Raw genomic sequence first — 112,885 nt, 5'->3', positions numbered from 1 at the left:
GGGCGGGACGATCGACGGCGTTCACGGCGATCACATCCTCGTTGCGCCGCCTTTCATTTGCACCGCGCAGCAGATCGACACGATCGTCGAGCGGCTGTCGGGCGCGATCGACGCGGCGCTCGCGTCGGCCGGCGCGTGAGCGCATCCGCACCTCATCGGGACATGACCATGACAGACAGACTACCGCCGTTCGATCCCGCGTCGGCCACCGACGCACAGAAGGCCGTGCTGGCCGACATCCTCAGCGGCCCGCGCGGCAACCTGAACGGGCCGTTTCTCGGCTGGATCGCGAGCCCCGAGCTGGCCCAGCACGCGCAGAAGCTCGGCGCATTCTGCCGCTATCGCACGGGCCTGCCGCTGCGGTTGTCGGAACTCGCGATTCTCGTGACGGCCGCGCGCTGGCGCTCGCAGGCCGAGTGGCACATCCACCATCCGATCGCGCTCGAAGCGGGGTTGCCGGCCGCGACGGCCGACGCCATTCGACTCGGCGTCGCGCCCGCATTCGAATCGGACGACGATGCGCTGATCCACGCGTTCGCGAGCGAGTTGTACGACACGCGGCGCGTGAGCGACGCGACATTCGCGCGGGCGCAAGCACGCTTCGGCCACGAAACCGTCGTGAATCTCGTTGCATTGCTCGGCTACTACGCGCTCGTCGCGATGACGCTGAACACGTTCGGCATGCGTGCGGACGGGCAGACCGAATTGCCGTTTCCGGAGTAAGGGCGGCGTTCCGGCCGTGCCGGAGCGGGGTGGCGATACGTCTGACGAACATCGTGACGACCTGCTGCCGGCACAATGCAACCAAATGTATTCATGCGGGATCGGCGGCCGATCGCCGCGTATGATGGCTTGTTCACGTCGACATGATCGGTGAGCAAGCATGACGAGTACCCGCAAGACCTTGATGATCGCCGGTGGGCTCCTGGTAGCCGCGGCCGGCACTGCCTACGTGATGCTCCTGCGCGCGGACCACCGTGCGATCGAAGACGCCGGCATCGGCGATTCGGCCGCACCGGCGGCCGTGGCACCCGCGAACAACGATCACGCGGTGCAGGGCGCCATCGCGCCGCCGGCCCCGGCGGCCCGGGCCGATACCGCATCGAAGCAGGCAGCCGTTTCCCCGCAGCCACCCGCCCCGGCGACGCCCGCACCCGCACCTGCACCCGCGCGTGTCAGTGCCGCACCCGCATCCGTCCCCGCCGTTCCTGTCGTCAGCGAGAAAGCGCAGCCGAGCGCGCCGCCGCCGAAGGTCAACGTCGTGACCGTCGATGCGCAGGATTCGACCCCGCCGGCCGCAGCGCCGGCTGCGAAACCTGCGCGGGCGGTTGCCCCCGCGCAGGTCACGCAACGCGCGCCGCGCAAGCGCGACGGTCTCGAACGCCACGCGGCCGCCGCGCCTTCCGCAACGAAATCCGAAACGCCGGAGACGGCCGCGCTCGTGAGGGAGTCGGCGAAGCTCGATCCGTCGTTGCCGCCGCCGCCGGCGTCGTCGATGTCGTCGACATCATCGATATCGTCGAGCGCCGGGTCGTACCGGCAGGGCGGTTCGTCGTCGGGCGCGAATCCGGTTGCCGCTGCGATGACCGAGCAACTGGTCAGGCAGTCGAGCAGTGTCAAGCCGCCGTCACCGGCGCCGATGAACGACGCCCCGACCACGACCAAGTAACCGCGATCGCACCTGGAATAAAAAGGGCCCCGCACGCCGACCAAAGCATGCGGGGCCAAGAGAGACAAACTGTTGTGCCGATGTGCGACGCGCGTTACGCGGCGATCGCTTCCTCGGCCTGCGGTTGCGCGGCGGCAACCGGTGCAACGTCCTGCCGGATCAGGTGGTCGAACGCGCCGAGCGATGCCTTCGCGCCTTCACCCACCGCGATCACGATCTGCTTGAACGGCACCGTCGTCACGTCGCCGGCCGCGAACACGCCCGGCACCGACGTCGCGCCGCGCGCATCGACGACGATCTCGCCGTGCTTCGACAGTTCGACCGTACCTTTCAGCCATTCGGTGTTCGGCACGAGGCCGATCTGCACGAACACGCCTTCCAGATCGATGCGCTGCGTGTCGCCCGAGCGCAGATCCTTGTAGACGAGGCCGTTCAGCTTGCTGCCGTCGCCGGTCAGCTCGATCGTTTGCGCCTGCGTGACGATCGTGACGTTCGGCAGGCTGCGCAGCTTGCGCTGCAGCACTTCGTCCGCGCGCAGTTGCGCGCCGTATTCGATCAGCGTGACGGCCTTCACGATACCGGCGAGGTCGATCGCGGCCTCGACGCCCGAGTTGCCGCCGCCGACCACCGCGACGCGCTTGCCCTTGAACAGCGGGCCGTCGCAGTGAGGGCAGTACGCGACACCACGGTTGCGGTATTCGCGCTCGCCGGGCACATTGATTTCGCGCCAGCGCGCGCCGGTCGCGAGGACGATCGTCTTCGCCTTCAGCACCGCGCCGTTCGCGAGGCGGATCTGGTGCACGTCGCCCGGAATCAGCGCATCGGCACGCTGCACGTCCATGATGTCGACGTCGTACTGCTTCACGTGCTGCTCGAGCGCGGTCGCGAACTTCGGCCCTTCGGTTTCCTGCACCGACACGAAGTTTTCGATTGCCATCGTGTCGAGCACCTGGCCGCCGAAACGCTCGGCGACGACGCCCGTCGCAATGCCCTTGCGTGCCGAGTAGATGGCGGCTGCCGCGCCCGCCGGGCCGCCGCCGACGATCAGCGTATCGAACACCGGCTTGTTCTCGAGCGACTTCGCGGCACGTGCGCTGGCGCCCGTATCGAGTTTCGCGAGGATTTCCTTCACGCTGCTGCGGCCCTGGCCGAACGAGGCGCCGTTCAGGAACATCGTCGGCACGGCCATGATCTGGCGCGACTCGACTTCATCCTGGAACAGCGCGCCGTCGATCGCGACGTGGCGGATGCGCGGGTTGATCAGCGACATCACGTTCAGCGCCTGCACGACTTCCGGGCAGTTCTGGCACGACAGCGAGAAATACGTTTCGAACGCGTAGTCGCCGTCGAGCGCGCGGATCTGTTCGACCACGTCGTCGTCGAGCTTGATCGGGTGGCCGCCGGTCTGCAGCAGCGCGAGCACGAGCGACGTGAATTCATGGCCCATCGGGATGCCGGCGAAGCGGATGCCGGCCGGCTTGCCGGGCTCGCCGATCGAGAACGACGGCTTGCGCTCGGCGTCGTCGCGGCGTTCGGTCACGGTCACGCGATCCGTCAGCGACGCAATCTCGTTCAGCAGCGCCAGCAGTTCCTGCGATTTCGCGCCGTCGTCGAGCGAAGCGACGAGTTCGATCGGGCGCGTGATTTTTTCGAGGTACGCTTTCAGTTGGTTCTTGAGATTGGCGTCGAGCATGGCGTTTCGGATTCCGTATTGATGATTCTGGTCGGGCACGTCGTGCCGGAGGAGGGCGCGGGCCGCATGCGGCGGCCCGTCTTCGTGTGTCTCGCGCGCCTCGTGCGAGGCGCGCGGAGCGATCGTCAGATCTTGCCGATCAGGTCGAGCGACGGGGTCAGCGTTTCCGCGCCCGGCGTCCACTTGGCCGGGCACACTTCACCCGGGTGCGCCGCGATGTATTGCGCAGCCTGCACCTTGCGCAGCAGTTCGCCTGCGTCGCGGCCGATGCCGTTGTCGTGGATTTCGCACAGCTTGATCTCGCCTTCCGGGTTGATCACGAACGTGCCGCGCAGTGCCATCCCTTCTTCCTCGATCAGCACGTCGAAGTTGCGCGACAGCGTGAGCGTCGGGTCGCCGATCATCGGGTACTTGATCTTGCCGATCGTGTCCGACGTGTCGTGCCATGCCTTGTGCGTGAAGTGCGTGTCGGTCGACACGCCGTAGATTTCGACACCCAGCTTCTGGAATTCCGCGTAACGGTCGGCGAGGTCGCCCAGCTCGGTCGGGCAGACGAACGTGAAGTCGGCCGGGTAGAACACGACGACGGACCACTTGCCCTTGAAGTTCTCTTCCGAGACGGGCACGAAGTCGCCGTTGTGGTAAGCGGTTGCCTTGAACGGCTTGATTTGGGTGTTGATGATCGGCATCTGGTGAGTTCCTTTGCTTCAGTGGTGAGTGGAGTGTTGCCAGTATCCGGGTTCACCCTGAGCTTGTGAAATTGCTTGTTTCAATCCGGGGCATCGGGAATTTCTATCTGCTTCCGGCCCTTGATTGGGCGGGGCTTGTGAGGCGGTGGGCGGATAGCCGATGAATGCGGGTTGACAGCGGGGCAGTTTGGCGTGACGTGCCGGCGCGAGTAGCTGGCACATTGCGTGCGCAGGATGGTCGTCTCGCGCGTTCGTATCAGGTGCTGCGGGAGGGCCGAGTTCCGGCGCATACAACGGGCTCGGACTCGGAGGTGACTTGGCGCTGACTCAGAGCTTGTAGGGCACGCGAACGCCGGGTTCGGTGGCAGGGAAGTCCTTCGTGTTGCGCGACACGAGCAGTAGACCGTTCACTTGTGCCGATGCCCAGACGATTGCATCGGGAAGGCGTATGCGGCGTTCCTTGCGGATTGTCACGGCACGATTCGCAACCGGGCTGTCCAGTGCGATGACATCGAACGACGACAGCCACGCGCGGATGGGTGCCTCGTCCTGTGCGGACGTGCCGACCAGGACCTCCATCCACGAGATCGTGCTGATCGCCCGATAGTCGTAGCGGCCCAGTTCCGCACGAGCGGATTCCACGCCGCCCAGATAGTCGATCAGGATGTTGGTATCGAAGAGAGCTTTTACCATTCCGAGCGCAGTTCTTCCTGATAAGTGAGCCCGTCGACCTTGCGATCTTTCCAGAGACCGAAGACGTCGTCGGCAAGCCGGTGCTTGTGCAAGGCAATATAGGCATCGATCGCGTCGCGGATGATTGCGGCGCGGGGACGATGTTGAGTCTCGACGATGACGGCCAACTCGTCGAGTTGGCCGTCCGACAGATCGACCAGAATTCGGCTCATGATAGCCTCCGATATATGATATGCATATCATATATACCAGATCTTTCGGCCGCAAGACGGTAGCAAGCGAATCGGCGCAGCGTACCCCGCTCAAATCCCCGCCATCTTCCTCAACCACTCCGCCAGCCGCCGCGCCCCGTCCGGCATGTCAGCGTCCTCGCGCGTGCACAGGTAGTAATCGCGCCCGTCGTCGAGCGCGTGATCGAACAGTTTCACGAGCGCGCCATTCGCCAGTTCGCGTTCGACCAGCGGCGCGCGCAGCAATGCCGCGCCGAGATCCGCGCGCGCGGCGCTCAGCGTCAACTGGCCGTCCTCGAACATCGGCCCCACCGCGTGCGACACATGCCGCACCCCGGCGCCCTGCAGCCAGTTGACCCACGTGCTGCGATCCTCGTCGTGCACGAGCGGCGCGCGCGCGAGATCGGCCGGCGTGCGGAACGGCCCGTGGCGCTTCAGGAACGACGGGCTGCACATCGGCACCATCGCGCCCGGCAGCAGGCGTTCGCAGCGATAGCCGGGCCAGTCGCCGGTGCCGAAGCGGATCGACAGGTCCGATGCATCGCTGCGGTAGTTGCGGTGATGCGCGTACAACACGGTGACGTCGACGTCCGTGTTGTCGGCCAGGAACGCATGCAGCCGCGGAATGAACCAGCCGATGCCGAGCAACGGAATCAGGCTGACGGTGATCTGCCGCAGCGACGAGCGGTCGCGCACGAAGCGCGTCGCGCTGCGCAGCACCGAGAACGCGGCGCTGATCGAGCGGTAGTAATCGCGGCCTTCGTCGGTGAGCGCGAGCAGCCGGCCCTCGCGCACCGTCAGCGGCGTCTGGATGAACGCCTCGAGCAGCTGCAGCTGATGGCTGACCGCCGACGGCGTGATGTCGAGCTCGCCCGCGGCGGCGGTCACCGACCCGAGGCGCGCGAAGGCTTCGAACGCACGCACCGCGCGCAGCGGTGGATCGTGCGGCAATTGTTCGATATTTTTCATGTGTCGAATTTTATCGAAAAATCAGGGTAAGCGACAACACAAAAATATCCTTCATTTACAGTGATATAGGTTAATGTGTCGCCAGCGGTATAAGCATCCAACAATTGGATATTTGGGGTTTGGGTGCTCAATATTTAATATTTTTCATGTTTTGATTCGATCCACCGATCCCCGCACATGAAAATCGCTTTCCTCCACGCCAGCCTCGCATTCTCGGCGGCCGCTCTGGTCGCCTCGGTTCCCGCCTTCGCGCAATCCGCGCCGCAGACGGTCCTGATCGGTCTCGCCGCGCCGCTCACCGGCCCGTCCGCGCGGATCGGCAAGGACCTGCAGAACGGCGCGCAACTCGCGATCGACGATGCGAACGCGAAGCATCCGACCATCGGCGGCAAGCCGGTCGTCTACAAGCTCGTCGCGGCCGACGATCAATCGGATCCGCGCACGGCCGTCGCGGTCGCGCAGCAGCTCGTCGACCAGCACGTGATCGGCGTCGTCGGCCACTGGAACACGGGCTGCAGCGTGCCGGCATCGCGCGTCTACCGAGATGCGGGCATCCCGCAGATCGCGCCGGCGTCCACCGGCCATCAATACACGCAGCAGGGTTATGCGACGGCGTTCCGCATCATGGGTCACGACGATGCGGGCGGCAACTTCACGGGCGCGTATGCGGTGAAGACGCTGAAGGCGAAGCGTATCGCGGTGATCGACGATCGCACGTCGTTCGGCGCGGGGCTCGCCGACCAGTTCATCAAGGGCGTGCAGGCGAACGGCGGGGCGATCGTCGATCGCCAGTACGTGAACGACAAGACGACCGATTTCAGCGGCGTGCTGACCGCGATCAAGGGCAAGCGCGCGGATCTCGTGTTCTTCGGCGGCCTCGATGCACAAGCGGCGCCGATCGCGCGCCGGATGCGCCAGCTCGGCGTGAACGCGCCGCTGCTCGGCGCGGGCGGCTTCGTGAGCCAGACCTTCCTGTCGCTCGCGGGCAAGGACGGCGACGGCGTGACGGCGCTCGAACCGGGCCTGCCGCTCGACCGGATGCCGGGCGGCAAGGCATTCGACACGCAATACCAGGCGCGCTTCCGTGCGCCGATCGAACTGCATGCGCCGTTCGCGTACGACGCGGCGGCCACGCTGATCGCGGCCGCGCAGAAGGCCGGCACGACGCAGCCGGCGAAGCTGGTCGCGGCGGTGCGTGCGATCGACCGGCCCGGCGTGACGGGGCGGATCGCGTTCGACGGCGAAGGCAACCTGAAGGACCCGGCCTTCACGATCTACCAGGTGCGCGGCGGCAAGTGGACCGTCGTCGACGTGCTCGGCGGCTCGCGCACCGCGACCAAGTAAACAACACGGCGCGACACAGCGCGACACATCGATAAAACGACCCGGACGATCCCCATGACCGAAGCGACCCAGACATCCGCCGCCGCACCCGAGGACACGCGCCTCGGGATCCTCGCGCGGCGCCGCATCGAAGCGGAAATCATCAAGCCGATCTACGAGATCATGAAGCGCGAGTTCGGCGCCGAGCGCGCGCAGGCCGTGATCGCGGAAGCCGTGCGCGGCGCGGCCGTCGCGGCCGGTCGCACGTTCGCCGCACAGGAGCCGGGCGGCACGAGCGTGAAGTCGTTCATCGCGCTGCAGGTGCTGTGGGAGAAGGACGATGCGCTCGACGTCGAGGTGCGGCGCGCGGACGACGCGCACTATGACTACGACGTGCATCGCTGCAGCTACGCGGAGATGTATCACGCGATGGGGCTCGGCGAGATCGGGCATCTGCTGAGCTGCGCGCGCGACAGCCATTTCATCCAGGGTTATGCGCCGGACATCGCGCTCACGCGCACGAGCACGATCATGCAGGGCGGCAAGCGTTGCGATTTCCGTTACGCACTGCAATCCGCGCCGGAGAACGGCGATGCGTGACGATCACGGCAGCGTGGATAACGCGAGCGCGCCGCGCGTCGACGGCGATCGCCTGTGGGCGTCGCTCGAGCGGATGGCGCAGATCGGCGCGACGCCGAAGGGCGGCGTCTGCCGTCTTGCGCTGACCGACCTCGATCGCGAGTCGCGTGACCTGTTCGTGCAATGGGCGCAGGACGCCGGCTGCACGGTGCGCGTGGACCGGATGGGCAACGTGTTCGCGCGCCGCCCGGGGCGCAATCCCGACGCCGCGCCGGTCATGACGGGCTCGCATGCCGATTCGCAGCCGACGGGCGGCCGCTACGACGGCATCTACGGCGTCCTCGGCGGGCTCGAGGTCGTGCGCGCGCTGAACGACGCGGGCGTCGAGACCGAGCGCCCGATCGACGTCGTGATCTGGACCAACGAGGAAGGCTCGCGTTTTGCGCCGGCGATGGTGTCGGCCGGCGTGTTCTCGGGTGTCTATACGCTCGAATACGGGCTGTCGCGCACCGACGGCGCGGGCAGGACGATCGGCGAGGAACTGGCGCGGATCGGCTACGCAGGCGCGGAGCCCGTCGGCGGCTATCCGGTGCACGCGGCGTATGAACTGCATATCGAGCAGGGCCCGATTCTCGAACGGGCCGGCAAGACGATCGGTGTCGTGACGGGCGGGCAGGGGCAGCGCTGGTACGAAGTGACGCTCACCGGCGTCGACGCGCACGCGGGCACGACGCCGATGGAGGTCCGCCGCGATGCGCTGGTCGGCGCCGCGCGGATGATCGCGTTCATCGAGGTGCTCGGCCGTCGTTACGCGCCGGACGCACGCGCGACGGTCGGGATGATCGAGGCGCGGCCGAACTCGCGCAACACGGTGCCGGGCGGCTGCTTCTTCACGGTCGAGTTTCGTCATCCGGACGATGCGGTGCTCGACGAACTGGACGCGGCGCTGCGTGCCGAACTTGCGCGTGTGGCCGATGAAACGGGCCTCGGTGCGCAGATCGAGCAGATTTTCACGTATGCGCCGATCCCGTTCGCGCCGCGCTGCATCGACGCGGTGCGTGACGCGGCACGGGCGCTCGGGCTGTCGCACATGGACATCGTGTCCGGCGCGGGTCATGACGCGTGTTATGTCGCGCGCGTTGCGCCGACCGGGATGATCTTCGTGCCGTGCGTCGACGGGCTGAGCCACAACGAGGCCGAAGCGATTACGCCCGAGTGGGCGGCGGCGGGGGCGGATGTGCTGTTGCGTGCGGTGTTGCGGAGCGCGCAAGAGGCCTGAGCCCGAGCGTGACGGCAGCGGCCCGGCGGCAGGGTGTGCGCCGGGCCGCGCCGGTTTCGGCCTGGCGCCGCGAACACGAAATTCGCGTCAGGCCACCGGCGAATGCCGATCGATGTATCGGCGCATCACGTAAAACGCAGTATCGGTGCGCCCCGGCATCGTGACCAATGCACCATCGGCCGCAAACCCGAGCTTTTCATAGAACCGGTACGCCACTTCGCGTGCCGTACACCACACGAGCGCGGCCCCGTGCGCTTGCGCATGCCGCATGCATACCTGCACCAGCACGCGCCCGAAGCCCATGCCGCGCACGGCAGGATGAACGGCCATTCCGCGAAGCCGCCACGCGGGCCGTGCCGGATCGTCATCGCGCGGCTCCTCGCAGAGCGAGGCGACCGCCACGATGTTCGACCTGTCGTCGCGCACGCCGACATGCAGCGTCGTCGGCGCATGGTCGCCAGCCAGTTCGCAGGCGTTCAGGTCGCCGTTCAGCAGGATCGCTGCCCGGAGCGGGTGCGTCTGCGCGGCGTCGATCGATGCGATGGTGAACAGCGTGTCGCCTGAAGTCATCAACGTTCCTCGTGCAGTCGGGCCGCGCGTTATCGAGCGGCCTTGCGCCGCGCCATATACGCGAGATACGCAACGATCTGTTCGAGTTCCCGGTCGCTCAGCTGGTCGGGCGGAAACGCCGGCATGACGCGGCCCGGCCAGTCACGCACCGATGCCGGGTTGCGGATGTAGCGGCGCAGCGCGGCCGGCTGGAAGTAGTCGACCGGGTTCATCGGCGTGTTCAGGTCGGGGCCGGCATGGCTGCTGCCCGCGCCGTCGAGCCGGTGGCACGCGAGGCATTGCGTGACGAACAGGTGCTGCCCCGCGCGGGCCGGGTCGTCGGCAGGCAACGCGGCATCCACGGCAAGCGACGGCCAGCGCGCGAGCGGGGACGATTCGATCGTGACGCGCACGATCTGGTACGGCCACTGCTCGCCGCGCACCGACGCGGCGTCCGGCCCGAGCCACACCAGATAGAACGGCCCCGCACTGACCTGCTTGCCGGGCAGCTTCGGCCATGGATGGGCCGGGTCCTCGATCGCGAGCCACGGAACGGCGCCGGCCGGCGCACGGCGGCGCACGAGATCCAGCGGCAGTTGCGCGGCGAAGCCGTCGGCGGCGCGCGTTTCGAGCACGCCGTCGGTGGGCAGCGGCGTGTCGCCGAGCAGCGCGGCGAACGGCACCGCGCGGAACGTCATCGGCCGGCCGTACGCGATGTCGCGCGGCACACGGATGTCCACCGCGTCGGGGCGTGCGAGCAGCGTCTGCCGGGTGAGGGTGCGGGCCGTGCCGTCGGTGTCGAGTTCGAGCGTGGACTGGGCCGACGCGCGTTGTCCGAGCAGGCAAACCGTCAGCAGCACGAGCGAAAACCACTGGCGCTTCAGCATTCGTTCTCCGGGAAGGGGCGTTCCGGCGGCGGCAGGAGGCGGGCGCCGCGGCCGATGGAAGGAATCGGGCGACAGTCTATCCGGTACGCGCGGCGCTGGCGACTGCGGCGCGGGACGGGTGACCGGTTCCGCGCGACGGTGTATCGTGCTTCGTCACGCACCGGGTGCGGCCAGCCGCAACCGACACCGGGCCGCGGGCGCGAGGATACCGTCGGCGCCGCGCGGCCGGGCGGCATTCAACGAGACCGGACAACACGCATGGACTCCCCGGCAGAGCGGGCGCTTGCCCATATCCGACGATCGTGGCCGCCGGCGCGATCGAACGCATCGCCGTCGACCGCATCGTGACGCCAGCCGTGCTCGGCCGCGCGCGCGACGGCACACTCGACTATCAGACGGCCAAATGGGTGTGGCATTGCATGGCGCGGTTCGGATTGGAGCGCGAAAACGCGGACTGACCGCACCCATCCGGCATGAGTCGCGCGCCACTTGCGCGCCGTCGCTTCAATGACTCGAGCAAGGCGCTTCGCGTTTCGGCATCGGCGTGTCACGCGCCGGTTCGAAATCGGCCTCGCGCGTGCCCGACGGCGTCAGCGACACGAAATGCATCGCGTTGCCGCGCGCCGGGAAACCGGCGATGCCCGTCATGCCCCACGGAATTGGGGAACGCTGCACACCACCGACCGCGATCTCCGCCGGCCCGAGCGCCAGCGTCAGCAGCCGCCCGTCGCGGATCGGCACGTACGCATGCGTGCCGGACACCCCGATGCCGGATTCGCGCACCGACGCCGGCAGGCAGTCGAGCGTCGCCGTGCGGCGGCCGTCCGGCGCGATCAGCATCGCGATGCCGCGATCGTCCGCCGTCGTCGTGACGACGATGAAGCGGTCGATCTCCGGCACATACGCGGACGCGTAAACGTAGTACTGGATCGCGTCGTTCAGCGTCCCCAGCTTGTCCAGCCTCGCGGTGACCGGGTCGAACATCGCGTATTCGAGCGTCGCGTCCGTGCTGCCTTCGATGAACTTCTGCCACACGAGCAGCGCGGCATGCGGCGAGCCCGCGACCACGGGCCACCACTCGCGGCGGTGCGGCGCGACCGCGACGTGGTTCAGCACGCGCCCGGCCGCGTCGTAGGTCTTCACGTAGACACCGTTGCCGGTGCCGAGGTTGTCGACGCCGCCGCCGTCGATCCAGTCGGCGGAATAGAACACGACGAAGCGGTCGGCAGCCGTGGCGACGTGCCCCGAGTGGCCGCCCGATTCGACGTCGTTCGGGTAGGGCTTGACCGGCTTCAGGTCGCGGCGGTACACGCCGTAGCGCTGGCTGACTTCCTGCGGCGCGTTCCAGCCGTCCTCGAACGTCACGAAGATGTCGCCGCGCGCGTTCTGCGCGATCGACACAGGTTCCTGCGCCTCGGGGCGGCTGATGAACGTATGGACGTGCAGCAGGTGCGCCGCGCCGGGCAGCCATTCGCCGACGTACACGTCATGCGGCCAGCTGCCGCTGCGCATCGCGCCGCGCGGCACGATGCCCGAGCTGCTGAAGAACACCCAGCGCTTGCCGCTGCCGGCGTCGGCCACGCCGATGCCGTGCATGAAGCTGCGCGGATCGGCGGCCGGGTGGGGGGACGGGGCGGCCGGTACGGTGACCGTATGCACGGCCGGCGTGGCGGCGAAGGCCGGCGGCGCCGTGACGATGCCGCATGCGCCGCACAGCGCGGCCGCGACGCACCGCGCGACCGCCTGCGCCGGGCGCGCTCGCCACCTCATTCGACGGTCACCGATTTCGCGAGGTTGCGCGGCTTGTCGACGTCGGCGCCGCGCGCGCAGCCGACGTGATACGCGAGCAGTTGCAGCGGGATCACGTTGACGATCGGCGACAGCAGGTCGCTCGATTCGCGCACGCGGATCAGGTGCGTGTCGCGGTCGGCGTCGATGTCGAGTGCGCTGCCCGCCAGCACGTAGAGCCGCCCGCCGCGCGCGCGCACCTCGGCCATGTTGGACTTCAGCTTCTGGAACAGGCGGTCGTCCGGCGCGATCGTGACGACCGGCATCGCGCTCGTGACGAGCGCGAGCGGGCCGTGCTTCAGTTCGCCGGCCGCGTAGCCTTCGGCGTGGATGTACGACACCTCCTTGAGCTTCAGTGCGCCTTCCAGCGCGATCGGAAAATGAATGCCGCGCCCGAGGAACAGCGCGTTTTCGGTACGCGCGAACTTCGCGGCCCAGCCCATGATCTGCGTTTCGAGCGCGAGCGCGTGGCCGATGCGCTCGGGCAGCGCGCGCAACTGCTTCAGGTGCAGCGCGACCTGCGCCGCGTCGAGCCGGCCGCGCAGCTGCGCGAGCGTCAGCGTCAGCACGAACAGCGCGACGAGCTGCGTCGTGAACGCCTTGGTCGACGCGACGCCGAGCTCGATGCCGGCCCGTGTCAGGAACCGCAGCGGCGCGTTGCGCGCGATCGTGCTGGTCGCCACGTTGCAGATCGCCATCGACAGTTCCTGGCCCATGTCGCGCGCACGCTCGATCGCGCCGATCGTGTCGGCGGTTTCGCCCGATTGCGAGATGCCGACGACGAGCGTGCGCGGATCGGCCACCGTGTCGCGGTAGCGGAATTCGCTGGCGATCTCGACCTGGGCGGGCACGCCCGCGATCGACTCGAGCCAGTATTTCGCGGTCAGGCCCGCGTAGTAGCTGGTGCCGCAGCCGAGCAGCAGCACGCTCCTGACTCTCGACAGTCGCGCGCGCGCGGCGTCGGTCGCGTCGAACAGCGCCGGCGAGATCGTGTCGATGCCGTCGAGCGTGTTGTCGATCGCCTTCGGCTGCTCGAAGATCTCCTTCTGCATGAAGTGCTGGTACGGGCCGAGCGCGGCGTCGCCTTCGCGCGCCTTCACCTGGCACAGCGGGCGCTGGGCGTCGTGCCCGCCCGAGTCGACCACGGCGATGCGCTCCGGCGTGATCAGCGCGACGTCGCCGTCCTCCAGGTAAACGAAGCGGTCGGTCAGGTCGCCGAGCGCCGCGCAATCCGACGCGAGGTAGTTCTGTTCGGCCCCGATACCGATCACGAGCGGCGAGCCCGCGCGCGCGGCGACGAGGCGCTGCGGCTCGCGCGCGCACAGCACGGCGATCGCGTACGCGCCGTGCAGCCGCTTCACCGCGCGCACGACCGCGTCGAACAGGTCGTCGCGATAGAGGCTGTGGATCAGGTGCGCGATCACCTCGGTATCGGTCTGGCCGCGAAACGTGTAGCCGCGCTCGCGCAACTCCACGCGCAGCGCGTCGTGGTTCTCGATGATGCCGTTGTGCACGACCGCGATCGTGTCGCCGGACATGATCGGATGCGCGTTCATTTCCGACGGTGCGCCGTGTGTCGCCCAGCGCGTATGCGCGATGCAGGTCTGCGCCTCGAGGCCCAGCGTCAGCACGCGGGCCTGCAGGTCGGTCACGCGCCGCAGCGTGCGCTCGCTGCGCAGGCGGCCGTCGTCCTGCACGGCGATGCCGCACGAATCGTAGCCGCGATACTCGAGCCGGCTCAGCGCATTGACCAGTTGCGGCACCTGATTGTTCAGGCCGCTTGCTCCGACGATTCCGCACATGATTCACCTCGTCTGCAAAAACTGCAAAAGGTTGCCGGCCTGCCGGCACAGCGCGGCAGTGCGGCTTCAGGAGTGGCGCCGCGCGGCACCGATGCGGCCCCGTGCGCGGCGGCGCGGCTCCGCTGACCTACTCGCGGGGCGGCGGCCCCGCGTGGGCGACCCATTCGATGCCTGAAATCGAGCCGTTCGCGTCGTGCGACGCGACGAGAATGCGCGTCGTGCGGCGCGCGCCGCGCCGACGGGCGCTGGCCAGTACGGTCGGCGGCACCGAGCGCACCTTTGCGCTGGCCGAACGCCGCAGCATCTTCGACACGCGCAGCCGGAAGGCCAGCGGATGCACGACGCGCCCGGCGATCAGCCACATGACGATGGCGCCCGCGATGATCGCGATGCTGGTCGCGTAGAACACCATCTGTTCGATCGGCATCTCGGCCGGGTTGAACGGCAGCAGGTAGCGATACGTATAGATGCAGATCGACGCCCATACGGCGCCCACCAGCGCGGGCCGCACGAGACGGAACCAGACGACCTGCGCGAGCCCGGCGACGCGGCCGCGTTCGGTGATCATTTCGCGCGGCGTGCGCAGGGAGAGGTCAATAATCGGCGCGTTCTTCATGTTGAATGCCTCGGTCGGGGCTGACCCACACGGCCCGCTTGCCGCGGCCCCGCAGCACGACGGCCGGCAGGGCGACGACGGTGGTGATCATGCTGATCAGCCAGAAAGCAACGGGGTACCAGACGGTGTCCAGGAAGTACATCAGGAGTTTTTCGTCATACTGACGATCGATCATGCTGCCGATGATCAGTTGCAGGATGCAGGTCGCAACCAGCAACATCCCGTGCCAGTGCGGCACGACCGATACGTGCCAGCTCAGCGGCAGCGGATAGACGACGTCCACCAGCGCGAGCAGCAGGATGAACGACATCGAATAGGCCCACGCGATGCCGATCAGGTACTCGGCGAACAGCGGCCACATCATCATCTGCGTCGGCCGCGCGAGCGTGCCCGCATATTTCAGCAGCACCTGGATGCCGCCTTTCGACCAGCGCAGCCGCTGCCGGTAGAGCCCCATCAGCGTCTCGGGCATCAGGATCCAGCTGAGCGCGTGCGGCTCGTATACGACGCGCCAGTCGCGGCATTGCAGCTTCCAGCTGATGTCGATGTCCTCGGTCAGCATGTCCGCGCTCCAGTAGCCGACGTCGGCGAGCGCGGTCTTGCGGAACATCGTGACGACGCCCGACACCGTGAAAATGCGGCCGTACACCTGCTGCGTGCGCTTGATCAGCCCGACGATCGACGAGAATTCGCCGACCTGCATACGGCCGAGCAGCGACGTGCGCGTGCGGATGCGCGGATTGCCGGTCACGGCGCCGACGCCCGGGTCGGTCAGGAAGTGCTCGAGCATCCAGCCGATCGCATCGTGCGCGAGCAGCGAATCGCCGTCGATGCACAGCAGGTATTCCGCGTTCGACACCGCGGCCGCGGTCGTGAGCCCGACCGCCTTGCCTTCGTTGCGCGCGTGATGGATCACGAGCAGCCGCGGGATCTCGACGGCCAGCTCGTTGAGGATCTCGCCGGTGCGATCCTGGCTGCCGTCGTTGACCGCGATGATGTCGTAGTTCGGGTAGTCCATCGCGTTCAGGTGCCGGATCACGCTCTGCGCGTTCGCCGCCTCGTTGAAGCACGGCACGACGATCGAGATCTTCGGGATCCCGCTCGCCGCGATCGTGCGCGTCGACAGCACGCGCCCTTCCTCGAGGAGGAAGTAATGGACGACGCCGCCGATCATCCACAGGTACGACATGAAGAACGGGTAGTAGAAGACGAAATCCTGCAGGCGCTGGATGATGCTGTGGCTGGTCATGGCGTCTTCGTCCCCTGTGTTTTCTGCATCTGCATCAGCGCGTTGATGGAGGTCGGATCGAGGCGTGACTTCAGCGACATCACGTCGCGCATCGTGTCGAGATCCGGCTGGTTGTTCAGGAAGTTGTCCGGGTAGTAGCCGAAGTTCACCGCGCCCTTGCTGCGCAGGCGCCGCATCTGCGCGAGCAGCGCGGTGCCGCCGATGTCCTTGCGCGCGTGCCAGTCGTACGACTGCAGTTCGAACACGGTGCGCCTGGTGCCGAGCTGTTTCGCGCGGACGGCGTCGACGAGCTGGTCCATCCAGCGCTCGGGGTCCTGCGCCTGCTCCATGTACGGCATCGCCATCAGCGCGACGAAGTCGTAGGTGGCGAGGAAATCGTCGTAGTTCTGCGCGAACCACGCTTCCGATTCCGGCTTCAGCACCGGCAGCGCGAAGATGTTGCGCGCCGTCAGCACGTCGCCCGCGTTCTGGTTCGCGAGCACGATCTGTTCCAGCTGGCGCGTCAGGTCGATCAGGTAGCGGCTTTTCTGCCGCGTCCAGCGCTTCATCAGGTCGGGTGTCGCGCGGATCTTGCCGATGTCGGCCGGCAGGCCCCATTGCGCGTACGTGCTCAGCGCGTGCCGGCCGGCGTCTTCGTAATCGTCGAGCACGGCGTCGTCGCTGAACAGGATGCCGCTGAACGACGCGTACTTGCCGAGATCCTCGTAGATCTGCTCGATGAACAGCCGCGCTTCGGGGTCGAACGGGCTCAGGCGGTACACGCGCGAGCCGTTCTCGCGCGCCGGCGCGCCGCCGTATGCGCTGACGGCTTCCAGGCCGCGATGCTTGTCCGCCCGCGGCCGGAACGCGAGCACCGGCATCCACGCATACACCTGCACGTTCGAGCGCGTGCTGAGCTGCCAGGCGGCGCGCGAGAACAGGTCGCCGCGCATCGGCAGGTGCCGGTTCGGGAAATACAGCGATTCCGCGACACCCGTGCCCTTCGGGTCGGCGTACGCCTGCAGGTACACCGATTTCGGCTGCATCCGGTAGATGCGCTCGATCAGCTTGCCGAGATTCGCTTCCTGGCGCGCCGGGTCGGGATCGTAGACCTGGTCGAGATCGACCTGCACGACGCGCTCGGGAATGTCGACGTCGCCGCGGTTGGAGGCCGGCTCGCGCATCGACCGCTCGAACCCGCCGATGTCGACGTCGTACATCATCAGGATCCGCCGCAACCGGTCGAGCGGCACGTCCGGCGTATTCGGGCCGGCATCGAGGCTGAACTGGATGTCCATGCCGAGCGACGTCGAGATCTTGCGCACGGGCTGGTTTTCCGCGCCGTACGGCCAGACCATCGAGCGTGCGACGATGCCGGTGCGTTCGCGGATCTGCCGCACGCATGTCTGCAGGTCGTCGTGCACGCGCGCTTCGAATTCGGCGTCGGTTTCATAGCGTTTCTGATCCTGCAGGTAGAGGTGCGACGTGGTCGCCGGCAGTTCGTTGCCTTGCGGATTCGCGACCGCGCCGTGATGGAGGTTGTGCGTGTGGCACCCGAGCTCGACGAATTCCGACTGGCCGACCTTCTTCACCTGGTCCCACGTCATGAAGTAGTCGCGCGGCATCTGGACCTTGTCGCTGATCTTGATCGGCGTATCCAGCGGCGCGTCGATCCAGGCGGTGACGATGCCCATCACGGCCGGATACTTGAAGCGCTCGAGCAGCGGCAGGACTTTCGTGTAGTGGCTGCTGTAGCCGTCGTCGAACGTGAGCAGCACCGCGCGCGGCGGCAGCGGCTTGCCGCCGTGTCGTGACGCTTCGATCTGCCTGACCGTCACGGTGTGGTAGTTGTTGGTCTGCAGCCACGAGAAGATGGCCGTCAGCGTGCCGGTATCGACCGCGTACGGATCGACCATCGTCGACGACGAGAACGTCGCGAGCAGGTTGTCGCGCACGTCATGCATGCAGATCACGCGGAACGTCTTGCCGTCGACCGGATCGGACGGCGGCAGCAGGTCGATCATCCTGGCGTTCGACACGCCGGGGAACAACGAACAGGCCGCAAACGTACCGAGGCATCCGCACATGAAGGTCCGTCTGGATTGCATTGTCCGATCTCCTTGCTAGAACGGCAGGTTGACCGACAGGAAGCCGGTTTCGGAGCGCTCGCGCTGGCCGTCGTACGCATGACTGCTGATTTCGACGCCGTAGGTCAGCGTGATGTCGTGCTTGAACGTCCACGCGTGCTCGAGGCGCGCGGTCCACAGCGGGCTCGTGCCGAAGCCGCGCTCGTTGTAGACACCGCCTGACGCCGACAGGCGCTGCTGCAGCGACATGTCGCCTTTCTTCCACAGCGTCAGCTGGTGCATGACGGTCGCCGCGGCCGCATAGTCGCGGCCCGGGTTGAAGTAGGGGGCGTCCTGCCGCGTGTTGCTGTCGGTGCCGAGGTCCAGCGATACGTTGACGAGCTGGGTGGCGGACGTGTACACGCGCTGCGTGGCGGTCGCGGAAATCTCTTGGTGCAGGTTCGAATCGCTGTAGCGGCTCACGCCGTAGCTCAGCTTGACTTCGCGGCGGTCGCTCTGGCGATACACGACCGAAACGTTCGCGGAGCGGCCCCAGATGTGCGCGGCATACGCCTTCCACGGCAGCGAGTTGTCGTTGGTGTCGAGCCCGGCGCCGACTGTCCAGTAGTCGTTCAGCGCGTACGCGATCGACCCGCGGCCGCCGGTTCGGCCGTCCGCGCCGAACGAGCGCGTGACTTCGCCCAGCACGGTGAGCGGGCCGTGCCGGTAGTCGCCGCCGACGCCCGTGCGCGTGCGGCTGACGTTGCCGCCGTCGGTTTGGGCATGGCCGAAGAACGTATGCGAGAAGACCCGCCAGTTGTCGCCGAACGGTTGCGAATACACATAGCTGTCCGACGTGAAGCTGTTGTCGGCCAGTGCGCTGTTGCCGTGCTCGAAGCTCAGGTCGGTCGTGAACACGGGGCTGCGGTACGCCTTGTAGTCGCGCTTGAACCCGCGCACGGCGCCGCTGTCCGGGAACGTGTTGCCGAGGGTCTGGTCGACGTTCCTCGCGCTCGCGTAATCGTCTGCCGTCAGCGATGCGCGGCCGAGCCCCGCGAGCATCTCGACGCTGTCCGGGTGGTCGGTCAGCGACGCGCGATACATCGCGATCGCCTGGCGCGGGTGCGACTGGCCCGAGACCGCGTCGGCATGCGCGGCGCGGACTTCCGCGTTGAACGGCACTTCCTTCTCGAGTTTTTCCAGCGAGGCGATCCCTTCGTCCACCCGGCCCGTGTAGATCAGGTATTGCGCGCGCAGCCGGTAGTAGCGCAGGTAGTCGTCGTTTTCCGGCCCCCAGGTGCGCACGTCCTTGGCCGGCGGCAGCGATTTGCCCATGTCCTCGAGCGCCAGGTTCGCATCGGCCGCGCGTCCCTGGTCGACGTACGACCAGAACAGCCCCTCGCGCAATTCGATCGGGCGCGTGCGTGCGCCGTACTGGAAGCCGCGCGTCGCGATGTCGGCCTGCGGCGCGGTCGCCTGCTTCAGCGCGCGCTGGTATACCGCGTTGGCCTTGCCCGGTTCGCTCAGGTACAGGTACGCGTCGCCGACAGCCGCCAGTGCGTCGATCGAGATCTCCGCGTCCGGCGGGATCGTCTCGAACGTCGCGACGGCCTGCTTCATCTCGCCGCGTGCCGCCAGCGCTACCGTCCGGTCGCCGGCGAGCGCCGTCCTGACCGGCGAATACTCGGGCGTGGACGGCATCCGCTTGTCGAGGTCGTTCGCGGCGGCGAGCGCGCTGTCGATCCCGTCGAAGCGGTCGGGGCTCGTCATCGAGCGCGACTTGTCGCGTCCGCCGCGCACCTGCTGGCGGATCGACAGTTCCTCGAGCCGCGCGAGATCGACCGCAGAGAACACGTCGGGGCGCGCTTTCGCTTCCTCCAGCGCCTTGACCGCGCCGCCGCTCGATGCGAGACCGAACACGTCATTGCGGACCGTGGCCGGATCGGCGGTGCGGAGGTCGGGTATCTGCGCGTTCGGCGCCTGGGCTTCGGGTACCTGGGAAGCTGGCGGCTGCGCGCCGGGGGCCTGCGCATTCGGCGCCGGCATGCCCGGTGTCGACGGGCTCGACGTCGGCGCCCCGGGCGTTTGCGAACTGGGCGGCTGGCCGGGCTGCGGATCGGGCTGTGAAGCGGCAGGAGTCGACGTGTCGGACATCTGCGCACTCGATGCCTGCGCGATCAGCGTCCGCGCATTCGGCGGTTGCACATCCGGCGCGGGCGAACCTTGTGCCGACACGTCGGGCGGCCTCCGGTCCGGTGCGCCGGCGGACCCGGCGATTTCACTGATGCGGCCCGACTCCGTATCGCCTTCGGCGGAGAAGCAGGGGCCGGACGCGACGAGCAGCAATACCAGTGGCGCATGCAGGAGGATCCGCCGGTTGGACGGAGCGACGGCCGTGCAGGATTGTTGATGATTGTTGGCCACGAGGTGTCCTCCTTTCGAAACGATCACATCGGTGACACGCGTGACGAGGCACGTCGTCGCGTGTCGCGCGGCCGGGCTGCGAGTGCCCGGCAATGCGGCGCCGGCTCACAGCCGGTTACGGATCGCCTGGCCGAGCAAGGCACGCGATTCGCTGTTCGTCGGGTCGATCGCGAGCGCCCGGCTCGCGTTTTGCTCGACACAGTTCCATTCGTCGATCACCGCGCACGAGCGCGCCTTCGCCAGCGCACGCGCGCTTTCCAGTTCCGCGTGCGTGACACTCGCCGTCTGCATGCGCGTGGGGTCGGTGCCGTACGCCCGGGGTTTGGGCGCGAAGTTCATCCGCTTGTCCGTGCCTGCCAGCGTGTCCGCATGCGGCGGCCGATGCGTGGCGCCGTGCCGCGTGGCGGCGCGACCGGAGGCGGTTGCCGGCTGCGTACCGGCCGCGAGTGTCACGGGTGGCGCATGCGACGGCCGCCGGTGCGTCGCGACGGCGCGGGAAGCGGGGTGCCGCGCGGTTTCCGGTGCGACCGCGAGCGTGACGGGCGGCACGGTCGATACCTCGGGGGCAGCCGACGCCGACGCTGCCTGCCATGGCGGCGCGGGCGGTGTGGCCTGCGCGCGTGTCGACGCCGGCACGGGCGCGACGGATGTGCCGGACGACGTGCTCGCGCGGGAGGCCAGGGTCACGATCGCGTTGCGATACTTCCCGACCGCGGTTCCGATTGCGTCGGAGATGTCGTGCGCCACGCTCGGGTGGCCGACGGTCGTGTCTCGCTCGGCATACGCGAAGATGCCGAAGATCGTGGCAAACGCGACGAAGCTGAGTGCTGCGTTCTTTCCCGGGCCCCAGGAGGGTTTCGGCTGGGGGGCGGGCGAGCGGTCCGGTCGTTCGGCAGGAGGCATGCAATGCTCCTTGATTCGATGCGCGGCGGTGAATGGCGTGATCGGGGCGGGGTCAGGCGGGACTTACCATCGCAACTGCGTGGAGAGTGCCCCCGTTTCCACGATCGCGAACTGGGTGGCGCCTTGGTACGTCCCTTCCACCCGGTAACTTGCGTCGGGCACGCTGAACAGGCAGCGCGACCCCGACGCGTTGAACTCGACGAGCACGCGCCCATGGCGCCGCAGGCGCACCTGCACATTGGCAAGCGGCTGCCCGGTGCTGGCCGAAGCAAACGACACGCCCAGGTTGTACGGCCGGCCGTCGGGAGGCAGCGGCGCCGTGCCGTCGATCCGCGCGTCGCCGCAGATATACGAGATCACGTAGCGTCCGTCGCCCGGACCCGACGCAGGCGTCTGGGCCGTTGCATTCATGCAGAGCGCGGAGAGGGCGGCGCTCAGGAAGGGGCGAGCGTGCTGTCGAATCGAGGAAGGCATTGCAACCTCCGTTCCGGAATCAATGACGAGTATTTATTCCGAGTCAAATTTGCCAGCGTTCTTTTTGCGACACGCTATTGATACACGATGGATTACGAACCAACAATCGCGTGTGGCCCGAATGGGACGGCGGTGAAATATCCTATTTACATAGGATAAGGGCGGATTTGCATGACTCTCTTAATACTGAAGAAAGTCGATATTGCCGAATATGAATATTGCTATTCGGTAGCGATGATCCCGCACGCATTGAATCACGTCTGTCGTATCGGCATTCGTGCCGAAAAATAACGACTGATAAAAGGAATATTTGCGACTGTGTTTGCGGCGAATCGAGGTCGATTCGGGTACAGGTCGAGCTAAATAACAGGGCAGTGTGACGTTGCTGGTATTTTAGATTGTTACGGGTGAATCGAAACTTTTAATTTGTTCTGTAACAGGTTATTTCTGCCCTGATAATAAGACGGAATATATCGGGGTATCGTGTCGGATGTAAAAAAATCAAGCCGTGAATTGCAAACGTTTGCGATTCCACTGATAACGATTACCGGTCTGGCGCGTTATTTTTCAGGCGACGGCGGGATCGCAGTTTGCTGTCGGAAAAGCGGGTCGCGTTCGCCGGGAAGCGACGCGGATGCAGGTGCACTCCGCATGGCTGAAATTCGCGGTTGCGTTCGCGTCGTCGCCGGACACGACGCGAACGCGAACGCAAACACAATCGCGAAGATCAGCGGCCGGCGCCCGCGCTGCGCCGCGCGATGCGCGTCGCCGGCGCGGATGCCTGTTCGTCCGCGCCGACGGCACCTTCGACCGCTGCGCGCGGCCGGTTCATGATGTACGTCCACAGTTGCTCGGCCGCGAGCCCGCGCTTGCGGGCCGACCGATACAGGCGGATTTCGAGTTCGGTGATCCAGTCGCCGGAACCCGCGCATACGAGCGTCCCTTCCGCGAGTTCCTTCGCGACGCAGCTTTCCGGCAGCCAGCCGATCCCGTGCCCGGCCACGACCATGCCCTTCAACGCCTCGGACATGTGCGTCTCGAAGCACCGGTGCACCACGTACGGCTCGGTTGCGTTCAGCAGCAGCATCTCGACGATGTTGCCGAGGAACGCACCCGACGAATACGCGAGCAGCGGCAGCGGTGCGTCGGGTGTGCCCGGCAGCTGGAACACGGGCTTGCCGCGCGCATCGGGCGTCGATACGGGCAGGATCCGTTCGACGCCGAGGCTGACGAACGGGAAGTGGTTCGGGTCGAGCACGATCGGCAACTGCGGATGGTGATAGCCGAGCAGCAGGTCGCATTCACCTTCGACGAGCTGCTGCACGCCTTCCGGCACGTTCACCGCGTTCACGCGTGCGGTCACGTGGCCGACTTCGCCGTTGAGCTGCTTGAGCCATTCGGGAAACAGCGTGAAGACGAGCGTATGGGCGACCGCGAAACGCACGACCTGATCGCTGGCCGCGAACTGGTCGTAGCCGTTCACGAGATTGCGCGCCGCATACATGCTGCGCAGGATGTCAGCGGCGAGCCCGCGGAACATCTGGCCGGCCGGCGTCAGCGTGATCGGGTTGATGCTCCGGTCGACCAGCTTCGCGTCCATCCAGGTTTCGAGTGCGGCAATTCGTCTGCTGAATGCCGACTGCGTGAGGTGCCGGTGACGTGCGGCCCGGGAAAAACTCTTGGTATCCGCAAGGCTCAGGAAATCTTCCAGCCACTTTGCTTCCATTTCGATCTTCGCTTTTTATAGTCGGGCGCCTGAAGGGCGGCACCCCGTGCTGCACCAATTTTCTAGCGTACCGCGCCTCGCATGGGTCGGCCCGATGTTTTTTTTCGATCGGTGTCAGTCGAAATATGCATGGGCGTTGTCGGCGGGATTACGGCTGCATAGCGTTGAGGTGCCGGATCCGGCTAACCGGACAGTTCACAGCATCGAACTGCCGGCGCGCCGCAGACGGTACTTCCCCCAGGGCCGGTTGCGCCGTGTGCGTGCCGGCCCGCCTCCATTGTGGCGGCCCGGTGCCCGGTCGCGCCGTTTTTTTTGTGCAGTGCAGATTGCACATTCGTGACACGCGGGGGAACTATGTTCGGAAGACGCGGCGCAGCATCGGCCGTGCGCGCCTGCGACGCACCGTCGTCGCACGTCGCGTCGGGTGCTGCACCACGGTGGTGCGCAATATCGCCCGGGCGTGCCTGGCGCGGCGCAAAAAGGGGGGATTATCGAGGGAGCCCGCAAGGCACGTTCCTTGCAACGCAGTCGTTACGCCGGTCCGGCATGCGCAATGCCGGGGAAAACGATCGATGGAGAAAAGATCGATGAAGCCATTCGATGAAATGCTGCAATCCGGCGACATGGTAAGGGCGCCTTACGCGCGCCTGAAGCAGTGGCTCGACACGCAGAATCCCGCGAGCCTCGCCCAGAAAGCCCACGACGCGGAAGGCGTGTTCCGCAAGACGGGCATCACGTTCGCCGTCTACGGCGACGCGGAGGCCGCCGAGCGGCTGATTCCGTTCGACATCGTCCCGCGCATCATCTCGGGCACGGAATGGAGCCGGCTGTCGCTCGGCATCGAGCAGCGCGTGATGGCGCTCAACGCGTTCCTCGACGACATCTACCATCGTCAGGAAATCGTGCGCGCCGGCATCGTGCCGAAGCACCTGATCGCGCACAACGAAGCGTTCATCCCGGAGATGATCGACTTCCGGCCGCCCGGCAACGTTTACACGCACATCATCGGCGTCGACATCGTGCGCACCGGCGAGAACGAGTTCTACGTGCTGGAAGACAACGCGCGCACGCCGTCCGGCGTGTCGTACATGCTGGAAAACCGCGAGACGATGATGCAGCTCTTCCCGGAGCTGTTCCAGCAGGTCAAGGTGCGCCCGGTCGAAACCTATCCGCAGATGCTGCGCCAGTCGCTCGCGGCCGTATGCCCGCCGGGCGGCAACGCCGACAACCCGACCGTCGCGGTGCTCACGCCGGGCATCCACAACTCCGCTTACTACGAACATTCGTTCCTCGCCGACCAGATGGGCGTGCATCTCGTCGAAGGCAGCGACCTGCAGGTGATCGACGGCCGCGTCGCGATGCGCACGACCGAAGGTTTCCAGCCGATCGACGTGCTGTACCGCCGCGTCGACGACGCGTTCCTCGATCCGCTCACGTTCCGCCCCGATTCGGTGCTCGGCGTCGCGGGGATCATGGACGTCTACCGCGCGGGCAACATCACGATCGCGAACGCGCCCGGCACGGGCATCGCCGACGACAAGGCGATCTACTCGTACATGCCGGAGATCGTCGAGTTCTACACGGGCCGCAAGGCGCTGCTGGAGAACGTGCCGACCTGGCGCTGCGGCGAGGCCGACAGCCTGAAGTACGTGCTCGAGCATCTCGACGAACTGGTCGTGAAGGAAGTGCACGGTTCGGGCGGCTACGGGATGCTGGTCGGGCCGGCCGCGTCGAAAGCGGAGATCGAGGCGTTCGCCGCGAAGCTGCGCGCGCGCCCCGCGAACTACATCGCGCAACCGACGCTCGCGCTGTCCACGACGCCGATCCTGACCGACGCCGGCCTTGCGCCGCGCCACGTCGACCTGCGGCCGTTCGTGCTGGTGTCGGACCGGATCCGCATCACCCCGGGCGGGCTCACGCGGGTCGCGCTGAAGGAGGGATCGCTCGTCGTCAACTCGAGCCAGGGCGGCGGCACCAAGGACACCTGGGTGCTGGCCGACTGAGCCGGATGCTACCGCGCGCGCCGGAGCCGGCGCGCGAACCGAACGAAGACGGAGTGGACACGAGATGCTTCTGGGACGTACTGCAAGCGGTCTCTACTGGATGTACCGCTATATCGAGCGCGCGGAGAATATCGCGCGCATCGTCGATGCCGGGCTGCGGATGGCGCTCACGCGCACGTCCGACGCGCCGGCCGAATGGTCGTCGGTGCTCGTCAGCTCGGGCACGGATGAAGGCTACCGGCAGAAATACGACGCGTATGCGGCCGATACCGTGACCGACTACCTGCTGCGCGACCGCGACAACCCGTCGAGCGTGCTGTCGTGCATCGAGGCCGCGCGCTCGAATGCGCGGATGGTGCGCACGGCGCTCACGCGCGAGGCGTGGGAGAGCGTGAACGGCGCTTGGCTCGCGCTGCGCCGCGCGCTCGCGCAGCCGGTGCCGGAAAGCGAGCTGCCGGCCGTGCTCGACCAGGTGAAGCGCGAAACCGCGCTGATCCTCGGCAGCTTCTACAGCACGATGCTGCGCAACGAGATCTTCGATTTCGCGCAGATCGGCGCGTTCGTCGAGCGCGCCGACAACACCGCGCGGATCATCGACGTGAAATACCACCTGCTGCTGCCGTCGGTGTCGCATGTCGGCACGATCCTCGACAACTACCAGTGGGAGACGATCCTGCGCTGCGTCGCCGCGCACCGTTCGTACCGCTGGGTGTACGACGTGCAGTACAAGCCGATGAACATCGCCGACTACCTGATCCTGAACGGCCGCATGCCGCGTTCGCTGCGCTATTGCTACGGGCGCGTCGTGTCGAGCCTGAACCTGCTCGCAAAGGATTACGGCGTGACACACCCGTGTCACGACACGGCCACGAAGATCCTGCAGATGCTGTCCGATACGTCGGTCGAGCGGATCTTCAAGAGCGGCCTGCACGAATTCCTGACCGACTTCATCGGCCGCAACAACAGCCTCGGGATCGAAATCGCCCAGGCCTACAACTTCGACTGAGACTTGCCATGCGACTCGCCATTCGACACATCTCGCGTTATCAGTTCGACGATCAAGCCACCCATGCGCTGCAACGGCTGCGGCTGCGCCCGCAATCAGGCCCCGGGCAGACGGTGCGCGCGTGGCAGGTCACGATCGACGGCGTCGAGCCGTCGCTGTCGTACGCCGACGGGCTCGGCAACCGCATCGACCTCGTGCGGCACGAGCGCGGCGCGAAGGCCGAGATCGTCGTCATCGCGGCCGGCGTCGTCGAGACGCAGGACCGCGCCGGCATTCTCGGTAATCCTGAAGGCTATGCGCCGCCGTGGATCTTCGAACGCGAGACCGCGCTCACGAAGGCCGGCGACACCGTGCGCGAGCTCACGGAAGCGCTGCCCATCGATCCGCGCGGCCTCGACGCATTGCACTGGCTGATGACGGAAGTGCACGACCGCATCGCGTATGCGCCGAACCTGGCCGCCGACGCGCCCGTCGACGCGGAAACCGCGCTGCAAAGCGGCGAGGGCACGAGCCGCGACCACGCGCATGCGTTCATCGCGGCCGCGCGCGTGCTGAAGATTCCCGCCCGCTATATCTCGGGCTACGTGCTGGCGGACAGCGCGATGCAGCGCATCGCCGACGCGAAACAGAACGTGGGTGACGACGAGCAGGAAGAAGCGCTCGCGCTGCAGAGCGGCGAGGGCATGCAGCAGGTGCTCGGCGCGTCGCACGCCGCGCAATCGCAGGGGCTGCCGCAGCCGGCGCTCGGTGCGCAGCCGCAAGCGGCCGGGCTGATGCAGCAGCCGGCCGGCCATGCGTGGGCCGAGGCCTATGTCGAAGGGCTCGGCTGGGTCGGGTTCGATCCGTTCATGAATCGCTGCCCGGACGAGCGTTACGTGCGCATCGCGGTCGGCCTCGACTATCGCGACGCGCAGCCGGTGACGGGGCTCGGCGCGACGACCGTCGGCGTCGAGATCAGCGTCGTGCAGACACCCGAGCTCGTCTGACCCGACGCGCGTTTTCGCCGAATCCGCCAGGCCGGGCCGCCGCGTCGCGTCACACGCGACGCGGCGCGCGGCCGGCCCAACCCGAACCGAGCTCCCATGTCCATCCACGTCGCGCTGCATCACACCACCCGCTATCGCTACGACCGGCTCGTCAACCTCGGCCCGCAGGTCGTGCGGCTGCGGCCCGCGCCGCACTGCCGGACGCCGATCCTCGCGTATTCGATGACGGTCGAGCCCGCGCAGCACTTCATCAACTGGCAGCAGGACCCGTTCTCGAACTATCTCGCGCGGCTCGTGTTTCCGGAGCGCACCGAGCACTTCGAGATCACGATCGATCTCGTCGCCGAGATGTCGGTGTACAACCCGTTCGACTTCTTTCTGGAGGCGAGCGCGGAGCAATACCCGTTCAGCTATGACGATGCGCTGAAGACCGAGCTCGCGCCGTATCTCGTGTGCGACCCGCAGACGAGCGCGGCGCCGCTGTTCCGCGCGTACGTCGACGGCGTCGATCGCACGCCGGCCGGCACCGTGAACTTCCTCGTCGCGCTGAACCAGCAACTGCAGCGCGACATCGGCTATCTCGTGCGGATGGAGCCGGGCGTGCAGACGCCCGAGCAGACGCTCGAGCTGGCGTCCGGCTCGTGCCGCGACAGTGCGTGGCTGCTCGTGCAGCTGTGCCGCCATCTCGGCATCGCCGCGCGTTTCGTGTCGGGCTACCTGATCCAGCTCACGCCCGACGTGAAGTCGCTCGACGGCCCGAGCGGCACGTCGGTCGACTTCACCGACCTCCACGCATGGTGCGAGGTGTACCTGCCGGGCGCCGGCTGGATCGGCTTCGACCCGACTTCGGGCCTGCTCGCGGGCGAGGGCCACATTCCGCTGGCCTGCACGCCGCAGCCGACGAGCGCCGCGCCGGTCGAGGGGCTGATCGACGAGTGCGAGGTGTCGTTCGAGCACGAGATGACCGTGACGCGCGTGTACGAATCGCCGCGCGTGACGAAGCCGTATACGGATTCGCAATGGGACGCCGTGCTGACGCTCGGCTCGCAGGTCGACGGCGCACTCGCGGCCGGCGACGTGCGGCTCACGCAGGGCGGCGAGCCGACCTTCGTGTCGATCGACGATCGCGACGGTGCCGAGTGGAACACCGACGCGCTCGGCCCGAACAAGCGCGGCTACGCGACCGAACTCGTGCAGCGGCTGCGCGCCGAATACGGCGACGGCGGCTTCCTGCATTTCGGCCAGGGCAAGTGGTATCCGGGCGAGCAGCTGCCGCGCTGGGCGCTGTCGATCTTCTGGCGTGCCGACGGCCAGCCCGTGTGGCACGATCCGTCGCTGTTCGCCGACGAGCGCGAGCCGTCCGCGTATACGACCGACGACGCGAAGCGCTTCATCGATGCGCTGGCCGCGCGGCTGAACCTGACCGGCGAATTCATCCGGCCCGGCTACGAGGACGTCTGGTACTACCTGTGGCGCGAGCGCCGGCTGCCGGTCAACGTCGACCCGTTCGACTCGCGCCTCGACGACGAGCTCGAACGCGCGCGGCTGCGCAAGGTGTTCGAGCAGCAGCTCGACAGCGTGGTCGGCTACGTGCTGCCGGTCAAGCGCGTGGACACTGCGCCGGGCCTCGACGGGCCGCGCTGGCAGACGGGGCCGTGGTTCTTCCGCGACGAGCGGATGTACCTCGTGCCCGGCGATTCGCCGATGGGTTATCGGCTGCCGCTCGATTCGCTGCCGTGGGCCAGCCGTGCCGACTATCCGTATCTCGTCGAGCGCGATCCGTTCGCGCCGCGCGACGCGCTGCCGGAAGCCGCCGCGATCCGCGCGCGCTACGCGGGGCCGGCCGATGCGCCGCGCTACCTGTCCGGCGTGCATCGCGAGGCGTCCGCGCAGACCGTGATGCAGTGGCGCGACGACGGCCCGGCCGGGAACGGTCGGCCTGCCGCGCGCGACCCGGGTCGCGTTCCCGAGCGCTTCGAATCGGCCGCGTGGATCACGCGCACCGCGCTGTGCATCGAAGTGCGCAACGGCATCCTGTACCTGTTCATGCCGCCGCTTGCCGCGCTCGAGGATTATCTCGACCTGCTCGGCGCGATCGAGCTGACCGCGCACGCGCTGGGCGTGAAGCTCGTGCTGGAAGGCTATCCGCCGCCGCGCGACGCGCGGCTGAAGCTGCTGCAGGTGACGCCCGATCCCGGCGTGATCGAGGTGAATATCCATCCGGCCGCCAACTTCGACGAACTCGTCGACCACACCGAATTCCTGTACGACGCCGCGTGGCAGTCGCGGCTGTGCAGCGAGAAATTCATGGTCGACGGCCGCCACGTCGGCACCGGCGGCGGCAACCACTTCGTGCTCGGCGGCGCGACGCCGGCCGACAGCCCGTTCCTGCGCCGCCCGGACCTGCTCGCGAGCCTGATCGCGTACTGGCACAACCATCCGTCGCTGTCCTACCTGTTCTCCGGGCTGTTCATCGGGCCGACGAGCCAGGCGCCGCGCGTCGACGAGGCGCGCAACGACCAGCTCTACGAGCTCGACATCGCGTTCGCCGAGATCCAGCGCAACAAGCTGCTGTTCGGGCAGGACATGCCGCCTTGGCTGGTCGACCGCGTGCTGCGCAACCTGCTGATCGACGTGACGGGCAACACGCACCGCAGCGAATTCTGTATCGACAAGCTGTATTCGCCGGACTCGTCGACCGGCCGGCTCGGCCTGCTCGAACTGCGTGCGTTCGAGATGCCGCCGCATGCACGGATGAGCATCGTGCAGCAACTGCTGCTGCGCGCGCTGGTCGCGCGTTTCTGGGCCGCGCCGTACACGACGCCGCTCACGCGCTGGGGCACCGCGCTGCACGACCGCTTTATGCTGCCCGAGTTTCTTCAGATGGATTTCGACGACGTGCTGGCCGAGCTGCGCGACGCCGGTTTCGCGTTCGATCCGGCGTGGTTCGCGCCGCACTTCGAATTCCGCTTCCCGCTGTTCGGCCAGATCGCAGTGAACGGCATGCAGCTGTCGCTGCGCGGCGCGCTGGAACCGTGGCACGTGATGGGCGAGGAGGGCGCGCCCGGCGGCACGGTGCGCTACGTCGATTCGTCGGTCGAACGGCTCGAAGTGCGCGTGACGGGGCTGAACGACAACCGCCACGTCGTGACCGTCAACGGCCGCGCGTTGCCGCTGCAGCCGACCGGCACCGTCGGCGAATACGTCGCGGGGGTGCGCTACAAGGCGTGGTCGCCGCCGTCCGCGCTGCATCCGACCATCGGCGTGCACGCGCCGCTCACGTTCGACATTGTCGATACGTGGCTGCAGCGCTCGCTCGGCGGCTGCCGCTACCACGTCGCGCATCCGGGCGGACGCAACTACGCGACGTTCCCGGTCAATGCCTACGAAGCGGAGAGCCGCCGGCTCGCACGCTTCGTCGAGATGGGGCATACGCCGGGGCGGATGGAGGTCGCGCCTGCCGCGCCGAGCCGCGAATTCCCGTTCACGCTCGACTTGCGGCGGCCGTGACCGGACGATGACGAGGCGGACGACGATGCGCGGTGTGCGGTCTCCCGGCAAATGGGGTGATGGCGGCCCCGCCGGAATGCTAGGATGCGGGCAGATTGCGGCCGCACGCCGCGTATCGCCGCCGGCGCGGCGGCGCGCGTGCGCGGCCGCGCCCTGACGACGGAACGACACCGTGCCGCCCATAAACACCGACCATCTCGCCGCCCTCGACGCGATGCCCACGCTTTTCGATACCGGCGCGCAGCCGGATGCCGCGGAACTGGCCGCCGCGCTCGCGGCGCCGGCGGCCGCCGGCCGCTACGACGAACTGCGTGGCAGCGCGGCCGGCCTGAACGCGCCTGCGCTCGCGCCCGCGTGGCGCAGTTTCTTCACATCGATCGGCAGCGACGGCGTGGCCGACCTCGATCGCCGCGCCGACGCGCTGCACCGGCGCATGCGCGAGAACGGCCTGTTCTACCAATTGCACGAGCAGCGCGCCGGCGACGGCGCGGCCGGCCCGTGGTCGCTCGACCTGCTGCCGCTGATCGTCACGCCCGAGGACTGGGTCGCGATCGAGCGCGGCGTGCTGCAGCGCGTGCGGCTGCTCAACGCGACGCTGGCCGACCTGTACGGGCCGCAGACGATCCTCGAGCGCGGGCTGCTGCCGCCCGCGCTCGTCACCGGGCACCCCGGCTACCTGCGCGCGATGCGCGGCGCGAGCGTGCCGGGCGACACCTGGCTGCACGTGGTCGCGTTCGATCTCGCGCGTGGCCCCGACGGGCAGTGGCGGATCGTCGCGCAGCACACGCAGGGCGCGGCCGGCCTCGGCTACCTGCTCGAAAACCGGCTGATCGTGTCGCGGCTCTTTCCGCGCGGGTTTCGCGGGCTGCGCGTGCAGCGGCTCGCGTCCGCGTACCGCGCGCTGCTGCAGAGCATGCAGGCGCTCAGCCCGGCCCGCAAGAACTCGCGGATCGTGCTGCTGACGCCGGGGCCGCACAGCGCGACGTATTTCGAGCACGCGTATCTCGCGCGCTATCTCGGCCTCACGCTCGTCGAAGGCGGCGACCTGACCGCGCGCGACAACCGCGTATTCCTGAAGACGCTGAGCGGCCTCGAACCCGTGCACGGCATCCTGCGGCGTGTCGACGACGCGTGGCTCGATCCGCTCGAACTGCGGCCCGATTCGATGCTCGGCGTGCCGGGGCTGCTGCAGGCCGTGCGCGCGGGCAACGTGCTGCTCGCGAACGCGCCGGGCTCGGGCTTCCTCGAATCGCCGGCGATGCTCGGTTTCATGCCGCGTCTCGCGGAAGGGCTGCTCGGCGAAACGCTGACGCTGCCGGCCGTGCATTCGTGGTGGTGCGGCGAGGCGGCCGCGTGCGACGACGCATTGCCGCAACTCGCGCGCGCCATCGTGAAGGCATCCTATCCACCCGAGGTGCAGGCCGGCGGCGCGTTCGAGCCGGTGATCGGCGCGCGGCTCACGCAGGCGCAGCTGGCCGAATGGCGCGCACGCATCCTCGCGCGGCCCGAACACTACACGGTGCAGGCCGACCTGCCGCTGTCGCAGGCGCCGACCTGGCCGCGTCAGGACGCGCCCGACGGCCACGGCGGCGCGCGCATCGTGCCGAAGCCGGTGCTGCTGCGCGTCTTCGCGCTCGCCGACGGTGCGCAGCGCTGGCGGCTCCTGCCGGGCGGGCTGTCACGGGTCGGCACGCGCGACACGCTGTTCAATGCGCCGATGCCGCGCGGCGGCAGCACCGTCGATACATGGGTGATGACCGAAGGCATCGTCGATTCGACGACGCTGCTGCAGACGCATCTCGGCCCCGACGACCTCGTCGAACGGCCGCGCGCGATCGCGAGCCGCGCAGCCGAGAACCTGTTCTGGCTCGGCCGTTACACCGAGCGCGCGACCAACCTGATGCGGCTCGCGCGCGCGGCGCTCGAACGGCTGCGCGGCGAGGACGACGTCGACAGCCCCGCGCACCTGGAGCTGCTCGACACGCTGTGCCGCGACACGGGCCTGATCGCGGCCGATGCACCGAACGCCGTCGATGCGCCGCGTGCGTTCCAGCACGCGCTCGCGACGTCGCTGACGCGCGGCGCGGATCGCACGTCGGGCATTGCGTCGTGCCTGTTCGGGATGCGTGGCGCGGCTGCCGCGATCCGCGAACGGCTGTCGAGCGACCAGTGGCGCCTGATCGACGATGCGACCCAGCTGTTCGCGGACAGCGCGGGCCAGCCGGAAGCCGAGGAACAGATCGGCAACGACGCACTGCAGTTGCTGGAGCGCCTCGGCCTGCTCCTCGGCGCGATCACGGGCGCGCAGACCGACAACATGACGCGCGACGACGGCTGGCGGCTGTTGTCGATCGGCCGGCAGATCGACCGGCTGGACTTCCTGTGCAGCGTGCTGAAGTGCGCGTTCGACGAAGGCGCCGTGCACCGGCAGGACGGCTTCGAGCTCGTGCTGGAGCTGTTCGACAGCACGATCACGTTCCGTTCGCGTTTCCAGCGCGGCTTCGATGTCGCGCCGCTGCTGTCGCTCGTCGTGCTCGATACCGACAATCCGCGCTCGCTCGGCTGGGTCGTGCAGGCGCTGCGGGGCCGGCTGACGAAGGTCGAGCGCAGCGAAGGTTATGCGCTGTCCGAACTGGCCGAGACGATTCCGGACGTGCCCGCGTGGTCGCTGCACGAGCTGTGCGAAACCACCGACGGTGGCCGGCACGGCGCGCTGCTCGAAGCGCTCGACACGACGGCGAAGGCGGTCTGGGAACTGTCGAACCGGATCGGCGAGCGCTATTTCAGCCATGTACGCGAGGCGGGCAGGACGTTATGGTGACGACGAAAGGCGCGGGGAAAACCCCGCCGGGTTCCGGCGATGCCCGGAACGCATCGGCATCGGCATCGGCCGCGAAAGCAACGACCGCCGACGTCGCGCCGGGCCGCTTGCTGCGCGTCACGCACGACACCGAATACCGTTACGCGGCGCGCGTCGAATCGGCGCAGCACCAGGCACGGCTGCAACCGCTCGAGACGCCGCGCCAGCAAGTGCTGTCGTTCGCGCTCGACATCGATCCCGAGCCGGAATCGGTCTGTACCGAGATCGACGCATTCGGCAACGCGCGCGCATCGTTCGCGTTGAACCTGCCACATGACGCGCTGCTCGTGCGCAGCCGCAGCACGGTACGCGTGACGCCGCCCGTGTGGTCGCGCGGTGCGCGCGGCGCACCGCCGCCCGCCATCGCGCATCCCGACGCGAAACAGGCGACTGCGTGGGAAGCCGTGCGCGACCGCCTGCGGTTTCGTGCAGGGCAGCCTTACGATGCCGCGAGCGAATTCGTGTTCACGTCGCCGCATGTCGCGTGCGACGCCGAACTCGCCGCGTATGCGGCCGCGAGCTTTACGCCGCAACGGCCGCTCGTGCAGGCTGCCTGGGACCTGATGCGGCGCGTGCATGCCGATTTCGCGTATACGCCGAACAGCACCGACATCACGACGTCGGCGCTCGATGCGCTGCGCTTGCGCAAGGGCGTGTGCCAGGATTTCGCGCACGTGATGATCGGCGGGCTGCGCTCGCTCGGGCTGGCCGCGCGTTACGTGAGCGGCTACCTGCTGACGCAGCCGCCCCCCGGGCAGCCGCGGCTGATCGGCGCCGATGCGTCGCATGCGTGGGTCGAGGTGTACGACCCGGCATGGCCCGAGGACAACGGCTGGCTGCAGCTCGATCCGACCAACGATCGCGCGCCGGGCGACGACTACGTGATGCTGTCGATCGGCCGCGACTACGCGGACGTGACGCCGCTGCGCGGTGTGATCCGCGGCGGCGGTGCGGATCAGGAGCTGAAGGTCGGCGTGACGGTGGAGCCGCTCGACACGCCGTAATGTCGAGCGATGCCGCGTGCCCGCGCGCATTGCGGTTTAAGTCTTCGTTAATACTGCACGCCTAGCATGGCCATGCCGGTGAACGGATCTGACTTGATTCGGAAGCCGGCGGCACGCGCGGGTGCGTCGACGTCACGGCGCCGCACCGACGCGCATCGCCATTCCCTTGCAACGGCGGCGGATCATGATCAAGACCTTCGACTACACGCTCGGCAGCGAGACGATTGCGCTTTGTGCGAGCTTCGGCGCGGGGCCGGCGTGGCGCCGCGTGCTCGTGAGCCGTGCGGATTCGATGGAGACGCTGGTGGTGCTCGACGCGCGCGGCCTGTCGGGTTTGCTGAAGGTGGCGACCGAGGCACCGGAGGGGCTGCTCGACGACGCGATCCGCAAGGTCGGCGACGAGCAACTCGTCGAGCGGGCGATCAGCGGCAGGGCGATCGTCGAAACCGCGCTGTGAACCCCCGGGCAGGATCAAGCTGCTGACGGCATCCCGGCGACTTCCGGCGACTTCCGGCGATCGTCGGCAACCGGCGGACATCATCGCGCGAGAAAGTCGAGAAGGACGGACGCAAGCTGTTCCGGCTGCTCTTCGGCGGGATAGTGGCCGGAGTCGCGCAGCACGATCCCGTGCACATCGGACGCGACCTGCGCCATGGTGGCCTTCGATCCTTCTCCGTACCCGAATTCGCATCCGATGGCGAGGACAGGCATGTCGAGTTTCTTCGCGCCGAACGTCTTGTTGTCGTCGAGATCCACGAACAGGGTGCGGTAGTAGCTGAAGCTCGCGCGAAGGGCGCCGGGCTGCGTGAGCGCGGTTGCGTAGACGTCGATGTCCGCTTCGGTGATGGACTCGGGATCGACGGTGCCTACCGTGTCGCGCCGGATGAAGTGGCGCACGAACAGTGCTTCACGGCCGCGGACCAGCTCTTCCGAAATGTCCCCCGCCATATTGAAGCCGAAGTGCCAGCTGCCGCCCGTGGCCACGTTCATCGCCTTTTCCTGGCCGAAGCCCGGCAAGCCGCTCTCGATGAACACGAACCGTTCCGTGAGTTGCGGATACAGCGCCGCGAACGCGTAGCCCACCTGGCCGCCCATGTCGTGTCCGACGATGCAGGCCTTTTCGATCTGCAGCGCATGCAGCAACGCGGCGATGTCGCCTGCGACGGTCTTCTTGTCATAGCCTGCCGCGGGCTTGCTGGAGTGCCCGAATCCGCGCAGGTCGGGGGCGATGACCATGCAGTGAGGCGAAAGCAACGGCACGAGCTTTCGCCACGCATGCGACGTTTGCGGCCAGCCGTGCAGCAGCACGACGGCCCGGCCGGCTCCGGCCACTTTCGTGTGAATGCGCAAGCCGTTCACGCGGACGGCAAGCGACTTGACCGCAGGGCGGTCGAGACGCTCGGAACGGGGTTCGGTCGGGGTCAACGCCATGAATCGGCCTTCGAAGTGGAAAGAGTGGCCGGTGTGCGTGCCATCCGGCAAACCGCAGCGACTCGCGATGACGGAACGGCCTCCAACTTCCCGGCCGGCAGACATCCGGCCCGCGTAATGGTTGGAGGCTCGACGCGGATCAATCGGCGCGCGCGGCGTTGCCCGATGGCGCGCCTTAGTTCGCGAACCGGTCCGTGGCCGCGATCAGCGCCTCCAGGATCCCCGGTTCGTTGTACGCATGCCCGGCGCCGGGCACGATCTCGAACGTCGCATCCGGCCAGGCCTTCGACAGCTCCCATGCGGTGCGAGCAGGCGTCGCGACGTCATAGCGGCCCTGCACGATCACGCCCGGAATGCCGGCGAGACGATGCGCGTCACGCAGCAGCTGGCCTTCCTCGACGAAACCCTGGTTCACGAAGTAATGATTCTCGATCCGCGCGAACGCGAGTGCGTAGTGGCCGTCCGCGAAGTGCGCGGCGAGTGCGGGGTCGGGCAGCAGCGTGATCGTGCGGCCTTCCCAGATGCTCCACGCGCGCGCGGCTTCGAGCTTCGCGGCTTCGTCGTTGCCGGTCAGCCGGCGATGGTAGGCGGCGATCAGGTCGCCGCGCTCGGCTTCGGGAATCGGTGCAAGGAAGGCTTCCCACAGGTCGGGGAACAGCCACGACGCGCCTTCCTGGTAGTACCACAGCACTTCCGCGCGGCGTATCGTGAAGATGCCGCGCACGACCAGCGCGCTCACGCGCTCCGGGTGCGTTTCCGCATACGCGATCGACAGCGTGCTGCCCCACGAGCCGCCGAACACGAGCCACTTTTCCGCGCCGACCATCTCGCGCAGGCGCTCGATGTCGGCAACCAGATGCCACGTCGTGTTGTTCTCGAGGCTCGCATGCGGCGTCGAACGCCCGCAGCCGCGCTGGTCGAACAGCAGGATGTCGTAGCGCTCCGGATCGAACAGGCGGCGATGGTCGGCGCTGCAGCCGGCGCCGGGGCCGCCGTGCAGGAACACGGCGGGCTTGCCGGCGGGGTTGCCGCAGCGCTCCCAGTAGATGCGGTGGCCGTCGCCGGTGTCGAGATGGCCGTGGGCGTAGGGTTCGATCGGTGGGTACATGACGTTTCCTGATTGAAAGGTCGGTGGGGTGCCGGGCAACCGGTGCCGAAAGCAGTACGCCATTATGCCCAACTCGCCGAAATGGCGCGCTTCGGTTCCGGCATGCCGCACGACTGTCGTTCCTGTCGATCGGCATTGAAAAATCCGTAAAAAAACGCATCGCATCATTCACGCATTCCGATTCAATATGTCGTTGTGTTTCATGCGCGTGCCACGCATGAAATGCACTCATGACGCTGGCCATGCGTCGCGAATCAACGAGAAATCAAAATAATTCCGGGGATTGTGAATGGTTGGCGATTCTCTGACGAGGAAGGAGCGCGAGATCGTGTCGTTGATCGCGCGGGGGATGCGCTGTACGGAAATTGCCGAGGCATTGGGGGCCGCGCCGATGACGGTGCGCAAGCATCGCTCGAACATCGTGCGCAAGCTCGGGCTGACGGGCACCGCGCAACTCGTCGCGTATGCGGTCGAACACGCGCCGCCGCTCGCGGACGACCTCTCTCCTTGTGAAGATCGCCGCGCTCGGGCCGCGTGAGCGGGATGTGCTGCGCCTGATCGGTGCCGGTCTCGCGAGCAAGGAAATCGCAAGGTTGCTCGATGTCAGCCCGCGCACGGTCAGCAAGCATCGTGAAAACATCATGCACAAATTGTCCATTCATGAACTTGCCCGCCTGATGAAAATCGGCCGCGAATTGTGATTCCGACGATTCGCTTTTCACTACGCAATCGGAGGTATTGAGCGGCATTCGCATTCGGCGCAATTTGAATGGCGGGCGGATATTGCGTTGCATTCGCCCGAGGACGGGAGAATGCGCGATATTCCGAGGGCGAATTCACCCGGTTTTCTTAATGAAAAGGAGTGAAAAATGGAAAGCGAAAATGTGATTGTCTGGAAGGACGATCGCGCCACACAGGTCGAAGTGGCGCAACTCGTCAATCGATTCGCCGGGGAGATCCTGGTCGACGTCACCGACGCGCAGCAGGTCAAGGAGTGGACGAAGCTGCTCGAACCTCGGGCCGCCGACGATCACGCGGAAGGGGACACCGCGCTGTTCACCTGGCCGTTTCGTCCCGTGCCGAACGCCGCGATCTACGGCGGCGTGGTGGTCACGACCGTCAGCACGTTCGCGCTGCTGACCGGTTTCGCGATCTGGCGGCGCTACAGCGTGGATGCGGAGCTTTCCGCAAACCGCATGCGCTTCCGCCTGCGCCCGCCGCCGCGCCCGTAACCGCCGGCCCGGCCGCCGCCCGCCAAGGGCCGGCGGCCGCATGACGTACCGCACGCGCCGGCGAGACAGCACGGCGGCGCGTGCGGAACCGAAATCACAGGAGATCAATCATGCCAGTTGACAATTCGGCGGCCGAGTCCGCCCGGAGTCTGTTGAACGGTATCGACTACAGCGCCCTGATCGGCGGCCCGTTGCAGGCCGCGATCACCGCGCAGGCGATGGCCGCGAAATCCACCTACGAGTTCATCGACAAGGTCGGCCTCACGACCGACACCGACGGCGTGAAGCAGGCCGTCAACGTCACCTTCCTGTACCAGAAGGACGGGCAGATGGTGAAGCTGATCGTGCCGCTGCTGACGATCGTGCCGGTGCCGCTGATCCTGGTCGACGAAGTGACGATCCAGTTCAAGGCGAACATCAACGCGGCGGCGTCGTCGACGTCGGAAGAGTCGAAGTCCGAAGCGATCGCGGGCGAACTGTCGGCGCAGGGCAAGATCGGCTGGGGGCCGTTCAGCCTGTCGGCGCAGATGAAGGCCAGCTATTCGAGCAAGAAGGATTCGAAGGCGACGCAGGACTCGCGCTATTCGGTCGAGTACACGCAGGACGTGTTCGTGCATGCGTCGCAGGCCGGCGTGCCGGCCGGGCTCGCGACCGTGCTCAACATCCTGTCGAGCGCCGCGACCGGCGCGAGCCGCAACGGTGACATGCAGGTCAGTCCGGCGTTGTCGACCGTGATGTCGGGCGATCCGTCACAGCAGCAGATGCTGCAGGTGCGCCTGCAGAATTCGAACGGGCTGTTCGCCGGCAATACGGAGGTCGCGTTCCAGATCGATCCCGCGCTCGCGGACAAGTTCCGGATGAGCCGCGCGCCGTTCGGTTCGACCATCCCGTTCGATGCAGCCGGCAAGGTCACGTCGTTCAAGACCGACGGCGACGGTTCGTTGTCCGTCCTGTTCTGGGCGGAAGGCGAGGTCGATGCGCAGGCGATCGACCTGACGGTGTCCGCGTCGATCCCCGCGCCGGACAGCGGCAAGGTCGATGCGAAGTCGGTTGTCGTGCCGGTGCGCGTGCTGCACCGGCTGCCGCCGCCGTCGGCGCCGTCACTCAAGAGCGCGCAGGCGACGCTCTCGATTGCCAAGGGAGACTCCGGCAAGGACGTGCTGACCGCGCTTAAACCGGACGGCACGCCGGCAGTGGGTGTCGAGCTGAAGTTCGCGTTCGACGCCGGCGGTGCGGGGTTCGAGGTCACCGCGAACGGCGACAGCGTGAAAGCCGATCCGCCGCCGAAGACCGACGCCAACGGCAAGGTCGAGATCGATTGCAAGGCGCTCGACGACACCAGCAAGTCGGTCGTGACCGTCAGCGCGACGATCGACGGTGCGGGTGTGTCCACGAGCCTCACGCTGCAGGCCAAGCCCTGATCCGTCCGATGTGACAACCCGCCCGCGCCGGCCTGCCGGCGCGGGTTAGAGGAGAACACCGATGACCAATCTGCGGGATATCGCCGCCGCGTTCCTCGACAGTCTCGCGGGCGCGCAGCACGAAGCGAACCTGTATTCGAAGCGCCTCGCCGCGAAGTATCGCGAGGATCCGTTGCTCAAGTATTTTCCGGTGCCGAACGGCCTGCTCGACGAAGCGGACGTGACGCTGCGCTTCGCGGTGCCGCCGGGCGCCGATGGCGACGAACGGGCATCGCGGCTCGACGCGGACACGCTGGCGGCCGATGCGCTGCCGTCGCAGGTCGCCGTCGCCGACCTGGCGACGGAGGCAGGCGCACTGCTGCTGCGCGATCTCGCCGGCGCGCTCGGCCGCGTGCGCGGCGCGCGCGGTGCGGCCGGTGGGGGCGCCGATCCGGCGCACGACCGGATCGACGCGTTGCGTTCGTCCCGCGTCGTGCGCGAGCTGGGCGGCAACCTGCACGCGTTGCTCGGCGACGCACTGACGCAGGCCATGCGCGGCACGCCGCCGTCGCGCGATGCGCTGCGTGCGGGCCTGCTCGACGTGCTTCACGCATCGCTGGACGATGGCCTGGCGGACGTGTTCGACGCGCACGAGCGCGCGGATGCGGGACACGCGTCGTTCGAGGGCACAGTCGACGCGAACTGGGACGCACTGCGCGGGCTGATCGAAGCGGCGGCCGAGCGGCAGCGCGGGATCCAGGCGGAGACCGCGCGCGTGCCGTCGCTCGCGGTGACGCTGGACCCGGCCGCGCTGCAGGGTATTCCGTCCGAATTCGTGCAGACGCTGACGCTGCGCGCGAAGCTGCGCAATTACAAGTGGGTGCTCGTCGGCGAAGGCGGCCGCGAGCGCGACGAACTGGTTGTCACGGAGTGATGCCATGACCGATTCCATCAGCCCCGTCGTCGATCTGCAGTACCTGTTCGCCGCGCCGATCGAGGCCGTGATCGAGGCGGACTTCATGGCCGCGCGCCAGTTCGTCCGGTACGTCCGCGAGTTCGGCTTCGTGCGGAAGCCGTCCACCGGCTGCGAGCCGAGGGAACTGGACGACAGCGACTTCGGCGAACTGCGGATGATCACGTTCTTCTATGAACAGGTGCTCGGCAAGGACAAGACCGAATGGCGTCGCGTGCAGGTTCCGGTGCTGTCATTGATCCCGCTGCCGCTGCTCGAAGTGAAGACCGCGACTTTCGATTTCGGCGTGCGCCTGCTGCTTGCCGAGCGCGTGAAGGCGTCGTGCGCGATCCCGCTGCTGCCCGGCGATGCGGACGATGCCGCGCCGCGCCAGTATCGCTGGAGCGCCATGCTCGCACGCGGCCGGCCCGAGGCCGGCGGCCAGACGCGCGAGGACGTGTCGCCGTTTCTCGAGGCGAACATCGGCGCGAAGGTCGAGGTCGGGCAGGCCGGCATCCCGGCCGGTATCGGCAACCTGCTGGCGCTGCTGGGCATGAATACCCAGGTCGGCGGCGTGGGCACCCAGGCCACCGGTGAAGGTGGCGATCACTCCAGGAGGGAGTCATGAAGACAAGCGAGAAGATGCTGAACGACGCACCGGGTTTCATGTGCCCGGTCTGCACGCGCGGGCGGGTGAAGTTGTCGCTGGCGGATTTTCTCGGCAACAGCGAGGTTCGCTGCCCGATGTGCGGCACGCCGTTCCAGATGGACAAGACGGGCTGCGCGGAACTGGTGGATCGACTGCAGGATCTCCAGGTCGCGCAGCAGAACGTCCGGTTGCTGGAGAAGAAAGCCGACCGGTGAACGCGCCGCCGCGATCTTGCCGCGTCCCGTTGATCGTTGCGCCGCAACAGGCGGCCGGCGCTGCGCCACCCGCCCCGGACGTCCAGCCGGGGCGGCTTGCATTTGGGGGGATCGGGATTTTTGAAGTAATTTCATTCGGATATTTTTCATACAAAATCCCGGCGGCATATCGGCGTGCCGAAGCGGGGGCGGCGCCGGTCTGCTGCCCATCCACCGTGCCGACGGAAACCAGCCGATGAACCATCGCGTCACGCAGTTGACCGGATTGCGCGCCGTCGCGGTGGCGATGGTCGTGGTCGGACACGCCGAGCACGTGCTGCCCGGCGGCTACACGGGCTGGTACGCGCCGTTGCGGCTGATCGCCGACGGCCGGCTCGGCGTGCTGATCTTCTTCGTCCTCAGCGGCTTCCTGATCACCAACGTGTTGCGCGCCGAATTCGCGCGCACGGGCGGCATCGCGCTGACGTCGTTCTACGTGCGTCGCGCGCTGCGGATCTGGCCGGCCTGCTACGTCTATCTCGCGGCGGTCGCGATCGTGGCCTTCGCCGGCTGGTTCGACGTCGACCGCCGGCAGTGGCTGTATGCGGCGCTGCACCTGTGGAACTACTCGGCGTGGTTCGGGCTGACCGGCGACAACACGTTGCATCCCGACGGTGCGTGGTATCTCGGCCATTTCTGGTCGCTCGCGCTCGAGGAACAGTTCTACTGGTTCTGGCCGCTGCTGTTCGTGTACGGCATGCGCCGCGGCGGTACGCGCTGGCTGGCCGCGCTGATCCTGGTCGTGCCGCTCGTGCGCGCCGTCACGTACTTCGTGGCGCCCGCGCTGCGCGGGCAGCTCGGGATGATGCTTCACACGGGCGTCGATCCGATCCTGATCGGTTGTTATGCGTCGCTCAACCGCGAACGGCTCGAAGCGTGGATTCGCTCGTGGCGCGGCGGGACGCGCATCGTGACGGCGATCATCGTGGTCGTGCTGATCGGCGGCCCGCTCGCCGAACACCGGTTCGGTGGCTTCTGGAATGCGACGTACGGCGTGACGCTCGAGGCGGCGCTGATCGCGGTCGTGATCGTCGTGCTGAATTTCCGCAGCGAATTCTGGTGTGCGCGATGGTTGCGTGCGCAGCCTGTCGTGTTCGTCGGCACGATCTCGTTCAGCCTCTATCTGTGGCAGCAGCCGTTCGCGAATCCGGATCTGCCGGTTGCGCATGCGTTTCCGCTTGGGATCGTGTGGGCGCTGATGGCGGCGACGGCCAGTTATTTCCTTGTCGAGAAACCGTTCCTGCGGCTGAAGGATCGGTATACGGCGCGCGAGATGCGGCGGGGGCGGGAGGAAGCGCGGCTCAGGCCGGCGTCGGGCGAGGCGATCGGGGCGAAGGTGGTGGAGTAGATGGGGGGGGCGGTGTTACTGCGGCCCCGCTTACCGTTATTTGAATCGCTTCTTTGAGGCAGGCGAATACCAGAAGTCCCGGTACATATCGCTCCCGTATGATTTGCCGTCGTATTTGACGACCGTGCGCACGGTGCGTTTTCCCGCGTCCGGTTGCTTATCGTCGTTGCTTTCCGCGTTCATCACGTGTGCCGTAATCGACAGGTCCGCAAAGCCGTTGTGCGACGTCTTCTCGACCGCAATCGTCATGCGGGCGGACTCGCTGCGCAGGTCACTGGTATCGGGGCCGCACGCGGTACCTGTGGTAGCGACCCAGCCATTGAGATTGGTGCCAAACACGGGGCGGATGCGAGCGCCTTCGCGAATCCACAGTGTCAGTTCGTTCTCCATGTAGGCATCTGGGCAGCTCGGTCCGTGCGCGGTGCTGCTGAACACGACGCCGAATGCCCGTACATCGGGCGACAGCCGGTACGGCGCAGTATCGATGCGATAACTGTTCTCGCCGATCTGTATCGCCGCGTCCTCCTGAATCACCGAACGCTCGGCCGCCACGACCTTGCCCCCTTCGACGAGCGCGACGACCTGCAGCTTTTCGCTATCGTCGGGATTCTTGCTCTTCGGCAGCGAATCGAACGCGACGGCCGCGATCGTCGTTTCAGGTGCATTCGGCATGACCTTGCAGGCCGCCGCGACGACGAGCCGGTCCGCGTCACGTGTGGCGATGCGGGCGCTCGCGATGCCGGCCCAGCGGGCGACGGCAGTCACGGTGTCGTCGTCGCAAGGCTGGCTGTCGGCGGCGTGAACGATGGGGGAGGCGGCGAGCGCCAGCAACGGGGCGAAATGGAGGATTCTCACGGTCACGATGGAAAGAGGTTCTTCATGGATGTCGTGTATGTCGCTTACCGACGGCGGATTCAAACCGTCGATGCAACGCATCACTACATGGCTCAGACGAGCGGCAGAAAGCGGCCGAATAAGGGCTGACAGCTTGCTCAGTCGTTCAATTCAATGCGATAGCGGAGCGTCTCGGCGAATCCGTAGGCTGCCGGCTTTCTGAAGCGCTCGATCAATACGCCATTGCACGCAGCGATTACCCTCTGCGAGGCGATATTCTCCGGATCAACTGTTAGTTCGACATAGGGCAGGCCTTCTCCCTTTGCTTCGCCCAGCATCAAATCGAGCGCCTGCGTGGCATAGCCGTTGCCCCTCTTCCACGGCACGACCGAGAAGCCGATATGTCCGAGTACGTACGACGGCAATTCGGCGGTTCCGACCTGCCAACGAAATCCGATTGCGCCGCTGAAATCACCGTCCCATATCCAGCGGACAATGCTCGGGAGCCGCGCGACAGTCGAGCCATCGGGTAAGGGAATCTGACCGCCCGATGCAGTTGGATCGTCCAGTCCGTCCACGAATCGCTCAGCATCTACGTCAATAGCGTCCAATTGTTCGCGCGCAGCGATCGCCTTACGGACGTTGTCGGGCGACCATCCTGCCTCAAGCGCCGCAACGTAGCTCGGCAGCAAGGCGGTCGTAGGTCTCAACAGTTTGATTGCGCTCATGCTGATCGGTGCGTGTCTGGGAAGATGATTGCCAACAGTTTAATCGGCGGCGTCGAGCATCTCAAAATGGCCGACCGCCGCCTGATGCGGTCGGCCGAACCAGACCGGAAGAGACACTCAACTTCCCATGAAGCGGACGCTAGCGCCATGTTGCGCTGCGTGTGTTCATGGGTAAATCGACTTAGAATTACGCCTCACACTTCGAAAGAGCGCCTGATGGTCACAGTCCGCGCACTCAGCGGCGATTCGGATAACGATTACGCGAACGTATCGCGCGTCTTTATCGAAGCCGCCTCTTATACTCAACTGGTCGAAGGACGGTCACCCTCCAAAGAAGATGTTGATGATTTCTTCTACGGCAAGCCTGCAGGCAAAGATGGGGGAGATAAATCAGTCTTCGGCTTTTACGTCGGGCCAGACATGGTTGGCTGTGCCGACGTGATTCGCGCATATCCAACTGACGACTGCATCTGGATCGGACTGCTGTTATTTTCCGATGCGTACCAGCGTCGTGGTTACGGAAAGACTGCGTTGGCGTTGCTCGATGCTATGGCGCGTGAGTGGGGCTTCCGCAGGGCGCAACTCGCGGTCGTTTCAACGAATCCGCGTGCGTTCGCATTTTGGCAGCGCGAGGGATTCGAGGAAATCAGACGGACGACCAATCAGCGATTTCTCGGCGAGCTGATCGTCATGGAGCGACCCATTCCGTAGCTGCGTCGAATGGCTCAAACTGGCGGTGGTTTGATGCAGTACAGGCGGAAATTGGCGGCCGCTCCTGACCGGAAACTGCCCGATATGCCCGGCGGAGTAGCTGACAAGAAGCGCCCAGGGTGAGGGCGTCGCGGACGTCTCATTGAATCGGTGAACCTCCGCGAGCACGAGTTTGGCCGACTGCCATTCCGGATGTTCCACTTGGGCTTCGCGTGCCTCCAACGCCAACGCGATCACTTCGACCAGCTGCCGCTCCGGCAGCGAGGTCAGGGCATCCACAAGTTCTCGATTTTGCAAAAAACTCATCGAATTAACGATCCTGTCCAATCAACGAGGTGGCGACGGCAGATGCATCGCTTTCGGGGCGTCGCGGTCGGCGCTTTTTGGTTCGTTGAGCGAAACCCTCTCTCTAATATCCGCCGACCTGGTGATGCCGTCTTCATCTGGCGCTGCGCTAATCATGGCTCAATTGCTTGAGCCACGCGTTCAATTCACGCGTACGATCACGTGTTCTGTCGATTTCGCAAGTCAGTAGATCAAGATTACGATCCGCGCCTGCCTCGTTTATCAGATACCAAGCGGTACACTCTTTATCGAGAAAGCTGACCCATTGACGCTGAGCCTCGACGAATTTCGTCTTGAGTGCCGGATAGTCGACGTACTCGTCACGCGGCCGAGACATCGACTTCAAAACCTTTTGGTAAGTGCGGTTCAACTCGTCATCCGCTTGCTGAAATTCGCCTTGACTACGCTGCAGCAAGCACTCGGGCGCCACGCTGTCAGGTGCGCAACTCTGTGCCTGCGCAGAGGTGAACCACGAAAATGTCAGCGCCATGGCGACCCCGAGCGCTGCGCAACGACGGCCGGATGCCGATGCGTGGATATGCATTCTTGCTCCCACTGCTGTTTTTTCATTCATGTGGCGATCGGAGTAATTCTGGCGTCGATCATGGTCGACAGCGCCGACTGAAGTACATATCGTTGGCTTGCTTTAAACAAGCACGGTCAACTTTGTAAAAGCCGATTGTCAACGAACGACTCGGTCATGTCGAGTGACTGATAATGGCTGCGGGCTCAACCGTCCGGAGTTTCCGAAAAATCCGCAAAGAATAAAAAAGGCCCTTCCGAGAAGGGCCTTTCATGGACGAAGGTACGAGCGACGCTTACCGCGTCAGCGCCGTAAACCCTTCCAGCAACCGATCGACATCAGCTGCTTGAATCGCGCCCATCGTCGAAATCCGGAACAGTTCCTTCGACAGCCCGCCTTGCCCCGCATAGATCACGAAACCGCGCGCCTTCAAGCCGTCATGCAACGTCTCGTACGTCACACCCTGCGGCAACCGATACGCGCGCAGCACGACCGACGATTCACCTTCCGGCAGCACGAGCGGCATCCCGCGCGCCGCCAGTCCGGCCTGCGCCTGATCGGCGAGCGCCTTGTAATGCGCATGACGCGCACGCCAGCCGCCAGCCTCATCAAACTCGCGCAGCGCCTCGACGAGCGCGTAATACGCGTGCACGGAAGGCGTGAACGGCGTATTCCGCTGATCCTGCAGCTTTGTCAGGCGACCGAGATCGAGGTAGTAAGTGCGGCTTGCAGCCTTCGCGAGCGCGCTGCGCCGCACGATCACGAACGCCGCGCCCGGCACGCCGTGCAGGCACTTGTTCGCGGTCGCGGCAACCGCGTCGATGTCGCCGCCGGCGAAGTCGATCGCCTCAGCCCCAAAACTGCTGACACCATCGACGAGCATTTTCACGCCGCGCGCACGGCACACCCCGGCAATCGCGCCGAGATCGTTCAGCCGGCCCGTCGTCGTCTCGTGATGAATCACGGCGACATGCGAGTACCCGCCCGCATCGAGCCGTGCGGCGATCTGCGCGAGATCGGGCGCCTGCATCCACTCATGCTTCAGCACGTCATGCGCGATCCCGTACTGCGTCGCGATCTGCGTGATCCGCTCGCCGTACACGCCGTTCTCGATCACCAGCAGCTTGCCGTCCTGCGGCACGAGGGCCGCGATCATGCTTTCCACGGCGGCCGTGCCCGAACCCGTCATCAGCGCGGCGGTCCATTCGGCCGGATCGAGCTCGTACGCGGCAACGAGGCGCGCACGTGCTTCGTCCTGCAGATCGAAGAATTCGCTTTCGCGATGGCACAGGTCGGGTTGCAGCAGGCTGCGGCGTACGCGTTCGGTGAGCGTGACCGGGCCGGGGTTCAGCAGCAGCATCAATGGGCTCCTTCAACGTGGGCTTCGGTCTGCGCGGCGCCGATGTGCCGCATCAGACGGGTCTTGACCTCGACCGGCGTGACGGTCGGGCGGGGCAGGCCGTCGGGCACGCCGGTGCGGATCGCCAGGCGCACGAACTGCGCACCGTCGCTTGACCCGGCCAGCGCCGTATCGAGCACGTCGAGCGTGTCGCCTTCGACCGCCGACGCGTAGCCGCATGCAGCCGCGACACCCGCGAACGACACGTGCTGCGACACCGTTGCCTGGCCGCCCGTCGATTCGTGCGCGCCGTTGTCGAGCAGCACGTGCGTGAGGTTCGCCGGGCCGTAGGTGCCGAGCGTCGCGAACGCGCCCATGCGCATCAGCGCGGCGCCGTCGCCGTCGACCGCAACGACCTTCAGGTCGGGTCGCGCGAGCGCGAGGCCGAGCGCGAGCGGCGTCACGCAGCCCATCGAACCGACCATGTACAACTGGTTCGGGCGATCGTCGATCGCGTAGAGTTCGCGGCCGCAGAAGCCGGTCGATGCGAGCACGACGGTCGAATCGACCGGCGTGTGCGCGATCACGCGCTGCAGCGCGTCCTGGCGGGTCGGCCAGGCTTCGGCCGACGCGGCGCGCGACGACGATTGCGCGGCGACATGCGTGCGCGGCCTGGCTGCCGGGTTCGCCTTCAGCTCATACGGCGCGACGCTGCCTTTCTGCATCACGAGCGCGTACGGGCGGCCCGTCGCGTCCATATGCGCGATCGCGCGGTCGAGTGCCGGGCCGACCTGTTCGGGGTCGGTCGGGAACGTCTCCCACGGGATCTCCATCGTGTCGAGCATCGCGGGCGTGATCGGGCCCATCAGCGCGTGCTGCGGCTCGTCGGATACGCCCGGCTGGCCGCGCCACGTGACGATCAGCAGCTGCGGCAGGCGGAACGTCCAGGTCAGCGACGTGAGCGGGCTCACCGCGTTGCCGAGCCCCGAGTTCTGCATCATCGCGATGCCGCGCTTGCCGCCGAGCGTCGCGCCCGCGATCAGCGCGACCGCGTCGCCTTCGTTCGCGGCCGACACGTAATTCAGCGTCGGGTCCTGCAGCACGTAATTGATGAACGGCGTCAGGTACGAGCAGGGCACACCCGCGTACCAGTCGAAACCGCGCTCGCGCGCGGCCTCGACGAACTGTGCCGCTTCGATCATTGCGCGCCCCCGTTGCCGGTGCCCGGTTCGGACAGCGGCGTCTGGCCGTGCGCGAAGTCGCCCGCGCGGCGGAAGTCTTCGAGATCGTTCACACCGCGCCAGTGGCCGTGCACGTACTGCACCTCGATCTTCTCGCCGGCGGCGATCAGTTCGTTGAGCAGCGACGGGATGTCGAGCGTGTCGAAATCGTCGCGCGCCTGCAGCGTCGCGAGCATCGTCTTCAGGCGCTCGACACCGGCACCGCGCACGTTCAGCAGGCCGATCCAGCGGCCGTGCGGCGTACCCGTGGCGACGTCGCTCGATACACGTTGCAGGTAGGTCTTCTGGCCGAACAGGCCGCGATCGTCCGCCGCCGAGCACAGCGCGAAATCGCGCACGCTCTGGTTGGTTTCCGTCAGCGACGAATCGACCACCACGCTGAACTCGGCCTCGCTCTCCGCGAGGTCACGCACGATGTAGCTGCGGAACAGCAGGTCGCCGTACGAGATCACGGTGTCGCCGGTCAGGCGTTCGGCCGCACATGCGAGCGACGCGAGTTCGCCCGTCTGCGCATGGCGCTCGTTGACCACGAGCTTGATGCCCGACGTGTCGATCGCGTCGGCGCGGTAGCCGCCGACCACGGTGATGTCGTTCACGCCGTGGGTCTTGAAGCCGTCGACGAGCCAGCGCAGCAGCGGCTTGCCGGCGACCGGCAGCATGACCTTCGGCTTGTCTTCGGTCACGGCTTCGAGGCCCTTGCCGCGGCTCGCTGCGAGCACGATCGCCGCGTTCGACGCGCGCGACGACGACGACAGGTAGATGCGCTCGGCCGCCGAGTATTCGTCGGCATCCTGCAGGCGGAAGATCTCGTTGACCGATGCCACGCGGTCCTCGACGTTGATCAGCGTTTCGCTCTCGTGGATCTCGCGCGCGGTCGCCTGCATCGCGGATGCCGACGCGCGGATCAGGTGGTTCGCCCAGATCACGGTGCTGATGCCGGCCTGGCGGAACACGTCGGTCGGCGTGCTGTAGTACTTGGTCGGCACGATCACGAGCGGCGCCTTGCCGCTCCATTCGCGCGCGAACTGCAGGATCTCGTCCGGGCGCGACAGCTTGCTGTGGATCAGGATCGCGTCGGCGCCGGCTTCCGCGTACGCGTTCGCGCGACGCAGTGCCTCGTCCATCCCCCAGCCTGCGATCAGCGCTTCGACACGCGCGACGATCGAGAAGTCGGGATCGGTCTGCGAATCCTTGCCGGCCTTGATCTTGCCGCAGAACTCGTCGATTTCCGCGAGCGGCTGGCGCTCGCCGCCGATGAAGCTGTTGGTCTTCGGGAACTGCTTGTCCTCGATACAGACGCCGGCGATGCCGCGCTGCTCGAGCTTCTTCACGAGGCGGCGCACGTTGTTGAAGTTGCCGTAGCCGGTGTCGCCGTCGAGCAGGATCGGCAGGTCGCTCGCGTCGGCCATGAATTCGAGCACGTCGACGACCTGCGTCCAGCTCGCTTCGTTGTTGTCGCGCACGCCGAACTGCGCGGAGATCGCGAGGCCCGATGCCCAGATGCCCTTGAAGCCGGCTTCGCGGACGATCCGTGCGGACAGGCCGTTGTGCGCTTCCATCAGGAATTCGAGGTCGCTGCTGACGAGCATGCGGCGCAGGCGGGCGCTGCGCGATTCGGTGAAGTTGGGTTCGCGTGCGTTCATCGTGCGACTCCTGCGGTGGTGCGTTGAATCAGGGGGAGGATTTCTTGGGTGGCGCGGGCGACGTCGTTCGGGAAGTCGATCTCGATCCACGGCGAGCCGGTGACGTCGGCGACGTCGAACGAATGACCGCCTTCGAGCAGCAGGTCGCGCACGGCTTCCTCGTGCGGCATGTTCGCGCGGCCGCTGTCGACGTAGCCCGCGACGATCGTCGCGAGGCGGCGCGCGGTGCCTTCGGTGAAGCGGAAGAAGCCGACCGATTCGCCGATCGTGTCGTATTCGAGGTCGACCGCGAGCTGCTTGCGCAGCTCGACCGGCACGCCGTTCTTCAGGCACAGCTTGACGGGTTCGTCGCCGGCCTCGAAGTCGCGGTCGATCAACAGGCGGTCGACAGCCTTGTCGGCATCGGCCACCAGCGCGTGCAGGATGTTCTCGTCATACAGCACGTCGGCGTCCATCAGCAGCACGTCGCCGCCGCGCGTCATTGCATCGGCGACGGTATGCACGGTCAGCACGCTGCCGAGGTCGTAGCGTTCGTTGATCACGATCTCGGCCTGGCGGCCGAGGCGCTTCAATTCCTGCTCGACCTTCCCGGCCTGGAAGCCGAGCCCGAGCACGATTTCGTCGACGCCCGCGGCATCGAGCACGCGCAGATGGCGCTCGAGCAGCGACACGTCGTCGAAGCGCAGCAGGCACTTCGGGAACTGTGCCTCGGGCGGTTGTTGCAGGCGCAAGCCGAGGCCTGCCGCAAGAATGATGGCTCGCATGGGTTCTCCAACCAAAAAGCCGGCGGATCTGAACGATCAGTCGGCGAGCGGCTGCGGCGCACGGCGCCGCTGCCAGTTTCTTTCACTGAAATGCAGATAGAGCAGGCCGGGCAGGCCGAGCGCGAGTTCGCGCGCGCGCTTCGCGAGCGACAGCGCGAGCGCCGCGTCGGGCGGCAGTCCGACCAGCGGCGCGAGCAGCAGGTAGCCGCCTTCCTGCGCGCCGAGCGAGCCCGGGATCGCGAAGGCCGCGCCACGAATGGCCTGGCCGACGCTCTCGAGCAGCAGCGCGTCGAGCCAGCTCACCGGGTGCCCGAGGAAGTGCAGCGCGAGCCACACTTCCGCGGTGCCGACGATCCAGCCGACGAGACTCAATGCGAACGTCTTCGCGACCTTCGCACGATCGCGGTACAGCGCGCCGACCGCGTCGTCGATCGCGTCGGCGCGGGTCGCCAGCGACGACCAGTCGCGCGGGCCGAGCAGCTTCGACGCGAGGCGCAGGCCGCGGCCGAACAGCCCGCGCCGCTGCGCGACGTAGAACAGCGCGGCGAGGGCGCCGAGCACGCCGGTGGCAATCAGCGCGGGCGTGCGCAGGTGCGCGACCGATTCGTGCGTGGCGTACAGGCTGAACGCGGCGATGCCGATCAGCGCGAACGCCATTTGCGAGAGCGCCTGCATCGTCGTGCTGACGGTGACGGCCGCTGCCGCGTCGGCCATCCGCGTGCCGCGCTGCGCGAGGTGGCGCACCATCAGCACGGGGCCGCCGATCTGCCCGGCGGGCAGCAGGCTGTTCACCGATTCGCCGACCCAGCGCGCGCGCAGCGCGTTGCGGAGTTCGGCGCCGGGCTGGCCGTGGCGGAACATCACGGAGATCGCCATCGCGTCGATCACGAGCGGCACGACGTGGAACGCCGCGACGAGCGCGAGCCCCCAGCCGGCCGCGAGGAACGTGGACGCGACCGCGCCGACGCCCTGCCAGGCGAGGAGTGCGACGAAGAGTGCGGTCCCGAGGGACAGCAGGATCAGGCCGGCGCGTGTCATGACCCGGTCGGGCGTCGCGTCGCCAGTTGCTTGAACACCTGGCGGAAGCCGAAATACGCGATCGCGTCCTTCATGTTCGAGATGAAGCGCTTCCACGGGCGCATGCCGGGGTTCGTCACGTATTCGAAGGTGAGCGACACGCGCATCTCGTTCTGGCCCAGCGGCGTGATGCGGTGGCGCAGCTTGTCGCCGTCGAACAGCACGATGCCGCCGTCGGCGATCTGGACGGAGCCCGGCTCGTCGGCCACGTCCGGATTGCGCGTGTGCAGTTCGTAGTCGAGCCGGCACGACGATTCGTCGATCACGCCGATCAGCAGCGTATAGCGGCGGCCGTCGTAGTACGACGTGTCGTAATGCCAGCCGATGTGGTCGCCGGGCTTCGTGTAGTAATACAGCGCATACGCGTGCGGATCGTCGTCCGGCGACAGCATCAGCTTGTCGCCCGTGACCTTCTCCAGGAAGGAGATGAGCGCCTTCGAGCGATACAGCTCGGCGATGTACGGCGCCTGCTCGTCGATCGTATGGCGGCTGACGCTGCCGCCCTGCTTGTGGCCGGGCAGGTAATTGCGGTTCAGGCCGGCCTGCATCGCGCGGGCGGCCGCCGCGAGCTTCGCGTGCGCGTCGGCCGGCAGGAAGGCGTCGAGGTACAGGAACGAGCCCTGGCGCGTGTAGTCGCCGCGCAGGCGGTCGAGGTCGAGCGAACCGACGCAGTCGGCCACGGTGCGATCGGGATCGGCGGCCGCCACGCGCGCAGGCGCGGGGCGTGCCGGGCTCAGCACGGAGTCGTCGCGCGTGCTAGGAGTCATTTGGAAGCCTGGATTTCGGTTGGATTCTGCGCGACGTTGCCGCGCCGGACGATGCGCCACCAGTCGATCACGACCCATGCGGCGAAGAGCGGGGCGCCGATCGACGCCGCGAGCAGGAACGGTTCGACGCCGTCGAAGAGCGTCACGAGCGGCAGCAGGTACAGCACGTCTTCGGTTTCGAAGCCGCCGGCGAACGCCTGCTTGGTGCCGGCCTTGCCGGCGATCGATTCGATCCGCATGCGCAGGAAGAAGATCAGCGCGACGGCGGCGCCGGCCACCGCGCCGAGCAGCACCGGCGACGCGGCCATCTGGCCGCCCTGGGCGACGATGCCGAGGCCCATGCTGACGAACAGCGCGATCGTGACGAGCGCGTCCGCCGCGAGGTCGTAAAAATGACCGATCTTGCTGGATTTCCCGCTGATGCGGGCGAGCTCGCCGTCGGTGTGGTCGACGAAGTTCGACAGCACGATCAGGAACGCGCCGGCATTGCTCCAGCCGAAGCCGCCGTGCGCGAGGCACCAGGCGCCGGCGAGGCCGATCAGCAGACGAACGGTGGTGAGGTGATTCGGGGTGACGGGCGTGTCGACGAGCGGTCGGACAAGCGAGCGCGCGAGCCGCGCATCCCAGGTGCGTGGCAGGGGCGGTTCGGAACGTGTGGCGGTTTTTCTTTGGTCCATCGGCGAAATATATACGGAATTGTAATTTGTTGCTTTTTATTCGATCAATGTCCTGACATGAGCGAGTGTTACCGCGTCTTGCAACGATCGGCCGACCGAAAAGCGCGTGCGCGAAAGGGCGGCCGAACGGGGCTGCGGGATCCGTATTCCAGTGTGGTTCGCGTCGCGCGCCTGTCAAGGGCGGACGGGCCTCACAGGCCGGTGCGGCGGTGTTTTTCGCGCTTCCCGGCGCGCGACGCGCGGCGCGTGCGAGCTTGACGTGCGTCAGGCCGGCACAACCGGCATCGGGTGACAATTGGCCGCGCCGGATGCAGCATCGACCATTGCCGATCGACAGGCGATGAATCGCAATGAAAATCCGTCGATTGATGTGTGCGGATTGGTGATCGTCGACCGGTCGTTGTGTCCGATGCTTTCGTGCACCTTTCACGTGCATTCGAATTGAACGGGGCGCCTGTCACAGAACGGCCGTTCGATACGCGGCAAATCCGGCAACGATCTTTTTCATACGGCGGACATTTCGCGGCGACCGCCTCTGAGATACTCCGACCATGCCTGTGGTGCCGGCCGCCCGTCGCGGCCACAAGGGCTTCATGTCGCTCAGGAGACACCCCCAGCGACGTCAACGACAGACCAAAGCATCAGAATCCAGCCATGTCTTCATCACGCATCCTCGCTCCCGCCCTGCGTTCGCTCGTCCGTACCGCCGACGAAGCCGCCGCGCTGATCCGTCCCGGCATGACCGTCGCCATGAGCGGCTTCACGGGGTCGGGCTATCCGAAGGCCGTTCCGGCCGCGCTCGCCGCCCACATCGACGCGGCGCACGCGCGCGGCGAGGACTTCCGGATCAACGTGCTGACGGGTGCGTCGACCGCACCGGAACTCGACGGCGCGCTCGCCCGCACCAACGGCATCTCGATGCGCCTGCCGTACCAGTCCGACCCGACGCTGCGCGACAAGATCAACGGCGGCGAAGTCGACTACCAGGACGTCCACCTGAGCCACGTCGCGCAATACGCATGGTTCGGGCTGTACGGCGATCTCGATGTCGCGATCGTCGAAGTCGCGGGCATCCGCGAGGACGGGCTGCTGATTCCGTCTGCCTCGATCGGCAACAACAAGACATGGCTCGAACGCGCGAAGCACGTGATCCTCGAAGTCAACTCGCGCCAGCCGCTCGGCCTCGACGGGATGCACGACGTCTATTACGGCACCGCGCTGCCGCCGCACCGCAAGCCGATTCCGCTGACGAAAAGCGACGACCGGATCGGCGAGCCGTACCTGCGCTGCCCGGCCGACAAGATCGTCGCGATCGTTGAGACGGATGCACCGGATCGCAGCAACGCGTTCTCCGCGCCGGACGCGACGTCGAAGCAGATCGCGCACCAGCTGATCGATTTCCTGCGCCACGAAGTGAAGCGCGGCCGCCTGCCGGAAAACCTGCTGCCGCTGCAGTCGGGCGTCGGCAACATCACGAACGCGGTGCTCGCGGAGCTCAGCTCGGCCGGCTTCTCGAACCTGACCGCGTACACCGAAGTGATCCAGGACGGCATGCTCGACCTGCTCCAGGACGGCACGCTGAGCTTCGCGTCGGCCACCGCGCTGTCGCTGAGCCCGGCCGCCGTGCAGCGCTTCGCCGACGAAATCGCGACGTTCCGCGAGAAGATCGTGCTGCGCCCGCAGGAGATCAGCAACCATCCGGAACTCGTGCGCCGTCTCGGCTGCATCGCGATGAACGGGATGATCGAGGCCGACATCTACGGCAACGTGAACTCGACGCACGTGATGGGCACGAAGATCCAGAACGGCATCGGCGGCTCGGGCGACTTCGCGCGCAACGGCTACCTGTCGTGCTTCATGTCGGCGAGTACCGCGAAGGGCGGCGCGATTTCGCGGATCGTGCCGATGGCGAGCCACGTCGACCATACCGAGCACGACGTCGCGGTGGTCGTCACCGAGCAGGGCCTTGCCGACCTGCGCGGCCTGTCGCCGAAGCAGCGTGCACGCAAGGTCATCGCGACCTGCGCGCATCCCGACTACCGGCCGATGCTCGAGGATTACTTCGAGCGTGCGTCGCGCGAGAGCTTCGGCAAGCACACGCCGCACCTGCTCGCCGAGGCGCTGTCGTGGCACGAGCGGTACGTGCGTACGGGGACGATGAAGGCCTGACGGTTCGGCCTGCGACGGGCGCGCGCCCGTCGCATCGTCAATCCATCGCCGCATGCGCGATCTCCACGCTCGCCGTTTTCTGCGGCGGGCGGATCAGCAGCAACAGCGGAATCATCAGCAGCGTCGCGACGAACATCAGCTTGAAATCGTTCAGGTAGGCGATCATCGATGCCTGCTGGTTGATCGTGCGGTCGAGCAGCGCGAAGTCGAGACGGCTGCCGGCCATCGCCTGCACGGCTGGGTTGAACGGCGTGATCTGCGCGGCGAGATCGGCGTGCGACACCTGCGTGTTGCGCGTCATCAGCGTCTGCACGATCGAGATGCCGATACTGCTGCCGATGTTGCGCATCAGGCTGTAGGTGGCCGTGCCGTCCGCACGCAGGTCGGGCGGCAACGTCGAGAACGACAGCGCGCTCAGCGGCACGAACACGAGCCCCAGCCCGAAGCCCTGCACCACGCCCGGCCACACGATGTCCGCCTCGGACAGCACGACCGTGTACTGCATCATCTGCCATAGCGCGAGCGCGGAAATCGACAGCCCCGCGAGCAGCAGCATCCGCGCATCCACGTATTTCAGCAGCCTGCCAACGAACAGCATCGCGATCATCGTGCCGGCGCCGCTCGGCGCGGTGACGAGGCCCGTCGTCGCGACCGGGTAGCCCATCAGGTTCTGCAGCATCGGCGGCAGCAGCGCGCGCGTCGCGTACAGCACCGCGCCGACCACGAAGATGAACAGCGTGCCCGTCGCGAAGTTCGGGTCGCGCAGCAGTTCCGACTTGAAGAACGACGCCTTGCCGACGGTCGCGGTATGCACGAGGAAGAACGCGAAGCTGAGCGCCGCGACGACCGCCTCGATGCGGATCTCGTACGAGCCGAACCAGTCGAGCTGTTCGCCGCGGTCGAGCATCGCCTGGAACGCGCCGATCGCGAGCGCCAGCGTCGCGAAGCCGAACGCGTCGAATTTCACATGCGGGCGCGGCGCGCGGGCGGGCAGGAAGGTCATCACGCCGGCCAGCGCGAATGCGCCGATCGGCACGTTGATGAAGAACACCCAGCGCCAGTTGTAGCTGTCGGTGAGCCAGCCGCCGAGCGTCGGGCCGAGGATCGGGCCGACCATCACGCCCATCCCCCAGATCGCCATCGCCTGGCCTTGCTTCTCGCGCGGGTTGATGTCGAGCAGGATCGACTGCGATAGCGGCACCAGCGCGGCGCCGAACACGCCCTGCAGCAGGCGGGCGCCGACGATCTGCACGAGTGTCTCGGACAGCCCGCACAGCGCGGATGCGACCGTGAAGCCCGCGATCGACACGATCAGCAGCCGCTTCACGCTGAGCCGGTCGGACAGCCAGCCGGTGAGCGGTGTCGCGATCGCCGCCGCGACGATGTAGGAGGTCAGCACCCACGTGATCTCGTCCTGCGACGCGGACAGCGTGCCCTGCATGTGCGGCAGCGCGACGTTCGCGATCGTGCTGTCGAGGGTCTGGATCAGCGTGGCGAGCATGATCGACAGGGTCAGCATCGGCCGGTTCAGGGCGGGCGAGGCGGGGGCGTCGGCGGCGGGGTTCAAGCGGGTGTCTCCGTGGGGCGGTCGCCGTGGGCGGCGATCCGGTATCGCTGGAATTATAAGCACGCTTATTATAGATCCGCTTATCGCCTTGCCGCGAGCGATGGGTGGCTGTCGGCTTGACCCTATAATCCCCGCATGGACAAGACCTACGAGAACCGGATCGGCTACCTGATTTCTGACGTGGCCCGCCTGAACGGGCGCCTGTTCGACCGGCGCGCGAAGCGCATCGGGCTGACGCGCGCGCAAAGCCGCGTGCTCGCATACCTGACGTGGAAGGGCGAGATGAATCAGGCGCGGCTCGCGGAATGGCTCGAGATCGCGCCGATCTCGCTTACCCGGTTGCTCGACCGGATGGAAAGTTATGGCTGGATCGAGCGCGTCGCGAACGACGACGATCGCCGTGCATTCGTGATCCGGCTGACCGACAAGTCGCGCGAGATCTTTCCGCAGATGCTCGAAGTGGGTGACACCGTCGTCGACGACGGTTTGCGCGGCTTCACGCCCGACGAGCGCGATACGCTGGTGCGGCTGCTCGGGCGCGTGCGCCACAACCTGATCGAGTGCGGCGGGGAGTGATGGGCAGCGTCATCCGGGCCGGCCGGATGAACGGGTTGACCGCTACGGGAATACCGGGTGGCCGTGCGCAGGCGTGCCACGTTGGCCCGTATGACGGCATGGGCGTGGTCATTGCCGTTGCCGTTATGTCGGCGCGGCCATCGTTCGGCTCGCGCAGGACAAAGCGCCCGGTGCACTTCGGCGAAGCGCTGTGCGGGCGTCGACGTCGGCTCCGTGAGCCGGCGCTACCCGTCACGGCTTCGGCAAGACGGTGTGCTCAACGGGGCAGCGCTGCCAGCGTGAACGCCGCCAGATAAAGTCCCACACCGTACGACAGATGCGCGATGACACTGCGCCGGCGCGCGACGCCCGGGTGCGGCGTGCGCGACGCCGCGATGCCGAGGCCGAACGCGGGCTGCATCACGAAGAACGGCGCGACCACGCTGGCGAGGCCGGAGACGAGCGCGGGAAGCGGTGTCGGTGTGCCGATCCATGCCGTGCCCGCGATCGCGACGGGCAGCGCCGCGTACGCGATGCCGATCGCGTAATGCGCGATCCAGCCGAGCGTGCGTTCGCCCGGCACGGGCGGCGCGGCGGCGATCGACACGTGCCGGAACCGGCCTTGCATCATGTGACCGACCCAGCGGCCGACCAGCGCATAGTCGAGCGACGGAATGCCGAATGCACGTCGGCGCAACAGCGCCCACAGATCCATCACGAGCGTCGCGCCCGTGCCGATTAGCAACAGGTTGAGCAGGACGTCGGGCAGGCTCATCGCGAACCACCGGCGCGGAGGGCGACGGTTGCGCGGCGCAGCGGGATACAGCGTGATTTCAGCGGTTTCATGGCAGTCAGGGCTTGTCGTTATGGAGTCGAGCGCCTATCTTGCAACCTCAAGTTCACTTGAGGTCAAGCATGAGTCGGCTGGACATTGCGGATGTGGCGCGGCGCTCGGGATTGCCCGCGTCGACGCTGCGCTACTACGAGGAAAAGGGGCTGATCGTCCCGATCGGCCGCCACGGGCTGCGGCGGCAATACGACGAGTCGGTGCTGGAGCGGCTGGCACTGATCGCGCTGGGCCGCGAGGCGGGTTTTTCGCTCGACGACATCCTCGCGATGGTGGACACGGACGGCCTGCCTGCGATCGATCGCGCGAAGCTCGACAGCAAGGCCGACGAACTCGACCGCACGATCCGCCGTCTCGGCGCCGTGCGCGATGCGCTGCGGCACGCGGCCGTGTGCCCGGCGGCGAACCATCTCGAATGCCCGTCGTTCCAGAAGCTGCTGCGCATTGCCGCGCATCGCAATCCGGCGCGTCGCATGAAGGGGGAAGGCGCATAGGTTGCGCGCCCGCGCGACGTGCGGGTGGCATCAGCAGTCCGGCGGCGGGGTGGCGGCGGTGCCGATCCCGGCCGGAATTCGAAAACGAAAACAGGAACAACGGGGTTGACGCGTGTCGTTATTGCTTGCGCCATTGCTGGTGCTTTATGTGCTTCCGGCCGCGTACGCGGCATCGAAGGTCGGGCCGCACTACGGATTTCTCGCGGGGTGCGCGACGATGGCGGTCGTGCTGGCGGCGCAGACAGCCCTGCTGGCGTGGGGAACTGCCTGGGTGAAGCGACGGCGTGGGGGTATCGGGCAGCCCGAGACGGCCGCGCAGGCCGTACCGGCCGACAGTCCGGACGACGAACCGGCTGACGGCGCCGAAGACGCCGGCGATGCCGACGACGCGCCCGACGTACCGCTTCGATACGGCGAGCGTGCACGATTCAAGCAAGTGGATCCGATGGCTGGCGACGCGCGGTCCGACGTCGCGCGCTATTTCTACGACAACGCGAAGCAGACGATCGAATCGTATGTGGACGTCGAGACGGGGCACGGCGATTCGGGCGCGTCGATGGTGTCGATGGCCGAACTTGCCGTCGAGGATGGGGGGCCGGCCGCGCCACCTGACCACACGCTGACCGTGTTCGTGTCGAACGACGGCGCATGGTCGGGGTTCCGCGTGGGCGACGACAGCTTCCGCTTCCGTCACGGCGCGATCACGAGATTGCGGCTCACGCGGGTGATACCGATACGCTGGAAGGGCGGCTACACGGTGACGTTGTGGTTCGACGTGCCGAACCGGAAAAGCGGCGCCGATTACGTGTCGTATTCGACCTGGTTCGATCTCGCGGTGGAATATTCCGGTCGCCGCTCACGCGCGCTCACTCATGCCTGTCGCGAGATCGCGTCCGTGCTCGGCGTGGCGTTCGACGTCGACGAAACCTCCGACGACTGACTGACTCAGCCCGCGTAGTACACGCGGCACTCCTGCTCGCGCCCGCGCACGATGCGCTTGCCGACGAGCGAGCCGACCGTTTCGGTGAAGACGGTGCGCTGGTGTTCGCGCTGCCCGGCGTCGTAGAAATAGAGCGAGACCCAGTCGGTCGGGCGGGAGGCCTCCGGCGTGCGCATCGCGGCAAGCAGGCACAGCGCCGTGAAATGCCAGCCGCCCTTGGTCATGTGCATCACGGGCGACGGCACGTAACCGTCCACGTTCAGGCGCCGGTGCGCGAGCGTCGGCAACACGCCGGCGGCGGCCTTGTTGCGGTACAGGCGGTCGATGTAGAGCAGCAGTTCGACGGGGGGCTCGGTGCCGGGGCCGGCGTCCTGCACGTGGCCCTGCCAGCGCCGGCGGCGGCTCAGCACGTCGTCGAGCGCGGTGCGGATGCCGGCTGCGCGCCGCGGGCCGACGCCCGAGATCGTTTCGAGCTGGCCGTTGCGGGCCGCGCGTTCGAGCTCCTCGAGCGTATCGATGTGAAGCAGGTCGTGAATGCGTAACGCGAGCGCGTGGCCGATACCCGGCACCGCTTCGAATGCGGAGGTGCGTACGGCGTCGCCGCACAGCCGGTCGAGCTGCCGCCAGCGCCCGGTCACCAGCAGCTCGGCAATCGCCTGGGCGACGCCCGTGCCGATCTCGGGCAACGTACCGAGCGCATCGACGCCGCCGGATTCGAACAGCGTGCGGATGTCGAGGTCGAGCGCTTCGACCGTGCCGGCCGACGCACGGTACGCGGCGACCCGGTAAGGATTCGCGCCCTGGTCAGCCAGCCGTTGCGCCGCCTCGCGCAGGCAGGCCGCGATACGCCGGTTTTCCTCGTACGTTTGGCTGGCGCTCGTCTGCATCGCGAGGGACCCGGGGAAGCACAAACGGAATGGACACGGCGAGCGATGCGCCGGTCGGCTGTTCATCATTGTCGCGACACGCGTTGAAGAAAACTTGACGCACGTCAATAGCAAACGTAGCACAGGTGCGAGGTGCACGGTCGTGCCGGTAGGGGCACGACCGTGCGTCGCGTGATGCGGTCACGCGTCGAGAAACGACTGCGCGTTCTCGGCCTCGGCGGCCGTGCGCAGCGCGGCGAGCGCCCGTTTCTCGATCTGGCGCACGCGTTCGCGCGACATGCCGGCGTCGTGCGCGATCGCATCGTAGGTATCGGGCTCGGCGCCGCCGAGGCCGAACCGCCGGCGCAGCACGTCGGCCTCGGCCGGCGTGACCGACCGGAGCAGCGACCGCACACACTCGCGCATGCGCGTGTCCGCCAGTTGCTCGAACGGGCTGGCCGACGCCTGGTCCTCGATCAGCTCCACGAGGCCGGTGTCCGCGTCGGGCAGCGGCGCATCGAGCGACACGGGCTCGGCAGGCAGCGCGAGCACCGCACGCAGCTTGTCCTCGTCGAGGCCGGTTTCGGCCGCGAGTTCGGCCGGCGTCGCCCGGCGCCCCGTGCGCTGGTGAAAACGCAGCGCATGCCGTTGTACACGCTGGTACTGGTCGCCCACGTGCACGGGCACGCGGATCGTGCGTGCGCGATCCGCGACCGCGCGCGCGATCGCCTGGCGGATCCACCAGGTCGCATAGGTCGAGAACTTGAACCCGCGCCGGTATTCGAATTTCTCGATCGCGCGCATCAGGCCGAGGCTGCCGTCCTGCACGAGATCGGGCAGGTCGACGCCGCGGTTCATGTACTTGCGCGCGATCGACAGCACGAGCCGCAGGTTCGCCTCGAGCATCGCGCGCGTGGCGTCGCGCACTTTCTGCTGGCCGTCGGCGAGCGCTGCGGCGAGTGCCCGCCGCGCGACCGCGTCGAAGCTGGCGGCTTCGCCTGCTTCGGTGCCGTGCGGCGCGGACGCGAGCGTGCCCACGACGCGGCTCGCGTCGTCGACCGCCGGTGCGAGCCACGCGATCGAGCCCAGCAGGGCAGCTATGCGGTTACGCGCGTCACGGTATTCGTCCGAACGGACGCCCTGCGCGTGCAACGCGCCGCGCAGGGCCGCGACGGCCGTCTGCAGTGCGTCGTAGCTGGCCGGCGCGGGCGTGTCGGGGGCGTCGCCGTCGGAAGCCCCGGCGCTGCCGGTCGTCGCCGTCGCGCGGTGACGCGCAAGCAGCGAGTCGACCGCCGCCGGATAGCCGGCGATCGCATGCAGGATCTGGTGACGGCCTGTCTCGAGTTCGCGGGCAAGCACGATTTCGCCTTCGCGCGTGAGCAGCGGCACCGCCTGCATGCGCCGCATGTAGAGCGCGAGCGGGTCGGTCGACGCGCTCGTGCCGCGTGCGAGGTCGCCGAGCATCGCGCGGCCTTCGTCGAGCGCATCGCGATCGACGTCGACCGGCGACGAACCGGCGAACGGCGCAGGCGCGGCCGGCTCGTCGAGCACGGCGATGCCGATGTCGGCGAGTGCGGCGCGCACGACGTCGAGCGCGTCGGGGCTGTCGCTTTCGGGCGGCAGCGCGTCGACGAGGTCGGCGTGGGTCAGATAACCCTGTTCGCCGGCGAGCGCCAGCAACTGGATGATCGGATCGAGCGGCGTGTCCGCCCGGGGAGTGGGGCGTGGCGTAGTCATGTCGATGGCGGCGTGAGCCGCGCTCCTGTCTGGGCGGGCCGAAGCCCGCCGGTTTCGGGCCGCCGGTTGCTCGCGAACCCCGTCCGCGCCGGCCAGCCTGACATCGTTCAAGTTGAGGGCATTTGCGCGAACTTCAACGCGAGCGCGGCAGACCCATCAGCACGCGGCGTGCCTGCGCGCGCGTCTGGTGCTGGAAACAAAAAGTAACCGATCATACCGGGCGGAAATCTGCAGGGGACGTAAGCTAGAGTCAGGCGCGCAGCCTGGCTGCGCAGCGCAGATTCCGCCGGAGCAAGAAATGACCCCGATTCCTGCCGCGAGGTATGCGGTATTCGCGTTGACCACGCTGGCCCTCGGCGGCTGTTATTACACGAGTCCGTACGGCTATGCGCCGTATTACGCGCCGGCGCCGGCCACGCTGACGCAGCGCGAGATACCCGTCACGCCGGCTGCACCGGGTAGCGCCGCATCGAGCCAGGGCTCGACGGCGGTCGCGCCGCCCGTGGCCGACCCGGCTCCCGTCTACGTCGCGCCGGCCTATCCGCCGCCGTATCCCTATCCGTATCCGTACTATGCCCCCGCGTATTACCCAGGCTGGTACGGCTGGGGAGCGCCGGCGATCTCGGTCGGCTTCTGGGGCGGCTGGGGCGGTGGCTACTGGCGCGGACGCGGCGGGTACTGGCATCGTCCGTGGGGTGGCGGCCACTGGGGCGGCGGCCACTCGGGTGGCGGCTGGGGCGGGCATCGGCACTGACCGGCGCGCGGCGGCACCGCGCGGGAGAGCATCATGAGGAATTCGATTGTCCGAAGTCTGTACGTCGTCCTGCTCGGCCTCGCGGCCGCGCCGGGCGTCGCCGATGCGCAGAGCAGCGCCTACACGAACTCGCCGGCCGAACTGTTTGCGGGGCCGGCGCCCGACTATCCGGTGGTGGCGCAGATTCCGCCCGACACGGCGCTGGACGTCTTCGGTTGCCTGAGCGACTACTCGTGGTGCGACGTCGCGCTGCCGGGCGTGCGCGGCTGGATCGATGCGCAGCTGCTCGAGTATCCGTACCAGGGCAGCTACGTGCCGTTGCTCGAATACGGCGCGATCATCGGGGTTCCGGTGACGGGGTTCGCGATCGCCGCGTACTGGGATCGTTATTACCGGCACCGTCCGTGGTATCACGACCGCGATCGCTGGGCGCATCGTCCGGAACCGCGGCTCGGCCCAGGGGGCATGCCGCCGGGACAAGGCCGTCCGCAACCGGGCGGGCCGATGCAGGTTGCACCGGGCGGCCCGCCGCCCGTGCACGACGCGCGGCCGTCGGCTGCACGCGGCGGCTGGAACGGCGCGATCCGCACACCGCCGCCGGCAGCACCGGCGCCTTCACCGATGCCGGGCGGGGCGGGCAACGCGCGTCCGGCCGGCCCGCCGCCGGCCGTGCTGCGCCCGCCGCCCGTACCGGGAGGCGAGGCGCGTCCGATGCCGCCGGCGGTGCACCAGGGAGGCGAGGCGCGTCCGATGCCGCCGGCGATGCACCAGGGAGGCGACGCGCGTCCGATGCCGCCGCCGGTGCGTCAGGGAGGCGGGGGCGGCGGCGGTTATGCGCGGCCGCAAGGTGGTGGAAACGGTGGCGGTAACCACGGTGGTGGCGGAGGTGGTGGCCCCGAAGATTTCCGTCACTGATGTCGCCGGCGCTGGGGATTCCCGGGCGTCGAACGAAAAAAAGCCGCTCCGGAGAGCGGCTTCCACAGCGGCGCGGGCGGGTTGTCCTGCCCCCAGCCCCACCGGCTGCGCGTGGCGGGCAGCCGGCCGTACTACTTGCGTCAGTCGTCGAGCAACGACAGGTCGCGCACGGCACCCTTGTCGGCGGACATGACCAGCTTCGCGTAGGCCTTCAGCGCCGCGGACACCTTGCGCGGACGCGGCTGCGCAGGCTTCCAGCCCTTCGCGTTCTGCTCTTCGCGGCGGCGCGCCAGCTCTTCGTCGGACACGAGCACGTTGATCGTGCGGTTCGGGATGTCGATGCGGATCTTGTCGCCGTCGCGCACGAGGCCGATCGCGCCGCCCGCCGCGGCTTCCGGCGAGCAGTGGCCGATCGACAGGCCCGACGTGCCGCCCGAGAAGCGGCCGTCCGTCAGCAGCGCGCATGCCTTGCCGAGCCCCTTCGACTTGATGTAGCTGGTCGGGTAGAGCATCTCCTGCATGCCGGGGCCGCCTTTCGGGCCTTCGTAGCGGACGATCACGATATCGCCGGCCTTGACCTTGTCGTTGAGGATGTTCTCGACCGCTTCATCCTGCGATTCGGTCACGTGAGCCGAACCTTCGAACACGTGGATGCTCTCGTCGACGCCGGCCGTCTTCACCACGCAGCCGTCGAGCGCGATGTTGCCCGTCAGCACGGCGAGGCCGCCTTCCTTCGAGAACGCATGCTCGTACGAGCGGATGCAGCCTTCGGCGCGGTCGAGGTCGAGGCTCGGCCAGCGCGTGTCCTGGCTGAACGCGACCTGCGTCGGGATGCCGGCCGGGCCGGCCAGGTAGAACGTGCGGACCGCATCGTCCTGCGTGCGGACGATGTCCCACTGGTCGAGCGCATCCTTCAGCGACGGCGCGTGCACGGTCGGCACGTCGGTGTGCAGCTTGCCGGCGCGGTCGAGCTCGCCGAGGATCGCCATGATGCCGCCTGCGCGATGCACGTCCTCGATATGGTACTTGTTCGTGTTCGGCGCGACCTTGCACAGCTGCGGCACGACACGCGACAGGCGGTCGATGTCCTTCATCGTGAAGTCGATGCCGGCTTCCTGCGCGATCGCCAGCAGGTGCAGGATCGTGTTGGTCGAACCGCCCATCGCGATGTCGAGCGTCATGGCGTTCTCGAACGCCTTGAAGCCCACCGAGCGCGGCAGCACGCGTTCGTCGTCCTGCTCGTAGTGCTGGCGGGCGAGCTCGACGATCCGGCGGCCGGCGCGCTTGAACAGCTGCTCGCGATCGGCGTGCGTGGCCACCACCGTGCCGTTGCCGGGCAGCGACAGGCCGAGCGCTTCGGTCAGGCAGTTCATCGAGTTCGCGGTGAACATGCCCGAGCACGAACCGCAGGTCGGGCAGGCCGAGCGTTCGACTTCAGCGACGTCGGCGTCCGAATACGACGGGTCGGCCGCGATCACCATCGCGTCGACGAGGTCGAGCTTCTTCAGTTCGACGGTCTTGGTGACCGGGTTCGCGAGGCGCGTCTTGCCGGCTTCCATCGGGCCGCCCGACACGAAGATCACCGGGATGTTCAGGCGCATCGCGGCCATCAGCATCCCAGGCGTGATCTTGTCGCAGTTCGAGATGCAGACCATCGCGTCCGCGCAGTGCGCGTTCACCATGTATTCGACCGAATCCGCGATGATGTCGCGGCTCGGCAGCGAATACAGCATGCCGTCGTGGCCCATTGCGATGCCGTCGTCTACCGCGATCGTGTTGAATTCCTTCGCGACGCCGCCGGCAGCCTCGATCTCCCGCGCGACGAGCTGGCCGAGATCCTTCAGGTGCACGTGCCCGGGCACGAACTGGGTGAACGAGTTGACGACCGCGATGATCGGCTTCGAGAAATCGTCGTCTTTCATGCCGGTGGCGCGCCAGAGCGAGCGCGCACCCGCCATGTTGCGGCCGGCGGTGGAAGTTTTGGAACGGTAAGTGGGCATTGTCGTTGCTGAAGAAATATCGCGGGAAAAGGGTGGAGGCACGGGGAATAAGGGCCTCTCTCGCGCCCGTGCGAACAACCTCTTGAGCTGCGCCCTGGGCAAACCCGGCGATTATCCCACAGCCGCCGCGGGCGTGGCGCCCGCGGGGCCGGCAACCGGCGCCGCAGGCGTGCCCGGCGCAAAACGTGCCGAAGGCCGCGGGACGGCCGCGCGACCGGGCGGGGAGCCGACCGGGCCGCGCATCGATCGGTGATCGCCGCGCGATCCGGCCCCGAGCGGGCGATCAGTCGAGCAGCGTCAGGATCTCGTCGTACAGCGCCTTCGGAATCCGCATGCCGTTCGCGATGCTGCGCGCGCGGGCGTCGAAGCGCCGTTGCGACGGCAGCCGCGCGCCCTGCGCGACGATCGATTCGAACATCCGCTCGCCGCGCGCGAGCCCGGTATCGAGATCGTCGCCGAGGAACACCTTCGGGTCGAAGGCGATCACGAGTTCGCCATGGCACGGCGTCGCGCCGACGCCTTCGTCGAAGTCCATCGACTCGCGGCTCGTCATGTCGCCGATCAGCGCGCCGCCGAGCAACTCGACCATCGCCGCGAGCGCCGACCCCTTGTGACCGCCGAACGTGCGCATCGCGCCCTGCAGCGCGGCCTTCGGATCGGTGGTCGGCCGGCCCTCGGCGTCGATCGCCCATTCCGGGGGGATCGCCTTGCCTTGCTTCGCATGCAGCTCGATGTCGCCGCGTGCGATCGCGCTCGTCGCGAAGTCGAACACGAACGGCACGCCGCCCGGGCGCGGCCACGCGAACGCGATCGGGTTCGTGCCGAACACGGGCTCCCTGCCGCCTTCCGGCGCGACCCAGCTATGGCTCGGATTCATCGCGATGCCGACCAGCCCCTCGGCCGCGATCGCCTCGACTTCCGGCCACAGCGCGGAGAAGTGGTAGCAATGGTTGATCGTCATCGCGGCGATGCCGTGCTGTTTTGCCATCTCGACGAGCACGGGCAGGCCCGTTTCGAAACTCAGCAGCGAGAAGCCGCGATGCGCGTCGACCGCGACGATCGACGACGACAGCCGGCGCAGCGTCGGCACGGCTTGCGGATCGACCTTGCCCTTCTTCAGCGAACGCACGCACACGAGCAGCCGATACACGCCATGCGAATGGCATTCGTCGCGCTGGCCCTGCGTGATCACGTTGGCGATGGCCCGGGCATGGGCGTCGGACATGCCGTGGTGCGTCAGCACGCGCAGCGCGAGCGCGTGGACTTCATCGAGCGACAGGACGACTTCGGCGATCTGCTCAGACATGGTTCCCCTCCCGCGGCGCGGGCACGCCGTCGATGCGCTGCGGCACGTTCAGCGGATTGCCGTTGCGGATCGCGTCCGGCAACAGCGCATCCGGCAGGTCCTGATACGACACGGGGCGCAGGAAGCGCTCGATCGCACGCGCGCCGACGGACGTCGTGCGCGTGTCGGACGTCGCCGGGAACGGGCCGCCGTGCACCATCGCGTGGCCGACCTCGACGCCGGTGCCGAAGCCGTTGACGAGAATGCGGCCGGCCTTGCGCTCGAAGGTCGGGCGCAGCGCGGTGAACAGGGCGGCGTCGCCGTCGGCGAGATGCGCGGCGATCGTCAGCTGGCCTTCGAGCGACTTCAGCACGCGATGCAGCCTGTCGGCGTCCGGGCAGCGCACGATCAGCGAAGCGGGGCCGAAGACTTCTTCACGCAGTTCGGGATGCGCGACGAACGCATCGGCCGAGGTCGCCAGCAGGGCGGCGCGAGCCTGCAGCCGGTCGCCTTCCGCGCCTTGCGCGAGCAACTCGACCGCAGCGTGAGCGCGCAGCGCCGCGACGCCGCCTTCGTAGCTGGCGTGAATGTGCGGCGTCAGCATCGTTTGCGCGGGCGCTGCACGCACCGCGGCGGCGGCCGTTTCCTCGAACGCGCGCAAGGCGGGGCCGTCGACCGCGAGCACGAGGCCCGGATTCGTGCAGAACTGGCCGGCGCCGAGCGTGAGCGACGCGACGAACTGCGGCGCGATCGTGTCGTGACGCGCGTCGAGCGCGGCGGGAAACAGCAGCACGGGGTTGATCGAGCTCATTTCCGCATAGACGGGAATCGGCTCGGGGCGTGCGGCCGCGATGTGCATCAGCGCGACGCCGCCGCGGCGCGAGCCGGTGAAACCGACGGCCTTGATGCGCGGATCGGCGACGAGCGCCTGGCCGATCTCGCGCGATGCGTCGAACAGCAGCGAGAACACGCCGGCGGGCATTCCGCATTCGCGCGCTGCCTGCTGGATCGCGCGGCCGACGAGTTCCGACGTGCCGGGGTGCGCCGAATGCGCCTTGACGATCACCGGGCAGCCGGCCGCGAGCGCCGACGCCGTATCGCCGCCGGCGACCGAGAACGCGAGCGGGAAATTCGACGCACCGAACACGGCGACGGGCCCGACCGCGACGTTGCGCAGGCGCAGGTCGACGCGCGGCAGCGGCTTGCGTTCGGGGCGCGCCGGATCGATCCGCGCGTCGAGAAAGCCGCCGTCGCGCACGAGCGACGCGAACAGCGCGAGCTGGCCGACCGTGCGGCCGCGCTCGCCTTCGATGCGGGCCCGCGGCAGGCCCGTCTCGACGACGCAGCGCTCGATCAGGTCGTCGCCGAGCGCCATGATGTGGCGGCCGATCGCGTCGAGAAACGCGGCCCGTGCTTCGAGCGACGTTTCGCGATAGATGTCGAACGCGTCGTCGGCGAGCGCGCAGGCCGTCTCCAGGTCGTGCAGGCTCGCGCCGCCGAAGGCGGGCTCGAGCCGTTCGCCGGTGGCGGCGGCGATCGCGTGGAGGGTGCCGTTCTGTCCGGCGACGGCGGACTGGCCGATCAGGAGCTGACCTGTGAGTTGCATGGTTTTCCTCGGAAAAAACAGGAGCCGGGCGTGGGGTGCCCGGCCGAAGGGATCATGGGAAACGGCGGGGGCGCGTCAGTCCTCGTCGTCGTCGAGCTGCAGCTTGTCGGAACGGACGCCTGTATTCGCCCCCCAGTAGTAGATGACGAGCGCGACGGCCGCGACGACGACCGTGTCGTACGGATGGGCGAGCCGGCCCGTGCCGCCGAAGCCGCCGAGATACGACAGCACGATCATCGCGGCATAAAACGCGATCAGCCACGCGGACGAGCGCACCTGCTCGGCGAGGCTCAGGTGTGCGGTCGGCACCCAGCGGCGGCACGCGAGGTAGATGACGAACATCGCGATCTGCAGGCCGAGCAGCCAGGACACGGTGCTCCAGCCCGACCAGTAGACGATCAGCGCGGCGATCACGAACGATGCGGGGCCGGTGATGCCGAACGCCACCGCGCGGAACGGCCGCGGCAGGTCGGGCGCGGTGCGGCGCAGTGCGGCGACCGAGACCGGCGCGACCGCATAGCTCAGCACCAGCGCGGCGGACACGATGTTGATCAGCGCTTCCCACGACGGGAACGGCATCGTCCAGAAGATCGCGAGGCCGAATGTGAGCCACAGGCCCGCGCGCGGGATGCCCGACGCTTCGTCGACGCGCGTGAACACCTTGAAGAAGGTGCCCGTCTTCGCCCAGCCGTAGACGACGCGCGGCGTCGCGTTCATGTAGATGTTGCCGCAGCCGCTCGGCGAGATCATCGCGTCGGCGACGACCATCACCGCGAGCCAGCCGACGCCGAGTGCGAGCGCGATGTCGCGGTACGGCAGCGTGAACGCCTTGCTCACATCGTGCCAGCCGCCGGCGAGCATCGCGGTCGGGATGCTGCCGATGAACGCGAGCTGCAGCAGCACGTAGATCAGCGTCGACAGCAGGATCGACAGGATCAGCGCGATCGGGATCGTGCGCTGCGGATTACGCACCTCGCTCGCGACCGACACGATCGGCGTGAGCCCGAGGTACGCGAAGATGATGCCGCCGGCGGACACGGCCATCTCGATGCCCGGCATGCCGAACGGCGCGAAGCCGTGCACGGTCAGGTTCGCCGGCTTGAAGAACGTGAACAGCACCGCGATCACCGACAGCGGCACGATGAACTTGAAGATGCTGATGATGTTGTTCGCTTTCGCGAACGTCTTCACGCTCGAATAGTTCAGGTAAAAGAAGAAGCACAGCAGTGCGGCCTGCACGAGCCAGCCGATCGTCGTCGGGTCGCTCGATCCTTCGACTGTCAGGCCCGGAAACCACGCGGCCGCGTACTGGCGCGCGGCGACGACTTCGATCGCGATCAGGCTCGAAAAGGCGATCAGCGTGATGAAGCCCATCAGGTAGCCGAGCAGCGGGCCGTGCGAGAACACCGGGTAGCGGACCACGCCGCCCGCGCGCGGCAGCGCGGCGCCGAGTTCGCAGTAGACGATGCCGAGCAGCAGTACCGCGAAGCCGCCGAGCAGCCACGAGAAGATGCCGGCCGGGCCCGCGATCGTCGAGACGTGACTCGCGGCGAACAGCCACCCCGAACCGAAAATGGCGCCGAGACCGATGAACGTGAGATCGGTCAGCGACAGCTGTTTCTTGAACTTGCCGTGACCCGCGTCGGGGTGCGCGGAACGGGAAAGCGGGACAGACGGGTGTGCGTTGCCTTGGCCTGGCATGGGCTTGTCTCCTGGGGGGAATATCGGCACAGGCTCGAGGTGCGCCGCGCTCCGACGGAGCAGCGGCGCAGGCCTGCCGGCCGGCGTCGCCCGGTTCGAACGACCGGGGCGGGCGGCGGGGCGTTCACGCGCGGCGCGGGTTGGCGCCGGTACGAACGGGCCCGCAGGCCATGCCGGACCGGAGACGGCGGCGTGCAGGCGCAGGGCCGGCGCACCGCCGCACGGAGAGTCGGTCAGAGACCGACGTCGGGCAGCGCCGGGCGCGTTTCGAGCGCCTTCGCGACGATGGCCTTTACTTCCGCGAGCGTGTCGCCCTGCAGCGCGAGGCGCGGCGGGCGCGTGATCGCGCTGCCGCGGCCGACCAGCTCTTCGCACAGCTTGATGCACTGCACGAGGTCGGGGCGCGCGTCGAGGTGCAGCAGCGGCATGAACCAGCGGTACAGCGCGAGCGCTTCGTCGAAACGCTTTTGCTTCGCGAGGCGGAACAGCGTCTCGCCTTCCTTCGGGAACGCATTCGACATGCCCGACACCCAGCCTTCGGCGCCGACGGCGATGCTCTCGACCACGACGTCGTCGAGGCCCGCGAACAGCACGAAGCGATCGCCGACCGCGTTGCGCAGGTCGATGAAGCGGCGCGTATCGCCCGACGAATCCTTGAAGCAGACGATGTTCTCGCAATCCTGCAGCGCGATCAGCACGTCGGGCGTCACGTCGTTCTTGTAGATCGGCGGGTTGTTGTAGACCATCACCGGCAGGTCGGTGCTCGTCGCGACCGCGCGGAAGTGCGCGGCGGTTTCGTGCGGCTTGGCCGAGTAGACCAGCGCGGGCATCACCATCACGCCGTCGACGCCGACGCGCTGCGCCTCGCGCACCGTGTTGCGCGCGAATTCGGTCGTGAATTCGGCGATCCCGGCGATCACCGGAATCTTGCCGCCTGCCGCGTCGCGGGCGGCCTCGATCACCTGGAGCTTCTCGCTCGTCGACAGCGACGTGTTCTCGCCGACCGTGCCGCAGACCACGAGGCCCGACACGCCGTCGTTCACCAGGTTCTTCACCACACGGTGCGTGGCGTCGATGTCGAGGGAAAAGTCAGGCTTGAACTGGGTGCTGACGGCCGGGAAAACCCCGGTCCATTGAATGGCTTTGCGGCTCACTGAAATCTCCTACGTGTTTGTATCGGTCGGCCGACAGGCGTCGGTGTGGCAACCAGTATCGCCGCGCAAACGCCGATCACGCTTGAGTCGTATCGCGGAGCAAAATGACGAAATCGGCACAGCGGCCGGACGGCGCGGGAAGGGCGCTTCGCACTATGCCGATTTCGTCGTCGTCCTCATCGAAAAGCCACAAGCGGACGGACGCGCGACGGAGGAAGCTATGCTCCTTTCCCCACTTCGGACGGCTCATGATGAAGCGCATCCAGATCATCGATTCGCACACGGGCGGCGAACCCACTCGGCTCGTCGTGTCCGGTTTCCCCGCGCTCGGCAGCGGCACGATGGCCGAGCGCCGCGACGTGCTCGCGCGCGAGCACGACCGCTACCGCACCGCATGCATCCTCGAGCCGCGCGGCAGCGACGTGCTGGTCGGCGCGCTGCTGTGCGAGCCCGTGTCGCCCGATGCGGCGGCCGGCGTGATCTTCTTCAACAATAGCGGCTATCTCGGGATGTGCGGGCACGGCACGATCGGCGTCGTGCGCACGCTGCACCACATGGGGCGCATCGCGCCCGGCGTGCACCGGATCGAAACGCCGGTCGGTACCGTCGAGGCGACGCTGCACGACGACCTGTCGGTCAGCGTGCGCAACGTGCCCGCGTATCGCCATGCGAAGGGCGTCGCGCTCGACGTGCCGGGTTACGGCCCCGTGAAGGGCGACATCGCGTGGGGCGGCAACTGGTTCTTCCTGATCAGCGACCACGGGCAGCGCGTCGCCGGCGACAACGTCGCGGCGCTCACCGCGTATGCGTCGGCCGTGCGCGAAGGGCTCGAACGCGCGGGCATCACCGGCGCGAACGGCGGCGAGATCGACCATATCGAGCTGTTCGCCGACGATCCCGATCACGACAGCCGCAGCTTCGTGCTGTGCCCGGGCCTCGCGTACGACCGTTCGCCGTGCGGCACCGGCACGAGCGCGAAGCTCGCGTGCCTCGCGGCCGACGGCAAGCTCGCGCCGGGCGCCGTGTGGCGGCAGGCGAGCGTGATCGGCAGCGTGTTCCACGCGAGCTACGAAGAAGCCGACGGCGGGATCGTGCCGACGATCCGCGGCAGTGCGCACCTGAGCGCGGAAGCGACGCTCCTGATCGAGGAAGACGATCCGTTCGGCTGGGGTATCGCGCCGTGAGCGACGCGAAGACGGATGTCGTCGTGATCGGCGCCGGCATCGTCGGCGCCGCGTGCGCGCACGAACTCGCGCAGCGCGGGCTGCGCGTGCTCGTCGTTGACGACGCGAGCGGCGGGGCGACCGGCGCGGGCATGGGGCACCTCGTCGCGATGGACGACAACGCGGCCGAACTCGCGCTGAGCCATTACTCGATCGAACTGTGGCGCGCGTTGAGCGGCGAGATGCCCGAAGGCTGCGCGTACCGCAACTGCGGCACGCTGTGGCTCGCGGCCGATGCGCACGAGATGGATCTCGCGCGCGCGAAGCAGGCGGCGCTCGCCGCGCACGGCGTGGCCGGCGAACTGATCGACGCGGCGGCGCTCGCGCAACTGGAGCCGATGTTGCGCGCGGGCCTCGGCGGCGCGCTGAAGATTCCCGGTGACGCGATCCTCTATGCGCCCGTCACCGCGAACTGGCTGCTGCAGCGCGCGCCGCGCATCACGTTGCGGCGCGACCGGGCCGTCGCGGTCGACGGCCCGAGCGTGACGCTCGCGAGCGGCGACACGCTGCGCGCGGAGCGGGTGGTCGTGGCGAACGGCGTTGCGGCGCGCACGCTGCTGCCCGAACTGCCGCTGCGCCCGAAAAAGGGCCATCTGCTGATTACCGACCGCTATCCGGGCCAGGTGTCGCACCAGCTCGTCGAGCTGGGTTATGCGGCGAGCGCGCATGCGAGCGACGGCACGTCGGTCGCGTTCAACGTGCAGCCGCGGCCGACCGGCCAGTTGCTGATCGGCTCGTCGCGCCAGTTCGACACCGAGGACGCGCAAGTCGAGCCGCCCGTGCTCGCGCGCATGCTGCGTCGCGCGGTGGGCTATCTGCCGGACCTGGCCGACCTGAACGGCATCCGCGCGTGGACGGGGTTCCGTTCCGCGAGCCCAGACGGCCTGCCGCTGCTCGGCGAGCACCCGGCACGGCCGGGCGTGTGGCTCGCGGTCGGGCATGAAGGGCTCGGCGTGACGACCGCGCCGGGCAGCGCGCGGCTCGTCGCCGCGCTGATGGCCGGCGAGCGGCCGCCCATCGATATCGAACCGTATTTGCCGGGACGCTTCCTGACCGCGTCCCCTGTAGCCGGAGCGCTGACATGAAACGACCCCCACGCTCACTTCGTTCGCTGCCCCCCGGGGGGGCGGTCAGCCTCCTTGGGGCGGCCCGGCGGAGGCTGACATGATCATTCATCTGGACGGCCGCGCGCTGACGGTGGCCGACGGCGCGACCGTCGCGGCCGCCATTGCGGCGAGCGGCGACGACACGACGCGCGTGTCGTGCACGGGCGCGGCGCGCGCGCCGTTTTGCGGGATGGGCATCTGCCAGGAGTGCCGGATGACGATCGACGGGCGGCGCCGGCTGGCTTGCCAGACGTTGTGCCGCGACGGGATGCAGGTGGAGCGTACGCGATGAAACAGGAACGACTGAGCGTCGACATCGCGATCGTCGGCGCGGGCCCGGCCGGGCTGTCGGCCGCGCGGGCCGCCGCACGAAGCGGTGCGACGGTGGCGATCGTCGACGACAACCCGCGCGCGGGCGGGCAGATCTGGCGACAGGGCGCAGCGGCCACGCCCGCGCCGGTCGCCACCGAGCGGCTCGCCGTATTGCGGCAGCCGAACGTCACGCATCTCGCGGCGACGCGCATCGTCGCCGAAACGCAGCCGGGCACGCTGCTGCTCGAAGACGACGAACGCGGGCTGCTGCTCGATTTCCGGACGCTGATTCTCTGCTGCGGCGCACGCGAACTGCTGCTGCCGTTTCCGGGCTGGACGCTGCCGGGCGTCACCGGTGCGGGCGGCCTGCAGGCGCTGATCAAGTACGGCCTGGACGTGCGCGGACAGCGCACGGTGATCGCGGGCAGCGGGCCGTTGCTGCTGGCGAGCGCGGCGACGGCCCGCCAGGCCGGTGCGCGCGTGTCGCACGTGCTCGAACAGGCAGGCTGGGGTGATGTGGCCGGCTTCGGCGCCGGGCTGTGGCGTTGGCCGTCGAAGCTCGCGCAGGCCGCGAAACTCGTCACGGCTGCGTACCGGGCCGATGCGCATGTCGTCGAGGCGTTCGGCGACAAGCGGCTCGAACGCGTGCGGATCCGGCACGGCGACCGCGAGTTCGACGTCGACTGCGACCGGCTCGCGTGCGGTTTCGGCCTCGTGCCGAATACGGTGCTGCCGAGCCATCTCGGCTGCCGGATCGACAACGGGGCGGTAGCGGTCGATGCACACCAGCGTACGAGCCGCGACGGGGTGTTTGCGGCCGGCGAGTGCACGGGTGTCGGCGGCAGCGAACTGGCGATGGTCGAAGGCGAGATTGCCGGCCATGCGGCAACCGGGCAGACGGCGCCGCTGGCTGCGCTCGTCGCGCGGCGCGCGCACTGGCAGGCGTTCGCGGACGCCGTGCGCGAACGGTTTGCGATCCGCGAGCCGGTCCGCCGGCTGGCGCGGCCCGATACGCTGCTGTGTCGCTGTGAAGACGTGCGTTTCGAGGCAGTCGCGCAAGCGCCGGGCTGGACGGCCGCGAAACTGCAGTCGCGTTGCGGGATGGGCGCATGCCAGGGCCGCGTGTGCGGTACGGCTGCACAGGCGTTGTTCGGCTGGACGCCGCCGGTACCGCGCACGCCGCTCGTGCCCGCGCGGGTCGGCACGCTGATGCTGGACGGTACGGCCTCCTGCGACGGCGCGTGACGGATCGCGGAATCGCGGAATCGCGGCATCGCGGCATCACGGCATCACGGCATCACGGCATCACGGCATCACGGCATCACGGCATCACGGCATCACGGCATCACGGCATTGCAGCATCGCAGCATCGCAGCATCGCAGCATCGCAGCATCGCAGCATCGCAGCATCGCAGCATCGCAGCATCGCGGCCCGGTTGACACCGGGCCGCGTCATTCATTCCGCCGTCACTTTCTCCCATCCGCCGACCTGCGGCGCGGCACAGGCGCGCAGGCACTCGATCGTCGCGGCCACCGCCGCGCGATTCGCACTGTCGGGGTGCCAGTACATCGACACCGCGCCCTGGCCTTCGAGCTGCATCGGCAGGATCCGGATCGCGTTCAATTGCTCGAAGCGCTGCGCGGCACGATACGACGCGACACCCAGCAGGTCGGTGTTGTTCAGCAGCGTGAGGTTGAGGATCGACGAATTCGATTCGACGCAGTGGGGCGGCCGAACGCGGCCGGCGGCCGTCAGCGCGGTCTCGAGCGCGTTGTGCACGGGCGTGCCCGACGGCCACACGATCCACGAACAGGCGAGCACGTCGTCCCAGCCGACCGACGCCGCACCGGCGAGCGCGTGGCCGGGCCGCGCGACGAACACGACCGGATCGACATACAGCGCTTCGGCATGCAGCAGCGGATCGACGGATGTCGACCCCGAGCGGCCCACGACGATGTCCAGTTCGCTGCGCGCGAGCTGCGGCATCAGCTGGTTCATCGTGCTTTCGGTGAGCCGCACCTGCGCGCGCGGCATCCGTTTGAGCAGTTGCGACACCGCGAGCGGCACCGTGTCGGCCGCCGCGACGCCTGACGTGCCGATCGTCACGAGGCCGCTGCCGCCTTCGCGCAGCGCGGCCATGTCGTCGCGCGCGACGTCGAGCTGCGCTTCGACGCGGCGCGCATGCTCGATCAGCGCTTCGCCGTAGGCGGTCGGCCGCAGCCCGCGCGCATGCCGTTCGAACAGCGGCAGCCCGACGTCCTCTTCCAGTTCCTTCAGCCATTTCGACAGCGCGGGCTGCGTGGTCGCGAGCGCCACCGCCGACTGGCTCAGGTTGCCGGTGCCGGCAAGGCTCAACAGTACCTGCAGATGCCGCAGTCGCAGCCGGTGGGTCCAGTCCATCGCATGCCTCGTCGCGAGAAGGTATATCCAAAATTATATGGATTAGATGATTTGACCATTTTACCGGGTATGTCTGGGTCGAATATAAATCTGCTGACGGACTGCAGCACGGTCCCCGACCCGACATAGCGCCGACGCCGATCGGCCGACTCCCAGGAGACATCATGACGACCCATCCGGACGCGTCGCGCGCCGCCTACTACGCACGGATCGCCGAGCAACGCCTGGCGCCGCTGTGGGAATCGCTGCACAACCTCGTGCCGAAATCCCCGCAGCCGGCCGCGCAGGCCGCGATCTGGAAGTACGCGCAGGTGCGCGATCTCGTGATGCAGGCCGGCAGCGTGATCAGCGCGGAAGAAGCCGTGCGCCGCGTGCTGGTGCTGGAGAACCCCGGGCTGCCCGGCAAGTCGAGCATGACGCCGAGCCTGTACGCGGGGTTGCAGCTGATCCTGCCCGGCGAGATCGCGCCGAGCCACCGGCATACGCAGTCGGCGCTGCGCTTCATCGTCGAAGGCCGCGGCGCGTGGACGGCCGTGAACGGCGAGCGCACGACGATGCATCCGGGCGACTTCATCATCACGCCGTCGTGGGCATGGCACGACCACGGCAACCCGTCGGCGGAAGCGGGCGGCGAGCCGGTCGTGTGGCTCGACGGGCTCGACATTCCGCTCGTCGCGCACCTCGACGCGGGCTTCGCGGAGAACTACCCGGAAGCCGTGCAGCCCGTGAATCGCCCGGAAGGCGACAGCCTCGCCCGCTTCGGTCACAACATGGTGCCGGTGCGGCATCGCGCGAGCGATCCGACGTCGCCGGTGTTCAGCTATCCGTACGCACGCACCCGCGAGGCGCTCGACGTGTTGTACCGGAACGGCGAGCTCGACGCGTGGGACGGCGTGAAGCTGCGCTATGTGAACCCCGCGACGGGCGGCTGGCCGATGCCGACGATCGCCACCTTCATGCAGTTCCTGCCCGCCGGTTTCGACGGCCGCACGTACCGCAGCACCGACGCGACGATCTACTGCGTCGTCGAGGGCAGCGGCACCGCGTTCATCGGCGGCAACGCATTCGGATTCGAGCCGCACGACATCTTCGTCGTGCCGTCGTGGGCGCCGGTGCGGCTGTCGGCGTCGTCCGACAGCGTGCTGTTCAGCTATTCCGACCGGCCCGTGCTGTCCGCGCTGAACCTGCTGCGCGAAGCGCGCGACTGACGCCGGCAGCGTTCAAGGATTCCGTTTTCCGCGCGCCGCCGCCGCGGCGCGCCTCCTTCATTCACGTTTGGCTGGAGCCATTGATGACTTTCGTTTTTCCGCCCGAAGCGCCCGTGGCGCTCCCCGTCGTCGGCAGCGATGCCCGGTTCGCGGTACGCCGCGTCTATTGCGTCGGCCGCAACTACGCGGCCCACGCGCGTGAAATGGGCTTCGATCCCGATCGCGAGCCGCCGTTCTTCTTCTGCAAGCCGGCCGATTCGATCGTGCCGGTCGGGTACGGCGAAACGCTCGATCTCGCGTATCCGTCGCAGACGCAGAACTATCACTACGAAGCCGAACTCGTCGCGGTGATCGGCAAGGGCGGGGCGGACATCCAGCTCGAACGCGCGCTCGAACATGTGTGGGGCTATGCGGTCGGCCTCGACATGACGCGCCGCGACCTGCAGATGAAGATGCGCGAAATGGGCCGGCCGTGGGAGATCGGCAAGGCGTTCGACCGCTCGGCGCCGATCGGCCCCGTGCATCCGGCGAGCGACGTCGGTCATTTCGAACAGGGTGGCCTGTGGCTGACCGTCAACGGCACGACGAAGCAGAAGAGCGACGTGTCGCACCTGATCTGGTCGGTCGCGGAAACGGTGGCCGACCTGTCGAGGTTCTTCCGCCTCGAACCGGGCGACGTGATCTTCACGGGCACGCCGGAAGGTGTCGGCGCGGTGGTCGCGGGCGACGTGATGAAGGTCGGCGTCGAGCGGCTCGGCGAACTGGCCGTGCGTGTGGTCTGACGCATCTTCCCCGAAAGGCGACATCGTGCAACTGCATAGCTTCTTCAACAGTTCGACCTCCTACCGGGTGCGCATCGCGCTCGCGCTGAAAGGGCTGCCGTACGACACGCTGCCGGTGAACATCCGCACCGGCGAGCATCGCGACGCGGCCTACGTCGCGAACGTGAACCCGTCCGCAGCGGTGCCGGCGCTGGTCGACGGCGATTTCGGTCTCGGCCAGTCGCTCGCGATCCTCGATTACCTCGACCAGATCCAGCCGACGCCGCGACTGATTCCGCTCGAACTGCGGCATCGTGCGCGCGTGCTGGAACTCGCGGCGCTGATCGCCTGCGACATCCATCCGGTCAACAACCTGCGCGTGCTGCGCTATCTCGACAGCGAGCTGCAGGTCACGGCCCAGCAGAAGACCGCGTGGTACCGGCACTGGGTCGCGGAAGGGATGGCCGGCGTCGAGCGGCTGCTCGCGCGCGCGGACGAGGGCCCGTGGTGCTTCGGCGACGCGCCGACGCTGGCCGACGTGTGCCTCGTGCCGCAGGTCGCGAACGCGCTGCGGATGGATTGCGACCTGAGCGCGTACCCCCGCAGCCTCGCGGTGTACGAATACGCACGGCACGAGCCGGCGTTCGACGCGGCGCAGCCGCAGCGGCAACCGGATTACGTCGCGTAACACGAAGCAGGAGACAGAGATGGGCGAGACACAAGACAACGGCCGGCGCGTGCTGGTGATCGGCGGCGGCATCGGCGGGCTCGCGGCAGCGCTCGCGCTCGCGCGCCAGGGTATCCGCGTGAAGCTGCTCGAACAGGCGGAGCAGATCGGCGAAATCGGCGCGGGGATTCAGCTCGCGGCGAACGCGTTCAACGCGCTCGATGCGCTGGGTGTCGGCGAGGCCGCGCGCAGCCGGGCCGTGTTCACCGACTGGCTGCAACTGATGGATGCGGTCGATGCGCGCGAGGTTGCGCGCATCGATACGGGTGCCGCGTACCGCGAGCGCTTCGGCAATCCGTATGCGGTGATTCATCGAGCGGACATTCACCTGTCGATCTACGAGGCGGTCAAGGACCATCCGCTGATCGAGTTCCGGACGAGCACGCAGGTGTGCGGGTTCGAGCAGGACGGCAACGGCGTGACCGTGACCGACCAGCACGGCGAACGTTATCGCGCCGATGCGGTGATCGGCTGCGATGGCGTGAAATCCGCGATCCGCCAGGCGCTGATCGGCGATGCGCATCGCGTGACGGGCCACGTCGTGTATCGCGCGGTGGTCGACGTCGACAACATGCCGAAGGATCTGCAGATCAATGCGCCGGTCGTGTGGGCCGGCCCGCATTGCCATCTCGTCCACTATCCGCTGCGCGGCGGGCGGCAGTACAACCTCGTCGTCACGTTCCACAGCCGCGAGCAGGAAACCTGGGGCGTGCGCGAGGGCAGCAAGGAAGAGGTGCTGTCGTACTTCGACGGCATTCATCCGTTGCCGAAGCAGATGCTCGACCGGCCGACGTCGTGGAAGCGCTGGGCGACCGCGGACCGCGATCCGGTCGAGCGCTGGAGCGAGGGCCGCGCGACGGTGCTCGGCGACGCCGCGCATCCGATGACGCAATACATTGCGCAGGGCGCGTGCCAGGCGCTCGAGGACGCGGTGACGCTCGGCGCGGCCGTCGCGCGGGCCGACGGCGATTTCGAGGCCGCGTTCGCGCTGTACGAACGCGTGCGGATTCCGCGCACCGCGCGCGTGCTGTATTCGGCGCGCGAGATGGGGCGGATCTATCACGCGAAGGGCGTCGAGCGGCTGGTGCGCAACGGGCTCTGGGTCGGCCGTACGCAGGCGCAGTTCTACGACGCGCTCGACTGGCTGCACGGCTGGCGCGCGGAGGACTGCCTGACGCCGGCTGCGTGACGCAGCTCGGCGAGCCCGATTCCGGCGGCGCGCAATTCAACGACACGACGCGCGACCGCCTTCCTGGAGGAGACATCACCATGACCGATACGCTGTCCATCGACGTCAGCGAATGGATCGACCGGCATCGCGTTGCGCCGTTTCAGGCCGCGATCGTCGTCCTGTGCTTCCTGATCGTCGCGATCGACGGTTTCGATACCGCTTCGATCGGTTTCATCGCCCCCGTCATCCGCGCGGAATGGGGCCTGTCGCCCGCGCAGCTCGCCCCGGTGTTCGGCGCGGGGCTCGCGGGGCTGATGGCCGGCGCGCTCGTGTTCGGGCCGTTCGGCGACCGGTTCGGCCGCAAGCGCCTGCTGCTCGCATGCGTCGCGTGCTTCGGCATCGCGAGTGCCGCGTCGGCGAGCGCGGGCGGCCTGACCGAGCTGATCGCGTGGCGTTTCGTGACCGGGCTCGGGCTCGGCGGCGCGATGCCCAATGCGATCACGCTGACGTCCGAGTACTGCCCGGCCCGGCGCCGTTCGCTGCTGGTGACGACGATGTTCTGCGGCTTTACGATCGGCTCCGCGCTCGGCGGGCTCGCGGCCGCCGCGCTGATCGAGCACCACGGCTGGCGCGCGGTGCTCGTCGTCGGCGGCGCGGCGCCACTGCTGCTCCTGCCGGTGCTCGCATGGCGGCTGCCGGAATCGGTGCGCTATCTCGTCAATCGGCACGCGCCTTCCGCGCGGATCGCGGCGATGCTGGGCCGCATCGCGCCGGATCCCCGGCTTTCGAACGCGTCGTTCACCGCGCCCGCCGGCAAGCCGGCCGGATCGCCCCTTGGCCGCCTGTTCGGCCCCGACCTGTTGCGCGGAACGCTGCTGCTGTGGCTCACGTTCTTCATGAGCCTGCTCGTCATCTACCTGCTGTCCAGCTGGCTGCCGACGCTGCTGCGCACGACCGGCGCGACGCTGCGGACGGCCGCGCACGTGACCGCGATGTTCCAGGTCGGCGGCACGCTCGGCGCGATCGTCCTCGGCTGGCTGATGGACCGTTTCGACCCGCATCGCGTCCTGGCCTGCAGCTACGCGGCGGCCGGCGTGTTCGTCGCCGCGATCGGCATGGTTGCCGCGTCGCCGTGGGGCGCGGCGCTCGCCGTGTTCGCGGCCGGTTTCTGCGTGTCGGGTTCACAGGTCGGCGCCAATGCGCTGTCGGCCGCGTTCTATCCGACCGAGTGCCGCACCACCGGTGTGAGCTGGGCGAACGGGATCGGCCGTGGCGGCTCGGTCGTCGGATCGATGGCGGGCGGTGCGATGCTGGCGATGGGCGTGCCGTTGTCGACCGCGTTTGCGGTCGTCGCGGCACCGTGCGTGATCGCCGCGATCGCGGTGCTCGCGCTCGGCGCGGTTCGTGCCGGTGCGGCGCGCGTGCCCGCCGCGAAGACGATGGCGGGCGAACGGGCCTGAGCGAAGGAGGGCGCCAGCCCGTCCGTCGGCAGACGGGGAGACGAAACATTATATAAATCAATATAATATTGATTTTTTAATTGTCTCCCAGTGCCGATGAACGACGATCTTTCCGCCGGGTTTCCGGAACCCGACCAGATGCGCGCGGCCGCCGAATCGGCCTGCGCGCTGCTCAAGGTGCTGTCGAATCCCGACCGGTTGATGCTGCTCTGCGAGCTGTCCCGGGGTGAGCGCTGCGTGAGCGATCTCGAGGCAGCGCTGGACATCCGTCAGCCGACGCTGTCCCAGCAGCTCGGCGTGTTGCGCGACAACGCGCTGGTCCGCACGCGCCGCGACGGCAAGAACATCCACTACTCGCTCGACAGCCCCGCCGCGATCGCGGTGATGGGCGTGCTGTATGAACAGTTCTGCGGCCCGGCCGCGAAGGGGCGGCGCGATGCAGCTTGATGCGCTTCATTTCACGCCGTGGCTGTCGCTGGCCGGCGGCGTGCTGATCGGGCTCGCCGCCGCGTGGCTCGTCGCGTTCAACGGCCGGATCGCGGGCATCAGCGGCATCGTCGGCGGCTTGCTCACGGCACGCGCCGGCGAGCGCGGCTGGCGCGCCGCGTTCGTCGCCGGGCTGGTCGCGGCACCGCTTGCGATGCGCGTCGCAGGGAACAGCCTGACGCCGCAGGTCGATGCGGGCTGGTTCGAACTGGTGACGGCCGGGCTGCTGGTCGGAATCGGCACGCGGTACGCGGGAGGCTGCACGAGCGGCCACGGCGTGTGCGGGATGTCGCGCGGCGCGCTGCGTTCGGTGGTCGCGACGGCGGTTTTCATGGTCGCGGGCTTCGCGACCGTATTCGTGCGACGGCACGTGCTGGGAGGCTGACATGCAGGCAGGATTCGCGTTTCTGGCGGGGCTGCTGTTCGGCGTCGGCCTCATCGTGTCGGGCATGGCCAATCCGCAGAAGGTGCTCGGTTTTCTCGACCTGGCGGGCCACTGGGATCCATCGCTCGCATTCGTGATGGCCGGCGCGACCGGGGTGGCCGTGTTCGCGTTCGCATGGGCGAAGCGCCGGACGCGGTCATGGCTCGGCCTGCCGATGCAGTTGCCGGCCCTGCGGGCGATCACCGTGCGCCTGGTTGCCGGAAGTGCCGTGTTCGGCATCGGCTGGGGGATCGCCGGGTTCTGCCCGGGGCCCGCGATCGTGTCGATCGGCTTCGGGTCGGCGAAGGGGATCGGGTTCGTCGTCGCGATGCTGGCCGGGATGGCGGTATTCGAGTGGTTCGAACGGCGCAGAAGCGTGCGGTGATGCCGTGACCGCCGCATGCCGGAGGCGCACTGCGGCGGTTGCGCCGGTGGTCAAGGTCGGTCGATCCGCATGAGCGCGGCGCTACCGGGTCGTGCGGGATCTCCATCGGCTGATGCGGCGCGGCGTGACGCTCTTCCATGACACCACGGCAAGTTTCCATGTCACGAATGCTCGTGCACACGATGGCTGCCGCGCATCCTCCCGGACAACCGGCGCAGGATCGCGCGCCATGCCACGAGCCAGCCGCTCCGGCTTGCCGGTTCCACGACGGCCGTGCTGACCGCGCCCGCGCCACCGGCCGACAGCGCCACGTGGCCGGCCGTCTCGAGCGTCAGGCATTCCCCTTCGTCGAGCAAGCGGTGGATGTGCCGCGGCGCGTCGGGCAGCCAGTCGAGCCCGCCGTGCCGCAGCGTGACCGCAAGCGCGCCGTCCAGCACGATCAACTGGCTGCCCTTGTCGAACCACGCAAAGTGGCTTTGCCCGGCGTCGAGCCGGATGTGTTGCGTTCGCATGGCGATTCCCTTCGCGGTTGCGCGGCCTCGCGACGGCGAGGCGACAGCGTGCAGTCAGGTTAGGGAAACGGGCACCGGCACGACAGATTCAGGGGACGGGAATCTGTTGCGGTGCAGACGACGATTTTGTGCCGCTGTATCGGTGGGTTTCCCCGGAATCTGTATCTGGCGTGCCATCGGCCGCGCGGGCACGATCGCCTGCATGACGCCTTTCACCGATTCATCCCGCCCACCGTTGCCGATGGACGGCGAGCCGCTTTACGAGCGGCTCGCCGAGCATTACCGCCGCATCATCGCGGCCGGCACGCTGTCCCCCGGCGACCGGATGCCGTCGGTGCGGGCGTTCATGGCACAGCACGGCGTGAGTCTGTCGACCGCGATTCAGGCGTTCCGGCGGCTCGAGGATGCGGGCTGGTGCGAGGCGAAGCCGCGCTCCGGCTACTTCGTGCGGCGCCGCGCGGCTGTCGCGCTCGAAACGCTGCCGGAAAGCGACGGGCCGCCGCTGAGCGTCGAGCCGCCGTTCGCGGGCCTGCACGAACGCGTGTCGCGTGTGATCGACCGCGCCAACGCGACGCCCGATGCGCTGAATCTCGGCGGCGCGTCCGCGCTGGCCACGCTGTATCCGGCCGAGCCCCTGCAGGCGCTCGCGATCCGGTTGTTGCGGCGCAAGCCTACCTTGCTGACCGATGCGGGGCCCGTCGGCGGTTCGCCCGAGTTCCGGCAGACGATGGCCAAGCGCGCGCTGTCTTATGGTGTGACGTTGACGCCGGACGACGTGATGTCGACGAGCGGCGGCGTCGATGCCGTGAATCTCGCGTTGCGTGCGGTCGCGCGCCCCGGCGACACGATCGCGATCGAATCGCCCGCGTTCTTCGGCCTGATCCAGTTGCTCGAAAGCCTCGGCTTGCGCGCCCTCGAAATCCCGGCCAGCCCGACGACCGGCCTGTCGATCGAGGCGCTCGAAGTGGCGCTGACCGCGTATCCGGACATTCGTGCCGTGGTGGTCGTGCCGAACCTGCAGAACCCGCTCGGCTGCGTGATGCCCGACGGGCGCAAGGCCGCGCTCGTCTCGCTCTGTTCGCGGCACGGCGTGGCCGTGATCGAGGACGAGCCTTATCGCGAACTCGTCGAAGCGCCGCAGACGGTCAAGCCGGTCAAGGCATGGGACCGCGACGGCACGGTGATCTACTGCCCGTCGTTCAACAAGGTGCTGGCCCCCGGGATGCGGCTCGGCTGGATAAGCGCGGGGCGCTGGCACGCGCGCGTGAAGATGCTGAAATTCGCGCACAGCCGGCACAACGCCGCGTTGCTGCAGGCCGTTGCGGCCGAATTCGTCGGTTCGGGCGCGTTCGATCGCCATCTGCGCCGGTTCCGCGAACAGCTGCGCGTGCAGCGCGACGTGACGATCGACGCGATTGCACGGCATTTCCCGGCCGGAACCCGGATGAACCAGCCGCCGGGCGGGATGCTGCTGTGGATCGCGTTGCCGGACGGCGTGCGCTCCGAGGCGCTGTTCGATGCCGCGCTGGCGCACGGGGTCAGGATCGCGCCCGGGGCGATCTTCTCGAATTCCGACCGCTTCGACGGCTATATCCGGCTCGCTTGCACGCGCGTGTTCGATGCGGCGCACGAAGCGGCGTTCGAAACGCTCGGCCGCCTCGTGCGGGAAGCCATGGCGCCCAGGTAGGCGCGGTGGCCGCCGGCCGGGCTTGCGAAACCGCAAGCGCACTGGCTTTCCGGGCCATCGACGCAGCCAGCCGCCGCCATTTCATCGGCTGGCCGAGTGTGTGGCGAGGTGCTGGCGGATCAGCGACAGGTAACGATCGCCGACCGAGAAATCGCGCGCGGCGCGCGGCCGTTCGGCCTGGCGCAGCGTGGCCGGTGCGCTCATGCCCAGATAACGGCAAACGGCGGACGGGAAGGGCTTGCGTGTATGCCCGAGCTGGCGAGCCGCGCGCTCGACGCGGGCGTCGCCGACCTGGGCGCGGAGCCATGCCAGCACCTGGCGATCGGCGTCGTTGACGATACGAACGAGTTGTTCCATCACGCACCTCACTGTTCATAAATACAGTGCTGTAAATATAACCAGTGTTTTGGGCGACCGCAAGCGGGTGCATGCGCGGCTGGCCGTTCGGCCAGGATCAGCGAGCCGGCGCGGCGGTGCGCGTGATCCGGGCAACAGCGGCCGCAGGGGCGACCGGGGCAGCGGGCGCCGCGGAGGCGGTGCCCCCCGCATAGCGCGCGTCGGTCAGCGTGCCGAGGAACGCGACGATGTCGTCGATCTCCGCGTCGGTCAGCGCGGGCGGCGTGCCGGGCCGGCGGTTCATCGGCGTCGAGTTGACGTTGATGTTGCCGCGATAGGCGGCCGGCACATCGTCGAACGTTCCGGCCCCGTGATACCAGAAGCCCGGGTCGGTCGAGCGCGTGTTGTAGAACGCGACCGCGTCGCGCAGCGTCGTGAACACGCCGTTGTGCATGAACGTCTGCTTGAGCGCGACGTTGCGCAGCCCCGGTGTGCGCAGGTAGCCGCACCATTGCGTCGGCTCGGGCCAGCGCAGCCGCCGGGCGGTGTCGCACAGCCCGTTGTCGAAATGCCGCGGATCGCGGTTCGCCGGCAGCGCGCGGTTGCGCGGCACCGCGATCGCGTCGTAGCCGAAATCGGTGAAGAGCGAACGCTCCGGTCGGCTCGACGTCTCCGACAGCGTGTGGCAGCTCGTGCAGTTGCCCTTGTCCGGATTCCGGAACAGCGCGAGGCCGCGCATCTCGGCCGGCGCGAGCGGCTTGCGCGTGCGCAGGAACGCGTCGAAACGCGACGTGAACGGCGCCATCTCGTCGCTCTGCAGATAGGCCTCGACGGCCAGGCCCAGCGCCCGCACCAGTTGCCCGGGATCGCGCCGCACCGACGCGCCGAAGCGCGCGGCGAGATCGGGCGCGAGTTCGGTTGCGTCCACCTTGCGCAGCAGCGCGGCCGGCGACCGGTTGTTCATCTCGTTCGGATCGAACAGCGGCCCGCGGATCTGCTCGGCGAGCGTATCCGCGCGGCCGTCGCTGAACAGGCCGCCAAACGGCGACGGTGCGGGCGCGTCGTCGTCCTGGTAGAAGTGGCGGCGCGGCACGTAGCGCACATAGAGCAGCGACGGCGCGTTGCGCTGGCTGAAACGCCCGGGACGGCTGCCTTCCGGCACGCCGGGCCCCGCGAGCGAGGCGGCCGACAGCGTCGGCGCGAACGCGCGGCCCGGGTCGTGGCAGCCCGCGCACGACATGCCGCGCGGCTCGGACAGCCGTGAATCGAAGAAGATCCGGCGGCCGAGCGCGACGAGCGTCGGGTCGGGCGCGAAGCGCGCGGTCGCCGCATCGATCTTGCCCGTCACCTGCGGCGTGCCGTTGCCGACCGTGTCGACGACTCGCGACGGCGGCGCACCGGGAAGCAGGACGGTTTCGGCCGGCGCGGCGTGCGCCGCGAGCGTCAGGCCCGCGAGCACGGCAGCGGCCAGCGTGCGCAGCGTTTGCCGGCCGCGCGCATGGCGGCCGTCACATCGAACTCCTTCACTCACGGCGCGATGAACCCCGTCTTGTCGCAGGCGAGCGTCCTGCCCGACTGGTTGCACGACGCGAGCAGCTTGCCGGCCGCCGAATACGCGTGGAAGACCCAGCCGGTCGCCGGGGCGGCCCGGCGTTCCATCATCAGGAAGCCGAAGCTGTTGTTGTGCGATAGCCGCTCGATCACGGCGCCCGGTGCCGGTGTCAGGCCGGCCGGGAACGGGTCGGGCAGCGCGACGTCGAGATTGTCGCCGCCGTTGCCGGACACGATCGTCGCCGGGTGCCCGGACGAGAAGTTGATCGCCTGGAAATCGTGCACGTGCCCGTGCAGCGCCACGTGCACGCCGGGCGGGTAGTACGCCTGGGCGTTGAGGCTCGACATCACCGACTGCAGCGCGAGGTTGCCGGGCGCGGGCGTGCTGCCGGCGATCGGCGCGAACGCGAGGATCGGATGGTGGTTCGTGAAGATCGTCGTCGTCATGCCGGCCGTCGACGCGAGCGCGGCGACCGTCTGGAACTGCTTCTGGTAAATGCCGAACTGCGCGTCGGTCGTCTTGAGCGGCGTGCGGCCGACCTTCGCGGTGTCGAACACGATCACCTGCGAGCCGCCGCCGAGCGATACCGCATAGGGTTCCGAATAGTTCGCGTTGTTGTCGTTGGCCGGATCGTCGCACGAGCGCGCGGCCGAATACGGGCGCGGATCGAGGAAGCGGAACCAGCCCTGGCCCGCGCGTGCGCATTCCTCGTGGTTGCCGCGCACGACGACCCACGGGGCCTTCGCGAGCAACGGCGCGGCCGGGCGGAACAGGTCGGCCTGCCACGTATCCCAGCCGTAGCCCCACGGGCTGTCCTTGCAGCCGGCGATGTCCGGCGGGCATGCGTTTTCGCGGTAGTGGTAGTCGCCGATGTGCATCACCAGGTCGGGCGACAGCTTTGAGACGCTGGCCGCGATCGTGTCGAGCGGCCAGACCGTCGCGTCGTTGCACGCCTGCCATGCGTTGTCGGCCTTCTTCATGCGGCAGCCGGTGTCGGCGATGATCGCGATGCGTTGCGGCTGCACCTTCGGCAGCGGCAGCGTGCGGCCCGCGACGCTCGCCGCCAGCGCGCCGGCCGGCAGCGTCGCCTCGCAGACGGACACCGGGAAGCTCGACGGCTTCGAATCGGACGGATCGCTGGCGGTCGGCCGCTGGGCGATGGTCGCGGCGCCCGCGCGCAGGGACATGCGCGACAGCTTGCCGTCGACGCTCAGTTGCGGGCACAACGGATCGCTGGCCGACGCGGGGGTGTAGTTCGTGATGACACGCGCGATCGCCTGGTTCGTATCGCCGATCTCGACCCATGCGGCCTGGACGTTGACCGACGCACTCGCCGGATCGTCCGGCGAATCGATGTGGTTCGAGCACGCGGACAGCGCGGCGAAAGCAACAAGGGGAGCGCAGCGGACGAGCAGGGCGCGCGGGAGGAGTCGTCGCATGGGAGGCACCGTAGGAAAGTCGTCGACGATACGCAACATGAATGTAAGAAATATGAAAAAACGGGGCGCGACGGAGGGTTCGCACGCGGGCCGGGCGTCGACGTTGCGGCGGCGGGTCGCGGCCACGGGGGGCTTGACTTCAAGCCGGCTTGAAGCAGCAAAGTGCGATGCACGATCAATGAACCGGAAAGGGAATCGACGATGGAAACCAGACGGCCCAATGACCAACAATCCGCGCTTTGGAACGGCCCGTCGGGGCGCGCCTGGGTCGAGACGCAGGCGCTGATCGACTGGATGTTCGAGCCGTTGGAGCGGTTGCTCGTGGAGGAGATTGCCGCGTCGTCCGCGCGCAGCGTGCTCGACGTCGGCTGCGGCACGGGCGCGGTCACGGTTGCGATCGCGCGGCGGCTCGGCGCGCATGCGCAATGCACGGGTATCGATATCTCGGCCCGGATGATCGACGCCGCGCAGGCGCGAGCCGAACGCAGCGGCGTCCACGCCCGCTTCGTGCGTGCCGATGTGCAGACGCACGCGTTCGAGCCCGCGAGCGTCGACCTGATCGTGTCGCGCCTCGGCGTGATGTTCTTCGACGATCCGGTTCGCGCGTTCGCGAATCTGCGGCAGGCGGCGCGGCCGGATGCGCGGATGCGGTTCGTCGCATGGCGCAGCGCGGCAGACAATCCGTTCATGACGATCGCCGAGCGGGCCGCGGCGCCGTTGCTGCCGAACCTGCCCGCACGGCGGCCCGGCGCGCCGGGGCAGTTCGGCTTCGGCGACCGGCAGCGGATCGCGTCGGTGCTGGCGGACAGCGGCTGGGCGGACGTGGCGATCGAGCCGGTCGAACTGGCGTGCGCGCTGCCCGCGTCCGCGCTGGACGACTACATCACCCGGCTAGGCCCGGTCGGGCTGGCGTTGCTGGAAGTGGACGACGCAACGCAGCGGCGCGTGGTCGACACGATGCGTGCCGCATTCGAGCCTTACGTCGACGGCGCGGATGTGCGCTTCGACGCGGCTTGCTGGCTCGTGACGGCGCGTGCACCGTCCGTGTGACACGTTGCGGCGAGGAAGCGGATCGGGGAAGGGGCGGCCGCTTCGCCCCGCGCGTCATTGTTCGCGCGGGACGTGGCCGGGCCGCATGACATACGCACGTCAGCGTCGCCGCGCGCGCAGCATCAGCCACGCGCAACCGCCGGCGACCAATGCGAGACCGAGCAGGACGGCCTCGACGCCGAGCGCGAACCCGGGCGGCATGTCTCCGGTGTTCGGCATCGGCGACAGGTTGATGCCCATCGCGACGGCGCCGCCGGCGAGCAGCGCCGCGCAGACGATCCAGTAGACCTTGCCGCGCGGCGCCGCGGCGCGGATCCGCCACAGCGCGATGCCGGCTCCGCCGAGATAGAGCACGGCGAGCGTGCCGAGCGCGATGACGTCGGAGGCGCGGCTTTGCAGGAGCCCGGTCATCGTGCGGCTCCGTCGGGCGTGGCAGGCCGCCGCGGCGCGGCAAAGACGGCGGGCAGGTTCATTCGGCCTCCGTCGCATGCCCCGGCGCGCGGCTCAGCAGATGCGTGCGCTTGTCGGCCGCGAGCGACACGTAGCGTTCGTACTGGCGCAACACGTCGGCGATCACTTCGTCGCCGCGCAGGTATTCGACGTCGTAGCCGAGCCGCCCGTCCTCGAAGAACGTGACGATCCCGTACACGTGGGCCCGTGCCGCTTCCGGCCCGGCCGTCTCGCGCACGAGGAACGCGGCCGCCGATTTCACCGTCACGCGCACGCCGTACACGAAATCGCGGTGGTCGGCGGTCGGCACGGTGAGGCGCACGGCGTCGTCGCTGTCGCGCTGCACGTGCGCATCGACGCCGCCCGCGCGCAACTCGTCGGCGACTTTGCGCAGCGCCGGCTCGACCGTTTCGGCGACGAACTGGCGTGCTTCGGCTTCGGTCGTCTGCCGCAGGATGTGCGTCAGGCGGTGGCGCCAGTGCTGGCCGGTCCAGAAGCTCGTCGCGGGCGCGACGTCCTGCGAATAGTGCACGCGGTCGGCCGCGAGCCCGCGCCACAGCCCGTAGCAGAGCGCGATCATGATGATCGCGACCGGCAGCGCGGCGATCAGCGTCATCGCCTGCAATGCGCCGAGCCCGCCTGCGACGAGCAGCACCGCGGCCGTCACGCCGAGCAGCGCGGCCCAGAACAGCCGTTGCCAGACGGGCGAGTGCGCGTGGCCGCGCGTCGCGATCTGGTCGATCACGAACGCGCCCGAATCGGCGGACGTGACGAAGAACACCGCGATCAGCACGATCGCGGCGATCGACAGCCCTTGCGACAGCGGCAGGAAATCGAAGAAGCGGAACAGCAGCGCGTCGACATTGGTGGCCGTCTGCGCGAGCGCGCCGGCCGCGCCGTGCGTATCGAGCCAGATCGCGCTGTTGCCGAACACGGTCATCCACACGAGGTTGAACGCGGTCGGCACGAGCAGCACGCCGATCACGAACTGGCGGATCGTGCGGCCGCGCGAGATGCGTGCGATGAACATGCCGACGAACGGCGACCACGACACCCACCATGCCCAGTAGAGGATCGTCCAGCCGCCGAACCAGCCTTCCTCGCGCGGCGACGCATACGCGTACGTGCGGAACGACAGGTCGACGAGGCTCGACAGGTACTGGCCGATGTTGTCGCCGAGCGCGCGCAACAGGAACGCCGTCGGGCCCGTGACGGCCACGAACGCGAGCAGCAGGAACGCGAGCAGCAGGTTCAGTTCGGACAGCCGCCGCACACCCTTGTCGAGGCCGCTCGCGGCCGACAGCCCTGCGAGGATCACGACGAGCGCGACGAGCCCGATGCGAAATGCATTGCTGCCCGTATCCCAGCCGGCGACCGTATGCAGGCCCGCGCTGATCTGCATCACCCCGTAGCCGAGCGTCGTCGCGATGCCGGCGACCGTGCCGACCAGCGCGAACGCGTCGACCGTGTGGCCGATCCAGCCGTTGATGCGCTCGCGCAGCACCGGATACAGCCCCGAGCGGAGCGTCAGCGGCAGGTTGTAGCGGAAGCCGAAGTACGCGAGCACGAGCCCCATCAGCCCGTAGATCGCCCACGCGTGGAAGCCCCAGTGGAAGAACGTCATCAGCATCGCCTCGCGGGCAGCGGCGGGCGTGCCGGGGTCGACGGTCGGCGGCTTCAGGAAGTGCTGCATCGGCTCGCCGACGCCGAAGTACATGAGGCCGATGCCCATGCCGGCCGCGAACAGCATCGCTGTCCACGACACGAAGCTGAATTCGGGTTCGGCATCGTCGGGGCCGAGCCGGATGTTGCCGAAATCGCTCGCGGCGATCAGCACGAGAAACACGAGGAAGCCGGTGACGGCGAGCACGTAGAACCAGTCGAAGCGCGCGACGACCCATTGCTGGCCGGCGGAGAACAGCGCGCCGGCTTCGCTTGGGAGCAGCGCACACACGACGAGCAGTGCACCGATGACCGCGAGCGCGGGCAGGACGACCTGCGGCTTGAATGTCGTGCGGGGCGAGGGGCGGGAATCTGGCATGGCTGGCATCCAGTTGTGGGCGCAACGAGGCGCGACGCCGCCCGGCGCGCGTGTCGCGCGTCGGACCCTGATACGGCGTGCGTCGAGTGTACCGCGGTGTCAGGACTGCAAGAAGGGGTATGCAGGAGGGTTGAACCTGACGAATTGTAAGGTATCGAGGGGATCGAGAAAACCCGTGCAGTTTGCGCGGCGCGCGGACGGGGCGCCGAAAACGCCCCGAATCGGCCGCGTATCGGGTGCCCGGACAGCACGCGAGGCATCCGCGAAATACGTGTCGCCCCGGGGCAGGGGCAGTGCGCCGAAGGCGCAGCCGCGATGGCTCAGAACGTGACGGCGATGCCGGCCATGCCGACGAACTGGCCGTGCGTCGTCGAAGGCGTGAGCTGCTGCGAATCGCCGACGATCGGCGCCGCGTCGATCACGTGGCCGGCACCTTGCGCACCGAGCGTCCGGCCGCTCGAATGCGTGTACGCCTGCAGCGCATAGAGCGTCGTGCGCTTCGACAGGCTGTACGACTCCTTCAGCGAATACTGCTGGTAGCGGGCCGCGCTGTCGATGCCGTTCGCCTTCGACGCGAGCGTGTACGCGAACGCGCCGGCCACCGAGAATGCCGGCGTGAAGCGGTATGCGGCGAGCGCGCCGTAGGTGTTGAACACGGCCGTATCCGTGAACGCGGAGCCGTTGCCGGGCAGATACTTCACGTTCGAATAGTTGACGCCCATCGTCAGGTTGCCGAGCGTGTAGTTGCCGGCCGCCGCGACCTGCTCGACGGCCTTCGCGGTCAGGTAGCCCTGGTTCAGCACGGACACCGCGAAGCTGCCCGACGCGGCGGTCGCCGGATTCAGGAAGCCTGCCGACGAGCCCGAGCTGTTGATGCGCAGGTAGCCGGCCGCGACGCCGATCGGCCCGTTCGCATAACGCAGTGCGGCGCTGAACGTGTTGCCCTTGCCGGTCGCGCCGGCAATGCCGCCGAATGCGTACATCGCGCTCGCGGTCAGTCCGGCGAAGGTCGGCGACGTATAGGTAACCGAATTGTTCACGCGGATCGTCGTGTCGAGGCCGTCGATGTCGCCCGGGTGCGCGCCCGTCGCACCGGTCAGCCAGCTGCTCGACGCGTACGGGCCGACGAACAGGAAGTAGGGCGTGTACTGGCGGCCGGCCGTCATCGTGCCGTAGCGATCGTTGCGCAGGCCGACGAAGGCCTGGCGATTGAATATCAGGCCGGCGGCGGATTGCGCGCCGTTGTTCAGGTTGAAGCCGGACTGCAGGTCGAAGATCGCATGCGTGCCGCCGCCCAGATCCTCGTCGCCGCGCAGCCCGAACTTCGACGCATACAGGTTGCCGTCGCGCATGTAGAGGTTCGAATGGCCCTGCTGGTTGTTCACGTACGCGAGCGAATCGTCGACGACGCCGTACAGCGTCACGCTGCTCTGCGCATGGGCGGCGGTCGCGCCGAGCGACGCGGTCGACAAAATCAGGATTGCATAGCGGTTGACGGGTGCTTTCATTGTCGATCTCCGGATCTCTTCATCTTTTCAAGGTGGACGGGAGGCTCGATCGCCTCCTCTGTGGCGGGCGGCGGGCCGCATGAACGGCCCGCCCGATCGGGTTTGCTTCAGTTGTCGAAGGCGACGACGATGCGGCGCCAGGTACCGCTCTGCGCATCCTGTTCGACGCGTGCGCCGCGCACGGCGACCGCGCCTTGCACCGACGCGGGCAGCAGGATCTCGACGCGGTCGGCCGGGCGTGCCGGGCGGCCGTCCCAGCGCACCGACACGCCGAGCACGCCCGACGCCTCGCGGCCGGTTTCGACGCGCCACAGCCCGTATTCGCCGTCGCGCCATGCTTCCGTCTCGCCGTCGTCCTCGATGCATTCGCCGTACGCGACGCCGTCCTCGACGCGCGGCGCGACGACGAAGCCGCGCGTGTCGGCCCGTGCGCCGAAATGCTGTTCCGCGACGTTCAGCGGCAGCACGCGGCCCTCGCGCAGCAGCATCACCGGCGTGTCGAGCGGGGCGGGCAGCGTTACGCTCGCGCCGCCGTCGAACGACCGCGCGCTCGCACAGCACATCCAGCGCGCGCCCGACGGCAGGTAGACGGTGCGCTCCGTCAGGCCCGGATCGACGACCGGCGCGACGAGCAGCGCGTCGCCGAGCATCATGTCGTCGCATGCGTCGTAGCAGCGCGCGTCGCCGGGGAAATCGGCGAAGGTCGGCCGCAGCACGGGCTCGTAGCGCGTCGTCGACAGCCACAGCAGGTGATAGAGGTAGGGCAGCAGCCGGTAGCGCTGCTTGATCAGCGATGCGACCTGCGCGGTGATCTCCGGATACATCCACGGTTCGTTGACCGTGCCGTCGTCGTTCCACGAATGGATGCTGAAGCGCGGCATGAAGATGCCGAACTGCACCCAGCGCAACAGCAGTTCGGGCGACGGCGCGGGCCCGGAGAAGCCGCCGATGTCGTGGCCGATGTTCGACACGCCCGACAGCGCGAGCCCGAGGCCCATCTTCAGGTTGTAGCGCAGCGTTTCCCACGACGTGTAGTTGTCGCCGGACCAGGTCTGCACATAACGCTGCATGCCGGCGCCGCCGGAGCGCGACACGAGGAACGGGCGCTGCGCCGGTGCATGCGCGCGCTGCGCTTCGCGCGACGCGCGCATCATCAGCATCGTCTGCAGCACCTTCGCCTCGCGCGCGGGAAACGGCTGGCCGAAGCCGTGCGCGATCGCGTCGGGCGACCAGATCTCGTATTCGTTGTTGTCGTTCCAGGTCGACTCGATCCCGTATTCGAGCAGCGCCGACGTGACCTGCTCGCGCCACCAGCGGTACGCGTCCGGCTGCGTGAAGTCGAGATACGCGCCGACCTCGTCCCAGAACTGCACCCAGGCCGGCTCGCCGGACGCCGAGCGGATCAGCAGCCCGCGCGTTGCGGCGTCTTCGAAGGCGGGATGGTCGCGCAGCAGGCACGGCTTGATGTTCGCGCACAGGCGGATGCCGTGGTCGCGGTAATGCTGCACGAAGCCCTTCGCGTCGGGAAACTTGTCGCGGTTCCAGTTGAACACGTAGCGCTTCGCGCCGATCGACGTATAGCCCGACGACAGGTGGAACGAATCGCACAGGATGTCGTGCGTGTCGCACTGTTCGACGAACTGGTTCATCTGCTGCTGCGCGTCCGGCGCATCGGTGTAGCTCATCGTCGAGCCCGAGTAGCCGAGCCCCCATTTCGGCGTGCGCGCGGGGCGCCCCGTGAGCCACGTGAAGCGCCGCGCGGCCGCGAGCGGCGTGTCGGGCGACGCGATGAAGTAGTAGTCGAGATCGCCATGCTCGGCGACGAAGTAGCGGTACGGGCCGTGATAGTTGTCGAGCTCGCGGCCCATGTCGAACGCGCAGTCCGCCAACGTGTCGTAGAACAGCCCGAAGCCCTGGCAGGCGTCCGGCGACCACGTGATGTAGAACGGGATGTGCTTGTACAGCGGGTCCGTGTGCTTCGCGCTGTAGCCCATCGCGTCGATGTTGCGCATCTCGAAGCGCGCGCCGGTGCGGTCGAGTTCGCCCGCGCGTTCGCCGAGGCCGAATACCTTGTCGCCGCGTTCGCGGGCGACGTAGTGATATGCGCGGTCGTCCCACCAGCCGAAGTTGTAGGCCTGCGTCGGGCGGTCGGCAAGCGCGACGCGCCACGTACCGTCCGCGCCGCGCATCGACCACGTGCAATGGCCGCCTTGCCAGCGCACGGCGAGCCGGATCTGCGCGGTCTCGATGTGCAGGCCGTCGTCGTCCTCGACGAGGGTGAAGGCGGGCAGCGCGAAGCCGTCGAGTTCGAGGCGGTCGCGCCCTTCGAGCGGCACGTCGTCGAGGCCCGGCGCGATCGTCCACGTGCGCGGGTTGCGCGCCGTGGCGTCGGGCAGCACGCGTACGCGCACGATGTCGTCCTCGAGCACGAAGATCTCGAGGGTCGCGCCCGTATCGGACGCGAGCAGCACACGGTTCGCGTGCTGGCCGGCGACGCGGAACACGGGCGGATGAAGAAGCGAAGTCATGAATGCGGTTCCAGTTAGGGGCGAAGGTCAGGCGTGCCGTGCGAGCAGGCGTTCCTGCTTCGACTGCCCGCGGATCAGCACCGCGAGCAGCGTGACGCCGATGATGTCGAACAGGCCGAGGCACGCGAACAGCGGCGCATAGCCGATCTTGTCGGCGAGCGCGCCGACCAGCAGCGAGAAGCCGAGCCCGCCGATCCACGCGGCCATCCCGGCGAAGCCGCTCGCGGTGCCGACTTCCTCGGAATCGAACACGTCGGCCGACAGCGTGTTGACGAGCGCGGAGATCATCTGGTGCGCGAAGCCGCCGACGCAGAACAGCGCGATGGCCGTGTACGGCGACGACACGAGCCCGATCATCGCGGGCCCGAGCATCAGCACCGCGCCGAGCGCGACGCCGGCGACGCGCGACCACACGAGCGGCAGGCTGAACCGCTTCGCGAGATACGGCGACAGGTAGCCGCCCGCGATGCCGCCGGCGTCGGCCGCGAGAAACGGCATCCACGCGAAGATCGCGATCTGCGTGAGCGGCATGTGGCGTTCGGTCGCGAGGTACAGCGGAATCCAGAAGCTGAAGGTTTGCCACGCAGGCTCGGCGAAGAAACGCGGCAGCGCGATGGCCCAGAAGCGCCGCGCGGTGACGACGTCGCGAATGCGGCGCTTCGACACGGGCGGCATCGTCGCCTGGCCGTCGTGGATCAGCGCGCGCTCCTGCGGCGTGATGCGCGGATGGTCGGCGGGCGACCGGTATTGCGTGTACCAGAGCGCCGCCCACAGGAAACCGAGCGCGCCGGTGGCCATGAACGCGGCCTGCCAGCCGAACCGCATCGACAGGAACACGACGAGCGGCGGCGCGATCGCGGCGCCGAGCGACGTGCCCGCGTTGAAATAGCCGACTGCGACGGATTTTTCGCGATCGGGAAACCATTCCGCAACCGCCTTCATCCCCGACGGAATCGCGGCGGCTTCGAACAGGCCCAGGAGGCCGCGCAGTATGCCGAGCGACAGCCAGCCCGATGCGAAGCCGTGCGCGACGCCGACCACCGACCACAGCATCGCGAACAGCGCGAACCCGAGGCGCAGCCCGATCAGGTCGACGATGAAACCGCACACGGGCTGCATGATCGTGTAACCGATCTGAAACGCGCCGACGATGTACGAATACTGCTGCGTCGAGATCGCGAACACGTGCTTCAGCTCGGGGGCGAGCACCGCGAGGGAATTCCGTGCGAGGTAGTTGAGGATCGTGCCGAGACATACGAGCACGATGATCCACCAGCGCAACGCCTTGACTGTCTTCACTGCTGTCTCCTGTCGGGCAGGGCCGGCGCGCGGCGCCGGACCGATCCATGACGACCATCCGTTCGGGATGGCCTGTTTCGCTTTATTCATACGATGTCCGATCTTGATGGCTGCCAGTTTTCCCGGTTTGACGCGGAATGATGGCGTTCAAGCGAACACTTCGCCGTTGTCGGGGGCTGAAGTTATCGGACGACTGATCATTTTCGAACATCCTATGTTCGAATTCGAATCCGGTCAACGCGAAATTGCATTCGAACGAACTTGCTTGGGGTTTTCCCCATGGGCGGGCGCAGGCGACGCACGTGCAGACCTGCGGCGATCACGCGCCAAAGGCCCGTGCGGCGGGGCTGTGCGGGCGTCGGGCGATCGTGGGGCGGGGGAACGGGACGTCACAACCCGGATGAAAATTTATTTCTTTTCGCAATTGGGATTGTGTAAATTCATTTCCATCATTCTTTCAACAACCCTTCGCATGACGCCTCTCGCCCCGCACGATGCCAGTCACGACGAACCCGCGATCGCCGAACGGATCGCGTCGGCGATGCCGCTGATGACGCCGATCCACCGGCGCATGGGCGAGTTCGTGCTCGCGAATCCGTTCCGCGCGGCGACGATGCGCATCGACGAACTCGCGCAGGCCGTGAATGCGTCGATCGCGACCGCGAACCGTTTCGCGAAGGCGCTCGGTTTCGACGGCTATCCGGCGATGCGCGCGGCGCTCGTGCGCGGCTTCGAGGCGACGCTCGGGCCGGTCGAGCGGCTGCGTTCCGCGCAGGAGCAGGAGTCCGGGGTGCGCGGTGCGGCATGGATCGACGCGGTATTCGACCAGGCCGTCGCGAACATCGAGAACACGCGCGCGCAACTGGACGCGGCCGACGTCGAGGCCGCGGTCGAGGCGATCGTCGGCGCGCGGCGCGTGCTGATCCTCGGCGCGGGGTCGAGCGCGTTCCTCGCCGGGCTGATGGAGCACGGGCTGTCCGTCTGCCACGACAACGTGCAGTCGCTCGCGCTGCTCGGCGGCCCGTCGCACGCGGCACGGCGGCTCTATACGGCCGACTCGCGCGATCTCGTGATCGCGCTCGCGTTTCCGCGCTACGTGAAGGACACGATCGAACTGGCCCGCCGCGCGGCGGCGCGCGGTGCACGCGTACTCGGTATCTCCGACGGCCCGCAATCGCCGCTGGCGCCGATCGCGTCGCTGAACCTGTACGTCAAGGCCGAACGGCGCTTCGCGGCCACGTCGGAAGCCGCCGTGCTCACGATGATCGAGGCGCTGATCGACGCGGTCGCGCTGCGCACGCACCGGTCCGCGAAATCCGCCGCCGAGATGACCGAATTCCTGCTGCCGTGGCTCATGCAGCCGCAAGCGACGCAGCCGGCCGCCAACCCTTCTTCCCACCGTCCGAAAAAAACATGACTTCACCCGCGATCGTTGCGATTCACGGCGGCGCAGGCACGATCCTGCGCGATGCGATGGATTCCGATACCGAACGTCAGTACCGTGCCGAGCTGACCGCGATCCTGACGGCCGCCCAGCAGGTGCTGGCCGACGGCGGCAGCGCGCTCGACGCCGTCACCGTCGCGGTGCGGATGCTCGAGGACTGTCCGTTGTTCAACGCCGGGCGCGGTGCCGTCTATACGGCCGAAGGCAAGCACGAACTCGACGCGGCGGTCATGGATGGCGCGACGCTCGGCGCGGGTGCGATCTGCTGCGCGACGCGCGTGCGCAATCCGGTGCTCGCCGCGCGGCGCGTGATGGAGGCGAGCGAACACGTGCTGTTCGCCGGCGCGGGGGCCGATGCGTTCGCGGCCGCACAGGGGCTCGAACTCGCGGAGCCCGGCTATTTCGACACCGAAGCGCGTCACGCGCAGTGGGTCAAGGCGCGCACGGCAGCCGGCGCGATGCTCGACCATGACGCGGCGACGTTCGCGTTCGGCAAATCACAGTCGCAATCGCAGCCGGCCGAGCCGCTCGATCCGGACCGCAAGCACGGCACGGTCGGCGCGGTCGCGTGCGACCGGCACGGCCACATCGCGGCGGCGACGTCGACGGGCGGCATCACGAACAAGCAGCCGGGGCGCGTCGGCGATTCGCCGATCATCGGCGCAGGCTGCTATGCGGACGACGCGACCTGCGCGGTGTCGTCGACGGGCACCGGCGAGATGTTCATCCGGCTCGCGACCGCGCATGACGTTGCCGCGCAGATCGCGTATCGCGGCGCGTCGCTCGCCGATGCCGCGCACGACGTCGTGATGAACAAGCTGCCGCGCCTCGCGGGCCGCGGCGGGATCATCGCGGTCGACGCGCAAGGCAACGTCGCGATGCCGTTCAACACCGAAGGGATGTATCGCGGTTACGCGCGCGTCGGTGAAGCGCCGGTGGTCGGCATCTACCGCGACGACGACACGGCCTGATCCCGGCCAGCACGAAGAGGAATTCCACGATGACTTCGAGCCGAAACCCGTCCGGCCTGGTGCTGCCCGAGCAGCGCGTGGTGGCCGTCGACGACCTGTCGGTCACGTTCCGCCGCGAAGGCGCGACGTTCGACGCGGTGCGCAACGTGTCGTTTCACGTCGATCGCGGCGAGACGCTCGCGATCGTCGGCGAATCGGGCTCGGGCAAGTCGGTCACGTCGCTCGCGCTGATGCGGCTCGTCGAGCACGGCGGCGGCGCGATCACGAACGGCCGGATCGCGTTCCGCCGGCGCGGCGGCGCGCTCGTCGATCTTGCGCAGGCAAGCGGTGCGACGATGCGCGGCATTCGCGGCGCGGACATCGCGATGATCTTCCAGGAGCCGATGACGTCGCTGAACCCGGTGTTTACGGTCGGCGACCAGATCAGCGAGGCGATCGCGCTGCATCAGTCGAAGAGTGCATCGGAAGCGCGCGCGGAGACGCTGCGGCTGCTCGAACTCGTGCGCATTCCGGAGGCGCGCCGCGTGTTCGCGCGCTATCCGCACCAGTTGTCGGGCGGGATGCGGCAGCGCGTGATGATCGCGATGGCGCTGTCGTGCCGGCCCGCGCTGCTGATCGCCGACGAGCCGACGACCGCGCTCGACGTGACGATCCAGGCGCAGATCCTGCAACTGGTGCGCGGGCTGCAGGACGAAATGAACATGGGCGTGATCTTCATCACGCACGACATGGGCGTGGTGGCCGAAGTGGCCGACCGCGTGCTCGTGATGTATCGCGGCGAGAAGGTCGAGGAGGGCGAATCGGATCGCATCTTCGCGGCGCCCGCGCATCGCTACACGCGTGCGTTGCTCGCGGCCGTGCCGAAGCTCGGCTCGATGCAGGGCACCGACGCGCCCGAGAAATTCCCGCTGCTGAAGGTGGAGGGTGCAAACACGGCAGCACCGGCGGCATCGCCGGCGCCCGCACCGGCGGCGAAGAGCGATGCGCAGCGGGGCTTCGATCAATCCGCGTCGCCGATCCTGCGCGTGCGCGATCTCGTGACGCGCTTCCCGGTGAAGAGTGGCGTGTTCGGCCGCGTATCGCAATACGTGCATGCGGTCGAGCGTGTGAGCTTCGAGTTGCGCGCGGGCGAGACGCTCGCGCTGGTCGGCGAATCGGGCTGCGGCAAGTCGACCACCGGCCGCTCGCTGCTGCGCCTCGTCGAATCGCAGAGCGGCTCGATCGAGTTCGACGGCCGCGACATCAGCGCGCTGAAAGGCCCTGACCTGCAGGCGCTGCGCCGGAACATCCAGTTCATCTTCCAGGACCCGTTCGCATCGCTGAACCCGCGCCTGACCGTGGGTTTCTCGATCATGGAGCCGCTGCTCGTGCACGGTGTCGCGAGCGGCCGCGAAGCGCAGGCGCGGGTCGACTGGCTGCTCGACAAGGTCGGCCTGCCGCCCGAGGCCGCGCGTCGTTATCCGCATGAATTCTCGGGCGGCCAGCGCCAGCGGATCGCGATCGCGCGTGCGCTCGCGCTGAACCCGAAGGTCGTGATCGCCGACGAATCGGTGTCGGCGCTCGACGTGTCGGTGCAGGCGCAGATCGTCAACCTGATGCTCGACCTGCAGCGCGAACTCGGCGTCGCGTACCTGTTCATCTCGCACGACATGGCCGTCGTCGAGCGCATCAGCCATCGTGTCGCGGTGATGTATCTCGGCCAGATCGTCGAGATCGGCCCGCGCCGCGCGGTGTTCGAGGCGCCGCAGCATCCGTATACGAAGAAGCTGATGAGCGCGGTGCCGGTGGCCGACCCCGCGCGCCGGCACGCCCCGCGCCAGCTCGTGGCGGACGAAATCCCGAGCCCGATCCGCGCGGCCGGCGACGAGCCGGTCGTCGCGCCGCTCGTCGCGGTCGGCCCGGATCACTACGTCGCGACGCACCGCGTCGGCGGCGCGTACTGAACGCGCGCAGGTTGCCATGGACCGCAGCTGCGCACGAGCGAGGCAACGACGCATTTTCCCCGAGCGGGCGCCGTCCCGCCGCGACTCTCACCACGCGTTATCGAATCACCCACAGGAGCCCAGCAAGATGAACAAGCCGTATTCGTTCCCGATGTTCCGTCCACGCGCACTGCTCGCAGCGGGTGCCGGCGCGCTCGCGCTGTCGGCCGCGGTGCCCGCGTTCGCGCAGCAGACCGCGGTGATGGCGGTGGATTCGACGTTCACGACGATGGACCCGTACGACGCGAACGACACGGTGTCGCAGGCCGTCGTCAAGTCGTTCTACCAGGGGCTGTTCGGCTTCGACAAGGACATGAAGCTCGTCAACGTGCTGGCAACCGGCTACGACGCGAGCCCGGATGCGAAGACCTACACGATCAAGCTGCGCCAGGGCGTGAAGTTCCACGACGGCACCGATTTCAACGCGGCGGCCGTGAAGGCGAACTTCGACCGCGTGACCGATCCCGCGAACCACCTGAAGCGCTACAACATGTTCCGCGTGATCGAGAAGACCGAAGTGGTCGATCCGTACACGGTGAAGATCACGCTGCGCGAGCCGTTCTCCGCGCTGATCAACACGCTCGCGCACCCGTCGGCCGTGATGATCTCGCCGGCCGCGCTGAAGAAGTGGGGCCGCGACATCGCGCTGCATCCGGTCGGCACGGGGCCGTTCGAGTTCGTCGAATGGAAGCAGACCGACGACCTGAAGGTGAAGAAGTTCGCCGGCTACTGGAAGAAGGGCTACCCGAAGATCGACGCGATCGACTGGAAGCCGGTGGTCGACAACAATACGCGCGCGGCGCTGATCAAGACGGGCGAGGCCGATTTCGCGTTCCGCATTCCGTTCGAGCAGGCTGCCGACCTGAAGGGCAACCCGAAGGTCGACGTCGTGGAGCGGCCGTCGATCGTGCAGCGCTACGTGTCGCTGAACCTGCAGCAGAAGCCGTTCGACAACCCGAAGGTGCGCCAGGCGCTGAACTATGCGGTGAACAAGGAAGCGCTCGCGAAGGTCGCGTTCGCCGGCTTCGCGACGCCGTCCACCGGCGTGGTGCCGCAGGGCGTCGACTACGCGACGAAGCCGGGCCCGTGGCCGTACGACCCGGCGAAGGCGCGCGCGCTGCTGAAGGAGGCCGGTTACCCGAACGGCTTCGAGACGACGCTGTGGTCCGCCTATAACAACTCGACGTCGCAGAAGGCGATCCAGTTCGTGCAGCAGCAGCTCGCGCAGGTCGGCGTGAAGGTGCAGGTGCAGGCGCTGGAAGCCGGCGAGCGCGTCGCGAAGGTCGAGAGCGCGCCGGATCCGGCGAAGGCGCCGGTGCGGATGTACTACATCGGCTGGTCGTCGTCGACCGGCGAGGCGAACTGGGCGATCACGCCGCTGCTCGCCGGCTCGTCGGCGCCGCCGAAGCTCCTGAATACCGCGTACTACAAGAACGACACGGTCGACGGCGATCTCTCGAAGGCACTGGAGACGGTCGACCGCACGAAAAAGGCCGAGCTCTACGCCGATGCGCAGAAGCAGATCTGGGCCGATGCGCCGTGGATCTTCCTCGTGCAGGAGAAGATCGTGTATGCGCGCAGCAAGCGGCTTCAGGGTGCGTACGTGATGCCGGACGGCTCGTTCAACTTCGACGAAATCTCGCTGAAATGACAGTGGTGATGACGGCGGTTCGTCCGCCACGCGGTGCCGGCGGCGCAAGCCGCCGGCACGCTGATTCGATCGGTGCCCCATGCTGAATTTTCTCGTCAAACGCCTGTTCGGCCTGCTGCCCACGCTCGCGATCGTCGCGGTGCTGGTGTTCCTGTTCGTCCACCTGCTGCCGGGCGACCCGGCGCGGCTCGCGGCCGGGCCCGAAGCCGACGACGCGACGGTCGCGCTGGTGCGCACCGATCTCGGCCTCGACCAGCCGCTGCCCGCGCAGTTCGTGAACTTCTTCGTGAAGATCGCGCACGGCGATTTCGGCCTGTCGACCCGCAGCAAGCGGCCGGTTTCGACCGAGATCGGCGAGCGCTTCATGCCGACGCTGATGCTGACGCTCGTCAGCATGGCGTGGGCGACGGCCTTCGGCATGGCGATCGGCATCGCGTCGGCGGTGTGGCGCAACCGCTGGCCGGACCGCCTCGGCATGACGCTCGCGGTGTCGGGCATCTCGTTTCCCGCGTTCGCGCTCGGCATGCTGCTGATGGAGATTTTCTCGGTGAAGCTCGGCTGGCTGCCCGTCGTGCCGGACGGTTCGTGGCGGAGCTACGTGCTGCCGTCGCTGACGCTCGGCGCCGCGGTCGCGGCCGTGATGGCGCGCTTCACGCGTGCGTCGTTCGTCGAGGTGCTGAACGAGGATTTCGTGCGCACCGCGCGCGCGAAAGGCGTGCACGAGCCGATGGTGGTGCTCAAGCACTGCCTGCGCAACGCGATGATCCCGGTCGTCACGATGATGGGGCTGCAGTTCGGCTTCCTGCTCGGCGGCTCGATCGTCGTCGAGGTCGTGTTCAACTGGCCGGGGCTCGGGCGCCTGCTCGTCGATGCCGTGACGATGCGCGACTACCCCGTGATCCAGGCGATCGTGTTGCTGTTTTCGCTCGAATTCATCCTGATCAACCTGACCGTCGACGTGCTGTACGCGGTCATCAACCCGACCATCCGGTTCAAGTGAGGCGCGCATGAACGCGACTGTCCAGACCGCGGCGCCGGCCGCACCCACCGCGATCCGCACGCCGTGGCGCGAATTCTGGCGCAAGTTCCGCAAGCAGACCGTCGCGCTCGTCGCGGGCGGCTTCGTGCTGGCGCTCGTCGTGCTGGCGTTCGTCGGCCCGCACGTCGTGCCGTTCGATCCGGAGAACTATTTCGACTACGACGCCCTGAACGCGGGGCCGTCGGCCGTGCACTGGTTCGGCGTCGATTCGCTCGGCCGCGACATCTTCAGCCGGATCATCACGGGCACGCGCATCTCGCTCGCGGCCGGCTTCTTCTCCGTCGCGCTCGGCGCGGTGATCGGCACGTTCTTCGGGCTGCTCGCCGGCTACTACGAAGGCTGGTGGGACCGCATCACGATGCGTGTGGCCGACGTGCTGTTCGCGTTCCCGGGCATCCTGCTCGCGATCGGCGTGGTCGCGATCCTCGGCAACGGGATGGTCAACGTGATCTGCGCGGTCGCGATCTTCAGCATCCCGGCGTTCGCGCGGCTCGTGCGCGGCAACACGCTGATGCTCAAGCACATGACCTATGTCGAGGCCGCGCGCAGCATCGGCGCATCGGACTGGACGATCATCATGCGGCACATCCTGCCGGGCACCGTGTCGTCGGTCGTCGTCTACTTCACGATGCGGATCGGCACGTCGATCATCACGGCCGCGAGCCTGTCGTTCCTCGGGCTCGGTGCGCAGCCGCCGACGCCGGAGTGGGGCGCGATGCTCAACGAGGCGCGCGCGGACATGGTGACGGCGCCGCACATCGCGATCTTCCCGAGCCTCGCGATCTTCCTGACCGTGCTCGCGTTCAACCTGCTCGGCGACGGGCTGCGCGACGCGCTCGATCCGAAGCTGGAGCGCCGCTGATGCGCATCGCACCGATGTGGACGGCGACGCTGCCGGCCGGGCCGCGCGGCACGATCGCCGACGTGCCGGGCGTGACGGTCGGCCATTGCACGCTCGATGCCGGCAACGTGCAGACGGGCGTGACCGTCGTGAAGCCGCATCCGGGCGACGTGTACCGCAGCAAGGTGCCGGCGGGGGCCGCCGTGATCAACGGCTTCGGCAAGAGCGTCGGGCTCGTGCAGGTCGACGAGCTCGGCACGCTCGAGACGCCGATCGCGCTGACCAATACGTTCGGCGTCGGCGCGCTCGCGCACGCGCAGATCCGCGCGGCGATCGCCGCGAATCCGCAGATCGGCCGCGACTGGCCGACCGTCAACCCGCTCGTGTTCGAGTGCAACGACGGTTATCTGAACGATATCCAGGCGTTCGCGGTCACGGCCGCGCATTACGACGACGCGTGCCGCGCGGCGTCGCGTGACGTCGCGCGCGGCGCGGTGGGAGCCGGGCGCGGGATGTCGTGCTTCGACCTGAAGGGCGGGATCGGTTCGGCGTCGCGCGTTGCGGTCGCGGCCGGCCGGCCCTATACGGTCGGCGCGCTCGTGCTCGCGAATTTCGGCCGGCTGCCGATGCTGACGCTCGGCGGCGTGCCGCTCGGGCGCATCGTCGCGCAACGGCGGGCGGCCGAGGCCGCGCACGCGGCGCCACCCGAACAGGGCTCGATCATCCTGTTGCTGGCCACCGATGCGCCGCTCGACGCGCGGCAACTGTCGCGGCTCGCGCGCCGTGCGGGCGCGGGGCTGGCCCGCACGGGTTCGGTCTACGGGCACGGCAGCGGCGACATCGCGCTCGCCTTCTCCACCGCCTACACGATCGCGCACGACGCGTCGACCCTCGCGCTGCCGGCCCTCGTCGCCGACGCGGCGCTCGATCCGCTGTTCATGGCTGCCGCCGAAAGCGTCGAGCACGCCATCGCCGATGCGTTGCTGCAGGCCGTGACGGTGGCCGGGCGCGACGGCCACGTGCGGCAATCGCTGCGCGATGCGGTGCCCGACCTCGATCGCCTGTTCAACGAAAGTCACGAAGGACGTATTGCCCAGTCATGAAGATCCTGATTTCGACCGACATCGAAGGCGTCGCCGGCGTGTTCGCCACCGAGCAGACGCGTGCGGGCAATCCGGAATACGAACGCGCGCGGCGCTGGATGACCGCCGAGGCGAATGCGGCGATCGAAGGCGCGTTCATGGGCGGCGCGCAGGCCGTGTGGGTCAACGATTCGCACGGCGGTTTCCGCAACCTGCTGCCCGACGGGCTCGATGCGCGTGCGCGCGTCGTGCTCGGCAAGCCGCGCACGCTCGGGATGATGGCGGGCCTCGAACGGCAGCCCGACCTCGTGTTCATGATCGGCTATCACGCGAAATCGCAGACGCGCGGCATCCTCGCGCATACGATCAACAGCTTCGCGTTCACGCAGGTGTGGCTGAACGGCGTCGAGCTCGGCGAAGCCGGGCTGTACGGCGCGCTGGCCCGTGAATATGGCGCGCACGTCGCGCTGGCCACCGGCGACGACGTGTTCGCGGAAGAAACGCAGCCGCTGTTTCCGGATGCGCATTTCGAGACGGTCAAGACGGCCGGCGGCGCTTCGAGCGGCGATACGCTCACGCCGTCCGCATCGTGTGCGCGGATCGCAGCCGCTGCGCGCGAGACGGTCGCGCGGGCACTGTCGGCAGGCGTGCGCGCCGGCGCCCGTCGGCCCGCGCCGGCCGCCTGCACGTTGCGTGTGCAGACGGCGGCGCTGGCCGACCTGTTCTGCGTGCTGCCGTCGCTGGAGCGCGTCGATGCGGTGACGCTGCGCTTCGACGGGCCTTCGGTCGAGCACGTGGTGCGCACGTTGAACAGCCTGTCTGCGATGTCGTTCATGCTGCGGTGATGCGTGCCGCGGCGATGTCGCCGGCGTGCGACCGGTCAATGGGCGGTAGCAGGGCTCGCTGTCACGGCAAGCAGGAACGTTTCCATGGCCGCGACCAGCGCGAGCGGCGTCTCGTTCATCGGATAGTGGCCCGCATTGCGCAGCACGTCGACGGTGGCGAGCGGGTAGCGCCGCAGGTAAGTGCGGGCCATCAGCGCCGCGTCGAACGCCGGATCGTGCTCGCCGATCAGCACTTTCACCGGATGGGTGCCGGCGATCTCGTGGCTGAAATCCGTATCGGCCCACGCGCGGAAGTACGCGCCGAACGCCGGCGGCGACGAACGGGCTGCCGAATACGCGGCTTTCCACGCGACCCAGGCGGCGGGCAGCCGGCCGCCGGTGCTGCGATCGATGATGGTCCGGCGATCGGCGACGTGGTCGGCGGCCCGCTCGAATAGCGCGCGTTTCTCCGCGTCGAACGGCAGGCCGCCGCAAGGCACGGGCGTGACCGGCACGAGCGCGCGCACCCGGTCGGGCGCGATGACGGCGATTTTCTCGGCCGCCATCGCCCCCATCGAGTGGCCGACGACGCTGAAGGTCGGGAATTCGAGTGTGTCGGCAAGCGCGAGCGCGTCGGCGGCGATCTCGTCGATCGTGTAGTCGCCGGCTGTGTCGCGCATGCGGCCGTAACCTCGGTAGTCCATGAACACATAGCTGAAGCGCTCACGCGACAGCCACGCTTCGACGGGTTCGAACGCGCGGGCGTCGCCGAACCAGCCGGGCAGTACAAGAACAGGGTGGGGGCCGTCCCCCACGCGATGAAACGTATTCGGCATGTCCGCTCCGATGCAGTGGTAATCCGGCCGATCAGGCCGACGGGTCTTGCGGCCGCGAGGTCGCGCAAGGGGTGGAGCGGATCGTAGATCGCGCGAAGGAGACCCGCCTTCGATATCGGGTCATTGATGATGGAATTCGGGCCGTGAGAAATACGCTGCTAGATCCCTACGAACACATTCCGCGAAGCGTGGTCGTGACCGCGAACGACTACGCGGCGGGTACGACGTTTCCGGAACACGCGCACGTGCGCGGGCAATTCGCGTTCGCGTCGCGCGGCACGATCAGCGTGTCGACGCCGCACGGGCGCTGGCTGGTGCCGCCGCAGCGCGCGTGCTGGGTGCCGGCCGGCGTGCGGCACGAAATGACGATGACCGGGCCGGTCACGATGCTCAACACGTTCGTGTCCGGCGACGCCGCGCTCGAGGCGGGCCTGCCCGAGCAGTGCGGCGTCTATGGCGTATCGGCGCTGCTGCGGCAACTGATCGACGATGCGATCGACCTGCCGGCCCTGTACGACGTCGACGGGCGCGCGGGCAAGCTGATGGCGCTGCTGGTCGCGGAAATCGCGACGATGCCGCGCCTGTCGCTGCATGCGCCGCTGCCGGCCGACGCGAGGCTGGCGAAGGTGTGCCGGCACCTGCTCGCGTCGCCGTCGATCGCGGCCGATCTCGACCAGGTGGCCGCCGATGCCGGCGTGAGCCGGCGCACGTTCACGCGGCAGTTTCGCGCGCAGACGGGCGTGAGTTTTGCCGCATGGCGCCAGCAGGTGTGCATGCTCGCGGCGATCGCCCGCCTGAGCGACGGGCAGCCGGTCACGCGCGTCGCGCTCGATCTCGGGTACGCGAGCGCCAGCGCGTTCACGTCGGCGTTTCGCCGCATTCTGGGCGATACGCCGAGCCGCTATCTGGAGATTCGGCGCTGACCGGAAGGCATCCGAGCGCACAACGCCGATGTGCCGGTCGCCACAAAAAAATACGCGTCTGCCAACTTCGGTCAGACGCGCTTAAAGGCACTCGGTCAGAAAAAATGCGCGCACGGCCCGGTGGGCCGATATCGCGCATGACATGCGTAATTGTTGCCGATCCTGATTTAATTCCGTTTGAACGTTGCGGATAACGCAGGATACGCCGCATAACGCGCAAACGATATCCTGCCGGGGCGATGATTCATGTGCAGGCGCAGCATGCGTTTCAATCGCGCGTTCGATGCGGGGGCGGCAGCCCCTGGCACCGGGCATCGATGCCCGCGGCCTGGCGTGCTGCAATGCAGCATCAAATGATGGCGCCGCAACACGAAAAACGCCGCGCGGTGCGATGCCTGTCGGTATCGCGCCATGCGGCGTTGCGGTTTGCGGTAGCGGGCGAAGCCGGCGTGCGCTGGCTCGCGCGTCACACGTCGAAGAACACGGTTTCGTCGGGCCCCTGCATGCGGATGTCGAAGCGGTAGACGACCGGGCGGCCCGGTTGCGCGTCGCGTTTCGCGACGAGCGTCGCGCGACGCTCGGCGGGCACCGCGTTCAGCACCGGGTCGGCGGCGTTCGCGGCGGCTTCGTCGTCGAAATACACGCGCGTGAACGCATGGGTGAGGATCCCGCGCATCATCACGGTCACGTTGATGTGCGGCGCCTCGCCGGCGGTGATGCGACCCGGCTTCACCGTCTCGACGACGAAGCGCTGCTGCGCATCGGTGCCGGTGCCGACCCGCGCAAAGCCCGTGAAGCCGGATTTCGCGATGTCGTCGCGCGACGCGGGGTAGCGGCCCGCGCTGTCCACCTGCGTGAATTCGAGCACCGCGTCGCCAACGACGTTGCCGTCGCCGTCGAACACCTGGCCGACCAGCAGCACGTGCTCGCCTTCGGCGTGTGCCGCGGCGATCGTCGGCGTGAACAGGCTCTTCAGGTCGTAGTCGTATTGCTGCGGGCACAGGCCGTACGCGAAGTACGGGCCGACCGTCTGCGAAGGGGTTTGCTTCAGCGTCGTCATGGTTCAGCGCTCCATCGGGGTAGCGTCGCGGCCGCGCAGCACGATGTCGAATTCGTAGCCGAGCGCATAGCCTTCTTCGGTGATGTCCATCGAGAAGCGCGAGATCAGGCGGTCGCGCGCGGCCTCGGGCGTGCCCTGGAAGATCGGGTCGTACGCGAGCAGCGGATCGCCGGGGAAGTACATCTGCGTGACGAGACGCGAGCCGAAGTAATCGCCGAACAGCGAGAAATGGATGTGATTCGGGCGCCACGCGTTCGGATGGTTGCCCCACGGATACGCGCCGGGCTTGATCGTCAGGAAGCGGTAGCGGCCTTCGTCGTCGGTCAGGCAGCGGCCCGCGCCGAGGAAGTTCGGGTCGAGCGGCGCATCGTGCTGGTCGACCTTGTGCACGTAGCGGCCGGCCGCGTTCGCCTGCCACACCTCGACGAGCGTGTTGCGCACGGGCTTGCCGCCTTCGTCGAGCACGCGGCCCGTGACGACCATGCGCTCACCGAGCGGCTCGCCGTTCTTCACGGCGTTCTTCGTCAGGTCGTGGTCGAGCGCGCCGAGATCCTCGGCGCCGTAGACGGGCGCGTACTGGTCGCGCAGTTTCTCCTTCAGCGGGATCAGCGGGCGGGTCGGGCCGCGCTTCACGGACGAACGGTACTCGGGGTGGATATAGGCCGGATGCGACGGCCAGTCGCGCGGCGTGAGGATCGTGGGGGAATCCATCGGGCGTCTCCTGATAGGTATTTCGCGAAGTGGATGGCAGGACTTTAGCCAATCCGGAAAGTTATGCAAAATGACCTTTTTTCGCGAATCGCATAACCGTTCGTTATGTTCGACGCGCCAATGAAAATTCCGCCGGACAGGATGCCTGTCCGGCGGAAAAAGCGATCGGGCTTCGCGTCGTCGGTGACGACCCCGTGCACGGCCCTCCAGCCAGCCCGTCGCTGCTTTTTGTGTTTTCGTTCTTGTTGTTATCCGGCCTCCCTGAGCGCGCCCGTCATGACTGGCGGCCGCGATCGAACACGATCCCGTCGAATTCGAGTGACAGCGTGCCGCCGCGCAGCAGTGCCGCAGGCGTCGCGTCCCGGTCGGCGCCGAGCACGTCGCTCACGTAGTCCGCGCAGAACGCACGCCGCGTCCGCAGGTTGAAGCGGTTGCCGAGCAGCGCGTCGATCCGCTGTTCCGCCGTTGCATGCATCCGGCGCTGCGCGTCGGCGGTCGGTGCCGCGACGCGGCGTGCCAGTGCGATGCGCCCGCCGTCGGTACGGGCGACGAAGCGCGACAGCGGCGTGAGTTTCGTCCACGCAAACCCGGATTCGGCGATCACGGGCTCGTCGCCCGACGTATCGACGACGATGCCGAAGCGATTGGCCCACGTGCCCGTCGTGCCCATCGTGCCCGCCGCGTCGCGCGGCGCGCTCGCCGGCACGCGGATGAACACGAGATCCCCGACGTGGGCGCTGGCGGCCAGCGTGCGGATCGTGGCGAGCGGCATCGTACGATCCGTGTCGCGTGCATCGCGCGGGGCGGTGTGGCGCGATTCGTAGGCGGCGGTTTCGGTTCGGGTGGTCATTTCGGCTCCGTCGTTCAGTGACAGCACGGAGCGGAT

Annotated in this window: 103 protein-coding genes (1 of these 103 running past the window's edge); 52 read left to right on the top strand and 51 right to left on the bottom strand. The window is 67.9% G+C overall.

What is annotated here, in order from left to right:
- The 3 genes from ABIC51_RS08230 to ABIC51_RS08220 all read left to right on the top strand — a co-directional run.
- On the top strand, window positions 1-139 hold the 3' end of the coding sequence (locus ABIC51_RS08230; protein WP_175898043.1) for an aspartate aminotransferase family protein. The gene continues 1,196 nt to the left of window position 1, outside the view; 139 of the gene's 1,335 nt are visible here — the last part of the coding sequence; the start codon falls outside the window, past its left edge; it ends in the stop codon at window positions 137-139.
- A 29-nt stretch (window positions 140-168) separates the two neighbouring features.
- Window positions 169-723: a carboxymuconolactone decarboxylase family protein gene (locus tag ABIC51_RS08225; RefSeq protein ID WP_027791286.1), complete on the top strand. Its 555-nt coding sequence runs from the start codon at window positions 169-171 to the stop codon at window positions 721-723.
- Between the two features lie 160 nt (window positions 724-883).
- Window positions 884-1,669: an extensin gene (locus tag ABIC51_RS08220; RefSeq protein ID WP_226128901.1), complete on the top strand. Its 786-nt coding sequence runs from the start codon at window positions 884-886 to the stop codon at window positions 1,667-1,669.
- A gap of 94 nt (window positions 1,670-1,763) precedes the next feature.
- On the opposite strand, the gene ahpF is transcribed toward ABIC51_RS08220, so the two are convergent.
- The 5 genes from ahpF to ABIC51_RS08195 form a co-directional block, all read right to left on the bottom strand.
- Window positions 1,764-3,362, bottom strand: a complete 1,599-nt coding sequence (gene ahpF, locus ABIC51_RS08215) for an alkyl hydroperoxide reductase subunit F (RefSeq protein WP_175898041.1) — start codon at window positions 3,360-3,362, stop codon at window positions 1,764-1,766.
- Window positions 3,363-3,487: 125 nt separating this feature from the next.
- A complete protein-coding gene (ahpC, locus tag ABIC51_RS08210; RefSeq protein ID WP_006488685.1) occupies window positions 3,488-4,051 on the bottom strand; it encodes an alkyl hydroperoxide reductase subunit C in 564 nt (187 codons plus the stop codon).
- A 327-nt stretch (window positions 4,052-4,378) separates the two neighbouring features.
- Window positions 4,379-4,744, bottom strand: a complete 366-nt coding sequence (locus ABIC51_RS08205; protein ID WP_021160897.1) for a type II toxin-antitoxin system VapC family toxin — start codon at window positions 4,742-4,744, stop codon at window positions 4,379-4,381.
- Window positions 4,738-4,956, bottom strand: a complete 219-nt coding sequence (locus tag ABIC51_RS08200; RefSeq protein WP_021160898.1) for a hypothetical protein — start codon at window positions 4,954-4,956, stop codon at window positions 4,738-4,740. The genes ABIC51_RS08205 and ABIC51_RS08200 overlap by 7 nt, the downstream gene beginning before the upstream one ends.
- Window positions 4,957-5,046: 90 nt before the next feature.
- Complete coding sequence (locus ABIC51_RS08195) at window positions 5,047-5,943, bottom strand: LysR substrate-binding domain-containing protein (RefSeq protein WP_027791289.1); 897 nt, start codon at window positions 5,941-5,943, stop codon at window positions 5,047-5,049.
- 177 nt (window positions 5,944-6,120) lie between these two features.
- Between ABIC51_RS08195 and ABIC51_RS08190 the strand changes: the two genes are divergently transcribed.
- Genes ABIC51_RS08190 through ABIC51_RS08180 form a run of 3 tightly spaced genes read left to right on the top strand, consistent with a single transcriptional unit; the run spans window position 6,121 to window position 9,124 of the window.
- Window positions 6,121-7,287, top strand: a complete 1,167-nt coding sequence (locus ABIC51_RS08190; RefSeq protein WP_027791290.1) for a branched-chain amino acid ABC transporter substrate-binding protein — start codon at window positions 6,121-6,123, stop codon at window positions 7,285-7,287.
- Window positions 7,288-7,341: 54 nt separating this feature from the next.
- Entirely contained in the window at window positions 7,342-7,866 is a 525-nt protein-coding gene (locus tag ABIC51_RS08185; protein ID WP_059696508.1) for an L-2-amino-thiazoline-4-carboxylic acid hydrolase, read from the top strand.
- Window positions 7,859-9,124, top strand: a complete 1,266-nt coding sequence (locus ABIC51_RS08180; RefSeq protein WP_175898040.1) for a Zn-dependent hydrolase — start codon at window positions 7,859-7,861, stop codon at window positions 9,122-9,124. Before ABIC51_RS08185 ends, ABIC51_RS08180 begins: the two co-directional genes overlap by 8 nt.
- An 87-nt stretch (window positions 9,125-9,211) precedes the next feature.
- Here the strand turns inward: ABIC51_RS08180 and ABIC51_RS08175 are convergent, their stop codons facing one another.
- Window positions 9,212-9,694, bottom strand: a complete 483-nt coding sequence (locus ABIC51_RS08175) for a GNAT family N-acetyltransferase (RefSeq protein ID WP_060207576.1) — start codon at window positions 9,692-9,694, stop codon at window positions 9,212-9,214.
- 29 nt (window positions 9,695-9,723) lie between these two features.
- A complete protein-coding gene (locus ABIC51_RS08170; RefSeq protein ID WP_175898039.1) occupies window positions 9,724-10,560 on the bottom strand; it encodes a c-type cytochrome in 837 nt (278 codons plus the stop codon).
- 302 nt (window positions 10,561-10,862) lie between these two features.
- Here ABIC51_RS08170 and ABIC51_RS08165 point away from each other — a divergent pair, with 302 nt between their 5' ends.
- On the top strand, window positions 10,863-11,018 hold the full coding sequence (locus ABIC51_RS08165) for a hypothetical protein (RefSeq protein ID WP_155637429.1): 156 nt from the start codon (window positions 10,863-10,865) through the stop codon (window positions 11,016-11,018).
- A 46-nt stretch (window positions 11,019-11,064) separates the two neighbouring features.
- Here ABIC51_RS08165 and ABIC51_RS08160 read toward each other — a convergent pair whose 3' ends face one another.
- The 9 genes from ABIC51_RS08160 to ABIC51_RS08120 form a co-directional block, all read right to left on the bottom strand.
- Window positions 11,065-12,330 (bottom strand): hypothetical protein, encoded by a 1,266-nt coding sequence (locus ABIC51_RS08160; protein ID WP_175898038.1) that lies wholly within the window; start codon window positions 12,328-12,330, stop codon window positions 11,065-11,067.
- The gene (glmS, locus tag ABIC51_RS08155; protein WP_060315198.1) at window positions 12,327-14,150 is read right to left on the bottom strand and encodes a glutamine--fructose-6-phosphate transaminase (isomerizing); all 1,824 of its coding nucleotides are present in this window, start codon (window positions 14,148-14,150) and stop codon (window positions 12,327-12,329) included. Before glmS ends, ABIC51_RS08160 begins: the two co-directional genes overlap by 4 nt.
- Before the next feature lie 127 nt (window positions 14,151-14,277).
- A complete protein-coding gene (locus ABIC51_RS08150) occupies window positions 14,278-14,766 on the bottom strand; it encodes a hypothetical protein (RefSeq protein WP_027791296.1) in 489 nt (162 codons plus the stop codon).
- A complete protein-coding gene (gene pgaC, locus ABIC51_RS08145) occupies window positions 14,744-16,015 on the bottom strand; it encodes a poly-beta-1,6-N-acetyl-D-glucosamine synthase (RefSeq protein WP_175898037.1) in 1,272 nt (423 codons plus the stop codon). Before pgaC ends, ABIC51_RS08150 begins: the two co-directional genes overlap by 23 nt.
- Window positions 16,012-18,102 carry a poly-beta-1,6-N-acetyl-D-glucosamine N-deacetylase PgaB gene (gene pgaB, locus ABIC51_RS08140; RefSeq protein WP_027791298.1) on the bottom strand — a complete coding sequence of 697 codons (2,091 nt, stop codon included), beginning with the start codon at window positions 18,100-18,102 and terminating at the stop codon, window positions 16,012-16,014. Before pgaB ends, pgaC begins: the two co-directional genes overlap by 4 nt.
- A gap of 15 nt (window positions 18,103-18,117) precedes the next feature.
- Window positions 18,118-20,484 carry a poly-beta-1,6 N-acetyl-D-glucosamine export porin PgaA gene (pgaA, locus tag ABIC51_RS08135; protein WP_175898036.1) on the bottom strand — a complete coding sequence of 789 codons (2,367 nt, stop codon included), beginning with the start codon at window positions 20,482-20,484 and terminating at the stop codon, window positions 18,118-18,120.
- Window positions 20,485-20,589: 105 nt separating this feature from the next.
- The gene (locus ABIC51_RS08130; RefSeq protein WP_175898035.1) at window positions 20,590-21,387 is read right to left on the bottom strand and encodes a hypothetical protein; all 798 of its coding nucleotides are present in this window, start codon (window positions 21,385-21,387) and stop codon (window positions 20,590-20,592) included.
- 63 nt (window positions 21,388-21,450) lie between these two features.
- Window positions 21,451-21,861 carry a hypothetical protein gene (locus tag ABIC51_RS08125; protein ID WP_027791301.1) on the bottom strand — a complete coding sequence of 137 codons (411 nt, stop codon included), beginning with the start codon at window positions 21,859-21,861 and terminating at the stop codon, window positions 21,451-21,453.
- 727 nt (window positions 21,862-22,588) lie between these two features.
- A complete protein-coding gene (locus ABIC51_RS08120) occupies window positions 22,589-23,587 on the bottom strand; it encodes a LysR substrate-binding domain-containing protein (protein WP_027791302.1) in 999 nt (332 codons plus the stop codon).
- A 587-nt stretch (window positions 23,588-24,174) separates the two neighbouring features.
- Here ABIC51_RS08120 and ABIC51_RS08115 point away from each other — a divergent pair.
- The 7 genes from ABIC51_RS08115 to ABIC51_RS08085 all read left to right on the top strand — a co-directional run bounded on the left by ABIC51_RS08115 (window position 24,175) and on the right by ABIC51_RS08085 (window position 35,413).
- Window positions 24,175-25,590: a circularly permuted type 2 ATP-grasp protein gene (locus ABIC51_RS08115; RefSeq protein ID WP_027791303.1), complete on the top strand. Its 1,416-nt coding sequence runs from the start codon at window positions 24,175-24,177 to the stop codon at window positions 25,588-25,590.
- 64 nt (window positions 25,591-25,654) lie between these two features.
- A complete protein-coding gene (locus tag ABIC51_RS08110) occupies window positions 25,655-26,596 on the top strand; it encodes an alpha-E domain-containing protein (RefSeq protein ID WP_021162096.1) in 942 nt (313 codons plus the stop codon).
- A gap of 8 nt (window positions 26,597-26,604) precedes the next feature.
- Window positions 26,605-27,582: a transglutaminase family protein gene (locus ABIC51_RS08105; RefSeq protein WP_059696489.1), complete on the top strand. Its 978-nt coding sequence runs from the start codon at window positions 26,605-26,607 to the stop codon at window positions 27,580-27,582.
- Window positions 27,583-27,678: 96 nt separating this feature from the next.
- Complete coding sequence (locus ABIC51_RS08100; protein WP_175898034.1) at window positions 27,679-31,092, top strand: transglutaminase family protein; 3,414 nt, start codon at window positions 27,679-27,681, stop codon at window positions 31,090-31,092.
- A 214-nt stretch (window positions 31,093-31,306) separates the two neighbouring features.
- Window positions 31,307-33,913, top strand: coding sequence for a circularly permuted type 2 ATP-grasp protein (locus ABIC51_RS08095; protein ID WP_034196036.1), 2,607 nt, complete (start codon window positions 31,307-31,309; stop codon window positions 33,911-33,913).
- On the top strand, window positions 33,907-34,956 hold the full coding sequence (locus ABIC51_RS08090; RefSeq protein ID WP_175898033.1) for a transglutaminase family protein: 1,050 nt from the start codon (window positions 33,907-33,909) through the stop codon (window positions 34,954-34,956). Before ABIC51_RS08095 ends, ABIC51_RS08090 begins: the two co-directional genes overlap by 7 nt.
- A 184-nt stretch (window positions 34,957-35,140) precedes the next feature.
- Window positions 35,141-35,413, top strand: coding sequence for a hypothetical protein (locus tag ABIC51_RS08085; RefSeq protein WP_027791308.1), 273 nt, complete (start codon window positions 35,141-35,143; stop codon window positions 35,411-35,413).
- 80 nt (window positions 35,414-35,493) lie between these two features.
- Here ABIC51_RS08085 and ABIC51_RS08080 read toward each other — a convergent pair whose 3' ends face one another.
- Together ABIC51_RS08080 and pip are read right to left on the bottom strand one after the other, a co-directional pair.
- Window positions 35,494-36,438 (bottom strand): alpha/beta fold hydrolase, encoded by a 945-nt coding sequence (locus ABIC51_RS08080; protein WP_354006403.1) that lies wholly within the window; start codon window positions 36,436-36,438, stop codon window positions 35,494-35,496.
- Window positions 36,439-36,562: 124 nt separating this feature from the next.
- On the bottom strand, window positions 36,563-37,495 hold the full coding sequence (gene pip / locus ABIC51_RS08075) for a prolyl aminopeptidase (RefSeq protein WP_060171220.1): 933 nt from the start codon (window positions 37,493-37,495) through the stop codon (window positions 36,563-36,565).
- Window positions 37,496-37,784: 289 nt separating this feature from the next.
- Here pip and ABIC51_RS08070 point away from each other — a divergent pair, with 289 nt between their 5' ends.
- From ABIC51_RS08070 to ABIC51_RS08035, 8 genes are all read left to right on the top strand, one after another.
- Complete coding sequence (locus ABIC51_RS08070; RefSeq protein ID WP_146253296.1) at window positions 37,785-38,033, top strand: response regulator transcription factor; 249 nt, start codon at window positions 37,785-37,787, stop codon at window positions 38,031-38,033.
- Window positions 38,005-38,196, top strand: a complete 192-nt coding sequence (locus tag ABIC51_RS08065) for a LuxR C-terminal-related transcriptional regulator (RefSeq protein WP_226128897.1) — start codon at window positions 38,005-38,007, stop codon at window positions 38,194-38,196. The genes ABIC51_RS08070 and ABIC51_RS08065 overlap by 29 nt, the downstream gene beginning before the upstream one ends.
- A 168-nt stretch (window positions 38,197-38,364) precedes the next feature.
- A complete protein-coding gene (locus ABIC51_RS08060) occupies window positions 38,365-38,727 on the top strand; it encodes a hypothetical protein (protein ID WP_059696483.1) in 363 nt (120 codons plus the stop codon).
- Between the two features lie 110 nt (window positions 38,728-38,837).
- Window positions 38,838-40,148: a DUF2589 domain-containing protein gene (locus tag ABIC51_RS08055; RefSeq protein ID WP_081073670.1), complete on the top strand. Its 1,311-nt coding sequence runs from the start codon at window positions 38,838-38,840 to the stop codon at window positions 40,146-40,148.
- A gap of 61 nt (window positions 40,149-40,209) precedes the next feature.
- On the top strand, window positions 40,210-41,061 hold the full coding sequence (locus ABIC51_RS08050; RefSeq protein ID WP_175898032.1) for a hypothetical protein: 852 nt from the start codon (window positions 40,210-40,212) through the stop codon (window positions 41,059-41,061).
- Between the two features lie 4 nt (window positions 41,062-41,065).
- Window positions 41,066-41,707 carry a DUF2589 domain-containing protein gene (locus tag ABIC51_RS08045; protein ID WP_175898031.1) on the top strand — a complete coding sequence of 214 codons (642 nt, stop codon included), beginning with the start codon at window positions 41,066-41,068 and terminating at the stop codon, window positions 41,705-41,707.
- Window positions 41,704-41,943, top strand: coding sequence for a hypothetical protein (locus ABIC51_RS08040; RefSeq protein WP_027791314.1), 240 nt, complete (start codon window positions 41,704-41,706; stop codon window positions 41,941-41,943). The genes ABIC51_RS08045 and ABIC51_RS08040 overlap by 4 nt, the downstream gene beginning before the upstream one ends.
- Before the next feature lie 235 nt (window positions 41,944-42,178).
- Window positions 42,179-43,330 carry an acyltransferase family protein gene (locus ABIC51_RS08035; protein WP_175898030.1) on the top strand — a complete coding sequence of 384 codons (1,152 nt, stop codon included), beginning with the start codon at window positions 42,179-42,181 and terminating at the stop codon, window positions 43,328-43,330.
- A gap of 36 nt (window positions 43,331-43,366) precedes the next feature.
- Here the strand turns inward: ABIC51_RS08035 and ABIC51_RS08030 are convergent, their stop codons facing one another.
- Together ABIC51_RS08030 and ABIC51_RS08025 are read right to left on the bottom strand one after the other, a co-directional pair.
- Window positions 43,367-44,185 carry a PA3715 family protein gene (locus ABIC51_RS08030; RefSeq protein ID WP_175898124.1) on the bottom strand — a complete coding sequence of 273 codons (819 nt, stop codon included), beginning with the start codon at window positions 44,183-44,185 and terminating at the stop codon, window positions 43,367-43,369.
- A 137-nt stretch (window positions 44,186-44,322) separates the two neighbouring features.
- Window positions 44,323-44,892 carry a GNAT family N-acetyltransferase gene (locus tag ABIC51_RS08025; protein ID WP_175898029.1) on the bottom strand — a complete coding sequence of 190 codons (570 nt, stop codon included), beginning with the start codon at window positions 44,890-44,892 and terminating at the stop codon, window positions 44,323-44,325.
- A gap of 24 nt (window positions 44,893-44,916) precedes the next feature.
- Here ABIC51_RS08025 and ABIC51_RS08020 point away from each other — a divergent pair, with 24 nt between their 5' ends.
- Window positions 44,917-45,603 (top strand): GNAT family N-acetyltransferase, encoded by a 687-nt coding sequence (locus ABIC51_RS08020; protein ID WP_148096001.1) that lies wholly within the window; start codon window positions 44,917-44,919, stop codon window positions 45,601-45,603.
- Between the two features lie 454 nt (window positions 45,604-46,057).
- Here the strand turns inward: ABIC51_RS08020 and ABIC51_RS08015 are convergent, their stop codons facing one another.
- From ABIC51_RS08015 to ABIC51_RS07980, 8 genes are all read right to left on the bottom strand, one after another.
- Window positions 46,058-46,522: a lysozyme inhibitor LprI family protein gene (locus ABIC51_RS08015; RefSeq protein WP_226128893.1), complete on the bottom strand. Its 465-nt coding sequence runs from the start codon at window positions 46,520-46,522 to the stop codon at window positions 46,058-46,060.
- A 244-nt stretch (window positions 46,523-46,766) separates the two neighbouring features.
- Window positions 46,767-47,831 (bottom strand): 2-aminoethylphosphonate aminotransferase, encoded by a 1,065-nt coding sequence (locus tag ABIC51_RS08010; RefSeq protein WP_175898028.1) that lies wholly within the window; start codon window positions 47,829-47,831, stop codon window positions 46,767-46,769.
- On the bottom strand, window positions 47,831-49,012 hold the full coding sequence (gene aepY, locus ABIC51_RS08005; RefSeq protein ID WP_136469168.1) for a phosphonopyruvate decarboxylase: 1,182 nt from the start codon (window positions 49,010-49,012) through the stop codon (window positions 47,831-47,833). The genes ABIC51_RS08010 and aepY overlap by 1 nt, the downstream gene beginning before the upstream one ends.
- Window positions 49,009-50,694: a phosphoenolpyruvate mutase gene (gene aepX, locus ABIC51_RS08000; RefSeq protein WP_060315171.1), complete on the bottom strand. Its 1,686-nt coding sequence runs from the start codon at window positions 50,692-50,694 to the stop codon at window positions 49,009-49,011. The genes aepY and aepX overlap by 4 nt, the downstream gene beginning before the upstream one ends.
- Entirely contained in the window at window positions 50,691-51,458 is a 768-nt protein-coding gene (locus ABIC51_RS07995) for a phosphocholine cytidylyltransferase family protein (RefSeq protein WP_027791322.1), read from the bottom strand. Before ABIC51_RS07995 ends, aepX begins: the two co-directional genes overlap by 4 nt.
- 36 nt (window positions 51,459-51,494) lie before the next feature.
- A complete protein-coding gene (locus tag ABIC51_RS07990) occupies window positions 51,495-52,496 on the bottom strand; it encodes an HpnL family protein (protein ID WP_027791323.1) in 1,002 nt (333 codons plus the stop codon).
- Entirely contained in the window at window positions 52,493-53,302 is an 810-nt protein-coding gene (locus ABIC51_RS07985) for a HalD/BesD family halogenase (RefSeq protein WP_027791324.1), read from the bottom strand. Before ABIC51_RS07985 ends, ABIC51_RS07990 begins: the two co-directional genes overlap by 4 nt.
- A complete protein-coding gene (locus ABIC51_RS07980) occupies window positions 53,299-53,979 on the bottom strand; it encodes a CDP-alcohol phosphatidyltransferase family protein (protein ID WP_021162080.1) in 681 nt (226 codons plus the stop codon). Before ABIC51_RS07980 ends, ABIC51_RS07985 begins: the two co-directional genes overlap by 4 nt.
- 654 nt (window positions 53,980-54,633) lie before the next feature.
- On the opposite strand from ABIC51_RS07980, the gene scpC reads away from it, so the two are divergent.
- Entirely contained in the window at window positions 54,634-56,148 is a 1,515-nt protein-coding gene (gene scpC / locus ABIC51_RS07975) for a succinyl-CoA:acetate CoA-transferase ScpC (protein WP_027791325.1), read from the top strand.
- A 37-nt stretch (window positions 56,149-56,185) separates the two neighbouring features.
- Here scpC and ABIC51_RS07970 read toward each other — a convergent pair whose 3' ends face one another.
- Window positions 56,186-57,715, bottom strand: a complete 1,530-nt coding sequence (locus ABIC51_RS07970; protein ID WP_146253289.1) for a DHA2 family efflux MFS transporter permease subunit — start codon at window positions 57,713-57,715, stop codon at window positions 56,186-56,188.
- 135 nt (window positions 57,716-57,850) lie between these two features.
- On the opposite strand from ABIC51_RS07970, the gene ABIC51_RS07965 reads away from it, so the two are divergent.
- Entirely contained in the window at window positions 57,851-58,291 is a 441-nt protein-coding gene (locus tag ABIC51_RS07965) for a MarR family winged helix-turn-helix transcriptional regulator (protein ID WP_060085107.1), read from the top strand.
- A gap of 256 nt (window positions 58,292-58,547) precedes the next feature.
- Here the strand turns inward: ABIC51_RS07965 and ABIC51_RS07960 are convergent, their stop codons facing one another.
- Window positions 58,548-59,045, bottom strand: coding sequence for a DUF2938 domain-containing protein (locus tag ABIC51_RS07960; RefSeq protein WP_146253288.1), 498 nt, complete (start codon window positions 59,043-59,045; stop codon window positions 58,548-58,550).
- Between the two features lie 140 nt (window positions 59,046-59,185).
- Between ABIC51_RS07960 and ABIC51_RS07955 the strand changes: the two genes are divergently transcribed.
- Entirely contained in the window at window positions 59,186-59,611 is a 426-nt protein-coding gene (locus tag ABIC51_RS07955) for a helix-turn-helix domain-containing protein (RefSeq protein ID WP_146253287.1), read from the top strand.
- A gap of 112 nt (window positions 59,612-59,723) precedes the next feature.
- Window positions 59,724-60,551 carry a hypothetical protein gene (locus ABIC51_RS07950; RefSeq protein WP_146253286.1) on the top strand — a complete coding sequence of 276 codons (828 nt, stop codon included), beginning with the start codon at window positions 59,724-59,726 and terminating at the stop codon, window positions 60,549-60,551.
- Between the two features lie 5 nt (window positions 60,552-60,556).
- On the opposite strand, the gene ABIC51_RS07945 is transcribed toward ABIC51_RS07950, so the two are convergent.
- Complete coding sequence (locus ABIC51_RS07945; protein WP_124531483.1) at window positions 60,557-61,438, bottom strand: helix-hairpin-helix domain-containing protein; 882 nt, start codon at window positions 61,436-61,438, stop codon at window positions 60,557-60,559.
- A gap of 180 nt (window positions 61,439-61,618) precedes the next feature.
- Window positions 61,619-63,154 carry a sigma-70 family RNA polymerase sigma factor gene (locus ABIC51_RS07940; RefSeq protein ID WP_226128891.1) on the bottom strand — a complete coding sequence of 512 codons (1,536 nt, stop codon included), beginning with the start codon at window positions 63,152-63,154 and terminating at the stop codon, window positions 61,619-61,621.
- A gap of 298 nt (window positions 63,155-63,452) precedes the next feature.
- Here ABIC51_RS07940 and ABIC51_RS07935 point away from each other — a divergent pair, with 298 nt between their 5' ends.
- Together ABIC51_RS07935 and ABIC51_RS07930 are read left to right on the top strand one after the other, a co-directional pair.
- A complete protein-coding gene (locus tag ABIC51_RS07935) occupies window positions 63,453-63,908 on the top strand; it encodes a hypothetical protein (RefSeq protein ID WP_175898024.1) in 456 nt (151 codons plus the stop codon).
- Window positions 63,909-63,941: 33 nt separating this feature from the next.
- On the top strand, window positions 63,942-64,823 hold the full coding sequence (locus tag ABIC51_RS07930; protein ID WP_175853667.1) for an SH3 domain-containing protein: 882 nt from the start codon (window positions 63,942-63,944) through the stop codon (window positions 64,821-64,823).
- A 140-nt stretch (window positions 64,824-64,963) separates the two neighbouring features.
- Here ABIC51_RS07930 and ilvD read toward each other — a convergent pair whose 3' ends face one another.
- The 5 genes from ilvD to ABIC51_RS07905 form a co-directional block, all read right to left on the bottom strand.
- Window positions 64,964-66,823, bottom strand: a complete 1,860-nt coding sequence (gene ilvD, locus ABIC51_RS07925; protein WP_027791333.1) for a dihydroxy-acid dehydratase — start codon at window positions 66,821-66,823, stop codon at window positions 64,964-64,966.
- Window positions 66,824-67,106: 283 nt separating this feature from the next.
- The gene (locus ABIC51_RS07920) at window positions 67,107-68,129 is read right to left on the bottom strand and encodes an Ldh family oxidoreductase (protein WP_175898023.1); all 1,023 of its coding nucleotides are present in this window, start codon (window positions 68,127-68,129) and stop codon (window positions 67,107-67,109) included.
- Window positions 68,122-69,714 (bottom strand): aldehyde dehydrogenase (NADP(+)), encoded by a 1,593-nt coding sequence (locus ABIC51_RS07915; RefSeq protein WP_354006402.1) that lies wholly within the window; start codon window positions 69,712-69,714, stop codon window positions 68,122-68,124. Before ABIC51_RS07915 ends, ABIC51_RS07920 begins: the two co-directional genes overlap by 8 nt.
- A gap of 75 nt (window positions 69,715-69,789) precedes the next feature.
- Window positions 69,790-71,415, bottom strand: a complete 1,626-nt coding sequence (locus ABIC51_RS07910; protein WP_354006401.1) for an APC family permease — start codon at window positions 71,413-71,415, stop codon at window positions 69,790-69,792.
- Between the two features lie 233 nt (window positions 71,416-71,648).
- Window positions 71,649-72,569, bottom strand: coding sequence for a dihydrodipicolinate synthase family protein (locus ABIC51_RS07905; protein ID WP_011547925.1), 921 nt, complete (start codon window positions 72,567-72,569; stop codon window positions 71,649-71,651).
- Between the two features lie 251 nt (window positions 72,570-72,820).
- Between ABIC51_RS07905 and ABIC51_RS07900 the strand changes: the two genes are divergently transcribed.
- From ABIC51_RS07900 to ABIC51_RS07885, 4 genes are all read left to right on the top strand, one after another.
- Entirely contained in the window at window positions 72,821-73,753 is a 933-nt protein-coding gene (locus ABIC51_RS07900) for a 4-hydroxyproline epimerase (RefSeq protein ID WP_059696429.1), read from the top strand.
- Window positions 73,750-74,877, top strand: coding sequence for an NAD(P)/FAD-dependent oxidoreductase (locus ABIC51_RS07895; protein ID WP_059696426.1), 1,128 nt, complete (start codon window positions 73,750-73,752; stop codon window positions 74,875-74,877). Before ABIC51_RS07900 ends, ABIC51_RS07895 begins: the two co-directional genes overlap by 4 nt.
- Before the next feature lie 79 nt (window positions 74,878-74,956).
- A complete protein-coding gene (locus ABIC51_RS07890; protein WP_027791339.1) occupies window positions 74,957-75,190 on the top strand; it encodes a 2Fe-2S iron-sulfur cluster-binding protein in 234 nt (77 codons plus the stop codon).
- Window positions 75,187-76,455, top strand: a complete 1,269-nt coding sequence (locus tag ABIC51_RS07885; protein ID WP_146253278.1) for an NAD(P)/FAD-dependent oxidoreductase — start codon at window positions 75,187-75,189, stop codon at window positions 76,453-76,455. The genes ABIC51_RS07890 and ABIC51_RS07885 overlap by 4 nt, the downstream gene beginning before the upstream one ends.
- A gap of 211 nt (window positions 76,456-76,666) precedes the next feature.
- On the opposite strand, the gene ABIC51_RS07880 is transcribed toward ABIC51_RS07885, so the two are convergent.
- A complete protein-coding gene (locus ABIC51_RS07880; RefSeq protein ID WP_027791341.1) occupies window positions 76,667-77,611 on the bottom strand; it encodes a LysR family transcriptional regulator in 945 nt (314 codons plus the stop codon).
- 164 nt (window positions 77,612-77,775) lie between these two features.
- On the opposite strand from ABIC51_RS07880, the gene gtdA reads away from it, so the two are divergent.
- From gtdA to ABIC51_RS07840, 8 genes are all read left to right on the top strand, one after another.
- Window positions 77,776-78,819, top strand: a complete 1,044-nt coding sequence (gene gtdA / locus ABIC51_RS07875; RefSeq protein ID WP_124545786.1) for a gentisate 1,2-dioxygenase — start codon at window positions 77,776-77,778, stop codon at window positions 78,817-78,819.
- Between the two features lie 83 nt (window positions 78,820-78,902).
- On the top strand, window positions 78,903-79,601 hold the full coding sequence (locus ABIC51_RS07870) for a fumarylacetoacetate hydrolase family protein (protein ID WP_301764273.1): 699 nt from the start codon (window positions 78,903-78,905) through the stop codon (window positions 79,599-79,601).
- Between the two features lie 25 nt (window positions 79,602-79,626).
- Window positions 79,627-80,268 carry a maleylacetoacetate isomerase gene (maiA, locus tag ABIC51_RS07865; protein WP_124838343.1) on the top strand — a complete coding sequence of 214 codons (642 nt, stop codon included), beginning with the start codon at window positions 79,627-79,629 and terminating at the stop codon, window positions 80,266-80,268.
- Window positions 80,269-80,287: 19 nt separating this feature from the next.
- Window positions 80,288-81,496 (top strand): 3-hydroxybenzoate 6-monooxygenase, encoded by a 1,209-nt coding sequence (locus ABIC51_RS07860; protein WP_027791345.1) that lies wholly within the window; start codon window positions 80,288-80,290, stop codon window positions 81,494-81,496.
- A gap of 80 nt (window positions 81,497-81,576) precedes the next feature.
- Window positions 81,577-82,938, top strand: coding sequence for an MFS transporter (locus ABIC51_RS07855; RefSeq protein WP_059696552.1), 1,362 nt, complete (start codon window positions 81,577-81,579; stop codon window positions 82,936-82,938).
- A gap of 96 nt (window positions 82,939-83,034) precedes the next feature.
- Window positions 83,035-83,385, top strand: coding sequence for an ArsR/SmtB family transcription factor (locus ABIC51_RS07850; RefSeq protein WP_175898021.1), 351 nt, complete (start codon window positions 83,035-83,037; stop codon window positions 83,383-83,385).
- Window positions 83,375-83,809 carry a YeeE/YedE family protein gene (locus ABIC51_RS07845; RefSeq protein WP_027791348.1) on the top strand — a complete coding sequence of 145 codons (435 nt, stop codon included), beginning with the start codon at window positions 83,375-83,377 and terminating at the stop codon, window positions 83,807-83,809. Before ABIC51_RS07850 ends, ABIC51_RS07845 begins: the two co-directional genes overlap by 11 nt.
- A 1-nt stretch (window position 83,810) precedes the next feature.
- Window positions 83,811-84,233, top strand: coding sequence for a DUF6691 family protein (locus ABIC51_RS07840; protein ID WP_354006400.1), 423 nt, complete (start codon window positions 83,811-83,813; stop codon window positions 84,231-84,233).
- Window positions 84,234-84,394: 161 nt separating this feature from the next.
- On the opposite strand, the gene ABIC51_RS07835 is transcribed toward ABIC51_RS07840, so the two are convergent.
- Entirely contained in the window at window positions 84,395-84,745 is a 351-nt protein-coding gene (locus tag ABIC51_RS07835; protein ID WP_354006399.1) for a hypothetical protein, read from the bottom strand.
- Between the two features lie 202 nt (window positions 84,746-84,947).
- Between ABIC51_RS07835 and ABIC51_RS07830 the strand changes: the two genes are divergently transcribed.
- On the top strand, window positions 84,948-86,432 hold the full coding sequence (locus tag ABIC51_RS07830) for an aminotransferase-like domain-containing protein (RefSeq protein ID WP_301759543.1): 1,485 nt from the start codon (window positions 84,948-84,950) through the stop codon (window positions 86,430-86,432).
- Window positions 86,433-86,513: 81 nt separating this feature from the next.
- On the opposite strand, the gene ABIC51_RS07825 is transcribed toward ABIC51_RS07830, so the two are convergent.
- From ABIC51_RS07825 to ABIC51_RS07815, 3 genes are all read right to left on the bottom strand, one after another.
- The gene (locus ABIC51_RS07825; RefSeq protein ID WP_027791352.1) at window positions 86,514-86,789 is read right to left on the bottom strand and encodes a CppA family protein; all 276 of its coding nucleotides are present in this window, start codon (window positions 86,787-86,789) and stop codon (window positions 86,514-86,516) included.
- A gap of 97 nt (window positions 86,790-86,886) precedes the next feature.
- A complete protein-coding gene (locus tag ABIC51_RS07820; protein ID WP_301759541.1) occupies window positions 86,887-88,299 on the bottom strand; it encodes a cytochrome-c peroxidase in 1,413 nt (470 codons plus the stop codon).
- Window positions 88,296-89,759, bottom strand: a complete 1,464-nt coding sequence (locus tag ABIC51_RS07815) for a metallophosphoesterase family protein (protein ID WP_301759540.1) — start codon at window positions 89,757-89,759, stop codon at window positions 88,296-88,298. The genes ABIC51_RS07820 and ABIC51_RS07815 overlap by 4 nt, the downstream gene beginning before the upstream one ends.
- Window positions 89,760-89,960: 201 nt before the next feature.
- On the opposite strand from ABIC51_RS07815, the gene ABIC51_RS07810 reads away from it, so the two are divergent.
- Window positions 89,961-90,809, top strand: a complete 849-nt coding sequence (locus ABIC51_RS07810) for a class I SAM-dependent methyltransferase (RefSeq protein WP_301759537.1) — start codon at window positions 89,961-89,963, stop codon at window positions 90,807-90,809.
- Between the two features lie 99 nt (window positions 90,810-90,908).
- On the opposite strand, the gene ABIC51_RS07805 is transcribed toward ABIC51_RS07810, so the two are convergent.
- The 5 genes from ABIC51_RS07805 to ABIC51_RS07785 all read right to left on the bottom strand — a co-directional run bounded on the left by ABIC51_RS07805 (window position 90,909) and on the right by ABIC51_RS07785 (window position 98,635).
- Entirely contained in the window at window positions 90,909-91,220 is a 312-nt protein-coding gene (locus ABIC51_RS07805) for a hypothetical protein (RefSeq protein ID WP_027791356.1), read from the bottom strand.
- Between the two features lie 58 nt (window positions 91,221-91,278).
- Window positions 91,279-93,300: a BCCT family transporter gene (locus ABIC51_RS07800; RefSeq protein ID WP_027791357.1), complete on the bottom strand. Its 2,022-nt coding sequence runs from the start codon at window positions 93,298-93,300 to the stop codon at window positions 91,279-91,281.
- Window positions 93,301-93,620: 320 nt separating this feature from the next.
- Window positions 93,621-94,808 (bottom strand): porin, encoded by a 1,188-nt coding sequence (locus ABIC51_RS07795; protein ID WP_027791358.1) that lies wholly within the window; start codon window positions 94,806-94,808, stop codon window positions 93,621-93,623.
- Window positions 94,809-94,915: 107 nt separating this feature from the next.
- On the bottom strand, window positions 94,916-97,336 hold the full coding sequence (locus ABIC51_RS07790) for a glycoside hydrolase family 31 protein (protein ID WP_226159564.1): 2,421 nt from the start codon (window positions 97,334-97,336) through the stop codon (window positions 94,916-94,918).
- Window positions 97,337-97,363: 27 nt separating this feature from the next.
- Window positions 97,364-98,635: an MFS transporter gene (locus ABIC51_RS07785; protein WP_354006398.1), complete on the bottom strand. Its 1,272-nt coding sequence runs from the start codon at window positions 98,633-98,635 to the stop codon at window positions 97,364-97,366.
- Between the two features lie 472 nt (window positions 98,636-99,107).
- On the opposite strand from ABIC51_RS07785, the gene ABIC51_RS07780 reads away from it, so the two are divergent.
- The 8 genes from ABIC51_RS07780 (at window position 99,108) to ABIC51_RS07745 (ending at window position 108,490) form a co-directional block, all read left to right on the top strand.
- A complete protein-coding gene (locus tag ABIC51_RS07780) occupies window positions 99,108-100,052 on the top strand; it encodes a MurR/RpiR family transcriptional regulator (RefSeq protein WP_027791360.1) in 945 nt (314 codons plus the stop codon).
- Window positions 100,049-101,050, top strand: a complete 1,002-nt coding sequence (locus tag ABIC51_RS07775) for an isoaspartyl peptidase/L-asparaginase family protein (RefSeq protein WP_136469145.1) — start codon at window positions 100,049-100,051, stop codon at window positions 101,048-101,050. The genes ABIC51_RS07780 and ABIC51_RS07775 overlap by 4 nt, the downstream gene beginning before the upstream one ends.
- A 29-nt stretch (window positions 101,051-101,079) precedes the next feature.
- Complete coding sequence (locus ABIC51_RS07770) at window positions 101,080-102,993, top strand: dipeptide ABC transporter ATP-binding protein (RefSeq protein ID WP_354006397.1); 1,914 nt, start codon at window positions 101,080-101,082, stop codon at window positions 102,991-102,993.
- A 127-nt stretch (window positions 102,994-103,120) separates the two neighbouring features.
- On the top strand, window positions 103,121-104,683 hold the full coding sequence (gsiB, locus tag ABIC51_RS07765; protein WP_027791363.1) for a glutathione ABC transporter substrate-binding protein GsiB: 1,563 nt from the start codon (window positions 103,121-103,123) through the stop codon (window positions 104,681-104,683).
- A gap of 79 nt (window positions 104,684-104,762) precedes the next feature.
- A complete protein-coding gene (gene gsiC, locus ABIC51_RS07760) occupies window positions 104,763-105,683 on the top strand; it encodes a glutathione ABC transporter permease GsiC (protein WP_042972832.1) in 921 nt (306 codons plus the stop codon).
- A gap of 7 nt (window positions 105,684-105,690) precedes the next feature.
- Window positions 105,691-106,584: a glutathione ABC transporter permease GsiD gene (gsiD, locus tag ABIC51_RS07755; RefSeq protein ID WP_021156639.1), complete on the top strand. Its 894-nt coding sequence runs from the start codon at window positions 105,691-105,693 to the stop codon at window positions 106,582-106,584.
- Entirely contained in the window at window positions 106,584-107,666 is a 1,083-nt protein-coding gene (locus ABIC51_RS07750) for a DmpA family aminopeptidase (protein ID WP_091919810.1), read from the top strand. Before gsiD ends, ABIC51_RS07750 begins: the two co-directional genes overlap by 1 nt.
- Window positions 107,663-108,490, top strand: a complete 828-nt coding sequence (locus ABIC51_RS07745) for a M55 family metallopeptidase (RefSeq protein ID WP_027791366.1) — start codon at window positions 107,663-107,665, stop codon at window positions 108,488-108,490. The genes ABIC51_RS07750 and ABIC51_RS07745 overlap by 4 nt, the downstream gene beginning before the upstream one ends.
- A 35-nt stretch (window positions 108,491-108,525) precedes the next feature.
- On the opposite strand, the gene ABIC51_RS07740 is transcribed toward ABIC51_RS07745, so the two are convergent.
- Window positions 108,526-109,305: an alpha/beta fold hydrolase gene (locus ABIC51_RS07740; RefSeq protein WP_175898019.1), complete on the bottom strand. Its 780-nt coding sequence runs from the start codon at window positions 109,303-109,305 to the stop codon at window positions 108,526-108,528.
- A gap of 143 nt (window positions 109,306-109,448) precedes the next feature.
- Between ABIC51_RS07740 and ABIC51_RS07735 the strand changes: the two genes are divergently transcribed.
- Window positions 109,449-110,228 (top strand): AraC family transcriptional regulator, encoded by a 780-nt coding sequence (locus ABIC51_RS07735; RefSeq protein ID WP_027791368.1) that lies wholly within the window; start codon window positions 109,449-109,451, stop codon window positions 110,226-110,228.
- 466 nt (window positions 110,229-110,694) lie between these two features.
- Here the strand turns inward: ABIC51_RS07735 and pcaG are convergent, their stop codons facing one another.
- The 3 genes from pcaG to ABIC51_RS07720 all read right to left on the bottom strand — a co-directional run bounded on the left by pcaG (window position 110,695) and on the right by ABIC51_RS07720 (window position 112,849).
- A complete protein-coding gene (gene pcaG, locus ABIC51_RS07730; protein ID WP_060194675.1) occupies window positions 110,695-111,288 on the bottom strand; it encodes a protocatechuate 3,4-dioxygenase subunit alpha in 594 nt (197 codons plus the stop codon).
- A 3-nt stretch (window positions 111,289-111,291) separates the two neighbouring features.
- Window positions 111,292-111,999 carry a protocatechuate 3,4-dioxygenase subunit beta gene (gene pcaH, locus ABIC51_RS07725; RefSeq protein WP_059683235.1) on the bottom strand — a complete coding sequence of 236 codons (708 nt, stop codon included), beginning with the start codon at window positions 111,997-111,999 and terminating at the stop codon, window positions 111,292-111,294.
- Window positions 112,000-112,273: 274 nt separating this feature from the next.
- A complete protein-coding gene (locus ABIC51_RS07720) occupies window positions 112,274-112,849 on the bottom strand; it encodes a YiiX/YebB-like N1pC/P60 family cysteine hydrolase (protein ID WP_175898018.1) in 576 nt (191 codons plus the stop codon).
- Between the last annotated feature and the right edge of the window lie 36 nt (window positions 112,850-112,885).

Origin of the sequence: Burkholderia sp. 572 (assembly GCF_040545135.1) — a bacterium.
Lineage (GTDB): Bacteria > Pseudomonadota > Gammaproteobacteria > Burkholderiales > Burkholderiaceae > Burkholderia > Burkholderia cepacia.
This window is presented reverse-complemented; position numbering and strand designations above follow the sequence as displayed.

What these genes read in the sequence shown, in the direction of transcription:
- gtdA (WP_124545786.1), top strand. Translation starts at nt 77,776, where the DNA reads ATGACGACCCATCCGGACGCGTCGCGCGCCGCCTACTACGCACGGATC.
- ABIC51_RS08125 (WP_027791301.1), bottom strand. Translation starts at nt 21,861, where the DNA reads ATGCCTTCCTCGATTCGACAGCACGCTCGCCCCTTCCTGAGCGCCGCC.
- ahpC (WP_006488685.1), bottom strand. Translation starts at nt 4,051, where the DNA reads ATGCCGATCATCAACACCCAAATCAAGCCGTTCAAGGCAACCGCTTAC.
- ABIC51_RS08130 (WP_175898035.1), bottom strand. Translation starts at nt 21,387, where the DNA reads ATGCCTCCTGCCGAACGACCGGACCGCTCGCCCGCCCCCCAGCCGAAA.
- aepY (WP_136469168.1), bottom strand. Translation starts at nt 49,012, where the DNA reads ATGATCGAAGCGGCACAGTTCGTCGAGGCCGCGCGCGAGCGCGGTTTC.
- ABIC51_RS08175 (WP_060207576.1), bottom strand. Translation starts at nt 9,694, where the DNA reads ATGACTTCAGGCGACACGCTGTTCACCATCGCATCGATCGACGCCGCG.
- ABIC51_RS08040 (WP_027791314.1), top strand. Translation starts at nt 41,704, where the DNA reads ATGAAGACAAGCGAGAAGATGCTGAACGACGCACCGGGTTTCATGTGC.
- ABIC51_RS08120 (WP_027791302.1), bottom strand. Translation starts at nt 23,587, where the DNA reads ATGGAAGCAAAGTGGCTGGAAGATTTCCTGAGCCTTGCGGATACCAAG.
- ABIC51_RS07890 (WP_027791339.1), top strand. Translation starts at nt 74,957, where the DNA reads ATGATCATTCATCTGGACGGCCGCGCGCTGACGGTGGCCGACGGCGCG.
- pcaH (WP_059683235.1), bottom strand. Translation starts at nt 111,999, where the DNA reads ATGGATTCCCCCACGATCCTCACGCCGCGCGACTGGCCGTCGCATCCG.
- ABIC51_RS08025 (WP_175898029.1), bottom strand. Translation starts at nt 44,892, where the DNA reads ATGAGCGCAATCAAACTGTTGAGACCTACGACCGCCTTGCTGCCGAGC.
- ABIC51_RS07965 (WP_060085107.1), top strand. Translation starts at nt 57,851, where the DNA reads ATGGACAAGACCTACGAGAACCGGATCGGCTACCTGATTTCTGACGTG.
- ABIC51_RS07745 (WP_027791366.1), top strand. Translation starts at nt 107,663, where the DNA reads ATGAAGATCCTGATTTCGACCGACATCGAAGGCGTCGCCGGCGTGTTC.
- ABIC51_RS08105 (WP_059696489.1), top strand. Translation starts at nt 26,605, where the DNA reads ATGCGACTCGCCATTCGACACATCTCGCGTTATCAGTTCGACGATCAA.
- ABIC51_RS07720 (WP_175898018.1), bottom strand. Translation starts at nt 112,849, where the DNA reads ATGACCACCCGAACCGAAACCGCCGCCTACGAATCGCGCCACACCGCC.
- ABIC51_RS08070 (WP_146253296.1), top strand. Translation starts at nt 37,785, where the DNA reads ATGGTTGGCGATTCTCTGACGAGGAAGGAGCGCGAGATCGTGTCGTTG.
- ABIC51_RS07920 (WP_175898023.1), bottom strand. Translation starts at nt 68,129, where the DNA reads ATGTCTGAGCAGATCGCCGAAGTCGTCCTGTCGCTCGATGAAGTCCAC.
- ABIC51_RS08010 (WP_175898028.1), bottom strand. Translation starts at nt 47,831, where the DNA reads ATGCTGCTGCTGAACCCCGGCCCGGTCACGCTCACCGAACGCGTACGC.
- ABIC51_RS07835 (WP_354006399.1), bottom strand. Translation starts at nt 84,745, where the DNA reads ATGCGAACGCAACACATCCGGCTCGACGCCGGGCAAAGCCACTTTGCG.
- ABIC51_RS07830 (WP_301759543.1), top strand. Translation starts at nt 84,948, where the DNA reads ATGACGCCTTTCACCGATTCATCCCGCCCACCGTTGCCGATGGACGGC.
- ABIC51_RS08085 (WP_027791308.1), top strand. Translation starts at nt 35,141, where the DNA reads ATGATCAAGACCTTCGACTACACGCTCGGCAGCGAGACGATTGCGCTT.
- ABIC51_RS08185 (WP_059696508.1), top strand. Translation starts at nt 7,342, where the DNA reads ATGACCGAAGCGACCCAGACATCCGCCGCCGCACCCGAGGACACGCGC.
- ABIC51_RS08150 (WP_027791296.1), bottom strand. Translation starts at nt 14,766, where the DNA reads ATGAAGAACGCGCCGATTATTGACCTCTCCCTGCGCACGCCGCGCGAA.
- ABIC51_RS08220 (WP_226128901.1), top strand. Translation starts at nt 884, where the DNA reads ATGACGAGTACCCGCAAGACCTTGATGATCGCCGGTGGGCTCCTGGTA.
- ABIC51_RS07990 (WP_027791323.1), bottom strand. Translation starts at nt 52,496, where the DNA reads ATGACACGCGCCGGCCTGATCCTGCTGTCCCTCGGGACCGCACTCTTC.
- ABIC51_RS07910 (WP_354006401.1), bottom strand. Translation starts at nt 71,415, where the DNA reads ATGCCAGGCCAAGGCAACGCACACCCGTCTGTCCCGCTTTCCCGTTCC.
- ABIC51_RS07915 (WP_354006402.1), bottom strand. Translation starts at nt 69,714, where the DNA reads ATGCAACTCACAGGTCAGCTCCTGATCGGCCAGTCCGCCGTCGCCGGA.
- ABIC51_RS08195 (WP_027791289.1), bottom strand. Translation starts at nt 5,943, where the DNA reads ATGAAAAATATCGAACAATTGCCGCACGATCCACCGCTGCGCGCGGTG.
- ABIC51_RS07980 (WP_021162080.1), bottom strand. Translation starts at nt 53,979, where the DNA reads ATGGACCAAAGAAAAACCGCCACACGTTCCGAACCGCCCCTGCCACGC.
- ABIC51_RS07930 (WP_175853667.1), top strand. Translation starts at nt 63,942, where the DNA reads ATGAGGAATTCGATTGTCCGAAGTCTGTACGTCGTCCTGCTCGGCCTC.
- glmS (WP_060315198.1), bottom strand. Translation starts at nt 14,150, where the DNA reads ATGTGCGGAATCGTCGGAGCAAGCGGCCTGAACAATCAGGTGCCGCAA.
- ABIC51_RS07810 (WP_301759537.1), top strand. Translation starts at nt 89,961, where the DNA reads ATGGAAACCAGACGGCCCAATGACCAACAATCCGCGCTTTGGAACGGC.
- ahpF (WP_175898041.1), bottom strand. Translation starts at nt 3,362, where the DNA reads ATGCTCGACGCCAATCTCAAGAACCAACTGAAAGCGTACCTCGAAAAA.
- pgaC (WP_175898037.1), bottom strand. Translation starts at nt 16,015, where the DNA reads ATGACCAGCCACAGCATCATCCAGCGCCTGCAGGATTTCGTCTTCTAC.
- gsiC (WP_042972832.1), top strand. Translation starts at nt 104,763, where the DNA reads ATGCTGAATTTTCTCGTCAAACGCCTGTTCGGCCTGCTGCCCACGCTC.
- ABIC51_RS08180 (WP_175898040.1), top strand. Translation starts at nt 7,859, where the DNA reads ATGCGTGACGATCACGGCAGCGTGGATAACGCGAGCGCGCCGCGCGTC.
- ABIC51_RS07860 (WP_027791345.1), top strand. Translation starts at nt 80,288, where the DNA reads ATGGGCGAGACACAAGACAACGGCCGGCGCGTGCTGGTGATCGGCGGC.
- ABIC51_RS07750 (WP_091919810.1), top strand. Translation starts at nt 106,584, where the DNA reads ATGCGCATCGCACCGATGTGGACGGCGACGCTGCCGGCCGGGCCGCGC.
- ABIC51_RS07845 (WP_027791348.1), top strand. Translation starts at nt 83,375, where the DNA reads ATGCAGCTTGATGCGCTTCATTTCACGCCGTGGCTGTCGCTGGCCGGC.
- ABIC51_RS07815 (WP_301759540.1), bottom strand. Translation starts at nt 89,759, where the DNA reads ATGCGACGACTCCTCCCGCGCGCCCTGCTCGTCCGCTGCGCTCCCCTT.
- ilvD (WP_027791333.1), bottom strand. Translation starts at nt 66,823, where the DNA reads ATGCCCACTTACCGTTCCAAAACTTCCACCGCCGGCCGCAACATGGCG.
- ABIC51_RS08045 (WP_175898031.1), top strand. Translation starts at nt 41,066, where the DNA reads ATGACCGATTCCATCAGCCCCGTCGTCGATCTGCAGTACCTGTTCGCC.
- ABIC51_RS08095 (WP_034196036.1), top strand. Translation starts at nt 31,307, where the DNA reads ATGCCCACGCTTTTCGATACCGGCGCGCAGCCGGATGCCGCGGAACTG.
- ABIC51_RS07940 (WP_226128891.1), bottom strand. Translation starts at nt 63,154, where the DNA reads ATGACTACGCCACGCCCCACTCCCCGGGCGGACACGCCGCTCGATCCG.
- ABIC51_RS07935 (WP_175898024.1), top strand. Translation starts at nt 63,453, where the DNA reads ATGACCCCGATTCCTGCCGCGAGGTATGCGGTATTCGCGTTGACCACG.
- ABIC51_RS07740 (WP_175898019.1), bottom strand. Translation starts at nt 109,305, where the DNA reads ATGCCGAATACGTTTCATCGCGTGGGGGACGGCCCCCACCCTGTTCTT.
- ABIC51_RS07955 (WP_146253287.1), top strand. Translation starts at nt 59,186, where the DNA reads ATGAGTCGGCTGGACATTGCGGATGTGGCGCGGCGCTCGGGATTGCCC.
- ABIC51_RS08200 (WP_021160898.1), bottom strand. Translation starts at nt 4,956, where the DNA reads ATGAGCCGAATTCTGGTCGATCTGTCGGACGGCCAACTCGACGAGTTG.
- pgaB (WP_027791298.1), bottom strand. Translation starts at nt 18,102, where the DNA reads ATGCAATCCAGACGGACCTTCATGTGCGGATGCCTCGGTACGTTTGCG.
- ABIC51_RS07840 (WP_354006400.1), top strand. Translation starts at nt 83,811, where the DNA reads ATGCAGGCAGGATTCGCGTTTCTGGCGGGGCTGCTGTTCGGCGTCGGC.
- ABIC51_RS07995 (WP_027791322.1), bottom strand. Translation starts at nt 51,458, where the DNA reads ATGCGAGCCATCATTCTTGCGGCAGGCCTCGGCTTGCGCCTGCAACAA.
- aepX (WP_060315171.1), bottom strand. Translation starts at nt 50,694, where the DNA reads ATGAACGCACGCGAACCCAACTTCACCGAATCGCGCAGCGCCCGCCTG.
- ABIC51_RS07855 (WP_059696552.1), top strand. Translation starts at nt 81,577, where the DNA reads ATGACCGATACGCTGTCCATCGACGTCAGCGAATGGATCGACCGGCAT.
- ABIC51_RS08170 (WP_175898039.1), bottom strand. Translation starts at nt 10,560, where the DNA reads ATGCTGAAGCGCCAGTGGTTTTCGCTCGTGCTGCTGACGGTTTGCCTG.
- ABIC51_RS08035 (WP_175898030.1), top strand. Translation starts at nt 42,179, where the DNA reads ATGAACCATCGCGTCACGCAGTTGACCGGATTGCGCGCCGTCGCGGTG.
- ABIC51_RS07870 (WP_301764273.1), top strand. Translation starts at nt 78,903, where the DNA reads ATGACTTTCGTTTTTCCGCCCGAAGCGCCCGTGGCGCTCCCCGTCGTC.
- ABIC51_RS08015 (WP_226128893.1), bottom strand. Translation starts at nt 46,522, where the DNA reads ATGAATGAAAAAACAGCAGTGGGAGCAAGAATGCATATCCACGCATCG.
- ABIC51_RS08225 (WP_027791286.1), top strand. Translation starts at nt 169, where the DNA reads ATGACAGACAGACTACCGCCGTTCGATCCCGCGTCGGCCACCGACGCA.
- ABIC51_RS07790 (WP_226159564.1), bottom strand. Translation starts at nt 97,336, where the DNA reads ATGACTTCGCTTCTTCATCCGCCCGTGTTCCGCGTCGCCGGCCAGCAC.
- pip (WP_060171220.1), bottom strand. Translation starts at nt 37,495, where the DNA reads ATGTACCCACCGATCGAACCCTACGCCCACGGCCATCTCGACACCGGC.
- ABIC51_RS07985 (WP_027791324.1), bottom strand. Translation starts at nt 53,302, where the DNA reads ATGACTCCTAGCACGCGCGACGACTCCGTGCTGAGCCCGGCACGCCCC.
- ABIC51_RS07775 (WP_136469145.1), top strand. Translation starts at nt 100,049, where the DNA reads ATGACTTCACCCGCGATCGTTGCGATTCACGGCGGCGCAGGCACGATC.
- ABIC51_RS08060 (WP_059696483.1), top strand. Translation starts at nt 38,365, where the DNA reads ATGGAAAGCGAAAATGTGATTGTCTGGAAGGACGATCGCGCCACACAG.
- ABIC51_RS08110 (WP_021162096.1), top strand. Translation starts at nt 25,655, where the DNA reads ATGCTTCTGGGACGTACTGCAAGCGGTCTCTACTGGATGTACCGCTAT.
- ABIC51_RS07795 (WP_027791358.1), bottom strand. Translation starts at nt 94,808, where the DNA reads ATGAAAGCACCCGTCAACCGCTATGCAATCCTGATTTTGTCGACCGCG.
- ABIC51_RS07800 (WP_027791357.1), bottom strand. Translation starts at nt 93,300, where the DNA reads ATGCCAGATTCCCGCCCCTCGCCCCGCACGACATTCAAGCCGCAGGTC.
- ABIC51_RS08160 (WP_175898038.1), bottom strand. Translation starts at nt 12,330, where the DNA reads ATGAGGTGGCGAGCGCGCCCGGCGCAGGCGGTCGCGCGGTGCGTCGCG.
- ABIC51_RS08090 (WP_175898033.1), top strand. Translation starts at nt 33,907, where the DNA reads ATGGTGACGACGAAAGGCGCGGGGAAAACCCCGCCGGGTTCCGGCGAT.
- pcaG (WP_060194675.1), bottom strand. Translation starts at nt 111,288, where the DNA reads ATGACGACGCTGAAGCAAACCCCTTCGCAGACGGTCGGCCCGTACTTC.
- ABIC51_RS07805 (WP_027791356.1), bottom strand. Translation starts at nt 91,220, where the DNA reads ATGACCGGGCTCCTGCAAAGCCGCGCCTCCGACGTCATCGCGCTCGGC.
- ABIC51_RS08055 (WP_081073670.1), top strand. Translation starts at nt 38,838, where the DNA reads ATGCCAGTTGACAATTCGGCGGCCGAGTCCGCCCGGAGTCTGTTGAAC.
- ABIC51_RS08205 (WP_021160897.1), bottom strand. Translation starts at nt 4,744, where the DNA reads ATGGTAAAAGCTCTCTTCGATACCAACATCCTGATCGACTATCTGGGC.
- ABIC51_RS08020 (WP_148096001.1), top strand. Translation starts at nt 44,917, where the DNA reads ATGATTGCCAACAGTTTAATCGGCGGCGTCGAGCATCTCAAAATGGCC.
- ABIC51_RS07945 (WP_124531483.1), bottom strand. Translation starts at nt 61,438, where the DNA reads ATGCAGACGAGCGCCAGCCAAACGTACGAGGAAAACCGGCGTATCGCG.
- ABIC51_RS08050 (WP_175898032.1), top strand. Translation starts at nt 40,210, where the DNA reads ATGACCAATCTGCGGGATATCGCCGCCGCGTTCCTCGACAGTCTCGCG.
- ABIC51_RS07825 (WP_027791352.1), bottom strand. Translation starts at nt 86,789, where the DNA reads ATGGAACAACTCGTTCGTATCGTCAACGACGCCGATCGCCAGGTGCTG.
- ABIC51_RS07880 (WP_027791341.1), bottom strand. Translation starts at nt 77,611, where the DNA reads ATGGACTGGACCCACCGGCTGCGACTGCGGCATCTGCAGGTACTGTTG.
- ABIC51_RS08115 (WP_027791303.1), top strand. Translation starts at nt 24,175, where the DNA reads ATGAAGCCATTCGATGAAATGCTGCAATCCGGCGACATGGTAAGGGCG.
- ABIC51_RS07960 (WP_146253288.1), bottom strand. Translation starts at nt 59,045, where the DNA reads ATGAGCCTGCCCGACGTCCTGCTCAACCTGTTGCTAATCGGCACGGGC.
- ABIC51_RS07900 (WP_059696429.1), top strand. Translation starts at nt 72,821, where the DNA reads ATGAAGCGCATCCAGATCATCGATTCGCACACGGGCGGCGAACCCACT.
- ABIC51_RS07770 (WP_354006397.1), top strand. Translation starts at nt 101,080, where the DNA reads ATGACTTCGAGCCGAAACCCGTCCGGCCTGGTGCTGCCCGAGCAGCGC.
- scpC (WP_027791325.1), top strand. Translation starts at nt 54,634, where the DNA reads ATGTCTTCATCACGCATCCTCGCTCCCGCCCTGCGTTCGCTCGTCCGT.
- ABIC51_RS07780 (WP_027791360.1), top strand. Translation starts at nt 99,108, where the DNA reads ATGACGCCTCTCGCCCCGCACGATGCCAGTCACGACGAACCCGCGATC.
- ABIC51_RS08190 (WP_027791290.1), top strand. Translation starts at nt 6,121, where the DNA reads ATGAAAATCGCTTTCCTCCACGCCAGCCTCGCATTCTCGGCGGCCGCT.
- ABIC51_RS07850 (WP_175898021.1), top strand. Translation starts at nt 83,035, where the DNA reads ATGAACGACGATCTTTCCGCCGGGTTTCCGGAACCCGACCAGATGCGC.
- gsiD (WP_021156639.1), top strand. Translation starts at nt 105,691, where the DNA reads ATGAACGCGACTGTCCAGACCGCGGCGCCGGCCGCACCCACCGCGATC.
- ABIC51_RS08100 (WP_175898034.1), top strand. Translation starts at nt 27,679, where the DNA reads ATGTCCATCCACGTCGCGCTGCATCACACCACCCGCTATCGCTACGAC.
- gsiB (WP_027791363.1), top strand. Translation starts at nt 103,121, where the DNA reads ATGAACAAGCCGTATTCGTTCCCGATGTTCCGTCCACGCGCACTGCTC.
- ABIC51_RS07885 (WP_146253278.1), top strand. Translation starts at nt 75,187, where the DNA reads ATGAAACAGGAACGACTGAGCGTCGACATCGCGATCGTCGGCGCGGGC.